Raw genomic sequence first — 115,343 nt, forward strand, 5'->3', positions numbered from 1 at the left:
TTTTTTGAGTCTACCCAACTGTGAGTGCCCACACAGATTACTTGGATTCAATTGTTAAAGAGCGTCGCTTTCTCAAGCGAGGAGGCGCATTCTACACCTCTCAGATTCAAAGTCAACACCTTGAATCGCAAAAAGTTAAGTTAACATGTTGTTATCACTTAACTTTTTACCCTTCGTTCTGCTCGCTTCAGCGCTGGCGTCCCGTCGGTGAAGTGGCATTATAGGGATGGCGCGCCGGCCTGCAAGGGGTATTTGAAAGTTTTCTTTCAACCGCTGTTTTATTAAACGAAAGGCGCAAGAAACGTTGGTTTATTAGACGAAAGGGGCCTCGAATGAGCCTTGAAAGCTATAAAGGTGTCCTGCCTGCCTTGGGCGATGGGACTTATGTACACGGTAGCTGTGTGCTGGTTGGCGATATTGTGGTCGGTAAGGACAGTTCCATCTGGCCTTTGGTGGCCGCCAGGGGGGATGTGAACCATATCCGCATCGGTGAGCGCTCCAATGTGCAGGACGGCACCGTACTGCACGTGACCCGCAAACATAAGGAAGTGCCAGAGGGTTACCCGCTTATCATCGGTGACGATGTGACGGTGGGACATAAATGCATGCTCCATGGCTGCCAACTGGGTAACCGCATTCTGGTGGGCATGGGCGCTATCGTGATGGACGGGGTAATAGTAGAAGACGATGTCATCATCGGTGCCGGTAGCCTGGTGCCGCCGGGCAAGCATTTGGCCTCGGGCTACCTTTATGTCGGCTCACCGGTAAAGCAGGTGCGCGCCCTTAATGAAGGTGAACGCGCTTTCTTGTCTGTCTCTGCCGACAACTACGTGCGGCTCAAGAACGAATACCTGGCTTAATCGAAATGCAGTTCGCCCTGGACATCCAGGGCTTCTGCGGCGATGGCTTCTTCTATGACTTCTTCCATGCGCAGCTGCTCACGGGCGATGAGATTCTCAGCCTGGGCGGCAAGCAGTTGTGGCTCGTCAAACCAGCTGGCATGGAAGAAACAGGGAATGCGCCAGCCGTTCAAAGTGGCATCGAGGCGGATGCTGCCGCTGGCCTCGTCAAAGACCGCGCTTTCGAGAAACTGGATGGCCTGGTTCATGCCCCCTCCTTCATCTGTACCAATACCTGCTGCCAGTCAGGCTCGATGCCTCGCCATAACCTGAAGCTTTCTGCCCCCTGGGCCACCAGCATGCCAAGACCATCACTGCTGTTCTTGCAGCCGTTATCCAAAGCCCAGCGCTCAAAGGCCGTGCCGCCGGGTTTGTACACCAGATCATAGGCCAGGCTGGCGCCTGCAAAGATACCAGGGGATACCGGAGGCAATTCCTCTGTTAATGAGGCGGCAGTGGCGTTGAGGATAATGTCAAAATGCCGGCCCGCCAGCCCATCCATGGCGGCCACCTCTATGGCGAAGATCTCGGCTAGCGCCTGTGCCTTGCCAAGAGTGCGATTAGCAAGGGTCAGGCTTTGGGGGGCTTCGTCCAGCAAAGGGCCGAGGATGCCGCGAGTAGCGCCGCCAGCCCCCAACACCAAAATCCGGCTACCGCCGAGCTCGGCGCCGAGGCGCTTAAGGTCTGCCACCAGGCCTACGCCATCGGTGTTATCCCCCAGCCAACTGCCATCAGCTTGCAGGGCCAAGGTGTTAACCGCGCCAGCAAGTTTAGCCCTTGGGGTTAATCGGCTGGCCCAGGTAAAGGCTTCTTCTTTAAAGGGAACTGTGACATTGGCGCCTTTGAGGCCACCAGCAACCAGGGTGTTGAGGGTCTCGGCGAAACCGCCCAGAGGTGCCAGGGTACGGTCGTAGCTGATATGATCGCCGGCCAATTCGGCAAAACGGGCATGCATGGCGGGAGAACGGCTGTGCTCAACCGGATTGCCAATCACAGTGTAGTGGTCCATAGAAGCGCTTATGTTGAAGTGGTTGAAGTCGAAGATGAGCATATCAGCACACCCCAGTCCTGAACGCACTCCTTATCAGCTGCTCGGCGGAGAGGCGGCGGTGCGCCGGCTGGCCGAGACCTTTTATGACATTATGGCCACCGACCCCAAAGCCGCCGAGCTACTGGCCATTCACCCCCAGCCCATGGATTCCATTCGCCAGCGGTTTTTTGAATTCTTAAGTGGCTGGTTGGGCGGCCCGGGCCTCTTTGAGCAAAAATACGGCCACCCCATGCTAAGGGCCAGGCATATGCCCTTCCCTGTTACCCAGACTCTGCGCGACCAATGGATGTATTGCATGGAAGAAGCGCTGAACCGCGAGGTGAAGCACCCGCCGCTGAAAAAGTCGTTGCTGAACGCCTTCTCGCCCCTGGCGACCCATATGATCAACCAATAAAAAAGCGGCCCGAAGGCCGCTTTTTTATTCCGCCAACCACTCTCGTGGGCGCAGATAATCTTGCAGCTCGGCCTCCCGGCTGCCGGGCTCCGGCTGGTAGCTGTATTCCCAGCGGGCCAGAGGCGGCATGGACATCAGGATGCTCTCGGTACGGCCGCCAGTTTGCAGGCCAAAGAGGGTGCCTCTGTCCCACACCAGATTGAATTCCACATAGCGGCCACGGCGGTAAAGCTGGAACTGGCGCTCGGCCTCGGTGGTGGGAGTATCCTTGCGGCGGCTGATGATTGGCACATAGGCCTGGCAATAGCCCTTGCCCACCGCCTGCATGTAGGCAAAGCAGGTATCGAAATCCCATTGGTTGAGATCGTCAAAGAACAAACCACCCACACCACGGGTTTCGCCCCGGTGTTTGAGATAGAAGTAGTCGTCACACCAGGTTTTAAAGCGCGGGTAGACATCTTCGCCAAAAGGCAACGACAGCTCCTTTGCCACCTGGTGCCAGTGCTTGACGTCGTCCAGCACCGGGTAGAAAGGAGTGAGATCAAACCCGCCGCCAAACCACCACACCGGCTCTTCCCCTTTCTTCTCGGCAAAGAAGAAGCGGACATTGGCATGGCTGGTGGGCACATGGGGGTTTTTGGGGTGGATAACCAAACTAACCCCAAGAGCATGAAAGCTGCGGCCTTCAAGCTCGGGGCGATGCGCCGTGGCTGACGCCGGCATCTTGTCACCAAACACATGGGAAAAGTTGACCCCGCCCTGCTCTATAACGGCCCCGGCCGCCAGTACCCGGGTACGGCCACCGCCGCCACCCGGCCTTTGCCAGGCGTCTTCCACAAACTTGCCTTGGCCGTCGGCCGCTTCCAGTTGGGCGCAGATATCGTCTTGCAGCGCCAACAAAAAGGCTTTTACTTCTTCCAGGCGGGGGTGGCTCATATTAGTCCCTGTACTGCTGGCCGGTAATGGCATCAAAGATCTGGGTGGGCTTTTCAAGGCCGCCAACGTCGCCCTCAATCACCAGTACCGCATCGCCAAAGTGCTGGCGTACCGCCTCGGCGGTCATCAGCGGCGGCTCGCCAGCCTTGTTGCAGCTGGTGGATACGATGGGCTTGCCGTACGCCTCGCAAAGACTGCGCACCAGGGGGTGGTCGCTGACCCTAACCGCCAGGCTGTCATGCTTGCCTTTAAGCCAATCCGGCACGTCGCTTTTAGCGGGCATCACCCAGGTAACCGGGCCAGGCCAGCGGGAAAACACCGCAAAGCGCCGGTCTTGGGGAATGTCGTTGTCACGGATGTATTTGAGGGCGTGGGAATAACTGGCAGCCACCACGATAAGGCCCTTGGCCGGGTCGCGCTCCTTAAGCGCCAGCAAGGCACGGACAGCCTCTTCGTTGTCCGGGTCACAACCCAGGCCAAACACCGCTTCGGTGGGATAGGCGATAAGGCCGCCATTTTGCAGATGTTCTATAACAGCGTCGTACATGGTGGGATGCAGGTAATAAACGTTGGCCACATTCTAGCCCCGTTGCCGGCTGGGTTGAATGCAAGATGGCCTCAGGGCAGCGATTTTTGTCCCTCGCAACCTTTCACCGGGCAACGCAGCACCTCGCGCCCCTTTTGGCTACGCCGCACCATGACCGCCCAACCGCAAACAGGGCAGGGTTCTTGAACCGGCGGATCGTTGAGAACATATTTGCACTTGGGGTAACGGTCACAGGCGTAAAAGGTTTTACCGAAACGGTTAACCCGCTCCAGCAACTCACCTTCGCCGCAACTGGGGCAGGGCGTGCCGGTGTCTTTTTCGTCCTGATCTTCGGCAATGTAATGGCAGGCCGGGAAGGCGCTACACCCGATAAACATGCCATAGCGACCCTGCTTTACTGCCAGCGGCGCACCGCATTGCGGGCATGGCGCTTCGTCGAGCACTTTGAGCACGGCGCTTTCATGGCCCTTGACCGGCCGGGTGTAATCGCACCCCGGATAGCCGCTACAACCAATGAAGCTGCTTTTGCCCACATGGCGCATCACCAGCGCCTGGCCACACTGGGGGCAAGCTTCATCCACGCGCTCGTGGCTGTGGGTGTCAAAGAGACTGTGATCAATTTTGGACATGCACCACCTTTTAACATTGCGGTCACAGGGGTAAGGTTGAGCGTCAGTCGTAGCCCTTGTTGCCAATCCGTATGATCAATGCCCCAGTACCACCGCACATTCTAAACCAGATCCTCGCCAAGGCCGATGCCGGAGACAGTACCGCCCGCCACCAAGCGGCCTTGCTGCTGAGCTGCGCCCCTTTCGTGGCCGCCGATTTAAAGGCGGCAGCCCGATATCAACACGGCGTGGCATTGCCGCCAGCGGTGACCATCAAGACCGCTTATGCCCTTGAACATTGGCCCGAGGCGCAGCTTATTGAGCGGCTGCTGGCGACCCACAACGCCGAAATGCAGCTGCTGGCCGCCCTTATTCTTGATTGCCGGGGCCAAAGGCAACAAGCGCTCGAGCTGATGCAGGGGTTGGACCCCCAGGCTTTGCCACTGCTGGGTTACCTGCTTTCCTACGGTACTGATAACCCGGCAACCTGGCTGGCTAAGAGTCCGGCCCAGCATCCGCTGGTGCAACTTCGCCAGCAGGAGCTCAATGCCCCCTACCCGGCCGTCACTGCCAGCCACACAGAGCTGCCTGCCGGCATGGCGCTAATGGAGAGCTTTATCAGCCCCATGGCCTGCGCCTATCTGAAATGGATTTGTGCCCCCTGGCTGGCGCCGGCACAAACAGTGGACCCTAAGACCGGCAAATCCCTCACTCACCAAATACGAACCAATGCCTCGATGACCTTCAGCAGCGGCCTGGCCTGTCCTTTTGTGATCTGGCTGGAAAGGCAGATAGCCGCGGCAGTTGGCCTGCCGGCTCAATGCCAGGAGGGGACAGGGGTGCTGCATTACCAGCCGGGCCAGGCGTTTCGGCCCCACTTCGATGCCTTCGACCCAAGCCAGGGCGGCGCCCAGCATTTGCTGGCCGACGGCGGGCAACGGGCCACCACGGTGCTGATTTATCTCAACGAAGATTTTACGGGGGGAGAAACCGACTTTCCCCGGCTGAACTTCAGGTTCAGGGGCAAGATGGGTGACTTGCTGACCTTCAGCAACCTAGATGCCGAAGGCCAGCGAGACGAATTGTCCCTTCATCAGGGACTGTCAACCGGTGCTGGCGTGAAGTGGCTGCTATCCAAATGGATAAGGCAGAAGCCCACCGATCACGGCCAGCGCCTGCACGGGTCAGTGTAGAAGCTCGCCCGGTTCCTCAAAGAGCAGGTTTTCCATCTTGGCGTAGGCGTTTTCCTGACCTGGCACGTTAAACAGCACCATCAGCACCACCCACTTGAGGTCTTCAAGGGAGATGGCTGATTGTTCCAGATCCATCAGACGGTCTATCGCCATTTCCCTGGTTTCCCCACTCAGCACCTGGATCTGCTCCAAGAACATCAAAAAACCACGGCACTGGGCGTCCAGGCGCAGCATTTCTTCGTCGGTGTAGATACGGATGCTGTACTGAGGCACATTGACCAGAAAAGGTCTTTCGCCATTTTCCTGCAGCGCTGCCAGACGTTCCAGCCAAGCCAATGCCTTGAAGATCTCTTCATGGCGAAAGCCTGCCCGGGATAACTCGTCGGTGAGCTGCTCGTGGTCCATCATGATTTCCACTTCGGAATGGACATAGTTTTCAAACAAATACATGAGGACATCAAACATGCGACTGCCTCCTCTGTCGGACATACCCGCCCGGGACACGGCACACCAAGCCTTGCATCTCCAGGTCGAGCAAATATGAGAGGACGACTTCCACCGCCAGTTTTGACCGTTCCACGATCTCGTCAAGCGGCGTGGTGTCATCTCCTACATTATCCAGAACCGGATGCGCTGGCAATCCTCGCGACGCTTCCACTGCTTTGATCGGCCCCAAATGCCAGCTCTTTAGGGCCAGCATCACATCTTGTGCATCACTGGCAAGGATTGCCCCTTCTTTGATCAGTTGCAGGCAACCGGCCGCCTGGGGATTAAAGGGCGTACCGGGCACCGCCAGCACCTCGCGCCCCGCTTCTCCCGCCAACCTGGCGGTGATAAGCGACCCAGACTGCATACCGGCTTCAATTACCAGGGTTGCCAGACTCAGACCGGCAATAATGCGATTTCGTTGCGGGAACAGCGGCGCCATGGAGGCGGTGCCCGGCGGCATTTCGCTGATGAGCGCTCCTTGGGCCGCAATTTGCTCGAACAAGGCCTGATGGCGCCGGGGATAGCAGCAATCGAGCCCGCCGGCCAATACTGCCAGGGTCGGTGCGCCGGCATTAAGCGCTAATTGATGAGCAAGGCCATCTATGCCCAGCGCCAGCCCGGACGTAATAGCAAGGCCGCTGCCAAGCAAGGGTTCAAGGATCGCCAGAGCCGAGCGCCCGGCCGGGGTGGGTTTGCGGCTACCCACCACCGCCAGTTGCGGCCTCTCAAGTAGCGCACAATCTCCTCTGACAAAAAGCCGGACCGGCGGCCAGGGGCTTTCGCTCAATAACGCCGGGTAATCGTCGTCCCCCAGAAATAAGAGCCGAACTTCGCTTTGCGCCAACCAAGCCAGAATGCTGTCGACCTTGGCCCAGTCTAGGCTCTGGCGACTCTTGATAAAGCCTGCGGGTACGCCCGCTTGTGCCAACGCATCGGGACTTGCCGCCAACAAAAACGCCGGTGACCAAAAGGCCAGCCGGCGCCACTGTGTTGCCCTGACACCAGGCAGCAGAGATAAGGCCAACTGCTGCCTGATGTCGTCCATGAGGGTTACTCCGGGTTGGTTGCGGTGTCCATCTCGCGAATGGGTTTCTCGGCCTTGAGGATCAGCGCCAGGCTGAGCTTGTCGAAGGTGCGGAACACCATCATGTGGCCAATGGCCTCAGACGGTTGCACCACTGTCACTTCGCTTGGCTTGTTGGAGGAGAACCAGCGGTCAAACACCGAAGCGTCTTCCTTGTACTCCACCTTGTCTTTCATCAGTACCGTGGCCCCGTCGCGGCGGGCATCAAGCACCATGCCGGGGTCGATACCGTCACGGGCGCCTTTGTTGAGGACAACCACGTCAAACTTGCCCAGGGCACGGGTTTTACGGGAAGAGTCGATGATACGGGCATCCACCAGGGCGCCAGGAGCATGGGGCTGGAAGTACACCGGCAGCTCGTGGTCGTCCAGCGGCAGCAGGTAATCGCCGGGGCTTATCTCACGCTCCACCTGCACCACCTTGAGGGAGGCCAAATCGAAGGTTTTACCGTCTTCGGCGTCGCCAATCTGCACTTTTTGGATGTCTTCGGTTTTGACAACCGACACCAGTACCGCCTCGGTTCCCAGATCTTCCTTGGTTTCCGGGTCGATGTAGTGGTTACCCTTGCGGTAGACCCCGTAGAGACGGCCGTTGACCAGGTTGTCGCCACGGGCGTACATCTCCATGTTGGAGGTCAGGCGGCGAGTCAAATCGGCACCGCCCGTTACCCTTGGCGCACCGGCCAACAGATCTTCGTCAATGATCTGCTGATGGGTCAGGAAGTTACGGATGTAAGCGGTTGGCAAGGTGGGAATGGCGTCTTTTTTGTCCACCACCCGTACCGTGGGCGACAACTTCACCATGGGTTTTCTCACCAACTGCGGTACGCCGTCGATGATCACCAAGCTGAGCTTATCCCCTGGATAAATCAGATGAGGGTTATCAACCTGCTCGTTGGATTGCCAGAGCTTTGGCCACAACCATGGGTTTTTCAGGTACTTGGCTGAAATATCCCAAAGAGTGTCGCCTTTTTTAACGACATAGCTCTCTGGAAAATCATTTTTCAATTGTAAATTGTCGGCAAAAGCCAGCCATGTGATGGCCGCCGTCACCAGTGCAAGCAGGATTTTTTTCATTTTTTTCGTCCTTTAGCCAGCCCCTCGCTGGCCGCTGAGAACCTTGGTTGATTATTATGGCTGTCATTGCCAGGTTCAAATGACTAAAATTACAGCATATTAGTCTGGCTTCATATCCATATTAGCGCAGTAATCAGAAACTTATGGCAGTTCTTAACGTTTTGCACTACCCAGATGAGCGTCTCCGTACTGTGGCCAAGCCGGTCGCAGAGGTCAATGACGCCATCCGTGAATTGGTCAGCGACATGTTTGAAACCATGTACGCTGAAAATGGCATTGGTCTGGCCGCTACTCAGGTGGATGTCCACCTGCAGGTGGTGGTGATGGACATCTCCGAAGAGCGCAACGAGCGTCGCGTCTTCATCAATCCCAAAATTATCGAAGCCGATGGCCAGGCCATGGGTGACGAAGGTTGCCTGTCGGTCCCCGGCTCCTATGCCGAGGTCGAGCGTGCCGAACATATCAAGGTCAAAGCTTTGGACGAGCAAGGCCAGGAGTTCATCCTGGAGGCCGACGGCCTCTTAGCCGTGTGTGTCCAGCATGAGCTGGACCATCTCAAAGGCAAGCTCTTCATCGATTACCTCTCTCCGCTCAAACGCGAACGTATTCGCAAGAAGCTGGAAAAAGAGGCCCGTCAACAAGCCCGTCACGCCTCCACCATCTGACAAGGACTCCCTTGACTAAATTGCGTATTGTCTTCGCGGGTACGCCGGATTTCGCGGCCCGCCATCTGTCGTCTTTGCTGGCCAGCCATCACGAAGTGGTGGCGGTGTTCACCCAACCGGACCGCCCGGCTGGGCGCGGCAAAAAGCTCACTCCCAGCCCGGTAAAAGTGCTGGCCGAAGCCCACGGGGTGCCGGTGCACCAGCCGGTTAGCCTGAAAAAGCCCGAGGGCCAAGCCGAGTTGGCTCAATATCAGGCCGACCTGATGGTGGTGGTGGCCTATGGCCTTATTTTGCCGCAAGCGGTGCTGGATATGCCGCGCCTTGGTTGCCTGAACGTGCATGGCTCCTTGCTGCCCCGCTGGCGCGGCGCGGCGCCTATCCAGCGCGCCATCTGGGCCGGCGACAAGGACACCGGGGTCACCATCATGCAGATGGACAAGGGCCTCGATACCGGCGCCATGCTGCAAAGGGCGAGCTTGGCTATTGCAGCCGGTGACACCTCGGCCAGTCTCTACGAGAAGCTGGCCGAGCTTGGCCCTGTGGCGCTACTTGAGACCCTCGACAAGCTCGAGAGCCTGGTGCCGCAAACCCAAGACGACAACCTTGCCAACTACGCAGAAAAACTCAGTAAAGAAGAGGCCCGCGTCGACTGGCACCAAGACGCTGCCTTTATCGAGCGCTGCGTCAGGGCTTTTAACCCCTGGCCGGTCAGCCATTTTGAGGTGCAGGAACAAAGCGTCAAGCTGTGGCAGGCCGAGGTGCTAACCGTCCCCTGTAGCGACAGCCCCGGCACCATCATTGCCAGCGGTAAAAGCGGTATCGACGTTGCCACGGGCAACGGGGTGCTGCGCATCCTGCAATTGCAGCTCCCCAACAAAAAGGCCATGTCTGCCAGCGACGTGCTTAACGCCCGCCAAGATTGGTTTGCCGTTGGCACGGTGCTGTCATGAGCGCCAAGCTGCGCGCTCAGGGCGCCCGGGTGTTGAGCGCGGTACTGGACGAAGGCAAGTCTCTCAATGAAGCCCTGCCCGCCGCCCAGGCAAGCCTTGCCAACCCCAAAGACAAGGCACTACTCCAAGCCCTGTGCTTTGGCGCACTGCGCCAGTACCGCTTGTTGGAGGCGGCTATTGACCAGTTGATGGACAAGCCCCTCAAGGGCAAAACCCGCATTCTGCAGCGGCTGCTGGTGCTGGGGCTCTATCAGCTTTATTTCAGCCGCATTCCGGCTCATGCCGCCGTCGGCGAAACCGTGGCGGCGGCGCCACTGCTGGGCCAGGGCAAACTCAAAGGCCTGGTGAACGGCGTGTTGCGTAACGCCGAGCGCCAAGGTGAGGCTCTGCTGGAAAAGGCCGCCAAGAATAAAGCTGTTGCGACCTTGCACCCCGACTGGCTGATCGCCCGCCTCAAGGCTGCTTATCCGAGCAACTGGCAGGATGTGGTCGAGGCCAACAACCAGCAGGCGCCACTGTGGTTGCGGGTGAACAGCCGCCAGGGCGACAAAACCCAGTACCTTGACGCACTTAGCCAAGCCGGTATCGAGGCAGTAAGTGAAGAGTCACTCACTTGCGGCTTTTATCTTGCCGAAGCCCAGGACGTTACTGCCCTGCCCGGCTTTGCCGGCGGCGCGGTCAGCGTTCAGGATGGCGCCGCCCAATTTGCCGCCCAACTGTTGGCGCCAGTCGACGGTGAGCGTATCCTCGACGCCTGCGCGGCTCCCGGTGGCAAAACCGCCCATATTCTGGAGTTGGCCGACGCCGAGGTAACGGCCCTGGATGTCAGCGAGCAACGCCTGGTGCGGGTGCAGGAAAACCTGGCCCGGCTCAAGCTCAGCGCCAAGGTGGTGGCCGCCGATGCCAGCCAGCGCGACTGGTGGGACGGCAAGGCCTTTGACCGCATTTTGCTGGACGCCCCCTGCTCCGCGACAGGCGTTATCCGCCGCCACCCGGACATCCGCTGGCTGCGCCGCGACCAAGACATCGCCGAGCTGGCTGCCTTGCAGGCCCGTATCCTCGATAACTGCTGGCAGATGCTCAAACCAGGCGGCACCCTGCTCTACGCCACCTGCTCGGTACTGCCCCAGGAAAACCGCGAGCAGGTCAAAGCGTTCCTGGCCCGTACGGCAGATGCCGAGCTGCTGCCGATCAGGGACGACGAGAGCGCACAACAACCCGGCTGGCAGCTGCTGCCCGGACAAAACAAGATGGATGGCTTCTTCTATGCAAGGGTGCTAAAAAAGCCGTAGTCCATTCCAAAGCCCTTTTGAAACGGGAACTTGGGTAATGAAAATCATCATTCTGGGTGCCGGCCAAGTTGGCGGCACCCTGGTTGAAAACCTGGTTGGCGAACAGAACGATATCACCCTGGTCGACCAGAACCTGGAGCGCCTGCGCGAGTTGCAGGACCGATTCGACATCCAGGTGATCCACGGCAATGCCGCCCATCCCGACACCCTGCGCCGGGCCGGCGCCGAAGACGGCGACATGCTGATCGCGGTAACCAACAGCGACGAAACCAACATGATCGCCTGCCAAGTTGCCTATACGCTGTTCCACACCCCCACTAAGATCGCCCGGATCCGCGCCGACCAGTATCTCAAGCAGCGCGACAGCCTTTTTGGAGATGACGCCATCCCGGTGGATCACATCATTTCCCCCGAGTCACTGGTGACCAACTACATCCGTCGCCTGGTGGACTATCCCGGCGCCTTGCAGGTGTTGGACTTTGCCGACGGTAAAGTAGGGCTGGTGGCAGTCAAGGCCTATTACGGCGGGCCTTTGGTGGGTAATGCGCTCTCTACCCTGCGCGAGCACATGCCCAACGTTGATACCCGGGTGGCGGCCATCTTCCGCCAGGGCCGGGCCATCAAACCCCAGGGCACCACGGTGATTGAAGCGGACGACGAAGTGTTTTTTATCGCCGCCTCCAACCATATCCGGGCGGTGATGAGCGAGCTGCAGCGCCTGGAGCAGCCTTATCGCAAAGTGATGATCGCCGGTGGCGGCAACATCGGCGCCGGTCTTGCCAAGCAGCTTGAGAAAAAATACGCGGTCAAACTCATTGAACGCAGCCCGGCCCGCGCCGCTTACCTCTCAGAAAAGCTCAGCGACACCATCGTCTTTACCGGCGACGCCTCCGACCAAGAACTGCTGCTTGAAGAGCACATCGACCAGACCGATGTCTTTATCGCCGTGACCAACGACGATGAGGTGAACATCATGTCGGCGATGCTGGCCAAGCAGTTGGGGGCCCATAAGGTGATGGTGCTTATCCAGCGCGGCGCCTACGTGGATTTGGTGCAAGGCGGCACCATCGACATCGCCATCTCTCCCCAAACCGCCACCATTTCAGCGCTGCTGACCCACATCCGCCGCGCCGACATCGTTAACGTCTACAGCCTGCGTCGGGGCGCGGCCGAGGCCATCGAAACCGTGGCCCACGGCGACCCAGGCACCTCCCATGTGGTGGGCCGGGCGGTGGCGGATATCAAGTTGCCGCCGGGTGCCAGTATCGGCGCCATAGTGCGAGACGACGAAGTGCTGATCGCCCACGACAAGACCATTATCGAAAGCGGCGACCATGTGATTTTGTTCCTGGTGAACAAGCAGCACATCACAGCGGTCGAGAAACTGTTCCAGCCCAGCGCTTTGTTCTTCTAGGCCGCCCATGTTCAATTACAAACCTGTCCTGTTCATCATCGGTGTCTTTCTCAACGTACTGGCGGTGATGATGCTGCTGCCCACTGCCCTGGCCTTTTGGGACGGCGAACACGGCACAGTGCAGTTTTTGGAATCGGCCGCTCTTACCTATGCTGCGGCGCTGTTGTGTATGGCCAAAGGCAGCCGGGAGCTGGGGCGGTTCAAGGTGCGGGACATGTTCTTGCTCACTTCCATGACCTGGGTGCTGGTATCAGGTTTTGCCGCCCTGCCGCTGGTGTTTGTGGAGCACATTTCCTACACCGATGCTTTTTTTGAGACCATGTCCGGCATCACCACCACCGGCTCAACGGTGCTCACCGGCCTAGACACCATGCCTCATTCCATCCTGCTGTGGCGTTCGTTGCTGCAATGGCTAGGCGGCGTGGGTTTTATCGTGATGGGGGTAGCAGTACTGCCTTTCTTAGGGGTTGGTGGCATGCGGCTGTTTCGCACCGAGTCTTCGGAGTGGACCGACAAAAGCGCGCCGCGCACCGCCACTCTGGCCCGGGACATCCTCTGGGTTTATCTCACCCTTACCGGCCTTTGCCTGCTCTGCTACTGGCTGTCGGGCATGAACTGGTTTGATGCCGTCAACCACGCCATGACCACCATTTCCACCGGTGGTTATTCCACCTCAGACGCCTCCATGGCGCACTTTGGCAAAGCCAGCCACTGGGTGGGTACGTTATTTATGATGACCGGCGGCATGCCCTTTTTGCTGCTGGTAAATGCGGTGCGTAAAAACCACTGGAATCTGTGGCGAGACGAGCAGTTCCGGGGCTACGTGCTGTTTTTAACGACGGTGTCGGTGGTGCTGGCAACCTGGATGACCCTGCATTCCGGCGAGCCCTTCCTCGATGCACTGCGGATGTCGGCCTTTAACGTAGTGTCAGTGGTCACCACCACCGGCTATGCCCTCACCGACTACAGCCTGTGGGGGCCTTTTGCTGTTACCGCCTTCTTGCTACTGATGTTTGTGGGCGGCTGCTCTGGGTCAACCTCGGGAGGCATCAAGATCTTCCGCTTCCAGTTGGCGGCCGGCATGTTGCACTTGCAGCTCAAGCAGCTTATTCACCCCAATGCGGTATTTGTGCAGAACTACAACCGCCGGCCAGTGAGCGACGACATCATCCGCTCCCTGGTGGCGTTCAGCTTCGCCTTCTTCCTGGTGGTAGCCTTTATCACCCTGGCCCTGGGTCTGTTGGGGCTGGACATGGTGACCGCCTTTACCGCTTCCATAACGGCAGTAACCAACGTCGGCCCCGGCCTTGGCGACATCATCGGCCCGGCCGGCAACTTTGCCAGCCTGCCCGATACTGCCAAGTGGTTGCTGGCCCTGGGCATGTTGCTGGGCCGCCTGGAGATCCTGACCGTGGTGGCGGTGCTTACCCCGTCGTTTTGGCGCCACTGAGCGCCTTGGCAAAGGCCTCTACTGCGGCCCAGTCAGTCAGTTCGACATTCTGGCGGGTATCGGTGGGGCCTTTGGTCAGCCACATGATGAAGCGGATCATCAATTTGTCGATAAAGCGGTATTTGTCCCACTGCAAAGCCCCGGCAAACACCGCCTGCCGCTGCGGGTGCCAGGGGCTCTTTTCCAGAAATTTCTGCATGTAACGTGACCCCTCGGGGGTGTCCTTGCCGGGTTTGCGGGCGGTCATGTTCACCGAGAAAAAGGCGTTAGGCCTGGCGGTCAATTCCACCACATGGGCTTTTACGAACTCGTACAGGCAAGATCGGTGGTCGCCATAACGCACCGCCGCGCCCACAATCACATCGTCAATCCCTTCCCATTCCGGCTCGCCGTGGCGCTCGATATCGCAAAAGCGCACTTGGTGCCCGGCCTGCTGCAACTGTTCGGCTATGCGGTGCATGATGGTGCGGGTCTGGCCGTCGACAGATGAATAGGCCAGCAGGAAAGTTGAATGAGCCATGACTGTTCCATGTGTTAAGAGTTGGTGATAGTGCAGGAATTCTTGATAAATATCTCAAAACGGTGATTTTTGAACCAAAAAACCCCCGTTCCCGGCTTCCATTATTTGACTAAGGAAAAAATCGTCAATATATTGACGCACTATTTTTACAAATGATTTCAGGCCTTTCCTGCCGGTTTGGGCGACGCCTGCTCGTGGTAATGGATGTACTGAGATGATGCGTTGGCTTCTTGCCCTTTTTATCAGCTTTCATACTTGGGCTTCGACCAGCGACAGCGTTGCCTTTTTCTATGGCCAACACCAACCGCTAGCCGAGATGACCTTCTATCCCGGCGTGGTGGTCCAGCCCGATCATATCAGTGCCGAAGAGCTCAAATGGCTGAACGAAAGAGGCATTAAAACCTATGCCTATCTGAGCGTTGGCGAGTCCGATGCCAAAGACGCCAAGGGTCTCAAAGTCAACGCCAGTTGGCAAAGCCAGATCATGGACCAAACCAGCACCCGCTGGAAAAACCACCTTAATACCCGCGCTAAGGAACTCAAGGCCAGGGGCTTTTATGGCCTGTTCCTCGATACCCTCGACAGCTACCAGCTACTGCCGCAAGACCAACAACCCGTCCAGCGCCAGGCACTGCTGGCTGCCGTGCAGTCCTTGTCGGAGCAGTTTCAGCACCACCTGATTTTAAACCGCGGCTTTGAGCTGCTGCCCTGGCTCAAGGGCCAGGCCGAGCGGGTGGTGGCCGAAGGCTTGTTGAGCCACTTCAACCCCGAAGACAACAGCTACAAAGGCACCAGCCAGGCTGACCAGCAATGGCTGAGCGCCCAGCTAAACACCGCCAAGGCCCTGGGCTTTGCAGTACAAGTCATTGATTATGCGCCCTTTGCCAAAAGAGCTGCCATGGCCCAGCAGATCGCCAAGGCCGGCTTTGCCCCCTGGGTCACCGACGGCCACCTGCTGACCTGGGGCAGCTCCGAGCTGACTCCGGTGCCACGGCGAGTGATAGTGCCCTTCGACAGTACCCTCAAGCCACTCATCAACACCCAAGTGCACCAGCGCCTGTCCACCTTGATTGAGTACCTGGGTTACCTGCCCGATTACATCGACATCAGCAAAGAGCCGCTGCCTCCGGCTGACAAGGCGCTCTTTGCCGGCGTGGTGGTGTGGGCCGAAAGCGCCGCTTTCTACCGCCCTGAGCTGGTGAGCTGGCTGGAAAAGGTGCAGGGCAAGTTACCGGAACTGCTGCTGGGGGAGATCCCGCAGTCGCCCGCGCTATTGGCCGGCCTAGGCCTTAACCTGCAAAGCCTCTCCCCCAAAGGCCCCTTCAGCCAGACCGAGATGGCCTCCTGGCTTAAAGGCGAGACGGCGTTGTCGCTGAAAAACCTCGAACCTTACTCTGCCACCCTCGCCGAGGGCGCCGAGGCGCTGATCAGCATCAAGGCCGGTAACGGCGAGCCGGTATTACAAGGCGCCCGCACCGATAAAGGCGCCGTGGTGCTGTCACCCTGGCTTATCGATGCCCTGCCACTCGAAGAAAACCGCTGGCTGATAAACCCCGTCGCCCTGCTGCAAAAAGGCCTGGGGCTGCCGCCTATTCCGGCGCCTGATGTCACTACCGAAAGCGGCCGGCGCCTCTTTACCCTGCATATCGACGGCGACGCCTTCCCCAGCCGTGCCCGCTTCCCGGGCCAGCCCTTTGCCGGGGAAGTGATGGAAAAACAGATCATCGAGCACTACCAGCTGCCTATTACCGTGTCGGTTATCCAGGGGGAAGTGGGCCCTACCGGCATGTACCCCAAACAAAGCCCGCAGCTTGAGGCTATCGCCCGAGACATCTTCACAAAGCCCTATGTGGAAATTGCCTCCCACACCTACAGCCATCCCTTTTTCTGGTCGCAAATAGCCGGGCGCGAAAAGCTCACCGAGCAAGACACCGAGTACGGCTTTCATCTTAATATTCCCGGCTACAACAAAATTGATCTCACCAAGGAAATCGACGGCTCCATCGACTACATCAACGAGCGCCTGGCCCCTAAAGATAAGAAAGTGGTGATGATGCTGTGGAGCGGTGACGCCGCCCCCGGCCCGGTGGCGCTAGCCCACGCCCGCAAGATGGGGGTGCTCAACGTCAACGGCGGCAACACCGTGATGACCCGCGACAACCCCAGCCTCTCCGAGATCTGGCCCATCGGCCGCCCCGAGGGCGACCTGCTGTACCAGGTGTACGCCCCCATCATGAACGAGAACGTCTACACCGATCTCTGGCATGGCCCCTATTTCGGCTTCCGGCGGGTCAGGGAAACCTTCGACATCACCGGCCACCCCTACCGGCTCAAGCCGTTCGGACTGTACTTCCACTTTTACTCCGCCACCAACCCGGCAGGCCTCCAGGCCCTTAGGGACGACATCGGCTATGTGCTGAGCCGCCCCAATACCCCGGCGCACTTGAGCCACTACGCCCGCATGGCCAAGGATTTTTACTTCAGCGCCCTGGCCCGCGATGCCAAAGGTGACTGGCTGCTGAGCAGCAAATATCTGCGCACCCTGCGCCTGCCAAAAGCGCTGGGTTATGCCCAGCTCGACGCCAGCCAGGGCCTGGCTGGGGCCACCGAAGATGGCCGCTACCTGCATGTGGTAAACGGCGATGCCCGCTTTGCCCTGGCAGCCAGCGCCAGCCCCCGCAAGCCTTATCTGGTGTCGGCCAACGTGCTGCTGAAAAGCTGGCAGTTGCCGGGCAAGGTGGCCTTCAAGGCCTGGCAAAAAGCGGACCTCATCCTCGCTAACGCCGAGGGCTGCCGCTTTGTCAGCGACCAGGGCCCCTCTTATGGCGGCCAGCAAAAAGACCGGCTGACCGAGTTTTCACTGCCTGAAGGCGACTTTGCCGGGCACCTTGCCTGTGGGACGCAACAGTGAAAAAGGTCATCACAAAAGCCAGGCCGTCCCTTATTTCCCTGCCGGCAGCGGTATTGATGCTGCTGGTGACCTTTTTGCTGCTTTATATCCTGTTCCCAAGCTCGCTATTTTTTGAAAACGATCAGGTACCCAAGGACCCCAACCTCGGAAGAGCCTACCTGCGCGCCGCCCTGGCTCAGGACCCAAACAACGAACACCTCAAGCAAAAACTGGCCGAGGTGGAGATCAAGCTCGGCAACCTGACCAGCGCCGCGGCGCTGCTGGCTGAGATCTCCGCCAGCAAGGAAAAGGCCGCCATCGAGCAGCAGCTTTACTACGCCAAGTTCCAGGCCGGCACGCTTAGCGCCGACGACAAAGCCAAGCTGGTCAGCAGCCTTGAGAGTAACCGCGACTGGACTCCCCAGCAGCTGCAGTATGCCCAGGCGCTGGGCCTGGAAGCGCAGCTCGCCCAGTATTACCAGGACCACGACCAGCCGCTGCTGGCGGCCCGCACCTGGCTGGCCGCCAACCACCCGGAAAAGGCCAGCGAACTGTACGGCCAGCACTTGTCCAAAGACACCCTCAACGACGCCATCGCCGCCGCCCTGGCCGCTGGCAAGCCGGTGCTGGCCTACCAGTGGTGGCAGCAATACGGTGACCAGAGCGATCTGCAACGCGCCCTGAAGCTGGCCCAACTGGCCGGTAACAGCAAAGACACCCAGTTGCTGGCCGACCAACTGCTGGCCCAGGAGCCAAATAATGCCCAGCGCCAGGCCCTGGCCGAGCAGGCCCACCTGGCCAATGGCGATATCCAAGGCGCCGAGGCCATATTGGAGCAGCGCCTAGCGCAGCAACCCAACAACCAGGCCCTGCATCAGCGGCGCTGGCAATTGCTGCGCTGGCTCAATCGCCCCACCGACGCCCTGGACGAGCTGCGCTGGTTGATGGCCGACGGCAGTGCCACACCGGCGGATGTGGAAGCGAGCCTCAATGATGCCAACGGCTTGTTCCGCTATGACGATCAGATAGCCATCTACCGCTACCTGGCCGGCCATCACCGGCTGAGCCCCCAGCGCTTTGACAGCTGGCTCGACGCCCAGGAATGGCAAGGCACCCCGGAGCAAGCGGTAGAGGACATTCACCACTACCAGCAGCGCTACGGTAAAGACAGCCAAACTGACGGCTGGCTGGCCAGGCTCAACCACGAAATGGGTGACCAAGACGCCCTGCGCGCCCTTTGGCCCACCTACAAAGGCCCCCGGGATGACCAGCACCTGATTTGGTTTGCCCGCGCCTACTGGCTCGAGAATGATTACCAAGCGGCGCTGGCGGTGCTGAAAAACGGCGACACCAGTAAGGACGTCGGCTTCTGGGATGCCCGCGCCGAAATGGCCTGGCGGGTCGGCAACAAGGCCGAAGCCACCTTTGCCTACCAGCGCCTGCATCAGCTGGCTCCCAACCTGCCCGGCCTGGAATACCGTTACCAGCAAGCCCGCTTTGGCGACGACAAGCCCGGCCTGCTGGCCTACCTGTGGACCCGCCCGCGCACTACCAGCAACGTGGCCCGTATTGCCGAGCTGTGCTGGCAGCTGCAAGACGAGCAAGGCTTTGCCCGCCTGGCTGCGGTGCTGCCCAGCCAGCCGGCCGACCGCCAACTGGCCAGTGCCTGGCTCTATGTCGGGACCTGGCAGCAGCAACATCAACAGCTTGAAGAGGCCCGCGCGTCGCTACGCCAAGCCAAACTGCTGGCTCCCGGCAGCACCGAAGTGGCGCTGTCTCAAGGCTGGCTGGCCCTGGCCCTGCAGGACAAAAAGGCGGCCCGCGCCATACTGGACAAGCACCAGCAGCAGCCGGCCTCCGACGCTTGGGCGCCATTGCTGGGCAGTTTGGCCCAGTTCCTTGGCGACCATCGCCAGGCTTATTTCTATTTCCGCTACATGGCCAAGCGCCATCCCAAGGATCTGGCCAACCTGGTAAACCTCGCTTCCGAGATGGAGGCCCTTGGCCGCCACGACGATGCCTTCCGCCTCAACCGTTATCTGGCCCGCCAGTTGCCCCAGAACCAACAGGCCTATGCCGATCTGCAATTGAACTGGTGGGGCGAACGGGTGGTGCCCTTCTTGCAGGCGCGCCAGGGCATGGACACCATCGCGCCCATGGCTCCCGAGCAGGCCGCCTCCTACTGGTGGTTGCACCGCCAGGCTGCCAAACGGCTGTTGCCCTGGCAACAGTTGCAACTGGCCATGCTGGACGGCGATTTCCATACCGTGAAATCCCTGCTGGCCAAGGGGCAGGTCAGCCAGACTACCGACAAGGTCAGTGCCTGGCTTTACCTCAACCGCCCCTACCAGGCCATGGAAGCCTGGGACAAAGGCGTGACCAAGGAGGCCACCGAGACCGAGCTGGACTTGGCAAGGGCGGCCCGCCCGGCCCATTTCCGGGCCCTGGCGTTCAGGCTGCAACCCGATGCCGGCCTCAAAAGCGCCCAGCAACAAGTGGAGCTGTATCTACCCTTTGCCCAGGCCCAATGGAAATTCAGCGCCGGCTATCAAGATAACCAAGGTAACGACGGCAACCTGATGGCAGCCAACGCCGACTGGCAATACCAGCGCTGGCACCTGAACCTGGATGTAGACCATCACCAGGGTGAAGGGGCGGTGCGCTCTGGCCTGGCGGTGGCGGTGGACTACCAATGGGACCAGCGCACCCGCCTGGGCCTGGAGCTCGCCACTGGCCAGGAGAGTCGCCAGTCTGACGTGCTGTTGGCCTGGGGTGAGCAAAGTCTGTTTGGGGTAAACGCCAATTACCGCCTGGATAACCGCCAGTCACTGGCGTTGTCTGCCGCCCACCTCAAGGTAGGGCTGCGTGACGGCCCTTCTTTGGCGAGCGGCCAGCAGTACGACGCCCGCTATCAATTTGATCTGTTGGCCGACCGGCCAGGCTGGGCCCTCTATGGCGCCGCCATCTGGCAACGCTTTCCCGAACGCCCGCCGGTACCGGTGCCACATCACCCCGAATACCAGGCGCTGGTGGAGCCTTTTCGGCGCTACGCCATCGGTTCTGTCTGGGGGCCGGGAGCCGAACTGACTCCGCCGCATCTCGGTGCCGAGCCTGCCTGGACAGTGGATGTCAGCATCGGTTACCAGCCGCGAATCGGCCAGGCCGACTTTACCCTCAGTACCGACGCCGGCTGGTCGATCACCGGTGACGACCTGTTGCAGCTGAAACTCAACTACCAGAGCAGTAACCGTCAGGGTGCCAGCGACACCCAGGTCCAGCTCGGTTACTACCTTCATTTTTAATTAGGAGACGCTATGTTGCGGTTCATTCTGCCCTGTCTGGCCTTGCTGCTAGGCGCCTGTACCACTGCCCAGGTGGGCGACACCGTTACCCTGGCCAGCAATAGCCGGGTGGCGCTGATGCCGCTGGTTAACCACGCCCAAACCCCGTTGGCCGGTGAAAAGGCCGAAGACATTCTGGCCAGCCTCTGGCAACAGCGCCAGTTGCCCAAGCTCAGCCGCTACCCACGCCAGGCTCAGGCCGACCTGCCGCCCCTGGACGACCAGTACCGCCTGACCCAAGCCCAAAAATGGCTGGCCGGCCAACAGGTAGGTTATGTGCTGAGCGGCACCATTGAAGAATGGCGCTACAAGGCGGGCCTGGATGGCGAACCGGTGGTGGCAGTGACCCTTAACCTCACCAAACTAGGTGAAGACACCCCAGTCTGGACCGGCACCATCGCCAAGAGCGGTTGGGGCCGCGACAGCCTGGCCGCCACCGCCCAGGACGTGCTCTCTGATCTTCTCGACCAGATTGAGGCCGGCCAGTGAAACCCTCTTTGCGCAAAGCCCGGCAGGTACCCGAGTCTCAGGCCTGGCTGGAAGTTTTAGTCTTCACCGCCCTGGCCTTGGCCATTCCGGCCTGGCTGCGCCCCAGTGACCCCTTCTGGCAGCACGGCGATTTCGCCTGGCCGATGTTGGGCCCGTTGCTGGTGGCTTTGCGCTACGGCTTTGCCAAAGGTCTGGCTAGCGTGTTGCTGCTGGTGGCGGGGCAATTGCTGCTGCGCCGGGTCGACGCCCTTGTCACCGCCCAGGACTACCCCTTTGGCACCATGGTCGGTTACGCCCTGGTGGCCATGGTGGCCGGTGAGTTTCGTGACCTTTGGGAGCGCACCAACGAGCAGCAAAAGCTGCAGCTCGACTACGTGCGTGACCGCCTCGACACCTTTACCCGCCACTACCACCTGCTGCGCAGCTCCCACGATCGGTTAGAGCAGATGCTGGCTGGCCACGCCCTTAGCCTGCGCGAATCCTTGCAGGCGGTGCGCTCGGCCATCGGCCAGTTGCAGGAGCGGCGCCTGGACAAAGCGGCCCGCGCCATCCTGGGTCTCTTTGTGGAATACGGCGGCCTGCAAAGCGTCAGCCTCTATGCCGTGGAAGACGGCAACATCATCGGCGAGCCCCTGGCTCGGGTCGGCCAGACCCAGCCTGCCAACGGCAAGGATCCCATGGTGCTGGCCATGTTCGAGCAGCGCGAGCTGATCTCGGTGGCCCAGTTGCAAAGCCGGGCCGAGCAGAGCCAGTACCAGATTGTTATCCCCCTTATCGACGTCAATGACCGAGTTTATGGGGTGCTGCTGGTGGAGCAAATCCAGTTCTTTACCCTGCGCGAATCCACCCTGACCCTGATGGCGGTGATGGCCGGCCACGTGGGCGACCTGCTACGCCATGCCCTGGCCAACCCGGTCATGGGGCCGGACGAGAAGCCCTACTTCCACGCCCAGGTATTACGGGCCCAGCGCGAGGCCAAGCGTTACGCCATTCCGGCCCAGCTGATGAAAATTCGCGCCACCGAGCCCTCGGCTCAGGCCGAAAGGGTGCTGGAACACCTCAACGCCACCCGCCGCGGCCTGGACGTGTACCTCTACGACGCCCAGTCCCTCACCCTGCTGCTACTGATGCCCCTGGCAGACGAGCTGGACCAGGCCGGTTTTATCGGCCGCATCAACAGCTGGAGCGTCGAGCGATTGGGTAAATCCCTGGCAGAGCTCAATATTCAGGTGGAAGAGCAGCGATCGCTACCGGTGGATGAAGAGGCCATCAACCACTTCATGGAGCTCGGCAGATGAGAACCCTCTGGGCATTTGCCGGGGCCGTGGTGCTGGACGCCTTTGCTGGCTGGCTGTTTTTGGATGGCCACGCCACCCTGGCCCTGGTCACCCACCTGCTGGCCTGTCTGCTGCTGGCAGGCACCATGTTCTACCTGTTGCCGGTGCAATACCAAAAGCCGGTTGCGCCGACCCTGGTGTTTTTGTTCGTGCTGTTCTTTGCCTTGCCCGGCCTTGGCACCATTGGCATCAGCGCCGCCATGCTCTACGCCCTTTACCGCCCTCTGGGCGAGGGTGGCATGGCGCTAACCGAGCATCCCATTCCCGAGTTGCCCTTCGAGCCCAAAGCGCTTTCTGCCAAGCCGGTTTACTCCCTTGGCGGGCTGCGGGCCATTCTCAAAAACGCCTCCGAACCCAACAAGCGGCTGGCGGCGGTGATGGCAACCCGCAATATGCCGGACCAAGAAGCCATTCCCATCCTGCGCCTGGCCCTAAAGGACCTCGAAGACGACGTGCGGCTGCTGGCCTACTCGCTGTTGGACGGCAAGGAAAACAGCATTAACAAGCAAATCAACCAGTTGCAGACTCAGCTAAAAGACCCTACCCAGCAGGCCCAGCATTGGCGTTTTAATCGCCAACTGGCCGAAAAATTCTGGGAGCTAAGCTACCTGGGTCTTGCCCAGGGCGAGCTGCGCCAATACGTGCTGAGCCGGGCCGCCCAATACGCCCAGGCCAGTATCGAGCAGCACCCCACCACCGCCACCGAGGTGTTCTTGGGTCGGGTGTACCTGGCTCTTGGCCGCTACCAAGAGGCCCAGCCCCTTTTTGAACGGGCCGCCGACACCACCATAGCCCGGCGCCACGTCATGCCCTACCTGGCGGAAATCGCCTTTTACCAGCGCCGCTACGACGACTGCCGTGCACACCTGGCCGCCTTGCCGCCCCAGGCCAACGGCAGTGCTTTGCAACAATTGAGGGAGTATTGGCATGGTCAAAGCTGATGTACTGCTGATCCTCGAAGGCACCTACCCCTATGTCAGGGGCGGTGTATCCAGTTGGGTGCACCAGCTCATCCTCGGGCTGCCGGAGCTGAAATTCGAACTGCTTTTTTTAGGTGGCCACCCCAGCCATTACGGCCCCATTCAGTACACGCTGCCGGACAACGTAACCGGCCTTAGCGTCCATTACATGATGGATGACCAAGACAGCCTGCTCGGCCCCAGCTCCCGGCCCGGTAACAGCGAGCGCTTTGAGCTGTGGCGCCAGGTGCAGGACCATTTTCGCGACTCACGCCAGCCTATTCCGGCCGAGCTGTTAAAGGCGCTGTTTGAATCCCTGGGTAAAAGCGACGGCCTGCCGGAAGAGGACTTTCTTTATTCCCAGGCCTCCTGGCAGGTGCTGGCTGACTATTACCTGCAATATTGCGACGAGCCCTCCTTCGTGGATTTTTTCTGGGCCTATCGCAATATCTACCGGCCGCTGTTCAAAATCGCCCGCATTGCCAGGGAGCTGCCTAAAGTCAGGCTGCTACACGCCATTTCCACCGGTTATGCCGGGTTCCTGGGGGCCGGGGCCAGCCAGCTGACCCAGACTCCTTTTGCCCTCACCGAGCACGGCATCTACACCAAAGAGCGCAAGATTGACCTTATTCAGGCCGGCTGGATAAAGGAGTCGGAAGACCGCCTTGGCCCCAATCTCAATGCCGAGATGGGCTATATCCGCCGCATGTGGATCCATTTTTTCGAGCAGCTGGGGCGCACCGCTTACCAACATGCCAGCCCCATCGTCGCCCTCTACGAAGGCAACCGCCAACGGCAAATCCGTGACGGCGCGCCGCCGGAGCAGACCCAGGTGATCCCCAACGGTATCCGCCTTGGCCGTTTTGCCAAGGCCCTGGCCGCCCGCGGCCCCGAGATCCCCATGGTGGCCGGGCTGATTGGCCGGGTGGTACCCATCAAGGACATCAAGACCTTTATCCGTGCCATCAAAGAAGCCTTGCCGGCCCTGCCGGAGCTGGAAGGCTGGATAGTGGGCCCCACCGAGGAAGACCCCAACTACCTGCACGAATGCCAGTTGCTGGTGGACAGCCTGGATCTGGCAGGCAAGGTGAAATTTCTCGGCATGCAGGATGTCAGTGCCATCTTGCCGCAGCTGGGGGTGGTGGCGCTGACCTCCATCTCCGAGGCTCAGCCGCTGGTGCTGCTGGAAGCCATGGCCGCCGGGGTGCCGGTGCTGGCCACCGATGTCGGCTCCTGCCGGGAGATCATCGAAGGCCTCGGCGAAGAAGACCGCGCCCTAGGCAAGGCTGGCGCCGTGGTCTCTATCGCCTCACCCGGCGCGGCGGCCCGCGCCATGGTGGAGATGCTCACCGACAGCGACAGCTGGCAGGCCTACCAGCAAGCCGGCTTGAAACGGGTTGAACACTATTACGACGAGCGCCTGATGTTCGAGCGCTATCAACAGCTTTACAAGGAAGCCATGTCATGGCCGGAATAGGTTTTGAGATCCGCAAAATACTGCGTAAGAACACCTTATTGTCAGTGTTCGAAGCCTACGGCTATGCCGGCCTTATCGGCTCAGGCCCTTGGGTGCTGTCCATCCTTGGGCTGATGCTGATCGGTATCTTCAGCCTGGGTTACGTGGTGCCACAGGGGCTTATTGTGCAGTTTCTGACGGCCGTAACCTACCTGATGGCAGGCTCGCTTATCCTCACCGGCGGCTCCCAGTTGATGCTGACCCGCTATGTGTCAGACTTGTTCTTCCTAAAACGCAACGATGAAGTGCTGCCCAACCTCTTAGGCTCGGTGCTGGTAACCAGCATCGGCGCGGGGGTGATCGCCGCCATCGTCTGGCCTTTCATTCCGGCCGGTGTCGAGGTCAAGGTGCTGATGGCCAGCGCCTTTGTCAGCCTCAGCGACCTGTGGCTGGTGGTGATTTTCCTGTCGGGGATGAAGGACTACCGGCTTATTCTCACCACCATGCTTGGCGGTTATACCCTGATGGTGCTGCTGGCCCTGGCGCTGCGCCACTGGCAGCTCGAAGGGCTGCTGCTGGCGTTTTTGATTGGCAAGACGGTGCTGCTGTTTAGCTTCTTGTTTGTGATCATGCGCCGCTACCCAGGCAGCAGCTTGATTTCATTTGGCTTCTTGCAGAAGAAGCACGTTTTTTACAGCCTTTTTTTCTGCGGGCTCTTCTATAACCTGGGGGTTTGGGCCGACAAGTTCATCTTCTGGTTTTACCCCACCACCTCGGAAGCCATTTTTGGACCGCTTAGGGCCAGCCCTATCTACGACTTGCCCATCTTCCTGGCCTATCTTTCCATCATCCCGGGCATGGCGGTGTTTTTGGTGCGCATGGAAACCGACTTTGCCGAGCAGTACGACCGCTTCTATAACGCCGTACGCGAAGGGGCCTCCTTGCAGGAAATTTATCACCTTAAGGACGAGATGGTCCGTACCGCCCGTACCGGCATCTACGACATCTTCAAGATCCAGGGCATTACCGTGGTGGTGCTGCTGCTGTGGGGCCAAAACCTACTGGAGCTGATTGGCATCGACCCCAACTACGCCACGCTGCTCTACATCGACGTAGTAGGAGTTGGAGTGCAGGTGGTGCTGCTATCCATTCTCAACGTGATGTTCTACTTGGATAAAAGGCACAGCGCCTTGGTACTGACCGGGCTGTTTATGGCCTGTAACGCCAGCCTGACCTACCTGTCGATATTGGCCGGGCCGCACTTTTACGGTTACGGCTTCGCCTTGGCGACGGTGATCAGTTCCATGGTGGGCTTGGTGGTGTTGTCTCGCCAGTTCCAGGAACTGGAATACGAGACCTTCATGTTGCAGCGCTGAAGCGAATATTCAAACGCTTGAGTTCAGCGCCGAAGGCCTCGGCGCTGGTAAGAGGCACGGTGAGGGTGCAGTTGAGCTTTTCACCAAACTGGGTGTCGATGCAGCGGCCATCAAACTGGCCCAGCAACCAGTCAAGCTGGCTTTGCAGCGCGTAATCAAGCTCTGCCACCAGCTTTGCCTGGGGTACATAGAGCCGGGTTGGCAACAGCTTCAAAGCCGCCCCCACGCCGCCGCCATAGGCTTTGACCAGGCCACCGGTGCCAAGCTTTACCCCACCGTAGTAACGCACTACCACCGCACTGATCTCCCCGACGCCGCTGCCCAGTAGCTGCGCCAGCATCGGTTTACCGGCGGTGCTGGCCGGCTCGCCGTCATCGCTCATGGCATATTGCTGGCCATCTGTGGGGTGGCCGGCCACGGCCGCAAAGCACCAATGGCGGGCGCCGGGGTGCTGCTCGCGGCACTGCTGCCAAAAGGCCTTGGCCTCATCCAGCCCGGTGGTGTGGGCCAGCAGGGTGATAAAGCGGCTTTTTTTGACCAGCTCTTCGGCCGAAGCGCCAGCAGCGGGGATGGGATAGGACATGGCAAAAACGGGGTTTCACGTGAAACCCCGGAGTCTATCAGGCCAGGCCCAGCTTGCGGGTCATGTTTTCAACGCCGTCGCTGTGGACAATAACGTCGTCTTCGATGCGGATACCGCCAAAAGGTTTGAAGCTTTCTACCTTTTCCCAGTTCACCAACTCGCTGTGAGCACCGGCTTGCACCTCTTCGAGCAGGCTGTCGATAAAGTACAGGCCCGGCTCGATGGTCAGCACGTTACCGGCTTCAACAGTGCGGGTGGTGCGCAAAAAGGGATGCTTAGCCGGCGCCGGTTCGCGGTCGCCATAATCGTTGGCCATAAAGCCGCCCACATCGTGCACCTGCAGGCCCAGATGGTGGCCAAGGCCGTGGGGGAAGAAGGCGCGGTTGATGCCGGTGGCAAGGGAGGTTTCGGCGTCGCAGCGGATAAGGCCAAAGTCCTTGAGGATACCGGCAATGCCCAGGTGGCACTGGTGGTGCAGCTCGGCGTATTTGAGGCCCGGTTTGAGGCCAGCCACCAGGGATTTCTCCAGTTCGGTCACCGCGGCGATAAGCTCGGCAAAGGCGTTGTCTTCACGGGCGTAGGTGCGGGTGATGTCGGCGGCAAAGCCGTTGAAGCTGGCACCGGCGTCGATGAGAAAGCTGCGGCTGTCGCCCTTGGCCTGGCGGTCAAAATGCATGTAGTGAAGGATGGCACCGTTGCGGTTCAGCGCCACGATGTTGCCGTAGGGCAGGTCATTTTCGCCCTGCTCGGTGGCACTCAGGTAAGCCTGGTTGATAGCAAATTCGCTGGCCCCGGCCAAAAACGCCGCCTTGGCTGCCAGGTGACCCTTCACGGCAATGGCGTTGGCCTTGCGCATACAGGCCTGTTCCCACTCGGTCTTGTAGGCGCGGTGGTAGTGCAGGTAGTTAAGCACTGGCCCGGGATTGCAGTCGCTAAAGCCGAGGCTCTTGGCGTAGTCGAGGTGCTCGCCAAGATAGGCGACCCGGCCCTTGTTCTGCGGCAGGGCCTTGGCGGCCGCTTCGGGGGAGTCAATCAGCACGATTTCAAAGGCTTCGGCCCAGTATGCGCTGGGCACATCGGCCACCTTGTGCCAAAAATCCACCGGGCGGAAGAACAGCAACTTGGGCTTGTCGACGCCGTTGACGATCACCCAGCAATGGGGATTATCGATGACCGGCAGCCACTGCTTGAAGTGGGGATTGACCTTAAACGGGTATTGGTTGTCATCCAGGAAAATGCCCAGTTGCTGGCCACCGTGAATGGCCAGCGCCTCGAAGCCACTGCGCTCAAGGGCGGCCCGGGTGCGCTTTTGCAACTCGTTGATATGGTCAGGGTAAAGGCGTGCCAGATGTTCCATACTGTTCACCGTCAATCGATTTGAAGATGCGCCATCCTATCATCGCCCCGGCACCGACCCAAGGCAGCCGCCTTTGGGGTGCCCTAAGTGGTTGTAAGGTGACTTAAACAGGCAACTTAAACGGATGTTTGAAAGCCCTATTGCATTCCGCGCAAATTACTACCATCATGCCTTGACTGGTTTGACCACCTGCCAAGAGGCACAAAGGGAGAACGCCAAATGCTTTACCAAGGTGAAAACCTCAAGGTGGCGCTGGAGTCTGACGGCATCGCCGTTCTGACTTTTGACGCCCCAGGTTCCGTTAACAAATTTGACCGCCAGACCCTGTCCGAACTGGACGCCGCCCTGGACGCCATCAGCGCCAGCCAAGGCGTTAAGGCGCTGGTACTGGCCTCCGGCAAAGACACTTTTATTGTCGGCGCCGATATCACCGAATTTCTCGAAACCTTCAAGCTACCCGAGCCCGAATTGCTGGCTTGGGTCCAAAAAGCCAATGCCATTTTCAGCAAGCTTGAAGATCTGCCCTTCCCCACCGTGTCGGCCGTTAACGGCTTTGCCCTGGGCGGCGGCTGCGAGTGCATTCTGGCCACCGATATCCGCGTGGCCGACGCCACCGCCAAAATCGGCCTGCCGGAAGTAAAACTGGGCCTTATCCCCGGCTTTGGCGGCACCGTGCGCCTGCCTCGGGTGATTGGCGCCGATAACGCCATGGAGCTCATTACCACCGGCAAGGACAACCGTGCCGATGCCGCCCTCAAAGTGGGCCTGGTGGACGCCGTGGTGGCCCCGGAGAAACTCTTTGAGGCCGCTTTGACCATGGCCAGCAGCGCCATCGCCGGCAAGCTGGATTGGCAAGCGCGCCGCGCCGACAAGCAATCAGCCCTCAAGCTCGACAAACTGGAAGCGGGCATGAGCTTTGCCACCGCGACCGCCATGGTGGCGGCCCAGGCCGGCAAGCACTACCCGGCGCCCATGACCGCCGTTAAAGGCATCGAAGCCGCTGCCCGCATGGGCCGCGACGAGGCCCTGGCCATCGAGCACCAAGGCTTTATCAAGCTGGCCAAGACCGATGTGGCCACCGCCCTTATCGGTATCTTCCTGAACGACCAGCTGATCAAAGGCAAGGCCAAGAAGGCCGGTAAGGCCGCTCACGCCATCGACAAAGCTGCGGTGCTGGGCGCCGGTATCATGGGTGGCGGTATCGCTTACCAGTCCGCCTCCACCGGCACCCCCATCATCATGAAGGACATCAACGACAAAGCCCTGCACCTGGGGCTGTCCGAGGCGTCCAAGCTTTTGAACAAGCAACTTGAGCGCGGCAAAATTAACGGCGCCAAGATGGCTGGCGTGCTGAACAACATCGTGCCGAGCCTGAGCTACGACAGCGTCAAAGACGTGAACATCGTCGTTGAAGCGGTAGTGGAAAATCCCAAGGTTAAAGCCAGCGTACTGGCCGAAGTGGAAGGCGTGGTGGGCGAAGACGCCATCATTACCTCCAACACCTCCACCATTTCCATCAACCAGCTGGCCCAAAGCCTGAAGAAGCCCGAGCGCTTCTGCGGCATGCACTTTTTCAACCCGGTGCACCGCATGCCGTTGGTGGAAGTTATCCGCGGCGAGCATACCTCCGACGAAACCGTGGCTACCGTGGTGGCCTACGCCGCCAAGATGGGTAAATCCCCCATCGTGGTTAACGACTGCCCCGGCTTCTTCGTCAACCGTGTGCTGTTCCCCTACTTCCAAGGCTTTAGCCTGCTGGTGCGTGACGGCGCCGACTTCCAGGCCGTGGACAAGGTCATGGAGAAGCAATTCGGTTGGCCCATGGGCCCGGCCTATTTGCTGGACGTAGTGGGTATCGACACCGGCCACCATGCCCAGGCGGTGATGGCCGAAGGCTTCCCCACCCGCATGAGCAAGACCGACAAAGACGCCATCGACGTGATGTTCGAGAACCAGCGCTTCGGCCAGAAAAACGGTAAGGGCTTCTACGTCTACACCGAGGACAAGCGCGGCAAGCCCAAGAAAGAAGCCACCGCCGAGAGCTACGAGCTGCTCAAAGCCGTGGTCAAGGCCCAAGGCGAATTCAGCCCGGACGAAATCATCAACCGCACCATGCTGCCGATGATCATCGAGACCGTGCGCTGCCTGGAAGAAGGCATCATTAATAGCCCGGCTGAAGCCGACATGGGCCTGGTCTATGGCCTGGGCTTCCCTCCCTTCCGTGGTGGGGTATTCCGCTATATCGATACCGTCGGCCTCGACAAGATTGTCGCCATCGCCGACCAGTACGCTCACCTGGGTGAGCTCTATCAGGTCACCGACACCATGCGTGAAATGGCGGCCAGCGGCAAAACCTACTACGGCCAATAAGGACGGAGAACGAACATGATTAAAGAAGCTGTCATCGTCGACTGTATCCGCACCCCCATGGGCCGCTCCAAAGCCGGTGTGTTCCGCAACGTTCGCGCCGAAGACCTGTCAGCCCACCTGATGAAGGGCCTGTTGGCGCGCAACAGCGCCCTGAACCCGGCCGACATCGAAGACGTGATCTGGGGCTGCGTGCAGCAGACCCTGGAGCAGGGCTTTAACATCGCCCGTAACGCCTCCTTGTTGGCTGGCCTGCCCAAGAGCGTGGCCGGTACCACCATCAACCGCCTGTGCGGCTCCTCCATGGACGCCCTGCACCACGCGGCCCGCGCCATCATGGTCGGCCAGGGTGACGTGTTCATCATCGGCGGCGTTGAGCACATGGGCCACGTACCCATGAACCACGGCGTGGACTTCCATCCCGGCCTGGCTAAAAACGTGGCCAAGGCCGCCGGCATGATGGGCATGACCGCCGAGATGCTGGGCCGCCTGCACGGCATTACCCGCGAGCAGCAAGACGCCTTCGGCGCCCGTTCCCACCAGCGTGCCTGGGCCGCCACCCAGGAAGGGCGCTTTAAGAACGAAATTCTGCCGATACTGGGCCACAATGCCGACGGTATCTTGGAGCTGATTGATTTTGACGAGGTTATTCGCCCCGAGACCACCGTTGAATCCCTGGCCGCGCTGCGCCCGGTATTCGACCCGGTCAACGGCACCGTGACCGCCGGTACCTCCTCTGCCCTGTCTGACGGTGCCAGCGCCATGCTGGTGATGTCTGCCGACAAGGCCAAAGAACTGGGCCTCAAGCCCCGCGCCAAAATCCGCTCCATGGCCGTGGCCGGTTGCGACCCGTCCATCATGGGTTACGGCCCAGTGCCCGCCACCCAGAAGGCCCTCAAGCGCGCAGGCCTGACCGTAGGCGACATCGACCTGTTCGAGCTGAACGAAGCCTTTGCCGCGCAGTCTCTGCCTTGCGTGAAAGACTTGGGCCTGGCTGACCAGGTAGACGACAAGGTCAACCTCAACGGCGGTGCCATCGCCCTTGGCCACCCTCTGGGTTGCTCCGGTGCCCGTATCTCCACCACCCTTATCAACCTCATGGAAGCCAAAGACGCCACTCTTGGTGTGGCCACCATGTGTATTGGTCTGGGCCAGGGCATCGCCACCGTCTTCGAACGGGTGTAAGGTTCCCTCTGGTCAAAAGCCGGCCCTGGTGGCCGGCTTTTTGTTTTTCGGGTAGAATTCGCCCACTTTTTCAGCGGAGTTTGCCATGAGCCATTTTGCCAAACCTGACCACGAACTGGATGTACTGGGCCTGCGCTGCCCCGAACCGGTGATGATGGTACGGGGTAAGATCCGCAAATTGTCTGACGGCGAGACTTTGCTGGTGCTGGCCGATGACCCTGCCACCACCCGCGACATTCCCTCTTTTTGCCGCTTTATGGACCACACCCTAGTGGCCAGCGAAATCACCGAGGCGCCTTACCGATACCTTATCCGTAAAGGCCTGCCACAAGAGTAAGCAAACACTTACCCGCCAGACACCGCGACTGCTCAAGAATGCTGCAAATTTGCTGCTAAAGCGCGTTATACTGGCGGTCTTAATCAGGAAACTCGGCTGAAATAGCCCTTTTAGCGCAAATATCATGCAAAATTACGATCTCAAGACCTTTCAAGGGCTGATCCTCGCCTTGCAGGATTACTGGGCCCGCCAAGGCTGCGCCGTTATCCAGCCTTTAGACATGGAAGTGGGTGCCGGTACTTTCCACCCCATGACCTTCCTGCGCGCCGTTGGCCCGGAGCCTATCTCCAGCGCCTATGTGCAACCGTCCCGCCGTCCTACCGACGGCCGCTACGGTGAAAACCCCAACCGTCTGCAGCACTATTACCAGTTCCAGGTGATGCTCAAGCCGTCCCCGGACAACATCCAAGAGCTGTACCTAGGTTCTCTGGAAGCGCTGGGTATCGACACCCTGGTTCACGATATTCGCTTCGTGGAAGACAACTGGGAGTCCCCCACCCTGGGTGCCTGGGGTCTGGGCTGGGAAGTGTGGCTTAACGGCATGGAAGTGACCCAGTTCACCTACTTCCAGCAGGTGGGCGGTCTGGAATGTAGCCCGGTGACCGGCGAGATAACCTATGGCCTTGAGCGTCTGGCCATGTATATCCAAGGCGTAGATTCGGTCTACGACCTGGTGTGGACCGACGGCCCCCTGGGCAAGATCACCTACGGTGACGTCTTCCACCAAAACGAAGTGGAACAATCCACCTACAACTTCGAACACGCCAATGTCGACTTCCTGTTCCAGGTCTTTGACGAGTGCGAGCGCCAGTGCCAAGCCCTGCTGGCCCTGGAAAAGCCCTTGCCGCTGCCGGCCTATGAGCAGGTCATGAAAGCTTCCCATGCCTTCAACCTGCTGGACGCCCGCCACGCCATTTCGGTCACCGAGCGTCAGCGTTACATCCTGCGGGTCCGCGCCCTGTCCAAGGCCTGCGCCGAAGCCTTTTATGCCGCCCGTGAGGCGCTCGGCTTCCCCATGTGCAAGGAGGCAAAATAATGGCCCAGAACCTACTGGTAGAAATCGGTACCGAAGAGCTGCCACCCAAGGCCCTGCGTACCCTGGCCGAAGCCTTTGCCGCCAACCTGGGCGCCGAGCTGACCGAAGCCGAGCTGGCCTTTGATGCTATTCAATGGCACGCCGCCCCTCGCCGCCTGGCCCTGACCGTCAAGGCCCTGGCTGCCCAGCAGCCCGACAAGGAAGTGGAAAAGCGCGGCCCCGCCGTGCAGGCCGCCTTTGACGCCGAAGGTAATGCCACCAAGGCCGCCCTGGGCTGGGCCGCCGGCTGTGGCATCGACATCAAAGATGCCGGCCGCATGATCACCGACAAGGGCGAGTGGCTGCTGCACAAGGCCGAGATCAAAGGCCAGCCGGTGCAAGCCCTGGTACCGGCCATGGTGGAAAGCGCCCTCAAAAAGCTGCCCATTCCCAAGCCTATGCGTTGGGGCGCCAAGCGCACCCAGTTTATCCGCCCGGTACACACCATCACCGCCCTGTACGGCGACCAGCTGATTAACGGCGCCGTGCTGGACATCACTATTGGCCGCACCGTCCGTGGCCACCGCTTTATGGGCGAAAGCCAATTCGAGCTGGCCCATGCCGACCATTACCTTGGCGACCTTGAAAGCAAGGGCAAGGTGCTGGCCGATTTTGAAAGCCGCAAGGCCAAGATCAAGGCCGCCGCCGAAGCCAAGGCCCAGGAACTGGGCGGCAAGGCGGATCTGGAAGACAGCCTGCTGGAAGAAGTGGCCTCCCTGGTGGAATGGCCGGTGGTGCTGGTGGCGAGCTTTGAAGAGAAATTCCTGACCGTGCCCCCGGAGGCCCTGGTCTACACCATGAAGGGTGACCAGAAATACTTCCCTGTCTATGGCAACGACGGCAAGCTGCTCAACAAGTTCATCTTTGTGACCAACATCGAGTCCAAGGACCCGCAGCAGATCATCGCCGGTAACGAGAAGGTGGTGCGCCCTCGTCTGGCCGACGCCGAGTTCTTCTTCAAGACCGACCGTAAGCACAAGCTTGCCGACCGCCTGGACAGCCTGGCGACAGTGCTGTTCCAAAAGGATCTCGGCACCCTTCGCGACAAGGTTGAGCGCATCAGCGCCCTGGCCGGCTTTATTGCCGCCGAACTGGGTGCCAATGTGAGCGAAGCCCAGCGCGCCGGCCTGCTGTCCAAGTGCGACCTGATGACCCAGATGGTCATGGAGTTCACCGACACCCAGGGCACCATGGGCATGCACTATGCGCGCCTGGACGGTGAGCCCGAAGCGGTAGCCCAGGCCCTGGAAGACCAGTACCTGCCCCGCTTTGCCGGTGACGCCCTGCCCTCTGCCTCTGTGTCCTGCGCCGTGGCCCTGGCTGACAAGCTGGACACCCTGGTGGGCATTTTCGGCATTGGCCAAGCCCCCAAAGGTGACAAGGACCCCTTCGCCCTGCGCCGCGCCGCCTTGGGTGCCCTTCGCATCATCAAGGAAAACGGCCTCAAGCTGGATCTCACCGATCTTATCCGCGAAGCCAAGGCCCTGCTGGGCTGCAAAATCAGCAACGCCAAGGTGGAAGAGGATGTGCTGGAATTCCTGCTGGGCCGCTTCAAGGCCTGGTACCAGGACGAAGGCTTTGGCGGCGACGTGATCAACGCCGTACTGGCCCGCCGCCCCACCAAGCCGGTGGACTTTGACCAGCGCGTGAAAGCGGTATCCGCCTTCCGCGCCCTGGACGCCGCCGAGGCCCTGGCCGCCGCCAACAAGCGGGTGGGTAATATCCTGTCCAAAGTGGACGGCGAGCTGCCTACAGAGGTTGTCAAAGAGCGCCTGGTAGAAGCCGCCGAAGTGGCCCTGTTCGCCGAGGTAAGCCGCCTGGAAGCAGAATTGGCGCCGCTCTTTGCCAATGGGGACTACACCCCTGCCCTGACCGCCCTCGCCGCCCTGCGCGAGCCGGTGGACGCCTTCTTCGACGGCGTGATGGTGATGGCCGAGGATGCCGCCCTGAAGCAGAACCGCCTGGCGCTGCTGGGTCGCCTGCGCGGCCTGTTCCTGCAGGTGGCGGACATCTCAGTGCTGCAATAAAGCGAAAGCTTTTAAAAGAAAAAGGCGCCGCAAGGCGCCTTTTTTTGTTTCACGTGAAACCTAGTCGGCCAGGTGGATAGCAAAGCCGCCTTCACCGCCTTTGATATGGTCTTTGAGCTCCAGAGCCGGAATGGCATAGTCGCCGTGGTTTTGGCGCCGGTAGGGAATGACCGGAGCGCTTTGCAAGGTATCGAGACGTCCCTCCAACTCACTGCACAGCTCACCGAAGCGCGCCTCATCAACCTTGCTGGTGCGATAGACAACCATAGGTTCCAACACCGAAAACCCCGGGTAGAACAGCAAACCATGCTGGATGGGGAACAGAATATCGTCGATAGGCCCATTGATGCCTCGAGCGCTGTAGTGGCTGGCCCAACCGCCCGTGGTGACCAGCAGCATGGCCCTTTTGCCGGCAAACTTGCCTTCACCATAACGGTCGCCCCAATGGTGGTCGGAATGCTCGCCAACCCCATAGGCAAAGCCGTAGGCATAGACCCTGTCGAACCACCCCTTCATAACAGCCGGCACCGAGAACCACCACAGCGGAAACTGGAAGATCACCGCATCGGCCCATTCCAGCTTGGCCTGTTCGGCCGCGATATCGGCACTTTGACTGCCATTGGCGTAAGCCAACTTGGAGTCCAGGGAGGGGTGGAAAGGCTGGCTCGGGTCCCGCTCCGGGAAATCGGCGGCGTCCAGCGTCGCCTTCCAGTTCATGGCATAGAGATCGGAAAGCTGCACCTCATGCCCTGCCTTACGCAGGTGCTGCAATGCATGGTCACGCAGCGCCCCGTTCAGGGACGACGCTTCAGGGTGGGCATAAATCACTAAGACTTTCATGGCGAACTCCTCAACTTAACAGCCGCCATGATGAGCAAGGCTCGGGTATAGTTAAAATGAATTACCACTATATAAGCCATAGCCATGATTAATTTCCAGGGGCTAGACCTTAACCTGCTGATGACGCTGGACGTGCTGCTAAAAGAGCGCAACGTTACCCGCGCCGCCCAGCGTCTGCATCTCTCACAACCGTCGGTCAGCGTGCAGCTAAAAAAATTGCGGGAGATGTTCGGTGACCCTTTGCTGCTGCCGGGCCCAAGAGGAATGACGCCAACAGCGCTGGCAGAATCTCTCCAGGCGCCCCTGGCCGATGCGCTAACTGCCTTGGAGCAGGCCGTGCAGCCGGCCAGGGAATTTGACCCGACCACCGCTAAAGGCACTTGGCGCCTCGCCGCTGCCGACTACGGCGAAGCCACCATTTTGCGCCGGGCCCTACCCTCTATTTTGCGCCAGGCGCCCCAGTGCCGTATCGCCGTCAGCCAGGTCAAACCCCGTACGCTGGCGGCAAGCATGGAGAGTGGCGAGCTGGAACTGGCCTTTCATACCGCTGATGCCGCTCCTCCCGGCTTGAAGAGCAGCGCTCTGTTCACCGAACACTATGTGCTGGCCGGGCGCAAAGACCACCCGCAGCTGCAACAGCCACTGGACATGGATCGCTTTTGTCACCTGGAGCATGTGATGGTCTCCCCCAACGGCGGCGGCTTCAGTGGCGGCACCGATCAGGTATTAGCCATGCTTGGCCACAAGCGCAAGGTGGTGCTGTCCGTGCCGCACTTCAACTTCCTGTGCCAGCTGCTGGAAAGCTCGGACCTGGTGGCCATGGTGCCCTCCCGGCTGATACCGGGCACCGGGCTCAAAACACACCCCGTCCCCTTTCAGGCACCTAGCTTCCAGATGGTGATGCTGTGGCACGAGAAGCACCACAACGATGCCGCACATCGCTGGCTGCGTCAGTCCATCAGGGATTCGGTAAAAGCGCAAGGAGCCCCAAGTTCATGATGTTCCACGTGAAACAGCCTCATTATCGGCTTGCATCATGGCGCTTCTTTTTCCTAGCATAGGGATTCTTACCGACCACCGAGGGTTCGTCCAATGCGCTATTGATACCGCCGTCCTACCGACGGTTTCTCCTTCTTCGTCGCTGACCAGCACGGAGCCCGAGTACTTGGTATCCATGGAGCTTTGCATGACGACCCCTTATCTGACGTTGGATAACGTCTCCTATGTTCTGCCTGACGGCAGAACCCTCTTCTCGAACCTGAGTGCCCAACTGGACATTCGCCGCTCCGCCTTGGTTGGCCGCAACGGTGTAGGGAAATCTATTCTGGCGCAACTGATGGCCGGGCTACGCCAGCCCAGCTCGGGGCAATGCCTGCGACAGGGCCGCATCCACTACCTGGCACAACAACGTAACTTCCCTCCTGACGTCACACTGGCTCAGCTGCTGGGTGTTGAGGATCGACTGGCGGCGCTTAAACGCATTGCCGCTGGCAGTATTGAAACGGATGACTTCGAGATCGTCGGCAGTGATTGGGATCTGCCACAATGGCTCCAGCAGCAGTTGGAACTGCTAGAGCTGGGCCATCTCAGCCTCGACATGCCGGCCCAGACCGTCAGCGGCGGCGAGGTCATGCAGGTTGCCCTGCTTGGTGCAACCCTGGCCGAAGCCGATTGCCTGATCCTTGACGAACCCAGCAACCACTTGGATGCCCAGGCTCGGCGGCGGCTGGCACAACAGCTTGCCGACTGGCAAGGTGCCCTGCTGCTGATAAGCCATGATCGGCAGCTGTTGGCCATGGTAGAGCGGATCTACGAACTATCGCCCGCCGGACTCAAGAGCTACGGTGGCAATTACCAGCATTACCACCAGCAAAAGCAGGACCAGCTGGAACAAGCCAACGATAAACTGCAGCATCTGCAACAGCAGCGACGCAAAGAAAATCGCGCCATGCAGCAGCAACAGGAGCGGCAGCAAAAACGTCAGGCCAAAGCCGGTCGTGACGACCATAACCAAGCCAAGATCCTGCTGGGCGGCCGAAAGCAAAACAGCGAAAAAACCCTAGGAAAGATCCAAAAGCAACAGCAACAACGCAAGGAGCAGCTGGACGGCGACATCGCCAATGCCTCGAGCCATTTGGGTCAGCAGTTACCGGTGCACGTCCACCTCGATGCCCAAGCGGCCAACGGTAGTAGGCGCCAGTTGCTGACCATGGAAGAGCTGGTGTTGCCGATGGCGGCTCCCCTACAGCCTCTTAACCTGACCCTTCGCGCCGGGCAACGGCTAGCGGTGATGGGCAGTAATGGTGCCGGTAAATCGACGCTGCTAAAAGTGATGGCCGGGGAAATGGCATCGTCAGCAGGAGAGATGAAACAATGCTGCCGCCTGGGTTATCTCGACCAACAGGCGTCCCAGCTCAACCCCAACCAACCGCTGCTGGCCCAGTTGCCGACAGGGCAAGGCAAGACACAGGGCCAACTGCGAACCTGGCTGGCGCAGCTGGGCCTGGATGCGCAGAAGCTGGCCATACCCACAGGCCAGCTCAGCGGCGGCGAGCGGATAAAGGCGGCGTTGGCGTTACTGCTTTATGGTGGCGAGCTACCCGAGCTCTTGCTATTGGATGAGCCCAGCAACCACCTCGACCTCTCCTCCCTACAGGCACTGGAAGCCATGCTCGGCCAATATCAAGGTGCCCTGGTAGTGGTTTCACACGACCAGACGTTTCTCGACCGGCTGCAGTTGACCGACACCCTGCTGCTTAACCCACCTGTCTGGCAACTCGCTCCCTGCTGAGGGGCGTTTCACGTGAAACATGAAAATGCAGCCTTACGGAACCGCCGCGCTCTGCCCCCCATTGGTCATCCGTGCGCATGCCGTGCCGCCTTTAGAGCGAGAAAAGCCCAACACACCGCTGCGTAAAAGAAAAAGGGGGTAGCTTGCGCTACCCCCTTTTATGCTCAGTACCAGAACGGCTTAAACGTCCAGGTTGGCCACTTTCAGGGCGTTGGTTTCGATGAAGTCGCGGCGCGGCTCCACGTGATCGCCCATCAGGGTGGTAAACAACTGGTCGGCGGCCACGGCGTCTTCAATCCGTACCCGCAGCATGCGGCGCACTTCCGGGTCCATGGTGGTTTCCCAGAGCTGCTCGGGGTTCATCTCACCCAGACCTTTATAGCGCTGCACGTAGAGGCCACGTTTACCCTCGTTCATCAGCCAATTGAGGGCCTGTTCGAAGGTTTTAACCGGCTGCTTGCGCTCGCCACGCTGCACATAGCCACTTTCCTCGATGAGGTTGTGGATGGCTTCGCCCAGGGCAACCAGCTTGCCGTATTCGGCGGACGCGAAGAAGTCGGGGCCGAAGCGGTACTCGTGGTCCACGCCGTGAGTACGGATGGTAAAGCGCGGCACCCACAGGCTGCGCTCGGCATCTTCCACCAAGTCGGCAAGGTAAGTGGAGCCAGACAGCTCTTTGCCGTTGAGGATGGCCACCAGTTCAGCCAGCCATTGCTCAGCCTTGGCTTTATCCTTCAATGCTTCGGATTTGAGAGCCGCGTGATAAATCAGCTCACGGGTCACTGCCACCGGGTATTTGCGGGACAGGCGCTCGATCATCACTTCCACATCGCGGAACTGAGTCACCATGTTTTCCAGAGCCAGGCCGGCAATGGCCGGAGCATCAGCGTTAACGTGCAGTTCGGCACCGTCCAGGGCAATGGAGGTGAGGTATTGGGTCATGGCCGCATCGTCTTTGATGTACTGCTCCTGCTTGCCCTTCTTCACTTTGTACAGCGGCGGCTGAGCGATGTAGATGTAACCACGCTCCACCAGCTCGGGCATCTGGCGATAGAAGAAGGTCAGCAGCAGGGTACGGATGTGGGAGCCGTCGACGTCGGCATCGGTCATGATGATGATGCTGTGATAGCGCAGCTTGTCCGGGTCGTATTCGTCACGGCCAATGCCGCAACCCAGGGCAGTAATGAGGGTAGCCACCTCCTGAGAGGACAGCATCTTGTCGAAACGGGCCTTCTCAACGTTCAAGATCTTGCCCTTAAGGGGCAGGATGGCCTGGTTCTTACGGTTACGACCCTGCTTGGCACTACCGCCCGCAGAGTCACCCTCCACTATGTAGAGTTCGGACAGCGCCGGGTCTTTTTCCTGGCAGTCGGCCAGTTTGCCGGGCAAGCCGGCCAAATCCAGGGCGCCTTTGCGGCGGGTCATCTCGCGGGCCTTACGGGCCGCTTCCCGGGCGCGGGCAGCATCGATGATCTTGCCCACAACGGTCTTGGCATCGCTGGGGTTTTCCAGCAGGTATTCTTGGAATTTCTCGGCCATGGCCGATTCCACCGCCGACTTCACCTCGGAAGAAACCAGCTTGTCCTTAGTCTGGGAGCTGAATTTCGGGTCCGGTACTTTTACCGAGATAACGGCGGTCAGGCCTTCACGGGAGTCGTCACCGGTGGTGCTGATCTTGGCCTTTTTAGAATGCCCTTCCGCTTCCATGTAGTTGTTCATGGTCCGGGTCAGAGCAGCACGGAAACCGGCCAGGTGGGTACCACCATCGCGCTGGGGAATGTTGTTGGTAAAGCAGTAGAGATTTTCCTGGAAGGAATCGTTCCACTGCATGGCCACCTCGACGGCAATGCCGTCTTCCCGCTCCAGGGTGAAATGAAACACCTTGGGGTGGATGGGGGTCTTGTTACGGTTGAGGTAGTCGACGAATGCCTGGATACCACCTTCATACATGAAGTGGTCACTGCGGTCGTCGCGCTCGTCCTGCAGACGAATAGACACCCCGGAGTTCAGAAACGACAGCTCGCGCAGGCGTTTGGCCAGGATGTCGTAGTGGAACAGGGTATCGGAGAAAATGGTGGGGCTGGGCCAGAAACGGATCTCGGTGCCGGTGCCTTGAGCTTCGCCAACAACGGCCAGCGGAGCCTGGGGCTCACCCAGGTGGTAAATCTGCTGGTGCACCTGGCCCTTGCGGCGGATGGTCAGTTCAAGCTTGTCGGACAGGGCGTTAACAACCGAGACCCCCACGCCGTGCAGACCGCCGGAGACCTTGTAGGAGTTGTCGTCGAACTTACCGCCGGCGTGCAGCACCGTCATGATGACTTCGGCGGCGCTCTTACCTTCTTCGTGCTGCTCGGTTGGGATACCACGACCATCGTCACGAACAGAGACGGAGCCATCGGCATGGATGGTGACCAGGATATCGCTGCAGTGGCCAGCCAGAGCCTCGTCGATAGAGTTATCCACGACCTCGAACACCATATGGTGCAGGCCAGAGCCGTCGTCGGTGTCACCGATATACATGCCTGGACGTTTACGCACCGCATCCAGGCCCTTAAGGACCTTGATACTCGAGGAATCGTATTCGTTCGCCATTATCCGTCTCTCTTTTTATCCGTCGGCGCCACTGAGTCGCCCCTGTTTCACGTGAAACAGGCGGACGTCGCTCAGTGGGGCAACCATGTCATCAACTTTGTCTGCATCTATGGCCGTCACAAAGACTTGGGCCTGGGTATCAGCCAGGGCAGCGGTCAGTGCCAGCCGCTTGTCGCTATCCAGTTCAGCGGGCAGGTCATCGATAAGAAAACTCACCTGCCGTTGCCTCTTATCCTTGAGCAAGGCGGCCTGGGCCAATTTAAGGGCACAGACCAGCAGCTTCAGTTCCCCTCGGGAGAAAAACTCCTGAACCGGAATGCCATCAACCTTGATGCGCAAATCGGCCTTGTGTGGACCAGCCTGGGTAAAGCCCAGCATCTGGTCCCGTTCAAACTGGCTTTTCAGTACCGCATCCAGCGCCAGGGATTTATCCCAGCCCTGGGCAAATTCCAGGGATACCTGATAGCGCGGGAGCAGCCTTGCCAGCATAGGCTCGAGGGCCGGTAACAGCTCCTCGACGTAAGCCTGCCTAAGCGCCGTTAACTGGCCGCTGTAACGGGCAAACTCACTATCCCAGTAAGACAGTTCATCATACCTTTTTGGGCGCCTTTTTAGCAGGGCATTTCGCTGTTTTAGTAGTCTTTTTACCCGAGACCAAGCGGCCAGGAATCCGCTTTCCACGTGGAACACGCCCCAATCGAGAAACTGCCGGCGATTGGCCGGGCCACCGGTCAATAAATCAAAACTCTCAGGGGTAATGAGTTGCAGCGGCAGCACTTCGGCAAAGGTGGCCAGGCGATCGGGGGTCTCGCCATTAAGCCGCAGACTGAGGTTCCCTGCCCTATCACGCTGCATGCCGAGTTGATGGGTCCGCTCACCTTCTTCTTTGCGAGCAAAGAGCAGGAAGTCACTCTGGCCATCCTGGATGGCTCGGGCAGGCTGATGGGTACGAAAAGAGCGGCCAAGGCCGAGGAAGTGCAGCCCTTCGAGCACCGCGGTCTTGCCGCTGCCGTTGGGGCCGATAATACAGTTGAAGCCCGTACCGGGCTCCAACTGTAGGGTCTCGATATTACGAAACCGACTTAACGAAAGATGGCTTACGCTCAAGAAGGCCTCATTACAGGCGCATGGGCATGACCACGTAGACAGCCTCGTCGGAGGCGGCGTCCTCGATCAGGGTACTGGAGTTGGCATCCCCAAAGGACATCTGGGCCGTCTCGCATTTGAGGGTGTTAAGCACATCCAACAAGTAGCTAACGTTAAAGCCGATCTCCAGAGGCTCGCCTTGGTAGGCCACTTCCAAGTTTTCTTCGGCTTCTTCCTGCTCGGGGTTATTAGCAGTGATTTTAAGCTCACTGCCGTCCAGGTTCAGGCGTACGCCACGGAACTTCTCGTTGGAGAGAATAGAAGCGCGAGCAAAAGCTTGGCGCAGCACTTCCCGGTCGGCCTGCAAGCGGTTGTCGGCCTGACGCGGCAACACCCGGCGATAATCGGGGAAACGGCCATCCACCAGCTTAGAGGTAAAGGTGAAGTCGTCGGTTATCACCCGAATATGGTTGGCACCGATCAGCACCCGCACCAGCGCTTCATCGTGGTTAAGCAGCCTAACCAGCTCAAGCACACCCTTACGGGGCACGATCACCTGGTGCTCGGGCAGGTTTACCCCTTCGATGATCTGATAAGCCATGGCCAGGCGGTGGCCGTCGGTGGAGACGGTACGCAGTTTGTTGCCTTCGGTCTCGAACAGCATGCCATTGAGGTAATAACGGACATCCTGGTTGGCCATGGAGAAATGGGTGGAATCAATCAGCTTACGCAGGCTGCTCTGGGCGGTAACGAACTCAATGTCGCTCTGCCAGGCGTCGATATTGGGGTAGTCCTCTGCCGCCAGGGTGGACAGCGAGAAACGGCTGCGGCCAGAGCGGATAAGTAAACGCTCACCATCCACATCGACCTTTATTTCAGCCCCATCAGGCAAACCGCGAATAATATCCACCAGCTTCTTTGCAGGCACGGTAATGCGGCCGTTCTGGCTGGCGTCAAGCAGGGTCAACTGACCAATCAGCTCCACTTCCAGGTCGGTACCGGTCAACGACAGTACGCCGTCACTGACCTCGATAAGGACATTGGCCAGAATAGGCAAGGTGTGGCGGCGCTCTACGGCACCGGCGACCTGCTGTAAAGGCCGAAGAAGTTGTTCCCTGTTTATGACAAATTTCATGACCGATTTCCGCTATCAGGAAGACAAGGTTCGGATCAGGTTGGCGTAGTCTTCTTTGATGTCGTGGGAGCTTTCTCGAAGCTCCTGAATTTTACGACAGGCGTGAAGCACTGTCGTGTGATCTCGCCCACCAAAAGCATCCCCAATCTCGGGGAGGCTGTGGTTGGTCAGTTCCTTGGCCAGGGCCATGGCCAGTTGCCGGGGCCTGGCGACGGAACGGGACCGCCGTTTGGAGAGCAGATCAGCCACCTTGATCTTGTAATACTCTGCAACGGTTTTCTGTATGTTGTCGATGGTTACCAGCTTTTCCTGCAAGGCCAGCAGGTCGCGAAGGGCCTCGCGGACAAAATCGATGGTAATGGCGCGGCCGGTAAAATTGGCGTTGGCAATCACCCGGTTAAGGGCTCCTTCCAGCTCACGCACGTTAGAGCGTAGGCGTTTGGCCACAAAAAAGGCCACCTCGTCAGAGAGGTGAATACCGTGCTCTTCGGCCTTACGCATCAAAATAGCGACCCGGGTTTCCAGCTCCGGCGGCTCAATGGCCACGGTCAGGCCCCAGCCGAAGCGGGATTTAAGCCGGTCTTCAACACCGTCAATCTCTTTGGGATACCGGTCAGAGGTGAGGATGATCTGCTGGTTACCTTCTAGCAGGGCGTTGAAGGTATGGAAAAATTCTTCCTGGGAGCGCTCTTTGTTGGCAAAAAACTGGATGTCATCGATAAGCAGCGCATCAACGCTGCGGTAATAGCGTTTAAATTCTTCGATGGCATTGTTCTGCAGCGCCCGCACCATGTCCTGCACGAAGCGCTCGGAGTGCATGTACACCACTTTGGCGCCGGGCTTGTTGGCGAGGATGGCGTTACCGACAGAATAAAGCAGGTGGGTTTTACCCAGGCCTGTACCGCCATAAAGGAACAGCGGGTTGTAGGCCTTGCCGGGGTTGTCAGCTACCTGGCCAGCAGCGGCGCGGGCCAACTGGTTGGATTTACCCTCAACAAAGTTGTCGAAGGTATACACCGGGTTAATGTTGGAGCGGTATTGAACATCGCTGTCGGCTTTTTCGGCTGGCTGCTGCCAGCTGGGCACCACTTTGGGCTTGGCTGCCTGGCGGGGCGCGGCCGGCGGCGCGGCGGCTACCGCAGGGGCCGGGACTTCGGCCTGGACCTTGCGAGAACCGACTTCGAAGAATAAGGAAGGAGCGTCCTGGCCGCAAAATTCGCCCAATAACTCATTGATGCGGCTCATGTATTTGTCGCGCACCCAATCCAGTACAAAACGGTTAGGGGCAAAGAGTGTCAGGACTTCCTCGCCCAGCTCTACCTGAAGAGGCCTGATCCACATGCTGAATTGCTGAGTTGGCAACTCATCCTGCAGCCTATCCAGACATTGCTGCCATAGCGACGCACCCACGCTGACACTCCCCAATCAAAAAGTCCGTTATTCTACCTTTAATAATGTCTGCCCCACCACCTTCGACACAGCGATAAAAACCCTCCCAGGCAAAATGCACGGGATGAATCACGGCAGGGATCGTGGTGGCGGCAGGAGGGTTATTGTTGACTAGGCAGGCCGTCGAGATCAACCACGATCATCAGGATCGTTACATTGATCCCAGACTGATCTAGAATGCTCGCCGCTGATAAATTTACCTTGTGTATATTTGACGCAGTTTGGCCACCTCTATATAATTCGGCCTCTTTTTGTGGGCCATTTGCAGGGGCCAAGACGGCCAGGCCAGTAAAGGCTCCCTGTGGTTTAACGACTGACCGACGGTAAATACTTATGAAACGTACTTTTCAACCCAGCGTAATCAAACGCAAGCGTGACCACGGTTTCCGTGCTCGCATGGCTACCAAAAACGGCCGCAAGGTACTGGCTCGTCGCCGTGCCAAAGGTCGCGCTCGCCTGTCTGCCTGATTCACTTGAGTGCTCTGCACCCGCAAGTGTCCAAGCTGACCTTTAGCCGGGAGTTACGTCTGCTAACTCCCGCGCATTTCCAAAGGGTTTTCGATAACCCCGTCCGCGCCTCCTCTCCTGAAGTCACTCTCTTAGCCAGAACCAACGATCTCGGCCATGCCAGATTGGGGCTGACAATTGCCCGTAAACAGGTTAAAAAAGCGACTTCCCGGAACCGTCTTAAACGACTGACCAGGGAGTACGTGCGGCAGCATCAGTCGGCATTACCCGACGCCGATGTCATTGTCATCGTCAAAAAGCCCGCCCAGTTTCTGGAAAACAGCGACTACGTGGCTTTGGTGGACAGGCTATGGAAACTCTTGGCAAAGCGCTTAGCGCATGCCTGATACTGCCGATACGGCTCTATCAGCTGTTGCTCAGTCCCCTGTTGGGACCAACCTGCCGTTTTACGCCCACCTGTTCCCACTACGCTATTGAGGCCATCAGGCGCCACGGCCCTGTGAAAGGAAGTTGGTTAGCGGTGCGCAGAATATTAAAATGCCACCCTCGCCATCCCGGTGGTCACGATCCGGTTCCCGAACGTAAAACTAGAGAACGTTAAACCCATGGAATCCCAACGCTCCTTGTTGTTCTTCGCTCTGCTTGCTGTCAGCTTCCTGCTGTACCAAGCCTGGGAGAAGGACCATGAACCCAAGCCGGCGCCTATAGCCGCTACCGCTTCGGTACCCACTGAAGCGCCTGCCGACGCCCTGCCCAGTTCCGACGATATTCCTCAGACCGAGGGCGCTAAGCCTGCAGCCAGCACCAAGGCTCATTTGGTTACCCTTGCCAACGACGAGCTCAAGCTGACCGTTGATACCCGCGGCGGCGACATCGTCGGTGCCCAGCTCAAGCATTTTGCCAAGGTGCAAGGTGGCGAAGAGCGGTTGACCCTATTCACCCGCGAGCCCGGCTTTAACTACGTAGCCATGAGCGGCCTTATCGGCCCCAACGGTTCCGACACCCAGAGCCGCCCGGTTTACACCGCTTCCGAGGCCACTACCCTGGCCAACGGCGACAGCCAGCTGACCCTCACTTATGATGGCGCCAATGGCGTTGTCTATAAAAAGGTGCTGACCCTGGCCCCCGGCAAGTATGTGGTCAACACCCGTTTCGAAGTGACCAACCCCACCGACAAACCGCTGTCTGTGCAGTTCTTTGGTCAAATCAAACGTACCAACCACGAGCCCGACTCCGGCATCACCTCCCACGGCACTTACACCGGCCCGGTGTATTCCACCGATGACGAGTCCTACGAGAAGTACAACTTTGACGACGTCAAAGAACGTAACCTCAACAAGGAAACCAGCACCGGCTGGGTAGCCATGCTGCAGCACTACTTTGTGTCTGCCTGGGCGCCCAAGCTCGACAACGTCAAACTGGACGTTTACAGCCTGCAGTCCGGCTCTGACGCCATCATCGGCATCAAGAGCAAGCCCGTTACCGTACCGGCCCAAGGTTCTGCCAGCCTGACCGCTGATCTGTTTGTGGGCCCCAAAGACCAGGACGCCCTGGCCGCCGTTGCCCCCAAACTGGAAAAGACCGTCGACTACGGCTTCCTGTGGTTTATCAGCGAATTCCTGTTCTGGCTGCTTAAACTGCTGCACGGTGTGGTACACAACTGGGGCTTTGCCATTGTGCTGCTGACCCTGTTGGTGCGTGGTGCCATGTACCCGCTGACCAAGGCCCAGTTCACCTCCATGGCCAAGATGCGCGCCCTGCAGCCGAAGCTGGCATCCCTGAAAGAGCGTTTGGGTGACGACCGCCAGCGCATGTCTCAGGCGATGATGAAGCTGTACAAGGACGAAGGGGTTAACCCTCTGGGTGGCTGCTTCCCGCTGCTGCTGCAGATGCCTATCTTCATGGCCCTGTACTATGTGCTGCAAGAATCCGTAGAGCTGCGCCAAGCGCCGTTTATGCTGTGGATCCACGACCTGTCGGCCAAAGACCCGTTCTTTGTGCTGCCGGTACTGTTTGCCGCCTCCATGTGGTTTAGCCAGAAGCTGAACCCCAGCACCATGACCGACCCGATGCAGCAAAAGGTCATGCAGCTGATGCCGCTGGTGATGGGCGTGTTCTTCGCCTTCTTCCCCTCCGGCCTGGTACTGTACTGGTTTGTGAGCAACCTGGTGTCCATTACCCAGCAGCTCATTATCTACAAGGGCCTTGAGAAGAAAGGCCTACGATAAAAAAGGGCGGCGCAAGCCGCCTTTTTTGTAAGGAGATTTCCATGTCAGAGACCATCGCAGCCATTGCCACCGCCACCGGTCGCGGCGGCGTTGGCATTATCCGCATCTCCGGCCCCAAGGCAGCCAGTGTGGCCAAGGCCCGGCTGGGTGCCCTGCCCAAAGCCCGTTATGCCCAGTACGGCCCGTTCATGGACACCGACGGCACTGTGCTGGACCAAGGCATTGCGCTGTACTTCCCCGGCCCCAACAGCTTTACCGGTGAAGACGTGCTGGAGCTGCAAGGCCACGGCGGCCCGGTGATCCTTGACCTGCTGCTGCGAGCCATCCTGGCAGAGCCCGGTGTGCGCCTGGCAAGGCCTGGGGAGTTTTCCGAGCGGGCCTTTTTGAACGACAAACTGGACTTGGCCCAGGCCGAGGCCATCGCCGACCTCATCGAAGCCAGCTCCGAGCAAGCCGCCCGCAGCGCCGTGCATTCCTTGCAAGGGGAGTTCTCGGCCCGCATTAACGCCCTGGTGGAATCCCTTATCCACCTGCGCATCTACGTGGAAGCGGCCATTGATTTTCCCGAAGAAGAAATCGACTTTCTCTCAGACGGCAAAGTGGCCGGGGACCTGGCAGCCATTCGTGAAGATTTGGCCGCAGTCAAAGCCTCCGCCCGCCAAGGCAGCTTGCTGCGTGACGGCATGCGGGTGGTGATAGCCGGCCGCCCCAACGCCGGGAAATCGAGCCTATTGAACGCGCTTGCCGGGCGCGAAGCGGCCATCGTTACCGACATCGCCGGCACCACCCGCGATGTGCTGCGCGAGCATATTCATATCGACGGTATGCCGCTGCACATCATCGACACCGCAGGTCTTCGCGATACCGGCGATGCAGTAGAGAAAATCGGCATCGAGCGGGCCTGGGCGGAAATCGAGAAAGCCGACCGGGTGCTGTTTATGGTGGACGCCCTGGATACCGACGCTACTGACCCCCACGCTATCTGGCCTGACTTTGTAGATAGGCTACCAGCAGGCCTTGGCATCACCGTGGTGCGCAACAAGGTGGAGCTGACCGGCGAGCAAGCCGGGTTTGAGAACGGCATCTTGCGGCTGTCGGCTAAAACCGGCGCCGGTGTCGAGGCCCTGCGCGAGCACCTTAAAGCGCTAATGGGCTTTGAAGGCACCAGCGAAGGCAGCTTTCTGGCCCGCCGCCGCCACCTCGACGCCCTCGACAGCGCCCAGCAGCATCTGGATGTAGGCGAAGAGCAACTCCATGGCTTTGCCGCCGGCGAGATCCTCGCCGAAGAGCTGCGCCTGGCCCAAATGGCGCTTTCTGAAATCACCGGCGAGTTTAGCTCTGACGATTTGCTGGGGCGCATCTTCTCGAGCTTTTGTATCGGCAAATAAAAAAGCCGCCTCCGGGCGGCTTTTTTATTTGTCTGGCACAGCACTTCCCTGCTCTTAACGCATGGCCACAACTTAACAAACATCACCAAATTTAGAGGTTTTCTCTTGTATATCAAACAGTTGAAATGCTTCCTTGTGCCATTTAACCGACCCAGTTCACGCTTTGCAGGATGTCCCCTGCCGGGCGCTGCCAGCGTTACGCCAAGCTAATCGCTGCCCTGGCGCCTCGCTCGGTCAAAGGGGGGCGCTCTTTTACGGTGCTACCCGACGGTAGTCTGGTGCTATCGATGTACGAACAAAAAGAGGCAGATATCCTGGCAATCGACCTGCCCTGACCCTAGGCTGATATCGGTTAAGTGGTGATAAATAGGGACTTCTTTACACTGCCCCTAGAGTCTCGGCGCGAAGTAGCGATAAGATGAACCCGCTTAGCGGCCCTGTCTCCTGATACCTGTAAGGCTTGCCATGCTTCACGAACTGGCCCTGGGTGGCCTGTTGTTCAGCCCTTTTATTGTCTTTGCCATGAGTGGCTTTGTGATGACCCTGGCAACCCGCCTGGCTCTGCACAAGCTCGCGCTGCGCCAGTGGATCTGGAAGGATGCCTGGTTTGATGTATCCCTCTTTGTTTGTTACCTGGCCCTGAATATTTACCTGTTCGGAGATTAAAGCCCCCATGGGACAACTGCTTCGTGTCTTAGTGACATTGCTATTTGTAGCGGGAGCCATCCTGGCCGGCACCTGGGTGTGGAACCACTACCTCTATTCCCCCTGGACCCGTGACGGCAGGGTACAGGCCGACGTAGCCACCCTGGCCCCAGACGTCTCTGGCTGGGTCACTGAGCTCAAGGTGCACGATAATCAGCAAGTGAAAAAGGGCGAGGTGATGTTCGTTATCGACGACACCCGCTACAAAGCGGTGATCGCTGAAGACCAAGCCGAGGTGGAAAAAGCCAAATTTGCCTGGGACTTGGCCCAGCACCAGTATCAAAGACGCAAGCAGTTGATTGCCAAGAAGGTGATCAGCGATGAAGACGAAGAAACCTACCGCATCAATACCGACCAGGCCAAAGCCTCTTATGACCTGGCCGTCGCCCAGCTCAACGCCGCCCAAATCGACCTTGCTCGCACCGTGGTAACCGCCCCCGAAGATGGCACCATCATTAACCTGACGCTGCGCCAGGGGAATTATGTGTCCAAGGGCACCCCGGTGATGTCGCTGGTGAAAAACAATTCCTTTTATGTGACCGGTTACTTTGAAGAAACCAAGTTGCCGCTGGTACATGTTGGCCAAAAAGCCAAAGTGCATCTGATGAGCGGCGGCAAGCCGCTGCTGGGCACGGTTATCAGCATCTCCCCAGGCATTGCCAATACCAACACCAATGCCAACAACCAGTTATTGCCCCAGGTTCAACAGACCTTCAACTGGGTGCGCCTGGCCCAGCGTATTCCGGTGGATATCCGCCTCGACCAGATCCCCGAGGGGGTACATCTGAGCGCCGGCATGACGGTGTCAGTCAATCTCAACAGCCAAGACTGACATGCAACTGCCACCTACCCTGGCACTGTTTCTCACCCCCAATCGCACCACAGTGGTGTTCGCGGTCAAGGGGGTTATTGCCATGGCCTTGTCGCTTTACGTGGCCATGTACCTGAACCTTGACCGCCCTTACTGGGCGCTGGTGTCGGCCGTATTTTTGCAGATGCGCCCGGAAAGCGGCCTGGTTATCGAGAAGGGGATCTGCCAGATAGTTGGCTCCGTCATCGGCGGCGCCGCCGGTATCCTGATCCTGGATTGGTTCACCGATTACCCGTTGCTGGCTATAGGCAGTCTGGCGGTGTGGGTCTTTTTGATGTCGGCGGGTTCGGTGATGGTGCACCGGCTCAATTTCATTTACGGCTTTGCTATGGCCGCCATGACCGCCTCGCTGGTGGTGGTGCTGGTCATGGCCAATGCCGCCAATGCCGATAGCTATGCCGTCTTTGAAGTGGCGCAAGCCAGGATGAGCGAAATCTCGGTTGGAGCCGTCTGCGCCACCTTGGTCAGTCTGTTGTTGTGGCCGGTGCAGGTCAAAAATGTGCTTCGAGTCCATGCGCGCAACGTCATCAACCGTACCTTGGACTATCTGGTGGTCGAACTGGATCCCGATGGCACACACGTCGACCGCCATAAGCAGGCAGATGGCATTCTCGAATCCCTGGGTGCCTTAAGTGACGACTCCAGTGCCGTGGTATATGAAGGACCAGAAGGTTCAAGCCGAGCCAGGGCAGCAGATCTGCTTTGCAACAAGGTGCTGTCGCTGCTGGCAGTGGTGCAGATATTTGGCAGGCTTCAGCGTAACCACGGCGAGTTGCTGGACGACAAGGTGGCCGAGCAGATGCGCAATATGCGCGAGCATTTCAAAGCCATGGCCAAAACCACCGACTACAACGACTGTTACCACCACGCTCAGCTGCTGCGTCGCGAATTGCTGCATTTTAGGGCCAGCTATCAGGCCCCCAGCCCCATCCTGGCCCGGTTAACTCAAACCTCCCTGGAGCTGGTGGCCGATTTGGTGATGGTGCTCAAAGCCTATGACGCTTTGGAAAACAGCCAGCAAACCCGCCTCAATGCCCCTAGCCTTAGCACCTACCGTGACCCCCTCGTGGCCGCCATTACCGGCTTTCGTACCATGGTGGTGTTTCTTATTGGCGCAGCCATTTGGATCAACACCACCGCCTCAGCGGCGGTGATGATGATGATTTTGCCTCTCACCTTTTCGGTGATGTTTGCCCGTTTCCCCTCGCCAACCTTCGTGTTGGCCAGGTTGCTGGTCGGGGTACTGCTGGCCATTCCGGTAGGTCTTTATTTTGGTCTTGGCTTGATGGCTCAAGGCGCCGGTCACTTTGCCTTGCTGGTTATCGCCATGGGCGGACCACTGTTTATCGGCCTGATGGCCTTGGCCAACCGGCCTACCCTGCCTTATGGCCTGGGTTTTTGTATTCCTTTTGTCATCCTCATCCAACCCAGCAACACCATGACTTACGCCGTGGACAACAGCTTGAGTGTCGCCTTGGGGATCTTTGCCGGGGTAAGCGTGTTGTATTGGGTGTTTAAGCTCATTACCGCGCCTGACAGCATATTGGTACAAAAAAGGCTGATCCGTTCTACCGCCCATGACTTGGCCACTATCGGCCATCACCGGCACCCCGAGGGCTGGTTTAATGGCCGTATGGGTGACCGGTTGATGCGCTTGGCAGGATACGAGCAAGGCACCACCAGCGGCACTCGCTACCTGACCGACCTTGGCCTCACCGGCCTAAATCTAGGGCACGTCTCCATCCGCCTTCGCCGCCAGTTGGCCACCAGTCACGATCCCCGGGTTCATGCCTTGCTGGAGCAGTGGCAGCAGTCACTGGCCGATACATTCTTGTGTTGCGCCAAAGGCCACTTCAATGCCGATTTTCGCGCTCGCAGCCAACGGCTGGTAGAGGCCGTGCGCAAGACCGGCGCGGCCAACCTGCAAGTTGAGCTTATCGAAGGCACCATGGAACGGTTGGCCTTAACCTTTGAACGCACCGCCCATACTTTTGCAGAGCAGTTGGCCAAGCAAAAATAAACAAATATGTAACATCCCCTGTATTACCCACCAGACAGTGTCAATTTTTTGACTATCTTTGAGGTTACCTTTCCTCGGCCTCAACCTAACTAAGAAGGTTGGCATGAATCAGTCCCTGGCGGCCCCTTGGGAGGAGGAGCTGGCCAATGCATTAGTGCAGCAGGGATGCCTAAGCAGCGCCGACCTAGCAAGAGTCAGGCGGATGCGCGATGAACAAGGCGGCGCCGACCCTCTGCACCGGCTGCTTATTCGGCTGGGCATGGTGTCTGAAAAAGACATGGCGGGCCAGTTGGCCCGTTGTTTTTCCCTATCTAGCATCAGCGCTGACGACTTCCCCGACGAGCCGCTTTTTGAAGACCGCCTCTCGCTGCGCTTTTTAAAGGAATACCACCTGCTGCCCCTGCGCCAGGAGCAAAGCCTGCTGTACCTGGCCATGGCCGACCCGTTAGACAGCTACGCCCTCAACGCCGTGCACCTGGCCACTGGCCTTGAGTGCAAACCCCTGGTGGGCCAGAGCGCCGACATCGACGCCGCCATCGAGCGACTCTACAACAAGGAAGCCCGCGACCGCGCCGCACGTGGCGACAACGACGACGACATCGCCGAAGAAGACGTCGAGCAGCTCAAAGACCTGGCCTCGGAGGCGCCAGTGGTAAGGCTGGTCAATCACCTCTTCCAAAAGGCGGTGGAATGCCGCGCCTCTGACATTCACATCGAGCCCTTCGAGCATCAGCTCAAGGTGCGCTATCGCATCGACGGTGTGCTGCAACCCACCGAAGCGCCCTCGGTTAGGCTGGCCCAGGCGGTTATCTCGCGCATCAAGATCATGGCCCGGCTCAATATCGCCGAGCGCCGCCTGCCGCAAGATGGCCGTATCAAGCTTCGCAGCCAGGGCCAGGAGCTGGATATCCGAGTGTCCACTGTGCCCACCCTGTACGGCGAGTCGGTGGTGATGCGGCTGCTGCGAAAAGACAGCCTGGCCCTGGAGTTCAACGCCCTTGGAGTCAGCGAAGACAACCTTCGCACCCTGCAAAAGGTGCTGGCCCTGCCCGACGGCATGCTGCTGGTCACCGGCCCCACCGGCTCGGGCAAAAGCACCACCCTCTATACCGCGCTGAGCCAGCTCAACACCGCGTCGCGCAAGGTGATCACGGTGGAAGATCCGGTGGAGTACCAGCTGGCAGGGGTCAATCAAATCCAGATAAAACCCGATATCGGCCTGACCTTTGCCAACGCCCTTCGCGCCATAGTGCGCCAGGACCCGGACGTGATCATGGTCGGCGAAATGCGCGACCTGGAAACCGCCCGTATCTGCGTGCAATCGGCTCTGACCGGCCACCTGGTGCTCTCCACCCTGCATACCAACGACGCCGCCAGCTCCATCACCCGGCTTTTGGAGATGGGGGTGGAAGACTACCTGCTCACCTCCACCCTCAACGCCGTGGTAGGTCAGCGCTTGGTGCGGTTGCTTTGCCCCCATTGCAAGCAGGGGTTCGCGCCGCTGCCCGAGCTGGTAGAGCAGCTTGGCCTAAACCGCTTGCCTCATCCGGAGCCGGTGCGGCTCTACCGGGCTAATGGCTGCCCCCAATGCCAGGACACCGGCTACCAGGGCCGCATTGCCATCATGGAACTGCTGGTGCTTTCCGATGCCCTCAAGGCCCTGGTGCTGCGCCGCACCGACGCCACCAGCCTGCTGCGCCAGGCCCGCAGCGAGGGCATGCTCACCATGTATGAGGACGGCTGCATCAAGGCCATGGCCGGGCTTACCACTGTCGAGGAGGTCCTGCGGGTCACGCAGGAAGCCGGATGAGCCAGTTTCATTACCGGGCCGTGACCAGTCAGGGCCAGATGCAGCAAGGGCAACTGGACGCCGACAGCCGCGAGCAGGTGGTGGCCCAGTTGCAACAGGCCGGGCTTATCGTGCTGGAGATCCGCAAAGCCGGCCGCTGGGAGCTGCGCCTTGGCAGCCAGCGGCTGGCGGGCAACCTGGTGCTGCTCTTTACCCAGCAACTGGCAGCGCTGCTGGCGGCCGGTATCGCCCTGGACCGGGCGCTGGAGATCATGACTCAGCTTGGCCAGGAGCCGCGGCTGACCCGCCTTATCGGCAACATCCATCAGGGCCTTAGGGGCGGCAAGGCGCTGTCGGCGGTGCTGGCCGAACAGCAGGGGTTTTCGGATTTTTACCTGAGCCTTATCCGCGCCGCCGAAGCCGCCGGCAACCTCGGCCAGGGCCTGGAAGATCTGGCCTTTTATCAGGAGCGGGCCCAGGCCCTCAAAGACAAAACCCTGTCGGCCTTCCTCTACCCCTTAGTCTTGCTGCTGGTAAGCGCCCTGTCGCTGCTGGTGATCCTTACCTACGTGGTGCCCCAGTTTCAGCAGCTTTTCAGCGACATGGGCAAGGCGCTGCCGCTGCCCACCCAGGTAGTGATTGCCAGCGCCGGCTTTATCCGCGACTGGGGGCTGTGGCTGCTGCTGGCCTTGGCCCTTGGCGGCGTGCTGCTACAGCGGCAGCTCAAGGAGCCGGTGTTTCGGCTGCGCTGGGACAGCTGGCTGCTGCGCCTGCCTCTTTACGGCGCTTTGCTGGGCAAGCTGGAGATGGCCCGTTTTAGCCGCAGCCTCGGCACCCTTTTAAAAAGCGGGGTGCCGCTGGTGAAGGCGCTGCAGGTGGCCAGGACCAGCGTCGGCAATTTTCGCCTCGGCAAGGCCCTGGACGACAGCACCGAAGGCCTTAAGGAAGGCCAGCGCCTGGCAGGGCTTTTGAAACAACAACAGGTCTTCCCGGCCCTGGCCCTGCAGATGCTGCAGGTGGGAGAAGAGACAGGGCAACTGGACCAGATGCTGCTCAAGGTAGCAGGTACTTACGACAGGGAGGTGGAAACCGGTATCCAGCGGTTGCTGACGGTACTGGAACCTTTGCTGATAGTGGGTCTTGGCATGCTGATCGCCGCCATCATCATTTCCATTCTGATGGCCATCCTCAGCATCAACGACCTGCCGCTTTGAGGAGGTTTGTGTGAAACAACCCGGCTTTACCTTGCTGGAATTGTTGGTGGTGTTGGTGATCCTGGGGCTGCTGGCAAGCCTGGTGGGCCCCAAGGTGCTCAACCAGCTGTCCAGCTCCAAAACCAAGACCGCCGCCCTGCAGATCCAGGAGCTGCACTCGGCCCTGGACCTGTACCGGTTGGAAGTGGGCCATTACCCCAGCAACAACCAGGGGCTGGACGCCCTGGTCAGTAAACCCTCGGGGGTGGAGAACTGGAACGGCCCCTATCTGACCAAAAAGGTCATTCGCAAAGACCCATGGGGCAACGACTATCAATACCGCTACCCCGGCGAGCACGGCGACTTTGACCTCTACTCCCTCGGCGCCGACAACAAAGAGGGCGGCGAAGGGGAAGACCAGGACGTGGTGAGCTGGCAATGAACCGCCACGGCTTTACCTTGCTGGAACTGCTGGTGGTACTGGTGGTGATGATGCTGGTGCTGAGCGCCGCCGCCCCCCGCTTTGGCGCCCTGCTGCCGGGCATGACCCTGAAAAGCCAGGCCCGCCAGGTGGCAGCCCTGCTGCGCGAAAGCCGCAGCCAAGCCATTGCCACCGGCCAGGTGCTGACCATCGCCAACCGCCAGCAACAGCTTTGGGTGAATGGCAAAAAGGTGGCCTTGCAGGGGCTAACCCTGGGCCTCGACCAGCCGCTCTATTTCTACCCTGACGGTACCTCCAGCGGCGGCCAGCTGACCTTGGGCAACAACGCCGGCCGCCTGCGCCTGGAGCTGGACTGGCTCACCGCAGAGGTCAGTATCCATGAAGGCTAACGGCTTTACCCTGCTCGAAGTGCTGGTGGCCTTTGTGGTGCTGGCCATGGTATTGGGCGGATTGTTGCGGGTGCTTAGCCAAAGCGGCCGCCTCGAAGGCAGCGCCGCCAACCGCCAGCAGGCCATGGCCATGGCCCAGTCGCAACTGGCGCTACTGCTCAGCCGCAAGGCGCTACCCAGCAGCGAAGAGCGGGGCAAATTTGACAACGGCTGGCGCTGGCAAGCTAAGGTCAGCCCCTTCGAGGGAGCCGAGGGCAACTGGCTTGGCACCAGCAACAGGGCCATTGAAGTGCAGCTCACCGTCAGCTGGGGCGAGCATCAGCAGCTGATGCTGACTACCCTCGCCATCGAGGGGGCCCTATGAAGGCCGCCGGCTTTACCCTGATGGAAATGCTGATAGCCCTGGTGCTGCTGACCTTGCTGGCCACCCTCGCCTTTGGCGGCCTCGACATCACCACCCAGGCCTGGCAGCGCCAGGAGCAGCGCATCGGCCAGCAAGGCCGGGTTGAGGCGGTAAGCCAACTGCTGCGCCGCCAGCTTGAGGGCATGTCCATCGAGCCCATTGCCGACACCGACGGGCGCCTCGTTGCCCCCTTGCAGGCCAGCAGCGATCGCTTGCTGCTGTTGGCCCCCGGCCTTAACTGGCAACAACCACAGCCCACCTGGCTGCTGCTGTCGAGCCGCCGCCAGGACGACGGTTATCACCTGGAGCTGCGCACCCAGCCTTTTGTCAAAGGCACCCCGGTGGACTGGCAGGCCTTGGACGCGGCCCTGGCCGACAGCACACCACGCTGGCTGCTGACCAGCAACACCCCGGCCAGTTTTAGCTACCTGCAACAAACCGAGCCCGAGCGCTGGCAAAGCACCTGGCCCCAGGGCGCCCAGGCGCCGCTGCTGGTCAAACTCACCCTTGCCAATCAACTTTCACTGATGGTGGCCCCCTATGGTCAGGCCTTTTCCTTGCACAGCCGCTAGGGCCGGCGGCATCGCCCTGGTGGCGGTGCTGTGGCTGCTGGTGCTGCTGACCCTGATGGCCAGCACCGTGGCCTTGTCCAGCCGCTCTGGCGCCCAGGTGCAACATCGCCTGGAACAGGCCACCGCCAACCTGTGGCGGGCCAAGGGGGCGGTGAGCCTGGCCATCATCAGCTTGAACACCGCCCAAGACCAAAGCCCCTGGCTGGCGGACGGCAGCCCCTATCAGGTGCAATTTGACCAGCAACCCATGGCGGTGGCGGTATTTGACGAGCGGGGCAAAATCGACCTCAACGCCGCCCCCCCCACCTTGCTTGATGGCCTACTGCGCCAGGCTGGGGTTGGCGACAGCGAGCGTACCGCCCTGGTGGACGCCATCCTCGACTGGCGGGACGAGGACGATCTGCAGCGCCTCGACGGCGCCGAAAGCGCCCAATACCAGGCCGCAGGTCTCGATGGCCCGGCCAACGCCCCTTTTAACAGCATCGACGAGCTGCGCCAGGTACTGGGCATGACCGATGCCCTGGTTGAGGCGCTGCGCCCGGCCCTGACCCTCTACTCGCACCGGGCCACGGTATTGCCGCAACTGGCGCCTCGCCAGGTGCTGCTGGCCATGCCCGGGGCCGATGCCCTGCTGGTGGACGACTACATCCGCCAGCGCCGCCAGCTGCACGACAGCGGCCTGCCAATACCGGCCCCTACCTGGTGGCCCGCCGAGCAGGCCACCCCAGGCTTTGGCCGCTACTACACAGTGCAGGCCCGGCTGCCGCTGGGCGACGGCCAAGAGGCCCTATTCAGCGCCCTGCTGCAACGCCAGCAAGGGGACCCGGCCCGGCCCTTTCGGGTGCTGAGCCTGGGGCCGGGGCTACTGCCCGACATCGATACCGGAGGTGCCCATGATTGACAGCCTGCCAGGTCGCCTGGGGCCGTTTTGGCAATGGTGGAGCAGTGAGATGCTGAGCTTGCTGCCCGCGGGCTGGCGCCCGGCCCAAAGCGGCCTCACCATCAGCCTTAGCCATGGTGCGCTGCGCTTTGACAAGCTGGCCGAGCCTTTGACCCTGCCCCTTGGCGAAGCCGCTACTTTGGAGCACCAGCAGCGCCTGGCTCCTTATCAGCGCAAACGCAGCCTGCTGCTGTTGCCGCCGGACTGGGTGCTCAAAAAAACCCTGCAATTGCCCCTGGCAACCGCCGGCCAGCTCCATCAGGTGCTGGCCATGGAGATGAACCGTCACACGCCCTTTAGCGCCGAGCAAGTCTACTTTGCCGCCCAGGAGGTCGAGGCCAAGCCAGCCCTCGACAAGCTGCAATTAACGTTGTGGGTGGTCAACAAGGCGCAGCTGGCACCGGTGCTGGCGCAGCTGGCCGACCACGGCATCCAGCCCCGCTGGCTGGGCCTGGCAGGCAGCCCTGGCCGCATTCCTCTTGGCCAGGGCCAAAGCCACTACCGGGCCTGGTTGTGGCCAATATTGCTGCTGGCCGCCGCCCTGGGGGGCTGGGCCTATTACCTGAATCACCGCCTGGCCACCCTGGACGCCAGCCTGGTTGCCCCCAAAGCCCAGGCCGAGCAGGCCCAGCAGCTGAGCCAACGCATTGAGGCCCTCAGCCAGGGCCAAGACTTTTTAGTCACCAAACGCAACCGCCAGCCCTCGCCGCTGCTGCTGCTAAGGGAAGTCACCCAAACCCTGCCGGACAACACCTGGATCAACCGCCTGGAGTTTCAACCCGCGCGCATCAGCCTGCAGGGCGAGTCGGCCAATGCCTCGGCCCTCATCAGCCTGCTGGAAGCCTCACCCCACTTTGCCAATGTGCGGTTTTCCTCGCCGGTCTCCATCAACCCGCGCTCCCAGCAAGAAAGGTTCAGCCTGGAAGCGGCCCTGAATAACGGAGACCGGCCATGACCCTGCAAAGCCGCGCCCAGCCGCTGCTGGCCCTGCTGGTGTTAGCCCTGGGGTTGTTGCTGCTGTGGTTGTTGCTGGTGGCGCCGCTCTATGGCTACTTCTCGGCTCGCCTGGAACAACTCTCGACCCAGCAGGACATGCTGGCCCGCTACCAGCGCCTGGGCCAACGCATCCCCGAGCTTGAGCAGCAACTGGCCATCCTCAAGCGCCAGCGCCCCGCCGAGAACCTTTACCTGCAGGCACCCACCCCAGCCCTGGCCGCCGCCCGCCTGCAACAGCGCCTTAACCAACTGGTGGGCCAGGTCGGCGGCCAGCTTATCAGCACCCAAATCGTCAACGGCGACACCGACTCGCCGCTACCCAAGGTGGTGCTGGCGGTGCGGATGCGGGCCGAGACCCCGGAGCTGGCCAGGCTCCTTTATGAGCTGGAGGCCAACCGGCCACTGCTCTTTGTCGACGATCTGGTGGTAACCGCCAACCCCAGGCTCACCCTGGTAACCGCCGCCAGCCGCAGCGGCATTGCGCCGCTCGCCACTTTGGATATCCGTTTTTCACTGGTGGCCTATGCCGGGGGGGATGCCCAATGAGCCCACTTATTCTGCTGCTGGCCATGGCCCAGCCGCTAACGCCCATGCCGCCCTTTGACGACTTCAAGGTGATAACCGAGCGCAATTTGTTTGACCCGAGCCGGCGCACCGTCGCCAGTGGCGGCGCTTCGGCCAGCGCCGGTAGTCTCAACGATCAATGGACGCTCTCCGGCATCGTGCTGGAGGGCAGCCAGCGCCTGGCCCTCTTTGACAGCAGCGACGGCAAACAAAGCCTGCGCCTGCAAAGCGGCATGCCTCTGGATGAGCGCTGGCAGGTACTGAAGATAGAAGCCGACTGCGTGGTGCTTGGCAGCGGCACAGAAGAAGTGCGCCTGGAACTGAGGGAGCGGCAACCGAACAACAAGGACAGCAAACCCAGGCGCAAACCGGGTAAAACCCAAGACGCCGGCAACGGCGCCCCACAACAACAAGGTGATGGGGGTTAACATGATGAGTGCACTCAAAACAGTGCTGCCGATGCTTTGCCTGCTGGTGGCCGGCTGCGCCCTGACGCCAGCCGGGGAACATGCCAGTGACAATCCTTTTAGAAAATCCAACCAGGACGCCACTACCGAGGAGCCCAGTCTTTACGATCAGGCCCACCCAGGCAGGGGCGATGTGATGGCGCCGCTGATAACGGGCGAGGCCAATAACCCACCGCCCATGGAGCGGGTGGAAATTTACCCCGGCAGCGGCCACTTTGTGGGCCAGGCCGGGAGCGATGCCCCACGCAGCAGCGCCGGTGATGTCACCCTGAACTTTCAGGACACCGCCATCGGCGAGGTGGTAAAAACCATCCTTGGCGACATCCTGCGGGAAAACTACAGCATCGACGATGGGGTGCAGGGCAAGGTCAGCCTGCAAACCAGCAAACCCATCACCCGCGACGCCCTTATTCCCACCCTCGATACCCTGCTGCAAATCAATGGCGCCGCCCTGGTGCGCAACAACGGCCTGTATCAGGTGGTGCCCACCGGCGAGGTGTCGCTGGGCGGCCTCAACCCCAGGCTCAAACTCAGCGCCGACAGGGGCTACCAGATGCTGGTGTGGCCCCTTAAGTACATTGGCGCCAAGGAGATGATGAAACTGCTTGAGCCCATCAAACCCAAGCAAGGCCTGCTGGAAGCCGATGAGCGGCGCAACCTGCTGACCATCGCCGGCACCCAATCCGACCTTTTAAGCCTGCGCGACACCATTCAGCTGTTTGACGTAGACCAGCTGCAAGGTATGTCGGTGGGCATTTTCCGGCTGCAAGCGGTAGAAGCAGGGGTCATTACCCAGGAGCTGGAAGCCATCTTTGGCGACAGCGCCGAGGGCCCGCTGGCGGGCATGGTGCGCTTTTTACCCATAGACCGGCTCAACGCGCTGCTGGTGATCACCCCCCAGGCCAAGTACCTGACTGACGCCCGCACCTGGATAGAGCGACTGGACAAAGCCGACAACCCCCGCGGCCTCAACATGTACGTCTATTACGTGCAGAACTCCAAGGCCGACCGGCTGGCGGACATGCTCAGCAAGCTTTTCGAGGGCAGCAACGCCCGGCCCTCCAGCCAGCCCGCGCCGGATGTACCCCAGCCCAAGGCGCCGCCGGATGCGGTGCCGGTGGTGGCGGTGAGCGGCGGTATGGACACCACCAACCTTAATGTCGGCGAGGTGCAGATCATTGCCGACGAGGAGAACAACGCCCTGCTGATCATGGCCAGCCCCAGCGACTACGACAAAGTACACAAGGCGGTCAAACAGCTCGATGTGCTGCCGCTGCAAGTGCTGGTGGAAGCCACCATAGTGGAGGTTACCCTGCAGGACGAGCTGCGTTACGGCCTGCAGTGGTTTTTTAAAAACCGCTTTGGCAGCAAATCCGGCATCGGCTCACTGGGCACTCGGCCGCTGAGCTCACCCACCGATTACCTGGCCAGCGCCACCTATGAGGTGTTTGACGCCACCGCTACCCGGCTACTGCTCAACACCCTGGCCTCTGACTCCAAGCTCAACGTGGTGTCCTCTCCCTCGTTGATGGTGCTGGACAACCATACCGCTGCCATCCGGGTTGGCGATCAGGTGCCGGTACGCACCTCCCAGACCACCAACACCTCGTCTGACCTTGGCAACATCACCAGCACTATCCAGTTCAAGGACACCGGCGTACTGCTGGAAGTGACCCCGAGGGTCAATGCCGGCGGCATGGTGGTGCTGGACATCACCCAGGAGGTCAACGACGTGGCCACCACCACCACCTCGGATATCGACTCGCCCACCATCACCCAGCGGCGCATCAATACCTCGGTGGCGGTGCAAAGCGGCGAGACCCTGGTGCTGGGAGGCCTGATTCGCGACAACCGCAGCAACGACAGCAGCGGCGTGCCCGGCTTGCGCCAGGTGCCGGTGCTGGGCTGGCTGTTTGGCTCGGCCGGGCGCAGCAATCAGCGCACCGAACTGGTGGTGATGATCACCCCCACCGCCGTCACCGACCGCGAAGAAGCGCGCCAGGTCACCCGCGAATACCGTAACAAGTTAAAAGGGGTTACCTTCCCCGCCGGGGCCTTTGGCCACAAAGGTAACTGAGCAAAAAGGCCGCTGTATCCTTGTTGATACAGCGGCCTTTCATTAAATAACCAGCGTTATCAAGGCGTTGGAAATCCCTCTCCCCCAGCCTGTAATGGCAGCCTAACAACCGCCCCCTCGCCGCCCGGCGGCAAAGTTAATAAACCAAGCAAAATCAATCAGATAAAAACAAGGCATGAGTGTTGCGTTAATAGCGCCGGACATCGCCGGCGTTGGCCGGCAGGACTCGTTCGTTACGGGGATACAAGCAGTAGAGGGACGTCCCTGTCGAATGTACTTACCTCCCTCAAACCGGGATGGGCAGCAGAACCATGGCAGTGGGCACTGCACACCACGGCACCGGGAGACCCAGGTCCACACCAGCATGCTGGCGTGGCCTTAGGAGGTGGACATGCGAAATTCCCTTTCAGGCAAAAGATGGCCAACTTTCTGGAAAAAAACCAGATGGTTGGCCGCCGCGGCGCTCGCCCTTGGGGTGGGGGTCACGGTTTACGCCGTGCACGACAACGGGCTCTTTGAGCTCGACGGCAACACGGTGGTTAACACCCCAGGCCTTGACGATGCCGAGAGCATCTATGCCAAGGTGATGGGGGACCCGACAGCAGCAGGCACCTATTCGGAGGACTTCTCTTTTGACGACTTCTCCCCAGACCCGACCTACTTCGGCCAAGGGGACAAAGATATCCAGAACGTTTCCCAGTGGGAATGTACGCAGCCCAACAACGTTGGGCCCAAATTCAACATCCTTAACGGCTTCTCCGGCGCCTACCAGATGATGGTGGACGGCCAGCCCCACACCCTGCTGGTGGCCGGGGCCGACCGGGAAAGCAACAACGGCAGTGCCAACGTCGGTATCTGGCTGTTCCAGGGCGTAGTGGGTTGCGACCCGCTCTCCGGCCTTGGCTTCCAGGGCCAGAAAACCGATGGCGACATCCTGCTGGTATCCGAGTTTACCGGTGGCGGTAAAATCTCCACCATCATCGCCTACCGCTGGATAGACCCCGACGGGGTGCCCGACACCGGCGACGAAGTGCTGGGGCAACTGATTGACCCGGACAACTCGGTCGCCTTGACCGGCACCTACAACGGTGACGAAATCATCAATGAAGATGACCCCTTCATCTCAGGGACAGACTGCACCGCCACCGCGCCCGACCACCACAGCACCGGTAGCCCGGACTTGTGTGCCTCGGTCAACGCCAGCAACATCACCCCCGCCTGGACCACCGATGTACGTCAGCCGGGCCAGTACTTTGAAGCCGGGGTGGATTTGACGGCGCTGCTGGGGCTTGGCAACCAGGTGTGCTTTAACTCCTTCTTGCTGGAAACCCGCTCATCGTTTGAGACCGGGGCCGATCTTAAAGACTTTGTCGGTGGCCAGCTCAACACCTGCGGCACCATCACTATCGTCAAGGTGGCCGAGTCTTTGGCTGATTACCTCAGTAAAGAGGGCAGTTTCGACTTCGACTTCACCTACCCCGATGCCAGCTCAGACAGCTTCACCCTCAACACCACCGATGCCCAGCCCAGTGCTCAGAAATCCTATCTGTCACTGTTCCCCGGCAGCTATCAGGTGGATGAGAGCAGCTTGTCCGGCAACTTTGTATTCAGCGACGTCAGTTGTACCGGCGCCACCGATTACACCGCCAGCAATTCCGCCAACACCGGCGGCAATTCGGCGCTGGACATCACTCTGGGCCTGGGTGACAACGTCACTTGTACCTACACCAACACCATCGCCCCTGGGCCCGGTGTGGTAACCATCAACAAGGTAGTGCTGGCCGGTGATACCGCCACCAGCTTCGGCTTTACCACCGACCTTGGCATTCCTTTGGCCTTTAACCTGACCGACGGCGGCTCAACCCAATACACCGCCGACGCCAGTGATACACCCTACTCCGTTACCGAGACGGTACCGGCCGGTTGGGAGCTGGACTCCATCTCCTGCTCCATCCTCAACAGCGACCCCCTGGGTAGCTACCAAATCAACGGCAATACCGCCAACATCACCATCCTCGATGGCGACGAGTTCGACTGTACCTTCTACAACAAAGAGAAACCCAAGCTGCGCCTGGTCAAACAGGTGGTTAACGACAACGGCGGCACCGCCACTGCCAGCGATTGGCAGCTGAGCGCCACCGGCAGCGGCGGCTTCAACGGCAACGGCGACACCGGCTTTAACTATGTCGACGCCAACACCAGTTATGCCCTGAGCGAAAACGGCCCCAGCGGCTACAGCGCCTCGGCCTGGGTATGCGACGGTGGCAACCAAAGCGGTGCCAGCATCAGCCTCGACTACGGCGAGGTGGTCACTTGTACCATCACCAACGACGACATCTCACCGACCCTGACCCTGGTTAAAACCGTGATCAACGATAACGGCGGCACCTTGCAGGTCAGCGACTTCCCGCTGTTTATCGACGCTATGCAAGTGACCAGCGGCGCGGTTAACAACGTGGATGCCGGCAGTCACAACGCCTCTGAAACTCAGCAACCGGGCTATACCGCCGGCAACTGGGGTGGCGATTGTGCCAGTGATGGTTCCGTGACCTTGGCCCTGGCCGAGAACAAAGTCTGTACCATCACCAACGACGACCAACCGCCGAGCCTGACGCTCATTAAAGTGGTGGTAAACGACGACGGTGGCACCGCGCTCGCCAGTGACTGGACCTTGTCTGCAACAGGCCCGGTTAACTTCAGCGGCGCTGGCCCCAATGTCAGCAACAGCAACGTGGCGGCAGGCAGTTATGACTTGTCCGAAAACGGTCCGGCAGGTTATGCCGCCTCCGACTGGGTCTGCTTAGGTGGCACTCAGAACGATGGCGACACCGTCACCCTGGCCCTTGGCGAGTCTGCGGTCTGTACCATCACCAACGACGACATCGCACCGACCCTGACCCTGGTTAAAACCGTGATCAACGATAACGGCGGTACCTTGCAGGTCAGCGACTTCCCGCTGTTTATCAGCGGCAACCCGGCCATCAGTGGCCAAAGCAACACCCTGAGCGCCGGTAGCTACACTGCCTCCGAAATCCAACAGTTCGGCTATCAAGCTGGCAGTTGGGGTGGCGATTGCGCCGCCGATGGTTCAGTGACTTTGGCACTTGCTGAAAACAAAACCTGTACCATCACCAACGACGACATTGCTCCCACTCTGACTCTTATCAAGGTGGTAGTGAATGACAACGGCGGTACCCTGCAGGTTGGCGACTTCCCGCTCTTTATTGATGCGACCCAAGTCACCAGTGGCCAAAGCAACACCCTGAATGCCGGCAACTACAGCGCGTCTGAAACCCAGCAATATGGCTATAGCGCCAGTGGCTGGAGCGGCGATTGCGCAGTGGATGGCAGCGTCAGCCTGAGCGTGGGCGAAAACAAAACCTGCACTATTACCAACGACGACATTGCGCCGAACCTGACCCTTATCAAGGTCGTGATCAATGACAACGGCGGTACCTTGCAGGTCAGTGACTTCCCGCTCTTTATCGACGCCATGCAGGTCACCAGTGGCCAAAGCAACAACCTGAGTGCCGGTAGCTACACCGCGTCTGAAACCCAACAGTTCGGCTATCAAGCCAGCAGTTGGAGCGGCGACTGCGCTGCTAACGGTTCGGTCAGCCTGAGTGTTGGCGACAGTAAAACCTGTACCATCACCAACGACGACATTTCACCCACTCTGACCCTTATCAAAGTGGTGGTGAATGACGACGGCGGTACCCTGCAGGTTGGTGACTTCCCGCTCTTTATTGACGCCATGCAGGTCACCAGTGGCCAAAGCAACAACGTCAATGCCGGTAGTTACAACGCCTTTGAAACCCAGCAACCGGGCTATGCCGCCGGCAGCTGGACAGGGGATTGCGCCGGTGACGGCTCGGTCAGCCTGAGCGTGGGTGAAAACAAAACCTGTACTATCACCAACAACGACATCGCGCCGCGCCTGCGGGTCATCAAATACCTTGATCCCACAGACGATGGTGGCCTGTTCAACCTTTACATCGACGGCGGCCTGTACGCCTCTGATGTAGGCCATAACGGCACCAACGGCTTCGTCAATGTCCTGGCCAACGCCCAGCACACCGTCAGCGAACAGGCTGGTAGCAATACCAACCTCGACAGCTATGACGCCACCATCGGCGGCGACTGCGCAGCAGACGGCACCATTACCCTGGGTCTGGACCAAGAAGGCACCTGTACCATTACCAACGTCAAACGCGGTATGGCAGAGGTGATCAAAACCGTAAACGGCTTGCCGCTGATGGCGGGCGAGGCCTATACCTTTGAGATCCGCCTCGGTGACGGTACTGGCGGCGCCATTGCCAGCGCCACCGCCAGTGGCCCGCTGGGTAACGGCGAAGCGGTGAGCTTCAGCTGTAACGGCACCACCGAGAACTGCGTCAATGTGGACGGCATGGCCAAGCTGAAAGTGAACGTGCAGTACGCTTTCTGCGAAACCAACATGCTGCCCGGCTGGGCTAACACCAGCCTCGACGGTGACACCTGGTTCGTACCGGGTGGCGGCAACCCCGACGTGGATAACTCCACCGAATGTATTGCCTTCACCCTGAGCGCCGGTGAAACCCGTAGCTTTAACATCGAAGACACACCGCCTCCCGGTGGCGACGCCAGGACTATCGGTTTCTGGAAAAACCACACCAGCTGCGACGGCCGTGGTAACCAGGATGCCGTTCTGGATGCCAACCTGCCCATCACCCTGTACCCCGGCTTTGTCATCGGTAACCCGATGAACCTGGATGGTGACAGTGGTGACCAGGAAGCCTGCCCGTTTGCGGTAGACCTGTTGGATAAACGCTTGGTTGCCGACCCGGATGTGGTTCGTGACGGTAAGAAAAATGCTGGCGATGCCGCCTATGGCCTGGCTGCCCAGTATGTGGCTTACCTGCTGAACCAAAACGCCGGTGCCGGTACCTGCCCTGCCGCCAGCAGCGCCGCTGCCCAGGCAGCCACTCTGCTGCAAAGCATCAGCTTTGATGGCAGCAAGGTCTACTTCAAAGGAGGTAAAGGGAAAGGTGATGCCGCCCTGGCCAACAGCCTGGCCGGTACTCTGGATGCCTACAACAACAATAACCTCTGCCCGCAGTAACGGCAGACCTCATAAAAACGGCGGGTTAAACCCGCCGTTTTTTTATTTGTTGCGGCCCTTGCCGCCACCACCGGTGGAACCGCCACTGGTGCTGCCGGAACTGCTGGCCACACCTATAGTGACCGTGGCACTGGCCGAGGCGGTGCCGTCGGTGACGGTGTAGCTGAAGCTGTCGCCGTTTTTAAAGTTACGGGCCGGGGTGTAAATCAGGTTGTTGCCGCTCTGGGTGACGCTGCCCTTGCTGCCTTGGGTAAAGCTGCTGATGGACAGGGTGTCGCCGTCGGCGTCGGTATCGTTACTCAGTACCGCAATCACCACGCTGCTGCCGCTGGTGGTGGCGCTGTCGTTGTTGGCAACCGGCGCACTGTTGGTGCTGGAGGCCGGGTTATCCACCACATAGGTGGCGCTGCTGCTGACGCTGTTTTGGTGCTGGCTGGCACTGACTTGCACAGTGTAAAAGCCGTCCACCGCCGTGCTGGCAGAGCTCACCACCAGGGTGGTGCTGGCACTGCTGCCGGGGGCAAGGCTCAGGCTGCTGGCGCCCAGGGTGGCGGACCAGCCGCTTGGCAGGGATTTGGCCAGGCTAACGGTACCGGTGGCACAAGCGGCAGAATCGTTATTGGTGACACTGACGGTATAGGTGGCTGCGCTACCAGCGGCCAGCCAAGGGCTTTGACCGGGGCTCAGCACCACCGATGGGGCCTTGGCGACGCAGCTGTCGGCGCTGCTGCCAGAGGCAATCACCGAGACCTCGGCGGTGTCGCCACCGGCGCTCAGGGTATCGACCTGCACATTGCCGCTCTGGTAGCTGTAACCGGCCACCAGGGCTGGGTCGTAAAAGTCGGTGTTGGTGGTGCCAGAACCCGGGGTCATGTCCAGCAGGTACTGGGCATTGCCGTTGCTGGGGTCCACTTCGTGGAACACCACGCCGTTTTCAAAGTTGGCGGTGGCCAGGCTGCTGTCCAGCCCGGTGGGCTGGCGGTAGCTCAGGTAGTAATAGGTGCCATCGCCCTTGGCGATTTTGATGGCTTTTTCGTAGCCGCTGGTGCCGGCATAACCGCCCAGGGTATAGACGCCGCCGTTGCTGGCATCGGTAACATTGAGCCAGCCCAATGCCTCACGGTTACGGGCGCCGAACAGGGCCAGGCCTTTGCCCATGGGGTCGGTGATGTCGCCGTATTCGGAGCTGGTGCAGCTGCTGCCTTCAACGTTGGCGCCGCATTCCAGGGCGTGGGCGTGGTACAGACCCATGCCGTGGCCCATTTCGTGGGTGATGATCTGCCAGTTGGCCACCTGGCCGTTAATGAGGGACACCGCCGGGTTGCCACCCACGGTAGACAGGCCGGTAAAGCCGCAGCTGCTGGTTTTGGGGGTAATGAACACGTAACGGCTGTAAGCGCTCAAATCCACGCCATTGGCGCTGGCCGCTTCTTTAAAGGCCGGTACCACGGTATTGAAATCGCACTGGCTGGAGCTGACCCCCAAGGTGTACCAGCCGTAAACGTCGCCGCTCAGCCAAGCCTTGTTCTGGGCGTTTTCCATGATCACGTCGTTAACGGTGCCAAACACCAGGCTGTTGATGGCGTCTTTGGTCCAAGGCTGCTGGGGGTCGTCGCTGAAGTTGGCCAGCACCACCAGGGTCTTTTGCTCGCCGGTCACGGTACCAGAAGCGCCGGCAGTGCCGCCGTTACTGGTGGTGGTGCTGCCGTCGGCGGCCATCACCAGGATGTTGCTGTCGTCCACCAGCATTTCGCTGCCCAGCATGGCGCCGCCGAGCTGCACTTCACCTTTGCCACTCAGTTTGCCAAGGCCTTTGCCCTTGAGGGGGATCTGGTCGCCAAAGGGGGTATTGAGCAGGTACTGGTGACTGAAACTGCCGTCTTCGTGGTCGGCCACCAGGGTTTGTACTTCCCCACTCATGGCCACAGGTTGCTCCAGGTAGGCCAGCACCGACGCGTCCAGCCCTTGTTGTTTGCCAGCCGGTATCAGCAGCTCCACCGCCGCTTGCGGGTCGTTGTCGGCCAGGGCCAGCAAGGCTTGCTGGCGGGCCTGGGCTTTGGCTTCCAGGCCGTGGGCCTTGCCATTGGCATGGCTGTTTTTAATGAGTTTGACCAGATCCTGGGTCAAATCCCGTGCGTTATCGGCAGGGGCGGCGCCATAGGCGGTGGCAGACATCAATAGGGCAGCGGATAGCAGGCTAAGGGCTGGACGTTTCAACAGGATCTCCTCATAAACAGCAGAGAAAGATCCTCAAGCCAGCATAGGCCCGAAGCAGGGATTCTCTCTTTCGGCAGCCGGGCAACCCATAAGGGGCCCCTGGCTTTGCGACCTTCGGTTACCCGAAGTGTGCCTTTGTCAGGAGAGGATCTTTCTTAGGTAAAATTGTCGCCTTGGAGGGTCCGGTTCCGCGGGTCAGCAGGGTCTGGCTGAAGGCAATAATTCCCGGCAGTTGGGCCAGGACGGCGTGAACATTAGCACGGGCTTATTGAATAAAAAATAAACAAGGCGGGGTGGGTGAGCCGATCAGATGCCTACTTTTCACGCAGCTGTCAGCTAACTCATTGACCGGCAACCACTTGGCCTGAGGGCTGCGATTTTCAGCGCCTGCGCGATCTGCGCCGTGGATCACGATCTTCATCCCAAAGATGCACCGGTTCTTCTTCCAGCAGGTATTGCAGGGTCCTGAGGCTCCATAACAGCAGCGCCCGATGGGGCAGCCCCGGCTCGTCGACAATTTGTGCCAGCCGTTCCAGACGCAGCTGCTGTTGCTGTGGCGTTTGTGCTGTCATGGACTGCTTCCAGCTGTTGTGGGTCTAGTGGATTTTGCAAAACCCAAGCCACAACGGCTCACCAATATTTATCAATGCCTTAGCGAATTAAAAGCCACCCCAAGGGTGGCTCTTGTTGCACAAACGGAACAGGCGGCGTCAATTAAGCTGATGTTTGTCCATCAGGCGGTACAGGGTCACCCTGGAGACCCCCAACAGCCTGGCAGCCTCCGATACATTGTGCTGGGTAAAGGCCAGTGAGGCGATCAGCGCCTCGCGCTCGGCGCCTTGCCTGGCCGCATCCAGGCTCAGCACCCGGGTGTCCTGTTTGGGGCTTTTGAGCCCCAGATCTTCGGCGCTTATCAGCCGGTTTTCGCTCATCACCAGAGCGCGGCGGATGCGGTTTATCATCTCCCGTACATTGCCAGGCCAGCCATACTGGTTGATGGCCACCAGTGCCTGCTGGCTAAGGCCCCTGGCCTTGCTGTTGTGGTCAAGGCTGAATTTTTGGAAGAAAAACCGTGCCAGCAGCTCTACATCGCCCGGCCGCTCCCGAAGGGGCGGTACCCGAAGGTGCAGCACATTGAGCCGGTAGAACAAGTCTTCACGAAAACGCCCCTCGGCCACCGCTTTGTCCAAGTCCACATGGGTGGCGGCAATCACCCTTACATCCAGGTTAAGGCTCTGTTCCCCTCCCAGGCGCTCGATGCTGCCTTCTTGCAAAAAGCGCAGCAAATTGACCTGTAATTCAAGGGGTAAGTCTCCTACTTCATCCAAAAACACGGTGCCGCCCTGGGCCATTTCAAAGCGCCCCAACTTGCGGCGCAGCGCCCCGGTAAAGGCGCCCTTTTCATGGCCAAAGAGTTCCGACTGGATAAGGGTTTCCGGCAAGGCGCCGCAGTTAACGGCAATAAAAGGCCCCTTGCGGCGGGCCGAGCGCTGGTGGATGGCGCGGGCGATAAGCTCTTTGCCGGTACCACTTTCCCCCAAAATGAGCACCGGCGCATCTACCGCCGCCACCTTACGAATTTGGCTAAAGACCTGCATGATTGGCTGGCTGGCGCCGACCATCTGGCATTCATCCAGGCAAGAAAGCTGCTTCTCGCCCATCTCCCGCAGACGATTGATGCCGTAGGCGTGGCCTAGGGTGGCCTGCAGGAAGCTGACCTTGCCGTCCAGCGGCAGGGTGTAAAAGTCATAGCAGTTTTCGTAGATGAGCCGACAGAAATCCTGGTCTTCAAGCTCTTCGGTGCGGGTGAGGACTATCCAGGCGGGTGCGTTGTTGTCGCAAAGAACGTCTTCAAGCTCATCGCGCTGGCTATCCTTCAACGGGCACACCCTTGCCAGTGCTACCTCGTAGCCGTTTTGGGCCAACATCATCCTGGCTTTGGCGGGGCTGGTGACCCGGTCCAATTGCCAACCTGGCAGGCGGATATCTTCGCTGGATGACGACAGATCCAAAAACAGTGCTTTTCTTTGCCCCTCCTGTCCTTGGCAAGGCCACTCGTATTCAACTTTATTCACGTGGCTACCACTTAGGCCTTGGTCCCAGTGTGCAAAGTTTAGTTGCCTGCAATACACAGCAGCAGCGGCCACAACGAGTGTTAATAGATTGTTCACCTAGTGATCCTGCCATGTAACAGCGGCAATTTCGGACTACTGTTAAAACAGTCACTCTGTGGTTTAGGTGCCATGTACAACCACTACTTCGGGCTGACTGAGTCGCCCTTTTCCATCGCACCGGATCCGCGTTATCTGTACCTGAGTGAGCAGCACAAGGAAGCACTGGCCCACCTCCTTTACGGGATCCGTAACGACAACGGCTTTGTGCTCTTGACCGGCGAAGTGGGCACCGGCAAGACCACGGTCTGCCGTTGCCTGCTTGAACAGCTGGGCGAGCACACCGACTTGGCCTTTATCCTCAATCCCAAATACTCGGTGCTGGAACTGCTGGCAGCCATTTGCGACGAGCTGGCCATTCCCTACACCCCCGGCAGCACTTGGCTTAAAACCTATATCGATGCCCTTAACCGCCACCTGCTGGAAAGCCACGCCAAGGGCCGGCACACCGTGCTTATCATCGATGAAGCCCAGAACCTCTCCAGCGAAGTGCTAGAGCAGCTGCGGCTACTCACCAACCTTGAGACCAACCAGCGCAAGCTTTTGCAAATCATCCTGCTGGGCCAGCCAGAGCTGCTGACAATGCTTGCCAAACCGGAGCTTCGCCAGTTGTCGCAGCGCATCACCGCCCGCTTTCACCTCGGCCCTCTGAGCGCTGCGGAAACGGCGGCCTACGTGCAGCACCGCCTGGCGGTGGCCGGCCAGGAGCAGCCACTGTTTTCAGCCTCGGTACTCAGGCGCCTTTATCAGCTCTCCAAAGGGGTGCCGCGGGTTATCAACCTGTTGTGCGATAGAGCGCTGCTGGGCACCTACAGCCAACGCAAAACCCGGGTCAGCAGCGCCATCCTCAACCAGGCGGCGCGGGAGTTAAAAGGCCAGTCGCAACCGGCAGGGCGCCGCCGCCTTTGGTGGTTGCTCACCGCCCTTGGCGCCGCAGTGCTGCTGGCGGGCTACCGCCTGGCCTGGATACCGGGCGCTTCTCTTAACGCCGTTGAAGCCAAGGCCATGGCGCTGGCGCCTACGCCTATTGCCCAAGGCACCGGCGCCGAACCTAAACCGGCAACGGCGCTGGCATTTGATTGGCAGTGGCCAGAGGGGCTCGCCATTGAGCTAAGCCAGGCGGCGGCCTTTACCCGGCTTTTTAACGCCTGGCACCTCGATTACAAAGCCGCCGAGCAGCCGTCGGTATGCCAGTTCGCAAGAGACAACCAGCTAGGCTGCTTTAGCGAAAACGCCAGTTGGCAGCACCTCACCGCCCACAACAGGCCGGCAGTTATCGGTATCAATGCCGGCAGCCAGCATTATTTCGCGCTGCTGTTAAGAGTCAGTGGCGATCTGGCCGAACTCGACAGAGGCGGCAACCAGGATCTGGTGCCATTGGATGACGTAAAAGCGCACTGGGACGGCAGCTACACCCTGCTGTGGCGGATGCCACCCGGTTATGTCGAGCCGCTAAGGCCCGGCCAGCAGAGCCTCGCCGTTGCCTGGTTAGAGCACCAACTGGCCGAGATCCAAGGCAGAGCCGAGCGGTCTTTGCCCGACAACCACTATGACTTTCCCCTGTTTCGTGACGTTAAAGCTTTCCAATTCAGCCAGGGCCTCGCTGCCGACGGGGTAGTGGGCCCCCAAACCAGCATTCGTTTAACCAGCCTGACCGACGGCAGCGTGCCGTTGCTCTTCCCCCCCGAGGGCTAGCCATGTCCTATATCCTGGAAGTGCTCAAGCAATCGGAGCGCCAGCGCCGCCAAGGCCAGCAGGCCCCGGGCCTCGACACCCCGCAGGCCATGCCGCCACCGCCAAAACCCAAAGGCGCGTCCTTGCTCCCTTATTTGCTGGTATTGGCCGCCCTGCTCGCCGCTTGGCTGTTCTGGCCAAGCGCGCCGGCGCCGGTAAAAATGCCCACCGCGAAGGTCAAATCGGCCGCTCCCGGGCTTGACCCAAAGGCGCTGAGCCCAGTCACCCTTGAGACCGAGCAACCCATTTTGCAAACCCCAGCCGCGCCGGTGGAAAATCGTGCCGATAGCAAGCCGCCTTCCTCTGAGCTGGCGCAGGCAACGCTGCCGCCACCCATTGCCGAGCCAGTAGCTGTGCCGGCTAAAGAGCCGGCCACCAAGACTGATAGCGAAGCCCCTGCTCCCGAAGCCGAACAAACCGCACAAACAGAGGCGGCTGACACCGAACAGGCCCTGCCCAGTTGGCGGCAACTGCCGGTGGATGTGCAGCGGCAGCTGCCGGCACTGGTGGTAACGGTGCACATCTATGCCAAGGAACCCAAAGACAGGCTGGTGAAAATAAACAACCGGGCTTACGGCGAAGGGGCCAAGCTCGGTAATGGCCTGACCCTTACTGCCATTACTCCCGATGGCATCGAGCTTGAATACCGGCAATGGCGTTTTACCATGCCGGCCTATTGAGGCGGGGACCTTGGGTTTATGATAGGGCCAGTCATACGGAGGCCTTATCTTGTCTGATATCCATATCCTGGTGGGCAGTACCCTGGGCGGCAGTGAATATGTTGCCGATGCCCTGTGCGAAACCCTGCAACAGCACCAACATCAAGTACAGATTCATCTCAGCCCCGATCTGGGATCTCTCCCTACCAGCGGTATTTGGCTGCTGTGCAGCTCAACCCACGGCGCCGGGGACTTGCCCGATAACATTCAGCCTTTTGCCGAGCAGCTGGCAGGCAAACCCGATCTGAGCCAGATCCGCTTCGCCGTCTTTGCCATCGGCGACAGCAGTTACGACACCTTCTGTGAGGGGGGAAAACAATTGGAAAAGGCCATGATCGCCTGCCAGGCAACTGAAATCTGGCCAAGGATCGACATCGATGTACTGGCAGAACAGTTGCCAGAAGATCTGGCTAACGCCTACTTAGAAGCTCAGATCAGTAAAATTTGATCCACATCCCAGCCCTTATTTCAGATCAAAGCTGTGCATATCTATGGATCTTACCGGTGGGAAACCGGTGTTTATTCACTGATTAAGATCCAACACCTACCACCCCTGTGCATAACTAGCCAAGTTGATCCCAGCTCATACAGAGTGGGATCAACCTTTATCAACATGATCTGATCGACTCCATGATCCTGTCTTGATTGATCTTTTTAGTGTTACCCACAGATCCGGCGCGATCTAATAGATCAAACAGTAAAGGATCTTTAAAAAAGATCTTTGATCTAATACTGGATCACTGAGCCGATCACCGACTTGGTGAGCGCTGCGCTTCGGAGTACAATGCGCGGCTCTCTATCAGTCTGGCGTTGAGGTTCTCAATGGATAATCCGCATCACTTTGAAGTGATCGTTGTCGGTGGCGGTCATGCCGGTACCGAAGCGGCAATGGCGTCTGCCCGCATGGGCCGCCGTACCCTGCTGCTGACCCATAACATTGATACCTTGGGCCAGATGTCCTGTAACCCGGCGATCGGTGGTATCGGTAAGGGCCACCTGGTCAAGGAGATCGATGCCTTGGGTGGCTTGATGGCCACTGCCATCGATCACGGCGGTATTCAGTTTCGTACCCTCAATGCCTCTAAAGGCCCGGCGGTGCGTGCCACCCGCGCCCAGGCTGACCGCGCCCTGTACAAGGCCTTTGTGCGAAGCGCTCTTGAGAATCAGCCCAACCTGACGTTGTTTCAGCAGCCTTGTATCGACCTCATCGTCGAAGGCGACACGGTCAAAGGCGCCGTTACTCAGATGGGGCTCAAATTCTATGCACCTACCGTGGTGCTGACGGTGGGCACTTTCCTTGGCGGGCGCATTCATATCGGCCTTGATAATTTTGAAGGCGGCCGCGCAGGCGATCCGCCGGCCAATGCCCTGTCCAAGCGATTACGTGAACTACCGTTTCGGGTGGATCGCTTAAAAACCGGTACACCGCCGCGCCTCGATGCCCGCAGCATCGACTTTTCCCAGATGGAAGCGCAGCCCGGCGACAACCCGACGCCGACCTTTTCCTTCCTGGGCAATCGCCAGCAGCACCCGACCCAGATCAACTGCTACATCGCTCATACCAGTGAAGCGACCCATGAAGTGATCCGCGCCAACCTCGACCGCAGCCCCATGTATGCCGGGGTTATCGAAGGTATTGGCCCGCGCTATTGCCCGTCCATCGAAGACAAAGTGGTGCGTTTTGCCGACAAGCAAAGCCACCAGATCTTCTTGGAGCCAGAAGGCCTTACCACCCACGAGGTCTATCCCAACGGTATTTCCACCTCGCTGCCCTATGACGTGCAGCTGGCGATCGTCCGTTCGATCAAGGGCCTGGAAAATGCCCACATCATGCGCCCTGGCTATGCCATCGAGTACGATTTCTTTGATCCTCGGGATCTGAAAAGCACCCTTGAGACCAAATTCATCAAGGGCCTGTTCTTTGCCGGGCAAATAAACGGCACCACCGGTTACGAAGAAGCCGGGGCCCAAGGCCTTATTGCCGGCCTTAACGCCGCGCGCCTTGCCCGTGGCGAGGAAGGCTGGGCGCCTCACCGCTCCGACGCCTACATGGGGGTGCTGATCGACGATCTGTCCACCCTCGGCACCAAAGAGCCCTACCGCATGTTTACCAGCCGCGCCGAATACCGGTTGCTGCTGCGGGAAGACAACGCCGACCTGCGCCTGACCGCCAAGGGCCGCGAGCTGGGCCTGGTGGACGACGTGCGCTGGCAGGCCTTTAGCGAGAAAGTGGAGCTGATTGAACAGGAGGCCCAGCGCCTCAAGGGCCAATACGCTCACCCCGGCAGCCCCCAGGCCGAGGCACTCAACACTTTGCTTAAAGCGCCGCTGACCCGCGAGAACAGCCTTGAAGAGCTGCTGCGCCGCCCGGAAATGACCTACGACGCGCTGATGAGCATCGAGGGCTTCGGCCCGGCCCTTGGCAACGAGCAGGCCGCCGAGCAGGTAGAAACCCAAATCAAATACGCCGGTTACATCGAGCGCCAGAAAGACGAGATTGATAAAATTCTGCGTAACGAGCACACCTTGCTGCCAGCGGATCTGGACTACAAAAACGTCAAGGGGCTGTCCAACGAGGTGATCGTCAAACTGAACGATGCCAAGCCGCAGACCGTAGGCCAGGCTTCGCGCATCTCCGGCATCACCCCGGCGGCCATTTCCCTGCTGCTGGTGTATCTCAAGAAGCAAGGTCTGTTGAGGCGTGAACATGCTGCGTAAGCGTCTGGACCAACTGCTGGCCGAGACCAGTCTTGAGGTGACCGGTCATCAGCGCGAGCTGCTGGTCAAACTGGTGGAACAGCTCGACAAGTGGAACAAGGCCTACAACCTCACCTCGGTGCGCGACCCCTTGGATATGGTGGCCAAACATATTGTTGATAGCCTGGTTGTGAGTCCTTACTTACCATCTGGTGCCATTATCGACGTGGGTACAGGCCCTGGGCTGCCCGGGTTGCCGCTGGCCATCATCAACCCGGACAAAACCTTTGTGCTGCTCGATTCGTTGGGCAAACGCATCCGTTTTATTCGCCAGACCTGCCATGAGCTCGGCATTAGCAACGTGACTGCCATTCAGAGCCGGGTTGAGGAACATCAGCCTGAGCAGCCTTATGCCGCCGTGGTCAGCCGCGCCTTTGCCTCCATCCAGGACATGCTTTCCTGGTGTGGCCACCTGACCGACCACCGCGGCGCTTTTTTGGCCATGAAGGGCCTCTATCCTGAAGAAGAATTGAACGCCCTGCCTGAGAATATCGAAGTTCGTGCGGTATATCCCCTTGCCGTGCCGGGTCTGGATGGTCAGCGCCATCTGATCGCGCTAGGATACGCGGATACCGAATAAATCGATAAGGGACGACAGTGGCAAGAGTTATCGCCGTAGCCAACCAGAAAGGTGGGGTTGGCAAAACCACCACCAGTGTCAATCTGGCTGCCTCACTGGCGGCTACCAAACGCAGGGTTTTGCTGATCGACCTCGATCCCCAAGGCAATGCCACCATGGGATCCGGGGTGGACAAATACGACGTTCCCCATACCGTTTACGACCTGCTGGTAGACGAAAAGCCGCTGGATGAAGTAGTGGTGAAAGACACCGTTGGCGGTTTTCACCTGGTTGCCGCCAATGGCGATGTCACTGCCGCCGAAGTGAAGATGATCGAGTTCTTCGCCCGGGAAGTGCGGCTGCGTAATGCCCTGGCCCCGGTACTGGACCAATACGATTACATCTTCATCGACTGTCCGCCGTCACTGAACCTGCTGACCGTCAACGCCATGTCGGCTGCCGACTCGGTGCTGGTGCCCATGCAGTGTGAATACTACGCCCTGGAAGGCCTGACCTCCTTGATGGACACCATCAGCAAGCTGGCCGCCGTGGTGAACCCCAAGCTGCATATCGAAGGGGTGCTGCGCACCATGTACGATGCCCGCAACCGCCTGGCCAATGATGTGTCCGATCAGCTAAAAGCCCACTTTGGCGACAAGCTGTATCGCACCGTTATTCCGCGCAATGTGCGCCTGGCCGAAGCCCCCAGCTTTGGCGCCCCGGTGATGTATTACGACAAAGCCTCCAACGGCGCCAAAGCCTACCTGGCACTGGCCGGCGAGATTTTGCGCCGCCACGACGAGGACACCTCCGCCCTGGCGGCGGCCAGCGGAGAGTAAGGGAATACCATGGTAAAGAAACCTCGTGGATTGGGCCGTGGCCTGGATGCGCTGCTGGCCACCAGCAATGCCAGCCGTGACCGTGACGACCAGCAGCCTGAACCCCAGGCCGCTGCCAGCACGGCGCCTTCGGCCAAGGAAAAAGAGCTGCGCCGCCTGCCGGTAGAGCAGCTCAGGCCCGGTAAATACCAGCCACGGCGTGACATGGTCCCCGATGCCCTCGAAGAGCTGGCCAGCTCCATCCGTGCCCAGGGCATTATTCAGCCCATCGTGGTGCGCCCGGTTGGCCCCGAGCAGTTTGAGATCATCGCCGGTGAGCGCCGTTGGCGGGCCGCGCAGATGGCTGAGCTGGAGCTGGTGCCCTGCGTGGTGCGGGAAGTGCCCGACGAAGCGGCGGTGGCCATTGCCCTGATTGAGAACATCCAGCGCGAAGATCTCAACGCCATGGAAGAGGCGGTCGCCCTCAAGCGCCTGATGGCCGAGTTCGAGCTGACCCACCAGGAAGTGGCCGATGCGGTGGGTAAATCTCGCACCGCTGTCACCAACCTGCTGCGCCTCAATTCCCTTAATGACGACGTCAAACGGCTGCTAGAACACGGCGACATCGAGATGGGCCATGCCCGCGCCCTGCTGGCGCTCAGTGGCGATGTGCAAAGCGAGACCGCCCGCCTGGTGGCAGGCAAGGGCTTGTCGGTTAGGGAGACCGAGAAGCTGGTCAAAAAGGTACTGGAAGGCAAACCGGCCAAGGTGGAAAAGCCGGTGGACCCGGATATTCGCCGCCTGGAGACCACCCTTTCAGAGCGTTTCGGGGCCAAGGTGGCCATCGATAACGGCCCCAAGGGCAAAGGCAAGGTCACCATCAGCTACGGCTCCCTTGATGAGCTGGATGGGATCCTCGCTCACCTTGGTGTGGAAACAAGCTGAGATGTTAACTATTAGCGGCTTTAACAAGATTTCGCTGATAAGGCTGTAAAAAAACAAATTAAAGCGCCATTAACGGCGCTTTTTTTTGTAAATAGCCCCATTTGTAGTAAAGCAACATCAAGTTAACAGGTCCCCTATGGCCGCTGATTGCTACTGGTGTTTGGGGCTGGGGTGCAAAAAGCCTCTTTATCGGCCATTTTCAGTATTAACCGGCGTTGGAAGACGACAAAACCTGAACAAAAAAGCCTGTTTTTTATAGGTACCTGTTGCTGTTCCCGATTTGCAATCAGGTTGCAAAACGGTATACTTTCGCCAGTTTTTTTGACCCCCCGGCGTTTAGGGACTTTTTTTCGGGGGGACTGGAGAAAAAAGTGACGAACAAACTGGCTACCGCCGGCCGCCGGCAAGCGTATCAGGTGGTAGCTCGCCAAGCCCTCGTGGTGTTGGTGGCCGTCATAATAATCACTGCCGGTTGGGGATGGCAGGCTGGTTTCTCGGCCCTTATGGGCGCCATTATCTGTGTCCTTCCCAACCTGATTTTTGCCCGCATCGCCTTCAGCCAGGCTGGTGCCAGGGCCGCCCGACAAGTGGTGTACGGCTTCTACAAAGGTGAAGCGGCCAAGCTCGGGCTGACAATTTTGCTGTTTGTCATTGTGCTCAAATGGGCTCCTATTCACGTGGGGGCCCTTTTTGCCGCCTACGGGGTGGGGATTGTGGCGCAATGGCTGGCACCAGTTTTGATTCAACGAAAATAAACGGGACCGACAATGTCTGGTAATGCTTCAGAACTGACAACGTCCGGGTACATCCACCACCACCTGACCAATGCGACAGTGGGTGAAGGATTCTGGACTTGGCACATCGACACCATCATCGTCTCCGTGGTACTGGGCCTTATTTTCCTTGGCCTGTTCCGCATGGTAGCCAAAAAGGCTGACACCGGCGTGCCCGGTAAGCTGCAGTGCTTCCTGGAGATGATCATCGAGTTCGTGGATACCTCGGTAAAAGAGACCTTCCACGGCCGCTCCAAGCTGATCGCCCCTCTGGCCCTGACCATCTTCGTCTGGATTTTCCTGATGAACCTGATGGACTTGATTCCCGTCGACTTCCTGCCGGTGCTGGTGCAGAAAGTGGCCGAAGCCTTTGGTGCCGACCCGCATCACGTCTATTCCAAAGTGGTACCCACCACTGACATGAACACCACCTTTGCGCTGTCGCTGGGCGTGTTCGTGCTTATGCTGTACTACTCTATCGCCATCAAGGGCGTGGGTGGCTTCATCAAGGAAATGACCATGCAGCCCTTTAATCACTGGGCCATGATCCCCTTCAACTTGATTCTGGAAACCGTCACCCTGATCGCCAAGCCCATCTCTCTGGCGCTGCGTCTGTTCGGTAACCTTTACGCAGGTGAGCTGATCTTCATCCTGATCGCCCTGCTGCCTTGGTATGGCCAATGGTTCCTTTCCGTTCCTTGGGCCATTTTCCACATTCTGATCATCACTCTGCAGGCCTTTATCTTCATGATGCTGACCATCGTGTACCTGAGCCTGGCGAGTGAAGACCACTGATTTGCTGTTTGATTTGTTTTTAACCATTAACCATTAAAACTGGAGATAACCATGGAAACTATCGTTGGCTTTACCGCTATCGCTGTTGCGCTTCTTATCGGTCTGGGTGCCCTGGGTACTGCTATCGGTTTCGGCCTGCTGGGCGGCAAATTCCTCGAGAGCGCTGCGCGTCAGCCTGAGCTGGCTCCCATGCTGCAAGTTAAAATGTTCATCGTTGCTGGTCTGCTCGACGCCGTTACCATGATCGGTGTTGGTCTGGCCCTGTTCTTCACCTTCGCCAACCCCTTCCTGTCTCAGGTGGCTGGTTAATATCAACGGTAACGCCTCCCACTCACCGATTTAGAGGAGACCCGTTGTGAGTATCAACGCGACCCTTATCGGCCAGGCAATTGCCTTCATCATCTTCGTGCTGTTCTGCATGAAGTATGTGTGGCCGCCGCTGATAAAAGCTATTGAAGATCGTCAGAAGAAAATCGCTGACGGTCTGGCCAGTGCTGACCGTGCTGCCAAAGATCTGGAACTGGCTCAGGCCAATGCTGCTGATACCATCAAGCAAGCAAAAGTCGATGCCAGTGCCCTGATTGAGCAGGCTAACAAGCGCAAGGCGCAGATCATCGAAGAGGCCCAAACCGAAGCCAAGGCCGAGAAAGCGAAAATCATCGCTTCTGGCCATGCTGAAGTTGACGCCGAGCGTGTGCGTGCTCGTGAAGAGCTGCGCAAGCAAGTTGCTGCTCTTGCCGTTGCCGGCGCTGAGAAGATTCTTGAGCGTTCTATTGATGAAGCTGCACACCGCGACATTCTCGACAAGATTGTCGCCGACATTTGATAGGGGGAGCCATGTCTGAGCTGACTACCGTTGCTCGTCCCTATGCCAAAGCGGCTTTTGATTTTGCGGTCGAAAAGTCTGCAGTAGATCAATGGGCAGCCATGCTGCACTTTGTGGGTGAAGTGGCCAAGCACGAAAAACTGCAGGCCCTCTTTGCTGGCAATCTGGGCGCCGGCCAAAAGGCCGATGCCCTTATCCAGATCTGCGGCGAACAACTGGACGCGCATGGCCAGAACCTGGTGAAGGTAATGGCTGAAAACGAACGCCTGCCGGCGCTGCCGGCAGTGGCAGAGCTCTATGCCGAGCTGCGTCATGAGTACGCGAAGGAAGTCGAGGCCGACGTTAAGTCCGCCGTGGCCCTGAGCGCCGACGAGCAAAGCAAACTGAGTGCTGCGCTAGAGAAGCGTCTCGCACGCAAAGTTAAGCTTAATTGCAGCATTGACCCGTCCCTGATCTCCGGCACCCTGATTCAAGTAGGTGACCTGGTGATCGACAGCTCCGTAAAAGGGCAGCTTGGGCGGATGAATCACTCGCTGCAATCCTGATTGGGGAATAGAGCATGCAACTGAATTCCACCGAAATCGCTGAGCTGATCAAGAATCGTATTGACCAGTTCGACGTCGTCAGTGAAGCGCATGACGAGGGCACCATCGTAACCGTGTCCGACGGCATCATCCGCATTCATGGCCTCGCTGACGTTATGCAAGGCGAAATGATTGAACTGCCTGGCGACCGTTACGCCATCGCCCTGAACCTGGAGCGTGACTCCGTGGGCGCCGTGGTCATGGGTCCCTATGCCGACCTGGCTGAAGGCACCAAGGTTAAGTCTACCGGCCGCATCCTGCAGGTACCGGTTGGCCGCGGCCTGCTGGGCCGTGTGGTCAACACCCTGGGTGAGCCTATCGATGGCAAAGGTCCTATCGATAACGACGGCTTCTCCCCGGTTGAAGTGATCGCCCCCGGCGTAATCGACCGTCAAGGCGTAGACCAGCCCCTGCAAACCGGTTACAAGGCCATCGACGCCATGGTACCGGTAGGCCGTGGTCAGCGTGAGCTGATCATCGGTGACCGTCAGGTAGGTAAAACCGCCCTGGCCCTGGACGCCATCATCAACCAGAAAACCTCTGGCGTGAAATGCGTGTACGTGGCTATCGGTCAGAAAGCCTCTACCATCGCCAACGTGGTACGCAAGCTTGAAGAGCACGGCGCCCTGGCCAACACCATCGTGGTGGTTGCCTCTGCGTCCGAAGCCGCTGCCCTGCAGTACCTGGCGCCTTACTCTGGCTGTGCCATGGGTGAGTACTTCCGTGACCGCGGCGAAGACGCGCTGATCGTGTACGATGACCTGTCCAAACAGGCCGTTGCTTACCGTCAGATCTCCCTGCTGCTGCGCCGTCCGCCGGGCCGCGAAGCCTATCCTGGTGACGTTTTCTATCTGCACTCCCGCCTGCTGGAGCGTGCCTCCCGCGTCAACGCCGAGTACGTAGAGAAGTTCACCAAGGGCGAAGTGAAAGGCAAAACCGGTTCTTTGACCGCCCTGCCGATCATCGAAACCCAGGCCGGCGACGTTTCCGCGTTCGTACCGACCAACGTGATTTCTATCACCGACGGCCAGATCTTCCTGACCACCAACCTGTTCAACTCCGGCATTCGCCCGGCGGCTGACCCGGGTATCTCCGTATCCCGTGTAGGTGGTGCTGCTCAGACCAAGATCATCAAGAAGCTGTCTGGTGGTATCCGTACCGCGCTGGCTCAGTACCGTGAACTGGCGGCATTCGCCCAGTTTGCCTCTGATCTGGACGACGCCACTCGCCGTCAGCTGGACCACGGTCAGAAAGTAACCGAGCTGCTGAAGCAGAAGCAGTACGCCCCCATGTCTGTTGCAGAAATGGGTGTGTCTCTGTTCGCTGCCGAGAAGGGTTACCTGAACGACGTCGAGGTCAAGAAGGTTGTCGCCTTTGAAGACGCTCTGCTGTCCTACATGCGTAGCGAGCACGCCGAGCTTCTGGCCAAGATCAATGAGAAAGGCGATTACAACGACGACATCCAGAACGGCCTGACCGCTGCCCTGGATAAATTCAAGGCTACCCAGTCTTGGTAATTCGCCGGGCGGGCTAAGGTCCGCCCCCCGTTGAAAACGGAGTGAATCATTATGGCCGGCGCTAAAGAAATTAAAGGCAAGATTGCCAGCGTCAAGAGCACACAGAAGATCACCAAAGCCATGGAAATGGTGGCGGCCTCCAAAATGCGTCGTGCGCAAGACCGCATGGCCCATAGCCGCCCCTACGCCGAGGCTATTCGCAAGGTGATCGGCCATATTGCCCGTGGCAACCTCGAGTACAAGCATCCCTATGTGGATGAGCGCGAGGCAAAACGGATTGGCTACATTGTGGTCTCGACCGACCGCGGTCTTTGCGGTGGCCTGAACGCCAACCTGCTCAAGAAAGTCACTGCCGATGTCAAGCAGTGGCGCGAGAAAAACGTGGAAGTGGACTTTGCCGTCATCGGCACCAAGGCCACCGCGTTCTTCAAACGTCACGGTGGCAACCTGTTGGCTCAGACCAGTGGTCTGGGCGACGAGCCGGCACTGTCTGACTTGATCGGGTCCGTCCAGGTCATGTTGAAAGCATTTGATGAAGGTCGTATCGACCGTCTGTTCCTGGTGTACAACGAGTTCGTTAACACCATGAAGCAGGACGCCCAGATCGACCAACTGCTGCCCCTGCCTAAATCACAGGACGCGGACATCGCTCATCGCTGGGATTACCTCTACGAGGGCGAGCCCCGTGACCTGTTGGACACCCTGTGCAAACGCTATGTGGAGTCCCAGGTATACCAAGGCGTGGTGGAAAACCTCGCTTGTGAGCAGGCAGCACGGATGGTGGCCATGAAGGCGGCTACCGATAACGCAGGCAACCTCATCGACGAGTTGCAACTGGTGTTCAACAAGGCCCGTCAGGCCGCGATCACCCAGGAACTCAGCGAGATTGTCGGCGGAGCAGCCGCCGTTTAAGGCGTTCATCCGAATTAACAGTTCAGAGGAAACATCATGAGTACAGGTAAGATCGTACAGGTCATCGGTGCTGTGGTGGACGTAGAGTTCCCGCAGAACGCTGTACCTCAGGTATACGAAGCCCTGAAACTCCAGGCCGAAGGCAGTGCCCTTAACGGCGTGGTTTTTGAAGTTCAGCAGCAGCTGGGCGGTGGCGTTGTCCGTTGTATCGTTATGGGTCCTTCCGAGGGCCTCAAGCGCGGTATGGTCCTGCTGGCCACCGGCGGCACCATCCAGGTGCCGGTAGGTACCCATACTCTGGGCCGGATCATGGACGTGCTGGGCAACCCCATCGATGAGCAAGGCGCCATCGGTGAGGAAGAGCGCTGGTCAATCCACCGCGAAGCCCCCAGCTACGAAGACCAATCCAACAGCACCGAGCTGCTGGAAACCGGTATCAAGGTTATCGACCTGGTTTGCCCCTTCGCCAAAGGCGGTAAAGTCGGCCTGTTCGGTGGCGCCGGTGTAGGTAAGACCGTCAACATGATGGAACTTATCAACAACATCGCCACCCAGCACAGTGGTCTGTCCGTATTCGCCGGTGTCGGTGAGCGTACCCGTGAAGGTAACGACTTCTACTACGAGATGCAGGAAGCTGGCGTAATCAACGCTGACGACCTGAGCCAGTCCAAAGTAGCCATGGTTTACGGCCAGATGAACGAGCCGCCGGGCAACCGTCTGCGCGTGGCCCTGACCGGCCTGACCATGGCCGAGAAGTTCCGTGACGAAGGCCGTGACGTACTGTTCTTCGTGGACAACATCTACCGTTACACCCTGGCCGGTACCGAAGTGTCCGCGCTGCTGGGTCGTATGCCTTCTGCCGTAGGTTATCAGCCTACCCTGGCCGAAGAGATGGGTGTGCTGCAAGAACGTATCACCTCCACCAAGACCGGCTCCATCACCTCCGTACAGGCCGTTTACGTGCCTGCGGATGACTTGACTGACCCGTCTCCTGCCACCACCTTCGCCCACTTGGACGCGACCGTGGTACTGAGCCGTCAGATCGCGTCTCTGGGTATCTACCCGGCCGTTGACCCGCTGGATTCCACCAGCCGTCAGCTGGACCCGCTGGTGGTTGGTGAAGAGCACTACGGCATTGCTCGCGGCGTTCAAACCGTGCTGCAACGCTACAAAGAGCTCAAGGACATCATCGCCATCCTGGGTATGGACGAGCTGTCTGAAGAAGACAAACTGACTGTGGCCCGCGCCCGTAAAATCGAGCGCTTCCTGTCTCAGCCCTTCTTCGTGGCCGAAGTGTTCACCGGCTCTCCGGGTAAATACGTTTCCCTCAAAGACACCATCCGTGGCTTTAAAGGGATCCTGGAAGGCGAGTTCGACCACATGCCTGAGCAGGCTTTCTACATGGTTGGTAGCATCGACGAAGCTATCGAGAAAGCCAGCAAGCTCTAATTAGGAGGAGCCAATGGCAGCGATGACGATACAGTTGGATGTGGTGAGCGCCGAGAAGAAAATTTTCTCCGGCCTCGTCGAGAGTATCCAGGTCACCGGTGAGTGGGGCGATCTGGGCGTGCATTATGGCCACGCCCCGCTGCTGACCCACCTCAAGCCCGGTGTGCTGCGTATGGTCAAGCAGTTTGGTGACGAAGAGCTTTTGTATCTGTCCGGTGGTGTGCTTGAGGTTCAACCCAATGGCATTACCGTTCTGGCCGATACCGTGCTTCGTGGTAAGGACATTGATGGCGAGGCAGCCGAAACTGCCCGCCAAGATGCCCTTAACAACATTACTGCTCAGAGCCACGACTTCGACTATGCCGAAGCCATGGCCGAACTGGCCCAGGCCGCAGCCAAGCTGCGCCTGCTGGAGCTCTTGAAAAGGAACTGATCACGGCCAAAACCGTGATTGGAAAAGGCGGCCAACTTGGCCGCCTTTTTGTTTTTGGTTATGCTGCGCCCAGTTTCAACAAGGACTCGCCCCATGGATCTGCACATCGTTATTCTCGCCGCCGGTAAAGGCACCCGTATGCGCTCAAGCCTGCCCAAGGTGCTGCACGGTGTCGCCCACAAGAGCATGGTCAAGCACGTTATCGACGCCGCTCATGCCTTGAGTGCTGCCGGCATCCACTTGGTCTACGGCCACGGTGGCGAGCTGATGCAAGAGCGCCTGGCCGCAGAAAGCCTCAGCTGGGCACTGCAAAGCGAGCAGCTGGGCACCGGCCACGCCGTGGCCCAGGCTATGCCGGCAGTGCCGGACGATGCCCTGGTATTGGTGCTGTACGGCGATGTGCCCCTCATTCGCCCCGAAACCTTGAAAGCCCTCTTGGCCAAGCGGGAAAGCGGTGGCCTGAGCCTGCTTACCGTCACCCTCGATAACCCCAGCGGCTATGGCCGTATCCTCCGTGAAGGTGGCCAGGTGGTGGGTATTCGCGAGCAAAAAGATGCCAGCGAGAGCGAGCTGGCCATCAACGAGGTGAACACTGGCATCCTCGCTGCCGAAGCGCCAGACCTTAAGCGCTGGCTGGGGGCACTTTCTAACAACAACGCCCAGGGCGAGTATTACCTCACCGACATCATCGCCATGGCCCATGGCGAGGGTAAGCCCATTGCCACAGGCCACCCCCTTGACGCCATGGAAGTAGAAGGGGCCAACAACAGGGTGCAACTGGCGGCTCTGGAGCGGGCCTACCAACAGCGCCAGGCAGAACAGTTGATGCTGAGCGGCGCTACCTTGCGCGACCCGGCCCGCATCGACGTGCGCGGCGAGGTGAGCGTTGGCGAAGACGTGCTGGTGGATGTCAACGTCATCTTCGAGGGCAAAGTGGTGATCGGCAATAAGGTCATCATCGACAGCGGCTGCGTCCTCAAGGACTGCACCATAGGCGACGGCAGCCATATCAAGGCCAACAGCCTGGTGGAAGACGCCGAGGTTGGCCGCCACTGCACTTTGGGGCCCTTCGCCCGCCTGCGCCCCGGCGCGGTGATGAAGGACAACAGCCATGTGGGCAACTTCGTGGAGATGAAAAAGGCGGTGCTGGGTGAAGGCTCCAAGGCCAACCACCTCACCTACCTTGGCGATGCCGAAATTGGCAGCGGCGTGAACATCGGCGCCGGCACCATCACCTGCAACTACGACGGTGCCAACAAGTCCCTGACCCGCATCGAAGATGGCGCCTTTATCGGCTCCAACAGCTCCCTAGTGGCCCCGGTCACGGTAGGCAAAAACGCTACCGTCGGCGCCGGCTCCACGGTCACCAAGGACGTCGCCGAGGCCCAGCTTGCCATCGCCCGCGCCAAGCAGCGCAATATCGACGGCTGGCAAAGGCCGGTGAAAAAGAAATAACCCAACCGGCCCCTGTGGCCGGTTTTGCTTTGCCGAGGTGTCATTATTCTGTAGCGCGATTGTCATAGACTGCCCCGCATCATTCCTTGCCTTCATGCCCTGTGAACCCGGCTTATCTACTTTGGCTTCGCCGCCCCTGGCTGCAACAGGGGTTGTTATCCCTGGTCGCCCTGGCCCTGATGTCGGCGCTGTGGTGGGCGTTGATCGCCCTGCCAAGGCAAGCCGATACGCCATACCCCCTCGGCCCCTACAACCAGGAGCGTTGCCCCTTGCCCGGCGAGGGCAGCGGCACCTTCAAGGTGCTGGTAATAAGCCAATTGCTGGCCAAGCCCCTGGCCCAGGCACTGTGCCATGAACCGGCTCTTACCGGGCGCTTTGCACAAGTGGAGGTGAGCTGGCAGGCAAGGGGCGAATTGTCCGCCGCCGACATCATGGAGCGCCGCTACCAGCTGCTGTGGAATCGCGATTACGTGTTGACCGGGTTGGTGCCTCGTTATCACCAGTATCTGGCCGAGTTGTTGGCCCTGCCCGACTATCAGGTCTACCTGCTGGGCCGCGAGCCGGTGGTGCTGAGCTCTGCCGCCTTTGCCGGCAAACGCCTGGGGCTGCTTAGCGACAGCGAAAGCCAGTCCGGTTACCAGTTGCCCCTGCATGCCCTCAATGACGCCGGCATAAAGCCAGAGCCAGGGCAGCTGCGCTTTTTTCGCGAGCGCCGACAGTTGCAGGCGGCCCTGGCCAAAGGCGACGTGGACTTCATCACCGCCATTGCCGCCAAGGGGCATACGCCCTGGTTTGACCCAGCCAAGGCGCTGCTGATCGCGGGTAAGGTGCCGGCCGGTGCCTGGTTTATCGATAGCCGCCTGAGCCGGGACAAGGCGTTGAGCGAAACCCTAGTGCGCCACCTGGAGGCTGCCATGAAGGCGCAGTTGGCGCGACCATGGTAAGGGCGGCGCTGCTGGGGCTGTTGTTGCTGCTGTGGCTGGCCGGCAGCCTGCTGTTGCCCGGCCCCTGGCTGGCCAGGGAGCTGGCGCCGGTGCTGGACCGGGAGTTGCCGCCGCTGCTGGCCCAATCCTTGGAAGACGGCGCCGACTGGGGCCACGAGCAAGGCTGGCTGGATTACATCAACCGCCGCCTGGCAGAAGACGGCCAGCATCTGGCCTCCGCCAACCCCTGGCTCAGCTGCACCCTGCAAAGTCGCCTGGCTTATGACGCGCCCCCCGGCCACTGGCAGCAGCGGCTAAGCTGGCCTATCGCGGGCCGGCAGCTGTACCTGGGATATGGCTTTTCCTGCCGCCCCAAGCCCCTGCCTTGGGGGCTGGCCAGCTTGCTGTTGGTGGTGCTGCTGGGGGGCCTGTGCTGGTGGCTGCCAGCGCCTTTGAACAGGCGTTCCCGGCAGTGGTTGGCGCTGCTACTGGCAAAGGGCCATGGCGCGCCAGAGGCTCTGGCCATGATTGACGCCCTGCCTGCAGGGCTGGAGCCAGCCCATTGGCCCCGGCTGCAGCTGCTGCATCAGCGGCTTGGCCTGCCCCTGTCGTTGCTGGCCGCCCACCTGGATAGGGACCTGAAACACCTCGATGCCGAGGGCTTTACCTGGTATGTGCAGGCCGCCGGTCTTGGCCTTGGGCACCTTGAGGCGGTAACGGTGGCCAACAGCCCGGCGGGGTTGAGCTTTGATCTGGCCGCCGGTCGCCTTTGCTGCCACGGCCTGTGGCTGGATCTACCTAAAACCCCGCTGTTTTACCTCTATTGGTATGCGATGGCGGGTCGCCAGGGTGACGGCTGGCTCACCAATCCGCGCTCCGACCGGCCCCAGCTGGCCGAAGGCCAGGCGCTGGCGGCGCTGATGGCGGCCCATGGTGGCCACCAAAAGGCCATCAGCGATCTGCGCGAGCAGGGCCTCAAGGCCAAGAGCCTGGATCAGAACCGTTCCAAGATTAAGGACGAGTTGCAGGCAAAATTGGGGGCGCTGGCCGAGCCCTACCTCTTTGAAAGCCGCCGCGACCTGGCGGCAGCCCGCAGCGCCTACCGCCTGCAGCTGCCGAGTGAGCGTATACAACTAATTGTTTAATAAAATGTTTTTATTTAGAGATATCTCTAAATCCGCCAGCGATAACCAATTCATCTGCCGGTAACGGGCGTTTTCCAGCCTGGGTGGGTCCGGAGCAATCTGCTTCACCAACTCAGGAAACGACCATGTTAAAGCAATCCCTCCTTGCCACCGCCCTTGGCTGCGCGGCGCTGGTATCAACCCAGGCCTGTGCCCTCAACATCGTGCTGACCAACGACGACAGCTGGTCCACCGCCAATATCCAGGCCTTGAAAACGGCGCTGGTGGCCGACGGCCACTCGGTGCTGGTGTCGGCGCCCTGTACCCAGGAGAGCGGCAAGGGCGGCGCCATGAACATCATGAAGGCGGTGCCGGTGCAGACCAAAAGCGATGACCCTGACCAGTTCTGTGTCGGCGATACCGATACCAGCCTGGCGTTCAGCACCTTCTCCGAAGGCACGCCGGTGATGGCGGCCCTTTATGGCATCGACGTCGCCGCCAAAGCCAAATGGGGCAGTGCCCCTGATCTGGTGATCTCCGGCCCCAACGAGGGCAACAACCTGGGTTACCTGAACAACAACTCCGGTACCCTGGGGGCCACCATGGTGATGTTGGCTCGTGGTATTCCGGCCATAGCCGTCAGTGCCGGTACCAGCTCTGGCAGCGACAGCAGCCAGGCGCCGAAAATTGCCAACATCGTGGTCAAGCTGGTGGACCAGCTGGTGAGCACCCGCCCCGCCAACTTGCCGTTGTTGCCACCGCATCTTGGCCTGAACGTGAACATCCCCGATGCCATCGACAGCAACCTCGGCTTTAAATTGACCGACGTCGGCTGGAACGGCGGCGGCACCGAGCTGGCCTTCAGCGCCGACATGTCCAGCAGCGACCTCATCATGCAGTACGTGGCCCAGAGCCTGGTGGCGGCAGGTTACGCCAGCGACCTGCAAAGCGCCCTGGCCATGGCCAAGGTCATGTACGCCGGCAAAGCGGGGCTGACCATGCAACAAGGGGACGCCGGCGACAGCGCCGAGGTCTCCGAAGGGGTGGCCGTGGGCCAGGGGTATGTCACCATCAGCACCATCGACGGCAGCATTCAGGCCAGCCGTGCCCAGCAGGCTTATGCCCAGCAGCGCCTGGCCGGACTTGGTCAATAAGGAGCGGCAAATGAACAAGCATTATTGGTCCTGGCTGCTGCTACTGTTGGCCGGTTGTCACGACAGCCATGACCAGGGCAGCGATGAGCAAGCCGCCTATTCGGCCTTTGCCGGCCAATACCAGGCCAGCTTCCTGGACACCGACAACCAACCGCAGTTGCTGCAAATGGCCCTGCTGGGGCTGGACAACAACCTGGTGCGGTTAGTGGACAGCCGTGACCAGCGCCAATTGCTGGCCGCGCAATTTGACGCCGCCAACCGCCAGCTGCGCTTTGCCGGCTACCAGTGCCAACTGCAAGGCCAAGACCTGGCCTGTCAAAGCGGCACCACCAGCTTGGTCGCCAAGCGCCAGGCTTGGGCCGAGGCCAGCACCCTGCCAGCCGCCGGCAGCTACCAGCTGCAGGAGAGCGACGGCCAGTTGCTGGATATCAACCTCGATGCCAAGGGCAATTTCACTGCGGCCTATCAAGGTTGCAGCCTGAGTGGCCATTTCACCCAGGCACAATCGCTGCTGCAGGTACAAACCGACAGCGGCTGTGGCCTGGCGGCCGGCACCGGCCTTGTCGAGGCCCATAGCCTTTATGGCAGCGCTGACCAACTGGACGTGCAGCTGCCCGGCTCGGTATTGAGCGGCTACTGGACCCATCTGTAACCCCAGGCCCGGTTAACCGGGCCTGTCTCTTTTGTCTTCAGGTGCTTGCCTAAAGCTTTTGTTTTGATAACATAACTTTCAAATCGAAACTTAACTATCTGCAATGGCCAAACGCAACACCCTCCAGCGCCGTCACACCATACTTCATCTACTTGATAAACAAGGTGAAGTGTCGGTTGAGCAACTGTCCTCCCACTTTGCTACCTCGGAAGTGACCATCCGCAAGGATCTGGCCGAACTGGAACGTAATGGCCTGTTGTTGCGCCGCTATGGGGGTGCCGTGCCGCTGCCTTCCGAACTGGTGCAACAGCAAAGCGATCAAGAAGTTTCGAAGCGAAAGTTAGCTATTGGCGAGCTGGCCGCCAGCCGTATCCGCGACCATAACCGCATCATCATGGATTTCGGCTCCACCACGGCGGCCATGATCCCGCACCTCAACGACAAGCGCGGCCTGGTGGTGATGACCAACAGCCTCACCATGGCCCAGGCCCTTCGCGAGCTGGAAAACGAGCCCACCCTGTTGATGACCGGCGGCACCTGGGACCCTCACACCGAGGCCTTCCAGGGCCAGGTGGCTGAGTCGGTGCTCCGGGCCTACGACTTTGATCAGCTGTTTATCGGCTGCGACGGCATCGACCCGGCCCGCGGCACCACCACCTTCAACGAGTTGCTGGGGCTGTCGCGGGTGATGAGCGAAGTGGCCCGCGAAGTGATAGTGGTGGCCGAAGCCGACAAGCTGGGCCGCAAGATCCCCAATCTGGAACTGCCCTGGTCGGCAGTTTCGATACTTATTACCGATGACCGCCTGGATGAGGCGGCCAAAACCCAAATCGAGGCCCAGGGCACCACCGTGCTTTGCGCCAAAATCAAGGAGTAAACCCATGTGTGGCATTGTTGGCGCTGTTGCTCAGCGCGATGTGGCAGAGATCCTGGTTGAAGGCCTCAAGCGCTTGGAATATCGCGGTTACGATTCAGCTGGTGTGGCCGTGGTCAGCCAACAGGGCGACTTAGGCCGTACCCGTCGCCTCGGCAAGGTGCAGGCTCTGGCCGATGCCCTGGCAGAAGCGCCCCTTACAGGTGGCACCGGTATTGCCCATACCCGCTGGGCCACCCACGGTGTGCCTTCCGAAGCCAACGCCCACCCCCATGTTTCACATGAAACCTTGGCTGTGGTGCATAACGGCATCATCGAAAACTACGAAACCCTGCGCCAGTCCCTGCAAGCCCTGGGTTATGTGTTTACCTCCCAGACCGACACCGAAGTCATTGCCCACCTGGTGCACCATGAGCTGAAAACCGCCGCCAGCCTGCTGGCAGCGGTGCAAAGCGCCGTCAAACAACTGCACGGCGCCTACGGCATGGTGGTGATGGACAAGACCGACCCCGAGCGCCTTATCGCTGCCCGTAGCGGCAGCCCGCTGGTGATTGGTTTTGGTATTGGCGAGAACTTCCTGGCCTCCGACCAACTGGCGTTGCTGCCGGTGACCCGCAAGTTTGCCTTCCTGGAAGAAGGCGACGTGGCCGAAGTGACCCGCCACGAAGTGAACATCTTTAATACCAGCGGCCAGCCGGTGGTGCGCGAAGCGGCCGAGACCGATCTCAAGCACGACAGCGGCGACAAAGGCCCTTATCGCCACTACATGCTCAAAGAAATTCACGAGCAGCCCATCGCCATTCGCAACACCCTCGAAGGCCGCCTGGTGGGCGACAGCCTGACCCTGGCTGAACTGGGGGATCTCTCCGATATTCAACATGTACAGATCATCGCCTGCGGTACCAGCTACCACGCCGGTATGGTGGCCCGTTACTGGATTGAAGACATCGCCGGCATCAGCTGCAACGTCGAAATTGCCTCCGAGTTCCGCTACCGCAAATCCGTGACCCGCCCCGGCTCCTTGCTGGTCACCATTTCCCAGAGCGGCGAAACCGCCGACACCCTGGCCGCCCTGCGCCTGGCTAAGGAGATTGGCTACGCCAAGACCCTCACCATCTGCAACGTGCCTGGCTCGTCCCTGGTGCGCGAATCTGACTTGGCCCTGATGACCCGCGCCGGCGCCGAAATTGGCGTCGCCTCCACCAAGGCCTTTACCACCCAACTCACCGGCCTGCTGATGCTGACCGCCGCCCTCGGCCAAGGCCCGGCCCAGCAAGTGCGCATCGCCCTGGCCCTGCACAAGCTGCCGGCCCTGATTGAAAGCGCCCTGACCCTAGACAAACAAATCGAAGCCCTGGCCGAATGCTTTGCCGAGAAGCACCACGCCCTGTTCCTGGGCCGTGGCGACCAATACCCCATCGCCATGGAAGGGGCGCTCAAGCTCAAAGAAATCAGCTACATCCACGCCGAAGCCTACGCTGCCGGCGAGCTGAAACACGGCCCCCTGGCGCTGATTGACGCCGACATGCCAATCATCGTGGTTGCCCCCAATAACGATTTGGTAGAGAAGCTCAAATCCAACATCGAGGAAGTGCGCGCCCGTGGCGGCGAGCTGTACGTGTTCGCCGATATGGACGCCGCCATCAGCCCTGCCGCCAACATGCAGGTGCTGAGCGTGCCCCACTGCGACGAAGTGCTGGCCCCCATCCTCTACACCCTGCCGCTGCAGCTTTTGAGCTACCACGTGGCCATCATCAAGGGCACCGACGTGGACCAGCCCCGCAACCTGGCTAAATCTGTGACGGTGGAATAACCCAACCGATCAGCAAAAAGCCCCCTTGTGGGATGAAAATAAAGTGTCATCCCACAATAAAAAGCCCGCCTTTTGGCGGGCTTTCTTTATGTAGAGTATTGACTAAATAGCTGTGCCGAATAGTAGATCACCCCGAAACCCAGCAATGCCCCAGTTTTCGGAGGTTGTAGTGGCATGGGCTGGTTCACAATTAGGAACAGTTATTTAGCCAGTATTGGATAGGCTCCGTTAGATAAAGGTAAGTACTCACAGTGTTAAAAATTGATTTGATATTAAAACTCCATTTTTTGGATTAGGAGTGTGGGTAAAAAATCCATAAAAAAGTAGATTTTAAACAAAATCCTTAAGCCGTGTGAACATTCGATTCTGGCATGAGAGGGATATTTACTTTTTTAATTTCCAGTGTCGTTATATTGGCTTTCTCAGCCGTCAATATCGTCTTGTTAAAAATATCAGAGCCTATTTCACTGGCTGCCAAGTCAATACCGTCTTTTAGCTCGATATTTAATGAATGCTCGCCGATACAGCCAAAGATAATCGGGTCGGTGTGATTAAAGAGCCCATAGCAGCGGGCACCGGCAGCATCGGCCAGATGCAGCGGGCCTGTATCGGCGCTGATAAATCCGTCCAGCGCCGCCAGGGTGGCCGCCAGTTGGCGAAGATCAGGGCAGCTAAAGGTTTGGCTGTGGGGATGAAGGGGCGCAGAAATGTCCGCGCAGGTCAGCTCTATCCACTTTATCTGGCCGTGTTTTTCAGTCCTTTCTAAAAGACGCTGCCAGTCCTTATCGTCAAGAGCCTTATTACCTCTGGCGCCGCGAAAATAGGCAACAACCGGGCCGGTAAAGTCGCCACGTAGTAGCTTGGCTTGCTGCCGGCCCGCGGCTATTTCCGCCGGGGATAATTGCAATTGATGGCAGTGGATATCTGGCTTGGCATCGATAAGAGGTAGCGCGGCAAAGGCGGCATGGCATTGGCGTTTTGCAACCGTCATCGAGTGCTTGAAGATCAAGTGCCTTTTGCCAAAATGACGGGCCTTCTTGTTGCGGCCGTGGATAAAGGCGGCCAGCAGGGTGTCGGTGGAAGAGCTGTAGGGCATCAGCAATAAATCGTAATGCTGGCGCCGTAAGTCGCGGATGACTTTTATGGCCCTTGGCAAGCGGCCCTTGCCGGTCAGGTTGGTGTGGTAGATTTGCCTAATCCCTAATCCTGCAAAAAGAGGATTCTGCCAAGCTGCATGCACCAGCAGATCGATCTCAGCATGGGGGTAACGTTTTTTAAGCATCCTTAAGAAAGGGATAAGAAATAACATATTGCCAATGCGTTTATTGGTTCTCATCAGCAGTATCTGCTTTACCTGGCCCTCTTCCAAAGGCTGGCTGTCTATTTTGGAAAAATGAGACAGCCAACGGAGTAACCACCCATCCATGATCTTGGTATGACGACGGCGGTATTTATCAAAATGTCTTAATAAATTTTTAATGTGACCCATGACATTGCACTCGGATTGGAAAAGCCAGCCGAGCATCGTCATGGATAATTAAAAGTCTATTAAGAAATTGCCTCGCTAAAAATGGAACCTGGCCGAGATATTGAATTGAAATTGACAACTAACTCATTGATTGCCAAAGATAGTGGTTCATTAAGATAAAAGTAAGGCTTGGGTGTAAGAAGCCAACCACAAAGAATAGTTCAAATTTAAAATAAAAGAGCGTCGTCGCACATTGTCATGAAAAATACATTTAGAATCTACACTCAAATCCTAACACTTTCTTAATATTTGATTCCTAGGGTACACAAAAAATCGCAAAGGCTTGGGCTTGCATGATCCAACAACGAGAATCTTCTCTACACGCAACAACCATTGAGCGTAGCAATGGATTGGGGGCCGATATCGGCTTATTTGGTCATCGCCAGGGGCTATTGATGCTCTGGCTGATGGGGCTGGCGGTGGTCTGTGTCCGGTTGCTGGCCTTTCCACTGCTCCCGGTGGACGAAACCCGCTACCTATCGGTGGCCTGGGAGATGCACCAGTCATCCAACTGGCTGGTGCCGCACATCAACGGCGAACCTTACCCGCAAAAACCGCCGCTGATGTTCTGGTTGCTCAATATCGGCTGGTTACTGGGTATTGGCAGTGATTTCCTGTCGCGGCTTGTGGTGCCTATGGCGGGGTTGATGAACGTGCTGGCGCTGCGGGCCTTGATTGTCAGCGTTGCTCCCCGCCAGCAACAGCTGGCCGCCCTTAGCCCCTGGTTGCTGCTGGGGGCTTTCTCCTGGCAGGTATTCATGGCGCTGACCATGTTTGACATGCTGGTCTGCCTGTTTTTGCTGCTGGCGTTAACCAGCCTGTTCAAGGCTCAGCAAAACCGTTATTGGGCGGTGGTGAGCGGCATTGCGGTGGGCCTTGGCATGCTGACCAAGGGACCGGTCTTTTTGCTTTATTGGTTGCCCATTGGCCTGAGCGCCTTTTACTGGCGGCCCGAGCATCTGGCGTTGAAGCGTTGGTACCAAGGCCTGGCGATGGCGACGGTAGTCGGTATCGCGGTGATATTGGCGTGGGCCATTCCAGCCGCCATGGCTGGCGGCAGCGATTACGCCCAGGCCATTTTCTGGAGGCAGTCGGCAGGCCGGGTGGCCAATGCCTTTGCCCACACCCGCCCCTGGTATTGGTACCTGATGTTGCTGCCGCTGTTCTTGCTGCCCTGGGTAGCCATGCCTTTTTGGAAGGGCCGCATCGCTGCCGCGCCATGGCAGCGCTTTGTGCTGTGCGGCTTTTTTCCGCAACTGGTGCTGTTTAGCATCATCAGCTCCAAGCAGTTGCATTATCTCATTCCCACCTTCCCCTTTGCGGCGGTCTGGTTGGCCGGAAAATGGCTGGAGTTGCCTGGGCGCCGCTGGGGCTTTATGGCGCTGTTGGTGGCCTTTGCGGCGGCTATCGGCTTTTTGCCGGAGCTACTGGCCCATTCCTTCCCAGGCAGCGCCGTGCCGGGTGCGATGCGCTGGATGGCGTTGTTGCCGCTGCTGCTGGCGGCCTGGGTATACCGGCGGCCCTTTGCAATGCTGGTGGCCTTCCCGCTGACGGTGCAGCTGCTGTTGTGCCTGGCCGGGCCGGTGATCCGCCCCTATTACGACTTCAAACCCTTTGCCCAGCAGATAACCCAGATGCAGGACCAAGGCACGCCGGTGGCCTATATCGGCCACTACGCTAACCAGTTCCGCTTTTTAGGGCGCGGAGATAGGGACTTGGTCGCGCTGGGCAAGCCCGCTGACGTGCAAGCCTGGGCCAGCCAGCACCCACAAGGCCTGTTGGTGGCAGTGGTCAAAAAACCCAGCGAGCAGATGCGCCGCCTTGCCACCGAGGTTTACCCCTATCGGACCCGGTTCTTCGTGCTGATGCCAAGCCGCGATTGGCTGATGCTCGATACCGCCGCCGAAGACGAGGAGTAATGCCATAAGCCCAATGCCCGGCTTCGGCCGGGCATTGCACATTAGCGGTGTTAGCCAAAGCTCCAACTCTTTTATCGGCGCAAACCTTACTTCAATCCTTACCAAACAATCACATAGGTTAAATTTGGCCGGTATCGCCAATCGCTGTTTAGGCGTCTGGCGCCGCTAAATTTTTAGATGACGATCACATAAAGCCCTGGGCCTGTCTTTTGATACAGGTTCGACGTAATGTCACCGTTGTTAATGTTTTGTTGCCGTCTTGAGGAGTGTCGGCATCAACCCATTGATAATACGTAAGGGAATAAAAAATGAATTTACAGGAAAAACTGGCTCAGCGCCTGAATGTATCTGCCGACAAGCAAAATGAAATCGTTGAGCTGCGTGAAGAGCACCTGGAAATGATCAGCGGTGCCGCGGCCCATGGTTCTGCCCATGGTTCCGGCCACGCCTCTGGCCACCTTTCTGTTGGTAAAGAAATCGCCGAGTAATTATTTGGCGTTAAAGGTATGGAGTATGTCCATACCTTTTTTAAAATTAATAAAATAAAAGCAGGAGAAATTATGCCGTCGCCAAGGAAAGGTATCGATATCGTACTGAAAATATCTGAAAGGTGTAATTTGGCCTGTACCTATTGTTATTTTTTCTTTCAGGAAATGGATACCCATAAGGAAAATACCGCTGTTATTAAAATGTCTACTGTTGAGCAACTGGTTTTATTTGTCCGGCAAGCGGTAGATGAGATAGGCCTTTCGTCAGTGAATATTGGTCTACATGGCGGTGAACCGCTACTGATGAAAAAAAGCCACTTTGAAAATATCTGCCGCACCCTTTCTGAGGGTATTAAGCCCTATTGCTCGTTGAAGTTAATGTGCCAGACCAACGGTACCTTGGTTGACGATCAGTGGCTTGCCATCTTCGAAAAATACCAGGTCCACGTAGGGGTCAGTATCGACGGTCCCAAAGCTATTCATGACAAAAGCCGAATCGACCACAACGGTAAAGGCAGCTACGACGAGACGGTCAGAGGCATTCGGATGTTGGCCGAGGCGGCTAAAAGTGGCCGTATTCCCTCTACCGGTGCATTGTGCGTAGCCAATGTAGAAGCCGACGGTGGCGAGCTGGTCAAGCATATGCACCAAGAGCTGGGCATTAAGAACTTCGATCTGCTTTTCCCAAGAGAAGGCCATGACAGCTCGTTAAAGCAGCAACAGGATAAATGGATCCGCTATTTTAAAGAGGTACTGGACTACTGGTCGGAGAATCAAAAAAATAACAAGCTTTACATGAATACCCTTAATCGTATTCTGGAAATGATGCTGACCGAACAGCATGCAGAATGCCTGGATGAGTATAAATCCATGCAGCACAATATCATTAATGTCAGCAGCGAAGGTCAGCTTGGGGTGGACGATAATATCCTGTCCTTGGATAATGCGCTTCTTGATAAGAATGTCACTATTTTCAATACCTCGCTTAACCAGTTTCTAAGTAGCCAACTTTGGCAATCTCTTATTACCGCCATTGATGAAAAGCCCCAGGGATGTGACGGCTGTGAATGGTTCCGCTCATGCCGAGGTGGTGCCCTTTTCAACCGTTATCAACGAGGTAAAGGTTTTAAACAGAACACAGTATTTTGCGAGACCATGGATTTTATCCACAATTATATTGCGCAGTATTTGGTGGATAAGGGGCTCTCTCTTGAAGAGCTGAGTAACGTGCTTTCCAAAGATCCTGGGTATCTGGCAAAAAATGGCTTGAATACCACTATTGCCAGAGCCGCAGCCAGAGACGTCGAGATTATTCGTGTCAGCTTGTGAAAAAGGACTTTCAGCATGACCAGCATTACCCAGTTTTCTCTTCCCGTTGCCGGCCAAGATAATGCCGATCTAGTGGGGCTGTTAGCGGCCTTTCAAATGCAATCGGCAGCTAACCGGCTCCAAAAGGAATTTTTAAGGCTGACCGGCAAAAACGATGAGGCGACCGGGTCTGTGTTGGCGGCACTGGAGGGGGTTGACCCTAAAAGCCATTTTTTCAGGCCCGAAGTGGGCTGCCTTTTGAAGATCTTCAGCTTGAGGGACATTACCCTCGAGATGCTGATGGATATACGTGCGCAGCTGGTGATTACTGCGAGCCTGATTGGGGTGCTAAGTGATATCGATATCGGCTTTAGCACCGCCAGCCAGTTGCTGCTCCAGGGCAAGCTGTTGGCGCCGGGTCGTTACCACTTGTCGGTGACCGCGAGCCGCATCACGGTGTCGGGCGATGGCCTAGATACGCCGCTCGTTATAGACAAACTGGCCGAAAGCGGTGTTTTTACTGGCACTTTGGGCGAGAGCGACGCGGTGATAGCGGTGGCGGATAAAGTTATCTCCCTGGGCGACCTCAATCCCGATTTCTGGGCGTTCTGGGCTGACTCGGTAAATGAGCCAAGTCACAGTCCCCTTGCCGCTGGCCAGCTTGAAGTGGCGTTGAGTCTCCTTGGCCAGCATATTCCCCATTACCAAAGATGGGTGACGAACGTGCTGCACAAGGTCATTCCCGTTCGTCGCCCGGCCCAAGATACCCTGGCTAGCGCATCTATCCGGTATCGATTTGGGGCGGTGGAGGTCGCCTGCCCGGCGTCACCTTTTGAAACCCTGGAAATGCTGATCCACGAATGCTCGCACCAGTATTTCAACCTGGCCCTGTGCCTTGAGCCCCTGGTGTCGGACAACGCCCCAGCGGTTTATTCCCCGTTGAAAAGCAAAGAGCGGCCGCTCTTTTTGCTACTGACCGGTTATCACGCCTTTGGCAACGTCATGCTGGCTTATTCGTCGTTAAAGGCCGCCGGCTTTGAGGCGTCATTGGCCGACCGGGACAAGAAAGCCATTTACTACATGCGGGAGTTATCCAGCGGCTTGGAGGCCAACCGCGCGTATCTCACCGAGCTGGGCCTGAGCCTGTATCTGCCGCTTCGAGAAGCTCTGCTGCGCATTCCCGAGGCAGTGGCGATGGAGTTGGTGCCTGACCATGGATAACGCCAATCTTTTTCTGGAAAAGGCCAGGGAGCATTACAAATATCGGCTGCTTGGTGAAGTCAGCGTGGTCAAACCCCTGCACCTTGCCCTGGTGCTTTGCCTGCCGCTGCTGTTGGCGGCATTACTGGTATTGGGGTTCTTGTTTATAACCGTCACCGTGCATCTGAGTGGAACGGTGCAAAAGTTGCCCGGCCAGCAAGGTAGTGTGATACAGCTTTTTGAACCCGTGAACGGCACCATTGTGGCGCTCTTTACTGAAGGCGGCGTTCAGTTGAGCCATTGGCAGTATTGCGACAAAAACCAGCGCTGCCTGGTGATTCAAGACTTGGGTGACAGTGCCAACCAAGCTGGTCGTGTCTCCCTGGTCGCGAAAAAGAGGCTGATCAATGAAATTATTTAGCTGGCTCAAGCCCCGGTCCCGGTTGCCCATGGTGTATCAAACCGAGTCCTCCACCTGCGGCTTGGCCTGCCTGGCTATGGTGATGCAGTTTCATGGCAAAGCGGTTTCTATTACCGCCATCCAAGAGGCCCATCCGGTTTCGCTTAAGGGAATAACCCTCAAACAGGTTGTCAGCATTGCCAACCGATATGGCCTTATCAGCAGGCCGGTCAAAATCGATGTCGATAACCTGGCCAAGCTGGCACTCCCGGCCATTTTGCATTGGGATTTCAATCACTTTGTTGTTCTTAAAAGCATCAAGGGCGGCAAGTTTCTGATCCACGATCCGGCCCTTGGGGTCCGGTGTTTGAGCCGTGAAGAATTTTCCCGCCACTTTACCGGTATCGCCCTGGAAATCAGGGCTGGCGGCGAGTTCTCGGTCGCGCCCCAAGGTGGCCGACTAGGATTCCGTTGGTTGCTTGGCAATACCAAAGGGGTTCGCTCCTTGCTGGCGCAAACCCTCTGGTTGACCTTGTTTCTAGAAGTCTTGGCGCTGGGGAGCCCGCTCTTTATCAAGCTGGCGGTAGACCATGGCGTGCAGCAGGGGGACCTGGCCTTTATCAAATGGTTGTCCATCGGCTTTGTGCTGCTGGTGTTGTCGCAGTTTTTGCTCAGTATCATGCGCGACTACGTTGGGGTTTATCTTGGCACCCGGTTTAATCAGCAGTTTGTGCGGGGTGTGTTCGTGCATTTGCTGTCGTTGCCGCTGTCCTACTTTGAGAAGCGCAATGTCGGCGCCCTGATTGAGAAGTACCACTCCACCGACCAGCTAAGGAGCTTGCTGACATCCAACTTTGTCAGCGTGGTGCTGGACGGCGCCATTGCGGTGGGAGTTTGCGCCGCCATCTTCTTTATCTCCCCGGTGCTGGGGGCTATCACCTTGGGGTCATTCTCCCTGTATTTTCTGCTGCGCTGGTATTGCTCAAAAGAAACCGGGCTGCGCCTTAGGGAGAAAATTAAGGCCAAGGAAATTGAAACCGGCATTGTGATCGACACCCTGCGCAGCATGTCACCCATCAAGATTTTTGCCAAGGAAGATGACCGCCTGGGCATATGGCAGAACAAGTACCAGGCACTGATGGCCTCCGAGGTAAAGCTGGCCAATTTCATCAACCTCCAGAACGGCCTGCGCATCCTTGTACTGGGGGTAGACACCGCCCTTTGTATCTACTTTGGCGGTGGCTTGGTGATCGGTGGCGCCATGGGCATCGGTACCCTGTTTGCGTTTTTTATCTTCAAAGGGCAATTCGCCGTTAAAGCTAACTCCTTGATAACCAGTCTCTTGGATATCAAATATGTCAGCGTCTACCTCGATCGGTTGTCCGATATCGTGTTGGCAAAGCCCGAGGGCAGTGACCTCGGCAAAGGGCTGGAGCCCGAACAGCCCGCCGGAGCACTGGCCTTTGACAATGTCGCTTTCTCTTATGCCGTGGCCGACCAACCGGTGCTGGCCAATGCCAGCTTTACCGTGCAGCCGGGTGAGTTTGTGGCCATTGTCGGGCCCTCCGGCACCGGCAAGACTACCCTCATCAAGTTGGCCCTAGGCCTCTATTCACCGGATGCTGGCCAAATTACCCTCGATGGTGTACCGGTGGCCGAGCATGACAGCGGCTGGTATCGGCGCCAGTTTGGGGTGGTCATGCAGGATGACCGGCTATTGAGTGCGTCGGTAGTGGATAACATCTCATTTGAAGATCCCTGGGCGGATTTCGAGCAGGTGCAGGTAGCGGCCAGGCAAGCCAATATCCATGACGAGATCATGAGCATGCCGATGAAGTACAACACCCCCATCGGTGACCTGGGCTCTACGCTTTCAGGCGGGCAAAAGCAGCGGATTTTGTTGGCCAGGGCCCTTTATCACAACCCCAAAATTCTGTTTACCGATGAAGGCACTGCCAACCTCGACAGCGAAAATGAAAGGGCGGTCCTGGACGAAATAAGCCGGCTTAACCTGACCCGGCTGTGCATTGCGCACCGGCCCGAGACTTTACTGCGGGCTGACCGGGTGTTGCTGTTGCAAGATGGCCTGGTTAAAGAGATAAGCAAGTCTGACGCCATGGGCTTGCATCTTAGCGACGCCGAGCCGGTGGCGCTGCGCCAAGCCAAGGGCTGAAAGCCTGCCAGCATCGCTGCTGGCCGGGCTCAGTGGCCAACGCTGCTTGGTATTTCCTGCTGCAAAAACGCGATAAAGCGTTGGGTCATGGCTGGCAGCAGGCGGCCCATTATGCTCACGTTGTTCAGTCTGAATCGTCCCTTTATTCAACAGCTTCTTTTCCATGCCAAGGCCCTTGCATACCGTCGCCGTGAAAGGCCAGCACCAGTGGGAAGCCTGACGGCGGTGCAGCCTCTGGCGGTACCTCGATAAGGTCGCTGCGTTGCTCTGCCCAACCGGCAGGCACAATGCCATGCCGGTTTTAAAGGGGCAGATGGAGAGGTGAGCTTGCTAGGTGGAGGGCGCCGGATGGCGCGGGAGGCTGAGCTACCCAATTAGCCTTATATTTATCATTAAAATCTATATTTTTAAGTTTAGTTATGTTTATTTTCTATGGTTTGTGGGCAAGGCTAAGCCGTGATGGGCTATCTGCTTTTCCCGGTGGCGAAGGTGCCTGTGAGAGCCGTTTTTATCGTTGGCGGGCGGCATCTTTTGGGCGACGGATTTCGCGGCGCTTGGAATGGCGGCAAAACGGATTTTTTTGAGCTCGCCCAGGCCCTTGAGGTAGTCAAACCAATACTGCTCGCCCAATACCGCCACCCCGCCAATAAGGGTAGCGATGACCACCGTCAGTACGATGCCGATGGCCAGCCCCAAATGCCCCGCCACCTGATCTATCCCCCAAAGCAGGGCTGCCAGGGCCAGAGTCGCCAGCAGCCAAAGCGTGATGGCCAGGGCGCCTTTTTGCTGCAACAGGCGCCAGCGCTGGCAAAGGTTCAAAGGGGCATGGCGCCAGGGGATGGTGAGCAGGCTGCTGGGTAAGTGAGGAAGCCGATTGTCTGGCAACGCTTGGCGTGGTGCGGTGCGACGTCGCTGCATAACCTTATCCATGGTTAATTATTTGTTAAAAGTTTTGTGCGGGTGCGCGGTTTTGTCCAGCGGTTAACACTGCGAATTTGCCGAGGTTTTTGGCGATAAAGTTTGGTCAGGGCTGGGTTGTCTCGGTGGCGTGCACTTGGCCGGAGGCTGCTCTGGCTGACTAAAAGGGTTGTCGAGGGGGTAACGTTCTACCCAGTCGAAAGGTAGCGTGAATTTTTAGCCATTGTGATCGGTGTTGTCGACATTACCATCGTAAAGGATCACAGATGCCTGCACGTCTAACGCGCCAGGCGAAGCAAAGGCAAAAAGGAGAGAAGGATGTTTCGTAAAACCAGTCTGGCGTTGATGTTGGTAGCCGGTTCCCTGAGCATGAGCGCCATGGCGGCCACCAAGGCCTACCAGATCGACCCCACCCACACCAGCGTGGTGGTGTCTTGGAACCACTTTGGTTTTTCCAACCCGACCGCGTCTTTTTCCGATGTGAGCGGCACCATCAACTTCGATGAAAAGAACCCTGCCAAGTCCAACGTGGAAGTGTCCATCCCGGTTAAAACCGTTGATACCCGCGTACCGGCCCTGACTGCCGAGTTTATGGAAGCCCCTTACTTTGAAGTGGCCAAATTCCCTACCGCTACCTTCAAAAGCACTAAGATCGTTGCCAAAGGCGGCAAGAAATACGATGTGGAAGGCCAACTGACCATCAAGGGCATCACCAAGCCGGTAGTACTGCACGCCACCTTGAACAAGGCCGGTGAGCACCCCATGGCCAAGGTGCCGGCAGTAGGCTTTGACGCCAGCACCGTTATTAAGCGTACCGATTTCGACCTGGGCCAATACGTGCCTTACGTCAGCGATGAAGTGACCCTTGAGATCACCACCGAAGCCGAAGCCAAGTAAGGTTTTGGGTAACAAAAAAGCCTGTCGGATGACAGGCTTTTTGGTTTTTAGTCCATGGCCTTGTCGTTAAGGGCCTGGCGGGCGGCCTCTTCTATCAAGGCGGCTACTTGCTGTGGGTGGGATTCATACACCGAGTGGCTGGCGCCGGCGATTTCAATGGTGTGGGCATGGGCCCGCTTGGCGTACATGCGCTCCAGGTTGGGGTTAATGATTTTGTCCATCTTGGCCACGGCGTACCAGGTGGGTTTGTGGCGCCAGGCCGGCTCGCCCGCTACTGCTGCGAACACCGAGGCGTTGGTCCATTCCTGGGCATCGGCTTCAAAGTTGGCCTGGGCTGTGGGCAGGTCGGCAGCAAAGTCAGCCGGGTAATTGGCCGGGGCTATGGTCAGGTAGCCATCGGCGGATTTTCGCAGCGGCCGGGCGCTATTGGGAAAGCGCTTGCCGTTGGCCTTTTCGGTCTCGCCCTTATCCAGGGCATGGGCGGCGATATACACCAATCCTTTGACCTTGGGGTCGTTACCGGCATCGGTGATGATGGCGCCGCCATAGCTGTGGCCCACCAGCAATACCGGGCCTGGTAGGGCATCGATGGTGCGTTTAACGGCCGTAACATCGGCGCTGAAGCTGGTCAGGGGATGCTCGGCAATGCTGACCTGGTAGCCGTCCTTGGTCAGGATGTCATACACCGGCTTCCAGCCGGCGCCGTTAACAAAGGCCCCGTGTACCAGCACAATTTCTTTGATGGGCTGGGTTTGCGCCTGGCTGGCACCACTGAATAAGGTCAGGGCCAGGGTAGAGGCACCAAGGACGGCTTTTAGCATGGTCTTACTCCGCTTCGTTGGGGAATGCGAGGGTAAGACGTGGCAGCGGCGAGACTATTCCCTGGCATAAAAAAAACCGGCCTAGCGGCCGGTTTTTGCGGGTTAGGCTTTTTGCTGGCTCGCTATCCACTGGTGGATATGGTCGTCCAGCACCGCCAGGGGCACGGCGCCCACACCCAGCACCTGATGGTGGAAGGCGCGAATGTCGAACTTGTCGCCGAGGGCGGCCTTGGCCTCGTCACGCAGTTTTTCGATATCGCGGCGGCCCAGCATGTAGCCCAGGGCCTGGCCCGGCAGCGCCATGTAGCGTTCTACTTCGCTTTGAATATCGGCATCGCTCATGCTGGAGTTGTCGCGCATGTAGGCAATGGCCTTGTCGTGGCTCCAGCCCTTGGCGTGCAGGCCGGTGTCTACCACCAGGCGCATGGCGCGCAGCAAGGCGTCGGAGAGGTGGCCGTAATACTGGTTGGGATCTTGGTACAGGCCCATGTCCTTGCCCAGGGTCTCGGCGTAGAGGGCCCAGCCTTCCACGTAGGCGTTATAGCCGCTGAACTGGCGATAGCGGGACTGGGTGCCCTGCTCCATCTGCAGCGCGATCTGAAAGTGGTGGCCCGGTGAGGCTTCGTGCAGCGACAAGGTGGTGATGCCGTAAATGGGCTGCACTTTCAGGTTGTAGATATTGGCGTAGAAGATGCCTTTGCGTTTGCCGTCCGGGGTGCCGGGCTGGTATTCACCGGCGGCGGAGTTGGCGGCCCGAAAGGCCTCGGTGGCCCGCACTTCGTAATCTTGCTTGGGCATTTTGTCGAAAAAGCGCGGCAGTTGGGCGTCGACCTTGGTTTTGAGGTCACGAAAGGCCTGCAGAGCCTGCTCCGGGGTCTTGAAGTACTCGCTTGGGTCGTTTTGCATGTGGGTAAAGAGCGCATGCAGATCGCCAGGAATGCCCAGCTCTTGCTGGACCTTTTGCATCTGGCCGTGGATGTCGTCCACCAGTTGCAGGCCCAGATTGTGTATTTGGTCGGCGCTCATGTCGGTCACCGTGGTCTGGGAGCGGATCTCCCAGTCATACCAGGCTTTGCCGTCCGGCAGGCCGCCCCAGCCGTCGCTGTCACGGCAAGCCGCCAGATAACTGCCGGCGATAAAGTCGTGCATTTTTTGGTAAGCGGGCACCACCTGGTTGGTGATGGCGGCGCGGTAGGCCGCTTGCAGCCGGGTTTTGTCGGCCTCGCTGAAGCTGGCCGGCAGGGCCTTGATGGGCTCCCAGAACAGGCTGTCTTCGGGGCTTGCCACCACCATGGCCTGCAGCTGCGGCAGCAACCTTTCGGCCAGTATTTTGGGCAATACCACCCCTTTACTCATACCGTCTTTCATGTAGCCGATCTCAAGGTCGGCATTTTGGGCAAAACCGTCGATTTTCTTTAAGAAGGCGTCGTAGTCGGCCACGGTGGCAAAGGGCTGGGCGCCGGTGCCGGAGCCCAGTTGGGCGAAAGTGGCAAAGTCGTTATAGAACTGGTTGATGGGTAGCAGTTCGTTGGGGAAGCGTTCGCCGTCTTTGGCCAGGTTCAGGTCGAAATTCAGCATCTCAAAGGTGGTGCGCTGCTCGCCAGAAAGGCGGCTGGGGTCCACTGCAGCCAGTTTATTCAGGTATTTTTGGGTCAGCGCCCGCTGGGCCTCAAAGTGGGCCGGGGTTTGCAGACAGTATTGGTCGTTGAAGCGATAATCCCCCAGGTACACCCCCATGCAGGGGTTGAGCTGCAGGTTGTCTTCAAAGTACTGGTCGGCAAGAGCGGTAACATCAACCTGAGCCTTGGCCTGGCTTTGCTGAGGGGCCGGGGTGCCGGCCTCTTTGGGGCCACAACCGCCAAGGGCCAGGGCAATGGCCGCTGTCAGGGCGGCAAGACGAATGGACATGAGCTTTCTCCCTAAAAACCAGCATCTTGCCGGCAACGTGCCTTCACCCTACCCGAATTGACCTGCCCCAGAGAAGTACGATTTGTCTCGGCAAAAGGGCGCGTGGGCTGCTATGTATGGAGGACAACAAAAAAGGAGTAACCGGCCATGGCCATTTCGCAGCAACTGATTGAAGAAATTCGTGTTCTTTCCAGCTTCTCATTGAACTCGGTGCAAACCGGCATCAAGGTGCACCACGACGCCGAGCCGCAGCTGGTGGCCGCCACCCAGCGGCTCTTTGACAAAGGGCTGATAAGTGCCCGCGACGGCGGTTACCTCACCGAGCTTGGCCGGGAGACCGCCGAGCATATCCAACTGGCCCTGACCATCCTCAGCTCCGAACCCGCCCTTACCTGATCTGCCGCTGTTCAGGCGCATCGGCCCTGACAATCCTGTTGCGGCCGGTGCGCTTGGCTTCGTAGAGGGCGTCGTCCGCCCTTTTCAGCACCGTTTCACTGCAACTGTCGCCGCTGCCAAAGGCAGTCAGCCCGCCGCTGATGGAGCCGCCCTGGGCCAGGCTCAGCTGCGCCTTCAGCCCTTTGGCCAGTTGGATTCGGACCCGCTCTGCCACCGCCATGGCCAAATCGGGCGGGGTGTGAGCCATTAGCACCACAAATTCGTCGCCGCCGAGGCGGGCGCAGATATCGGCCGGCCTGAGCTGCTGGCGGCACAATTTGGCAGCCAGTTGCAGGGCCTGGTCGCCTTGCTGGTGGCCGTAGTCGTCGTTGATGTGCTTGAAGTGGTCGATATCGAACAGCAGTAGCGAGCAGGGAATGGCGCTGCGCTGAAAGTCGGCGAAGTGCTCATTCAGGGCTTGCATCAGCCGCCGCCGGCTATAGAGGCCGGTCAGCTCGTCGGTATCGCAATAATGGCGCAGCCTCGTTTCCAGCTCGTGACGCTCGGTGATGTTGCTGGCCACCCACAGCACTGCCTCTTCACAGGCCACCAAAAACGGCAGGGCCTGGACCCGGCCCTCGAACCAGATGCGGCCATCGGGGCCGTCTTCCAGGCCTTTGACATCACGGCCGCCCAGGCCGTATTCGACGATATGCAATTGTTGCTGGGCCAGGGCCTGGGCAATTTGCTGGCAGAACCAGTCGGCCTTTTCCTGCACCAGCACCTCGTGCAGTTGTTTACCCACCAAGGCGCTGCCGTCGTGGTAATAACGCAGATCGGTGCCGCCAAAAATACCGGCGTAGCGGCCGCTACGGGTGAGGATGAAAACCGGGTCGGGCAAGGCGTTGACTAACAACGCCAGTTGCTCGAGGGAAAGATTGGCCGGAGTGGGCTGCATTGCAACAGGGTTTGCTTAATTGTGACTCTCTGAGCCTAGTGTAAAAACGCCAACCTGCTGCAAATAAAAAGCCCGCCGAGTGGCGGGCCTGGGGTTAGCCGGGGAGCTTGCTGACTATCAGCGCAGCGTTGACGCCGCCAAAGCCAAAGCCGTTGCATAGGGCATGGGCGGTGGCCTGCTGGCGGCTGTGGTTGGGTAGCAGGTCGAGGTCGGCCATGGTGTCGTCCACCTCATCGAGGTTGAGGGTGGGCGGCAGGGTGTCGTTCATTACCGCCAGGGCGGTAAAGATGCTCTCCACACCGCCGGCGGCGCCCAGCAGGTGGCCGGTAGCAGACTTGGTAGACGAGACCGGGATGGCGGGCAAATCGGCGCCAAAGACGTTGCGCAGGCTGGCTATCTCGGCCCTGTCGCCTACCGGCGTGGAGGTGGCATGGGCATTGATATAACCGATGTCCTGAGGCTTAAGACCGGCCATGGTCAGGGCGCGGCGCACCGCCGCCGCCGCGCCGGCGCCGTCTTCCGGGCCGGAGGTAATGTGGTGAGCGTCAGAGCTGGTGCCATAGCCGCTCAGTACCGCCAGTGGCTTGGCGCCTCGGGCCAGGGCGTGCTCAAGGGTTTCAATCACCAACAGCCCGGCCCCTTCGCCCATTACAAAGCCGCTGCGGGCGGCGTCAAAGGGGCGCGAGGCGCTGGCCGGGTCGTCTGTTTGGGTGCAAAGGGCCTTAAGGGCGTTAAAGCTCGCCAGGGACAATGGGTCGACACACGACTCGGTGCCGCCCACCAGGGCGACTTTGGCTTCGCCGCTGCGGATCATACGCATACCATCGCCTATGGCCTGCACCCCGGCGGCGCAGGCGGTCACCGGGCAGCCCATGGGGCCCTTAAAGCCGTATTTGATGGACAGGTTGCCGGCGGCCAGGTTGGCCAGGAAGGCCGGTACGGTAAAGGGTGACAGGCGCTTGTAGCCGCGGCTGTCGAGGGTCTGCTGGGCGCTGGTGATGGTGGTAAAGCCGCCGATGCCGGTACCGATGATGGTGGCGGTGGCTTCCTGGTCTTCGACGCTTTGAGGCGCCCAGCCGGCCTGCTCCAGCGCTTCTTTGGCGGCGGCCAGGGCGTAGACGGTGAAGGGGTCGAGCTTCTTGCGCTCTTTGGGCTCGATGATGGCGTCCACATCAAAACCGGCATCGGCGTCTTGGTCGATGGTGGGCACTAGGCCTGCAATTTTGATGGGGAATTCGCTGGTGTCGAAGCGGTCGATAAAGCCAAGACCGGACTGACCAGCGGTCAGGCGCTGCCATACTGCCTTGACGCCGCAGCCAAGAGGGCTGACCATGCCCATGCCGGTAATAACGATAGGTGAGTTCATCAGGGACTCCAGAGCCAAAGTGTTTTCTGGCCCAAACCCTAGCGTCCGGCACTATATGATCAAGGTAATATTCATTCCGGTTAAGTAAGGAGCAGCGCCATGTCTCACCCAAAGGACCAGAAAGCCAGGTCCAGGGCCAGGATCATTGCGGCCGCTACCGAGCTGTTCAGCCGCCACGGCTTTGAAAAGGTCTCCATCAGTCAGATCATGAAAGAAGCGCGCATGACCCACGGCGCCTTCTATGCCCATTTCGACTCCAAAGAAGCACTGTACTCGGCCTCTTTTGTTGAAACCCTCAAAGACAGCGGCCGCTCCCGGCTGGTAAAAACGCCGCTGCCGGTGAAAAAACTTATCGCCCTGGCCGCCAACTACTGGGGGCTGCGCCAGAGCGGCAATGTCGGGCCCGGCCCCGAAGCGGTGCTGTTCAACGAAATTGGCAACGACAACGACCGTATCCGCCAGTTGTTCCAAAGCTCCTACGAGCATCTGCGCACCATGCTGGAGCGGCGCATCATCGCCCTTAATCGGCTGCACAAGGTGCAGGACGGCCCGGCGCTCATTCGTGACAAGGCCAGGGCCATTTTGGCGTCTCTGGTGGGCGCCGTAACCATGGCCAAGGTCATTGCCGACGACGAAGAGCGCCGCCGCATCCTTGAGGCTTCCCAGCAGCAAATCCTGGCCATGCTCAAGGTCGGCAAAGACCGGGCGCTGCTGCAAAAGTCCTGAATGCGGCTCGTGTTGCCGTGCCAGGCCGTGGATAATGGCGTAACGCTTTGGCCACAAGGGTATTCATGTCGCGCTTCAATTTCTCCGACCTCACCCCGGACACCATCCTCAATGCCCTTGACGAGTTGGACATTGGTGTTAGTTCAGGCCTGCTGGCGCTCAACTCCTTTGAAAACCGCGTCTACCAGTTCCTCGACGACGACCGCAAACGCTGGGTGGTGAAGTTCTACCGGCCAGCCCGCTGGAGCGATGCACAAATCCAAGAAGAACACGACTTTGCCGAGGAGCTGGCAGCGGCCGAGGTGCCGGTGGTGGCGCCCCATCGTTTGCATGGCAAAACCCTGCACCACTGCCAGGGCTATCGCCTGGCGCTCTATCCCTCGGTGGGCGGTCGGCCGGTGGAAATTGCCGATCTTGATACCCTCGATACCTTGGGCCAGTACTTGGGTCGGCTGCATCAGGTGGGCGCCAAAACCCCTTTTAGCCATCGTGAGCGGCTCGACCCGGCGCTGTTGTTGGCTAATGCCGTTACTGCCATCAACGAGAGCCAGCAAATCCCCGACTATCTGCAGCGACCCTTGGACGCCATTTTGAAACCGCTGGTAGACGCCACCTTAGCGGCCTTTGCCCAGGTGCAGGTGCCAACGCTTCGCCTGCACGGCGATTGTCATGCCGGTAACTTCCTTGAAGGCAGTCAGGGGCTCTTCGTACTGGACCTGGACGATGCCCGCCAGGGCCCGGCTATGCAAGATTTATGGATGCTGCTTTGTGGCAGCCGCCACGAGCAAGAGAGCCAACTGGCGGTGCTGGTGGAGGCCTATGAGCAGTTTATGGATTTTGATGGGCGGCAACTGCGGTTGGTGGCGCCCCTGCAGGCCTTGCGCCAGGTGCAACATCTGGGCTGGCTGGCCCAGCGCTGGGGCGACCCGGCCTTTCCCTTGGCTTTCCCCTGGTTTGCCGAGCCGCGGCACTGGGAAAACCAGATCCTCAATTTCAAGGAAAGCCTGGCGGCACTTAACGAACCGCCGCTGCGATTATTGACCGGCATGTGAAGCTGTGCCAGTTTAAAAACCTGTCACGCAACTGACCCAAGCCAATGAAAAAAGGACTTTTTGCGCTCTTTATGTTGCTTGCCCTGCCGCTCTTTGCGGCGGATTTTCAGGCCGGTAAGGACTACCAGATAATAAAAGGTGCCTCGGGCACTGAACGGCCAGAGCTGCTGGAGTTTTTCTCCTTCCTTTGCCCCCATTGCTACGCCCTTGAAGGCACCCTCGACGGCGTACGCAGCAAGCTGCCGGCCAACATCGCCTTTGAAAAGGTACATATCGAAGCCTTGGGGGGCAGTACCGGCAAGTTGATGGCCAGGGCCTGGGCCATCATGGAAACCCTTGGCGTCGAGGCCAAGGTGTCGCCGAAGATCTTCGACAGCGTGCACCGTTTTAAGGTGCGCTACCGGGATTTGCGTGACGTGCGGGCTGCCTTTGTAGCCGCCGGGGTCAGTGGCAGCGATTTTGACAACGCCGCCCGCTCCTTCCAGGTGGAAAGCCGCCTGAACCAAATGCGCCAGCGGGTAGAGGCCTTGCAACCGACGGCGGTGCCGGATCTGATTGTTAACGGCAAATACCGCATCAACCGAGCGGCGGTGCCGCAACCGGCCCAACTTCAGGCCCTGATTGAGTATCTGGCTACGAAAAAATGAATGAAACTTTCCGTTCATCGCCGCTGCCTTAGCGGTGATGTATTTTGTGTTAGGCTAGCGGCGAAAATGCCATTCCCGAGGATAACTATGAAAAATCTGTTGTTGGGCCTGGTTGCCCTTTGCCTTGTTCCCTTTGCGTTTGCCAAGGATTTCAAGGAAGGGGAAAACTACGACGTCATTAAAATGGCAGCGCCTACTGCCCAACCTGAAGTGACCGAGTACTTCTCTTTCCTGTGCCCCCACTGCTACCGCTTCGAGCCCATCGTGCACGAGCTGGCTGCGCAGTTGCCCAAAGATGTGAAGTTCACCCGTAACCACGTGGACTTTCTGGGCCGCGACCTCGGTGTGGAGCTTTCCCGCTCCTACGCGGTGATGGAACTGCTGGGCGTGGAAGACAAAGTGGCGCCCAAAATGTTCTCCGCTATCCACGAGCAACATGTGCGCCTGACCGGCCGCGACGATATCCGCAAGGTGTTTGTGGCTGCCGGCGTTCCTGGTGAGGACTTTGACTCCGCCGTGAACTCCTTCTCCGTCAACGGCCGCCTGGCCCAGATGGAGCGCAACACCCAGAGCGCCGACATTACCGGCGTACCCACTGTGGTGGTGAATGGTAAATACAAGGTCAACATGGGCTCGGTTTCTTCTAAGGAAGAATTGTTTGAGTTGGTTGATTACCTGACCCAGAAGAAAGATTAAAAAAAGGGGCCGCAAGGCCCCTTTTTCTTTGGCTGTTTTTTACTGCTGCTTGCCAAAGGCGCTTTGCGACAGGTGAAAGTGCTTCGACAGGTTGAGTGATAAAGGCATCCACAATGTTGGGGGCGTCTTTTACCGGGTGCGGGCCGTCTATTGGGTCTACATGCCAGGCCTGGGCGGTGCAGTTGACTTCCTGCTGGCAGTTGGCGGCGTGAAAGCGACTTTGGCAGGATGGCCAGGAGCGCGAGGGTGAAAATCCGCTTGTGAGGATTGCTTATTAGCCAGAATGGCTGATTTTGGGCAATAAAAAAGCCCGCATGATGCGAGCTTTTTTATTTTTTGGTCGGTGCTGAGGGATTCGAACCCCCGACCCTCTGGTCCCAAACCAGATGCGCTACCAAACTGCGCTAAGCACCGAATATGGGGTGGACGATGGGACTTGAACCCACGACAACCGGAATCACAATCCGGGGCTCTACCAACTGAGCTACGCCCACCATAAATTCTTTACGCCCATATATCGGGATGGCGCGCCCGAGAGGATTCGAACCTCTGACCTCTGCCTCCGGAGGGCAGCGCTCTATCCAGCTGAGCTACGGGCGCCCGACCGGCGAGGGCATATAATACTGAGCTGCTATGGGGTCGTCTACGGTAAGTCAGGAAAAAAGTGCCTAAAAGCGGCTGTTCGGCTACTTTATGGCCAGGAAGGTCAATTAAAAGACGGTGTGGGGGGCATATGAACCTGAAAATGATCGCAAAATGGGGTGCATCCTGGTTGTTATTGGCCTGGGCCGGGCTGGCACAGGGAGCTGATAGCCTCAGTGAAGCCCAGCGCCAGGCTATCGAAGCGCGCATCCAACCGGTTGGCCAGCTTTATATCGAGGGGGATCAGCCTGCTACGGCACAGGC

General features: G+C 59.0%; 104 protein-coding genes, 3 tRNA genes and 1 riboswitch (1 of these 108 running past the window's edge). Of the genes, 79 read left to right on the top strand and 28 right to left on the bottom strand.

All coding sequences use genetic code 11. The annotated features are described in order from the left end of the window. The first annotated feature begins 332 nt into the window (after positions 1-332). A complete protein-coding gene (locus tag EDC28_RS17990; RefSeq protein WP_123422533.1) occupies positions 333-860 on the top strand; it encodes a gamma carbonic anhydrase family protein in 528 nt (175 codons plus the stop codon). Here the strand turns inward: EDC28_RS17990 and EDC28_RS17995 are convergent. Then, complete coding sequence (locus tag EDC28_RS17995; protein ID WP_050660730.1) at positions 857-1,108, bottom strand: DUF1488 family protein; 252 nt, start codon at positions 1,106-1,108, stop codon at positions 857-859. The two genes, EDC28_RS17990 and EDC28_RS17995, sit on opposite strands and share 4 nt — an antisense overlap. After that, positions 1,105-1,950, bottom strand: a complete 846-nt coding sequence (gene aroE, locus EDC28_RS18000; RefSeq protein ID WP_336391564.1) for a shikimate dehydrogenase — start codon at positions 1,948-1,950, stop codon at positions 1,105-1,107. Before aroE ends, EDC28_RS17995 begins: the two co-directional genes overlap by 4 nt. Between aroE and EDC28_RS18005 the strand changes: the two genes are divergently transcribed. Continuing rightward, positions 1,943-2,344, top strand: coding sequence for a group II truncated hemoglobin (locus tag EDC28_RS18005; protein WP_083446019.1), 402 nt, complete (start codon positions 1,943-1,945; stop codon positions 2,342-2,344). The genes aroE and EDC28_RS18005 overlap by 8 nt on opposite strands. 24 nt (positions 2,345-2,368) lie before the next feature. Here EDC28_RS18005 and hemF read toward each other — a convergent pair whose 3' ends face one another. The 3 genes from hemF to EDC28_RS18020 all read right to left on the bottom strand — a co-directional run bounded on the left by hemF (position 2,369) and on the right by EDC28_RS18020 (position 4,456). Further along, complete coding sequence (hemF, locus tag EDC28_RS18010; RefSeq protein ID WP_050660733.1) at positions 2,369-3,280, bottom strand: oxygen-dependent coproporphyrinogen oxidase; 912 nt, start codon at positions 3,278-3,280, stop codon at positions 2,369-2,371. Position 3,281: 1 nt separating this feature from the next. Next, positions 3,282-3,827: an L-threonylcarbamoyladenylate synthase type 1 TsaC gene (tsaC, locus tag EDC28_RS18015; protein WP_123422617.1), complete on the bottom strand. Its 546-nt coding sequence runs from the start codon at positions 3,825-3,827 to the stop codon at positions 3,282-3,284. A gap of 71 nt (positions 3,828-3,898) precedes the next feature. Further along, complete coding sequence (locus EDC28_RS18020; RefSeq protein ID WP_050660734.1) at positions 3,899-4,456, bottom strand: topoisomerase DNA-binding C4 zinc finger domain-containing protein; 558 nt, start codon at positions 4,454-4,456, stop codon at positions 3,899-3,901. Between the two features lie 71 nt (positions 4,457-4,527). On the opposite strand from EDC28_RS18020, the gene EDC28_RS18025 reads away from it, so the two are divergent. Then, positions 4,528-5,628: a 2OG-Fe(II) oxygenase gene (locus tag EDC28_RS18025; RefSeq protein WP_050660735.1), complete on the top strand. Its 1,101-nt coding sequence runs from the start codon at positions 4,528-4,530 to the stop codon at positions 5,626-5,628. Here the strand turns inward: EDC28_RS18025 and EDC28_RS18030 are convergent. Genes EDC28_RS18030 through EDC28_RS18040 form a run of 3 tightly spaced genes read right to left on the bottom strand, consistent with a single transcriptional unit; the run spans position 5,620 to position 8,277 of the window. Further along, on the bottom strand, positions 5,620-6,093 hold the full coding sequence (locus EDC28_RS18030; protein WP_050660736.1) for a DUF494 family protein: 474 nt from the start codon (positions 6,091-6,093) through the stop codon (positions 5,620-5,622). The two genes, EDC28_RS18025 and EDC28_RS18030, sit on opposite strands and share 9 nt — an antisense overlap. Beyond that, positions 6,086-7,162, bottom strand: coding sequence for a DNA-processing protein DprA (gene dprA / locus EDC28_RS18035; protein WP_123422535.1), 1,077 nt, complete (start codon positions 7,160-7,162; stop codon positions 6,086-6,088). The genes EDC28_RS18030 and dprA overlap by 8 nt, the downstream gene beginning before the upstream one ends. A 5-nt stretch (positions 7,163-7,167) precedes the next feature. Further along, complete coding sequence (locus tag EDC28_RS18040) at positions 7,168-8,277, bottom strand: LysM peptidoglycan-binding domain-containing protein (protein ID WP_123422536.1); 1,110 nt, start codon at positions 8,275-8,277, stop codon at positions 7,168-7,170. Between the two features lie 143 nt (positions 8,278-8,420). On the opposite strand from EDC28_RS18040, the gene def reads away from it, so the two are divergent. The 5 genes from def to EDC28_RS18065 are packed head-to-tail and all read left to right on the top strand — an operon-like array spanning position 8,421 to position 14,048. Beyond that, positions 8,421-8,942 (top strand): peptide deformylase, encoded by a 522-nt coding sequence (gene def / locus EDC28_RS18045; protein WP_050660739.1) that lies wholly within the window; start codon positions 8,421-8,423, stop codon positions 8,940-8,942. Between the two features lie 11 nt (positions 8,943-8,953). After that, positions 8,954-9,892: a methionyl-tRNA formyltransferase gene (gene fmt, locus EDC28_RS18050; RefSeq protein ID WP_050660740.1), complete on the top strand. Its 939-nt coding sequence runs from the start codon at positions 8,954-8,956 to the stop codon at positions 9,890-9,892. Further along, positions 9,889-11,184, top strand: a complete 1,296-nt coding sequence (rsmB, locus tag EDC28_RS18055) for a 16S rRNA (cytosine(967)-C(5))-methyltransferase RsmB (RefSeq protein WP_123422537.1) — start codon at positions 9,889-9,891, stop codon at positions 11,182-11,184. The genes fmt and rsmB overlap by 4 nt, the downstream gene beginning before the upstream one ends. A gap of 37 nt (positions 11,185-11,221) precedes the next feature. Then, positions 11,222-12,598, top strand: a complete 1,377-nt coding sequence (gene trkA / locus EDC28_RS18060; protein ID WP_050660742.1) for a Trk system potassium transporter TrkA — start codon at positions 11,222-11,224, stop codon at positions 12,596-12,598. A gap of 7 nt (positions 12,599-12,605) precedes the next feature. Next, positions 12,606-14,048: a TrkH family potassium uptake protein gene (locus EDC28_RS18065; protein WP_050660743.1), complete on the top strand. Its 1,443-nt coding sequence runs from the start codon at positions 12,606-12,608 to the stop codon at positions 14,046-14,048. On the opposite strand, the gene hemG is transcribed toward EDC28_RS18065, so the two are convergent. Then, positions 14,023-14,568, bottom strand: coding sequence for a menaquinone-dependent protoporphyrinogen IX dehydrogenase (hemG, locus tag EDC28_RS18070; protein ID WP_050660744.1), 546 nt, complete (start codon positions 14,566-14,568; stop codon positions 14,023-14,025). The two genes, EDC28_RS18065 and hemG, sit on opposite strands and share 26 nt — an antisense overlap. Positions 14,569-14,782: 214 nt before the next feature. Here hemG and EDC28_RS18075 point away from each other — a divergent pair, with 214 nt between their 5' ends. From EDC28_RS18075 to pelG, 7 genes are read left to right on the top strand one after another with little or no spacing between them, the layout of a single operon-like run. Continuing rightward, entirely contained in the window at positions 14,783-17,479 is a 2,697-nt protein-coding gene (locus EDC28_RS18075; protein WP_244946613.1) for a bifunctional glycoside hydrolase/polysaccharide deacetylase family protein, read from the top strand. After that, positions 17,476-20,760: a tetratricopeptide repeat protein gene (locus EDC28_RS18080; RefSeq protein WP_123422538.1), complete on the top strand. Its 3,285-nt coding sequence runs from the start codon at positions 17,476-17,478 to the stop codon at positions 20,758-20,760. The genes EDC28_RS18075 and EDC28_RS18080 overlap by 4 nt, the downstream gene beginning before the upstream one ends. Positions 20,761-20,772: 12 nt before the next feature. Further along, a complete protein-coding gene (locus tag EDC28_RS18085) occupies positions 20,773-21,288 on the top strand; it encodes a hypothetical protein (protein ID WP_050660746.1) in 516 nt (171 codons plus the stop codon). Beyond that, the gene (locus EDC28_RS18090) at positions 21,285-22,586 is read left to right on the top strand and encodes a PelD GGDEF domain-containing protein (protein ID WP_123422539.1); all 1,302 of its coding nucleotides are present in this window, start codon (positions 21,285-21,287) and stop codon (positions 22,584-22,586) included. Before EDC28_RS18085 ends, EDC28_RS18090 begins: the two co-directional genes overlap by 4 nt. Beyond that, complete coding sequence (locus EDC28_RS18095) at positions 22,583-23,566, top strand: HEAT repeat domain-containing protein (protein ID WP_123422540.1); 984 nt, start codon at positions 22,583-22,585, stop codon at positions 23,564-23,566. Before EDC28_RS18090 ends, EDC28_RS18095 begins: the two co-directional genes overlap by 4 nt. Continuing rightward, positions 23,553-25,061: a GT4 family glycosyltransferase PelF gene (gene pelF, locus EDC28_RS18100; RefSeq protein ID WP_123422541.1), complete on the top strand. Its 1,509-nt coding sequence runs from the start codon at positions 23,553-23,555 to the stop codon at positions 25,059-25,061. The genes EDC28_RS18095 and pelF overlap by 14 nt, the downstream gene beginning before the upstream one ends. Next, positions 25,049-26,416, top strand: a complete 1,368-nt coding sequence (gene pelG / locus EDC28_RS18105; RefSeq protein WP_123422542.1) for an exopolysaccharide Pel transporter PelG — start codon at positions 25,049-25,051, stop codon at positions 26,414-26,416. Before pelF ends, pelG begins: the two co-directional genes overlap by 13 nt. On the opposite strand, the gene EDC28_RS18110 is transcribed toward pelG, so the two are convergent. Then, a complete protein-coding gene (locus EDC28_RS18110; RefSeq protein WP_123422543.1) occupies positions 26,400-26,999 on the bottom strand; it encodes a YigZ family protein in 600 nt (199 codons plus the stop codon). The genes pelG and EDC28_RS18110 overlap by 17 nt on opposite strands. A gap of 37 nt (positions 27,000-27,036) precedes the next feature. Beyond that, positions 27,037-28,356, bottom strand: coding sequence for a Xaa-Pro dipeptidase (gene pepQ / locus EDC28_RS18115; protein ID WP_123422544.1), 1,320 nt, complete (start codon positions 28,354-28,356; stop codon positions 27,037-27,039). Positions 28,357-28,575: 219 nt separating this feature from the next. Here pepQ and fadB point away from each other — a divergent pair, with 219 nt between their 5' ends. From fadB to glyS, 5 genes are all read left to right on the top strand, one after another. Then, entirely contained in the window at positions 28,576-30,726 is a 2,151-nt protein-coding gene (fadB, locus tag EDC28_RS18120; RefSeq protein ID WP_123422545.1) for a fatty acid oxidation complex subunit alpha FadB, read from the top strand. A gap of 18 nt (positions 30,727-30,744) precedes the next feature. After that, a complete protein-coding gene (fadA, locus tag EDC28_RS18125) occupies positions 30,745-31,908 on the top strand; it encodes an acetyl-CoA C-acyltransferase FadA (RefSeq protein ID WP_123422619.1) in 1,164 nt (387 codons plus the stop codon). A gap of 85 nt (positions 31,909-31,993) precedes the next feature. Then, positions 31,994-32,245: a sulfurtransferase TusA gene (gene tusA, locus EDC28_RS18130; protein WP_050660753.1), complete on the top strand. Its 252-nt coding sequence runs from the start codon at positions 31,994-31,996 to the stop codon at positions 32,243-32,245. Between the two features lie 124 nt (positions 32,246-32,369). Beyond that, the gene (gene glyQ, locus EDC28_RS18135) at positions 32,370-33,281 is read left to right on the top strand and encodes a glycine--tRNA ligase subunit alpha (protein WP_050660754.1); all 912 of its coding nucleotides are present in this window, start codon (positions 32,370-32,372) and stop codon (positions 33,279-33,281) included. Continuing rightward, positions 33,278-35,347, top strand: coding sequence for a glycine--tRNA ligase subunit beta (gene glyS, locus EDC28_RS18140; RefSeq protein WP_123422620.1), 2,070 nt, complete (start codon positions 33,278-33,280; stop codon positions 35,345-35,347). The genes glyQ and glyS overlap by 4 nt, the downstream gene beginning before the upstream one ends. A 60-nt stretch (positions 35,348-35,407) precedes the next feature. Here glyS and EDC28_RS18145 read toward each other — a convergent pair whose 3' ends face one another. Next, complete coding sequence (locus EDC28_RS18145) at positions 35,408-36,187, bottom strand: NAD(P)H-dependent oxidoreductase (protein WP_123422547.1); 780 nt, start codon at positions 36,185-36,187, stop codon at positions 35,408-35,410. Between the two features lie 84 nt (positions 36,188-36,271). Between EDC28_RS18145 and EDC28_RS18150 the strand changes: the two genes are divergently transcribed. Then, a complete protein-coding gene (locus EDC28_RS18150) occupies positions 36,272-37,186 on the top strand; it encodes a LysR family transcriptional regulator (RefSeq protein WP_123422548.1) in 915 nt (304 codons plus the stop codon). 187 nt (positions 37,187-37,373) lie between these two features. Beyond that, positions 37,374-38,978 carry an ATP-binding cassette domain-containing protein gene (locus EDC28_RS18155; protein ID WP_123422549.1) on the top strand — a complete coding sequence of 535 codons (1,605 nt, stop codon included), beginning with the start codon at positions 37,374-37,376 and terminating at the stop codon, positions 38,976-38,978. A gap of 180 nt (positions 38,979-39,158) precedes the next feature. Here the strand turns inward: EDC28_RS18155 and gyrB are convergent, their stop codons facing one another. Genes gyrB through dnaA form a run of 4 tightly spaced genes read right to left on the bottom strand, consistent with a single transcriptional unit; the run spans position 39,159 to position 45,201 of the window. Then, positions 39,159-41,570 (bottom strand): DNA topoisomerase (ATP-hydrolyzing) subunit B, encoded by a 2,412-nt coding sequence (gyrB, locus tag EDC28_RS18160; RefSeq protein ID WP_050660759.1) that lies wholly within the window; start codon positions 41,568-41,570, stop codon positions 39,159-39,161. Between the two features lie 15 nt (positions 41,571-41,585). Next, the gene (gene recF, locus EDC28_RS18165; RefSeq protein WP_170164170.1) at positions 41,586-42,677 is read right to left on the bottom strand and encodes a DNA replication/repair protein RecF; all 1,092 of its coding nucleotides are present in this window, start codon (positions 42,675-42,677) and stop codon (positions 41,586-41,588) included. A 10-nt stretch (positions 42,678-42,687) separates the two neighbouring features. Further along, positions 42,688-43,791 carry a DNA polymerase III subunit beta gene (gene dnaN / locus EDC28_RS18170; RefSeq protein ID WP_123422551.1) on the bottom strand — a complete coding sequence of 368 codons (1,104 nt, stop codon included), beginning with the start codon at positions 43,789-43,791 and terminating at the stop codon, positions 42,688-42,690. Positions 43,792-43,806: 15 nt separating this feature from the next. Continuing rightward, positions 43,807-45,201: a chromosomal replication initiator protein DnaA gene (gene dnaA / locus EDC28_RS18175; protein ID WP_123422552.1), complete on the bottom strand. Its 1,395-nt coding sequence runs from the start codon at positions 45,199-45,201 to the stop codon at positions 43,807-43,809. Between the two features lie 372 nt (positions 45,202-45,573). Between dnaA and rpmH the strand changes: the two genes are divergently transcribed. From rpmH to EDC28_RS18275, 21 genes are all read left to right on the top strand, one after another. Continuing rightward, on the top strand, positions 45,574-45,708 hold the full coding sequence (rpmH, locus tag EDC28_RS18180; RefSeq protein WP_050660763.1) for a 50S ribosomal protein L34: 135 nt from the start codon (positions 45,574-45,576) through the stop codon (positions 45,706-45,708). Positions 45,709-45,734: 26 nt separating this feature from the next. Next, on the top strand, positions 45,735-46,094 hold the full coding sequence (gene rnpA / locus EDC28_RS18185) for a ribonuclease P protein component (RefSeq protein ID WP_050660770.1): 360 nt from the start codon (positions 45,735-45,737) through the stop codon (positions 46,092-46,094). Continuing rightward, positions 46,058-46,309, top strand: a complete 252-nt coding sequence (gene yidD / locus EDC28_RS18190; protein WP_083446021.1) for a membrane protein insertion efficiency factor YidD — start codon at positions 46,058-46,060, stop codon at positions 46,307-46,309. Before rnpA ends, yidD begins: the two co-directional genes overlap by 37 nt. A 4-nt stretch (positions 46,310-46,313) precedes the next feature. Continuing rightward, on the top strand, positions 46,314-47,936 hold the full coding sequence (yidC, locus tag EDC28_RS18195; RefSeq protein WP_123422553.1) for a membrane protein insertase YidC: 1,623 nt from the start codon (positions 46,314-46,316) through the stop codon (positions 47,934-47,936). A 35-nt stretch (positions 47,937-47,971) separates the two neighbouring features. Next, positions 47,972-49,324 (top strand): tRNA uridine-5-carboxymethylaminomethyl(34) synthesis GTPase MnmE, encoded by a 1,353-nt coding sequence (gene mnmE / locus EDC28_RS18200; RefSeq protein WP_123422554.1) that lies wholly within the window; start codon positions 47,972-47,974, stop codon positions 49,322-49,324. A 170-nt stretch (positions 49,325-49,494) separates the two neighbouring features. Then, positions 49,495-49,659, top strand: coding sequence for a hypothetical protein (locus EDC28_RS20200; RefSeq protein ID WP_170164171.1), 165 nt, complete (start codon positions 49,495-49,497; stop codon positions 49,657-49,659). A gap of 130 nt (positions 49,660-49,789) precedes the next feature. Beyond that, entirely contained in the window at positions 49,790-49,990 is a 201-nt protein-coding gene (locus EDC28_RS18205) for a DUF1656 domain-containing protein (RefSeq protein ID WP_050660509.1), read from the top strand. A gap of 7 nt (positions 49,991-49,997) precedes the next feature. Beyond that, a complete protein-coding gene (locus EDC28_RS18210) occupies positions 49,998-50,861 on the top strand; it encodes an efflux RND transporter periplasmic adaptor subunit (RefSeq protein WP_050660510.1) in 864 nt (287 codons plus the stop codon). 1 nt (position 50,862) lies between these two features. Further along, on the top strand, positions 50,863-52,920 hold the full coding sequence (locus tag EDC28_RS18215) for an FUSC family protein (RefSeq protein ID WP_123422555.1): 2,058 nt from the start codon (positions 50,863-50,865) through the stop codon (positions 52,918-52,920). Between the two features lie 103 nt (positions 52,921-53,023). Beyond that, positions 53,024-54,730: a type II secretion system ATPase GspE gene (gspE, locus tag EDC28_RS18220; RefSeq protein WP_123422556.1), complete on the top strand. Its 1,707-nt coding sequence runs from the start codon at positions 53,024-53,026 to the stop codon at positions 54,728-54,730. Continuing rightward, positions 54,727-55,923 carry a type II secretion system F family protein gene (locus tag EDC28_RS18225; protein ID WP_123422557.1) on the top strand — a complete coding sequence of 399 codons (1,197 nt, stop codon included), beginning with the start codon at positions 54,727-54,729 and terminating at the stop codon, positions 55,921-55,923. The genes gspE and EDC28_RS18225 overlap by 4 nt, the downstream gene beginning before the upstream one ends. 10 nt (positions 55,924-55,933) lie before the next feature. Further along, the gene (gspG, locus tag EDC28_RS18230; protein ID WP_123422558.1) at positions 55,934-56,344 is read left to right on the top strand and encodes a type II secretion system major pseudopilin GspG; all 411 of its coding nucleotides are present in this window, start codon (positions 55,934-55,936) and stop codon (positions 56,342-56,344) included. After that, positions 56,341-56,733: a pilus assembly FimT family protein gene (locus tag EDC28_RS18235; protein WP_123422559.1), complete on the top strand. Its 393-nt coding sequence runs from the start codon at positions 56,341-56,343 to the stop codon at positions 56,731-56,733. Before gspG ends, EDC28_RS18235 begins: the two co-directional genes overlap by 4 nt. Further along, complete coding sequence (locus tag EDC28_RS18240) at positions 56,723-57,097, top strand: type IV pilus modification PilV family protein (protein WP_123422560.1); 375 nt, start codon at positions 56,723-56,725, stop codon at positions 57,095-57,097. The genes EDC28_RS18235 and EDC28_RS18240 overlap by 11 nt, the downstream gene beginning before the upstream one ends. Beyond that, positions 57,094-57,708, top strand: coding sequence for a prepilin-type N-terminal cleavage/methylation domain-containing protein (locus EDC28_RS18245; RefSeq protein WP_123422561.1), 615 nt, complete (start codon positions 57,094-57,096; stop codon positions 57,706-57,708). Before EDC28_RS18240 ends, EDC28_RS18245 begins: the two co-directional genes overlap by 4 nt. Then, positions 57,677-58,609 carry a type II secretion system minor pseudopilin gene (locus EDC28_RS18250; protein WP_123422562.1) on the top strand — a complete coding sequence of 311 codons (933 nt, stop codon included), beginning with the start codon at positions 57,677-57,679 and terminating at the stop codon, positions 58,607-58,609. Before EDC28_RS18245 ends, EDC28_RS18250 begins: the two co-directional genes overlap by 32 nt. Then, entirely contained in the window at positions 58,602-59,603 is a 1,002-nt protein-coding gene (locus EDC28_RS18255) for a PilN domain-containing protein (RefSeq protein ID WP_123422563.1), read from the top strand. Before EDC28_RS18250 ends, EDC28_RS18255 begins: the two co-directional genes overlap by 8 nt. Next, complete coding sequence (gene gspM, locus EDC28_RS18260) at positions 59,600-60,190, top strand: type II secretion system protein GspM (protein WP_050660520.1); 591 nt, start codon at positions 59,600-59,602, stop codon at positions 60,188-60,190. The genes EDC28_RS18255 and gspM overlap by 4 nt, the downstream gene beginning before the upstream one ends. Next, complete coding sequence (locus EDC28_RS18265; RefSeq protein WP_123422564.1) at positions 60,187-60,636, top strand: DNA utilization family protein; 450 nt, start codon at positions 60,187-60,189, stop codon at positions 60,634-60,636. Before gspM ends, EDC28_RS18265 begins: the two co-directional genes overlap by 4 nt. A gap of 1 nt (position 60,637) precedes the next feature. After that, positions 60,638-62,752 (top strand): type II secretion system secretin GspD, encoded by a 2,115-nt coding sequence (gene gspD, locus EDC28_RS18270; RefSeq protein ID WP_123422565.1) that lies wholly within the window; start codon positions 60,638-60,640, stop codon positions 62,750-62,752. A gap of 391 nt (positions 62,753-63,143) precedes the next feature. Continuing rightward, complete coding sequence (locus tag EDC28_RS18275) at positions 63,144-67,853, top strand: prealbumin-like fold domain-containing protein (RefSeq protein ID WP_211355751.1); 4,710 nt, start codon at positions 63,144-63,146, stop codon at positions 67,851-67,853. 42 nt (positions 67,854-67,895) lie between these two features. Here the strand turns inward: EDC28_RS18275 and EDC28_RS18280 are convergent, their stop codons facing one another. The 3 genes from EDC28_RS18280 to EDC28_RS18285 all read right to left on the bottom strand — a co-directional run bounded on the left by EDC28_RS18280 (position 67,896) and on the right by EDC28_RS18285 (position 72,145). Beyond that, on the bottom strand, positions 67,896-70,070 hold the full coding sequence (locus EDC28_RS18280; protein WP_123422567.1) for an Ig-like domain-containing protein: 2,175 nt from the start codon (positions 70,068-70,070) through the stop codon (positions 67,896-67,898). A 69-nt stretch (positions 70,071-70,139) separates the two neighbouring features. After that, a riboswitch (cyclic di-GMP riboswitch) is annotated at positions 70,140-70,214 on the bottom strand. 236 nt (positions 70,215-70,450) lie between these two features. Next, a complete protein-coding gene (locus EDC28_RS20060; RefSeq protein ID WP_148049880.1) occupies positions 70,451-70,642 on the bottom strand; it encodes a hypothetical protein in 192 nt (63 codons plus the stop codon). 138 nt (positions 70,643-70,780) lie between these two features. After that, positions 70,781-72,145 (bottom strand): sigma-54 dependent transcriptional regulator, encoded by a 1,365-nt coding sequence (locus EDC28_RS18285; protein ID WP_244946614.1) that lies wholly within the window; start codon positions 72,143-72,145, stop codon positions 70,781-70,783. A gap of 168 nt (positions 72,146-72,313) precedes the next feature. On the opposite strand from EDC28_RS18285, the gene EDC28_RS18290 reads away from it, so the two are divergent. From EDC28_RS18290 to glmS, 23 genes are all read left to right on the top strand, one after another. Further along, a complete protein-coding gene (locus EDC28_RS18290; protein WP_123422568.1) occupies positions 72,314-73,936 on the top strand; it encodes an ExeA family protein in 1,623 nt (540 codons plus the stop codon). A gap of 2 nt (positions 73,937-73,938) precedes the next feature. Then, positions 73,939-74,655, top strand: a complete 717-nt coding sequence (locus tag EDC28_RS18295; protein ID WP_123422569.1) for a general secretion pathway protein GspB — start codon at positions 73,939-73,941, stop codon at positions 74,653-74,655. A 49-nt stretch (positions 74,656-74,704) separates the two neighbouring features. After that, a complete protein-coding gene (mioC, locus tag EDC28_RS18300; protein WP_123422570.1) occupies positions 74,705-75,142 on the top strand; it encodes an FMN-binding protein MioC in 438 nt (145 codons plus the stop codon). Positions 75,143-75,516: 374 nt separating this feature from the next. Beyond that, a complete protein-coding gene (mnmG, locus tag EDC28_RS18305) occupies positions 75,517-77,412 on the top strand; it encodes a tRNA uridine-5-carboxymethylaminomethyl(34) synthesis enzyme MnmG (RefSeq protein ID WP_123422571.1) in 1,896 nt (631 codons plus the stop codon). Beyond that, the gene (gene rsmG / locus EDC28_RS18310) at positions 77,405-78,031 is read left to right on the top strand and encodes a 16S rRNA (guanine(527)-N(7))-methyltransferase RsmG (RefSeq protein WP_123422622.1); all 627 of its coding nucleotides are present in this window, start codon (positions 77,405-77,407) and stop codon (positions 78,029-78,031) included. Before mnmG ends, rsmG begins: the two co-directional genes overlap by 8 nt. Positions 78,032-78,048: 17 nt before the next feature. Further along, complete coding sequence (locus tag EDC28_RS18315; RefSeq protein WP_050660530.1) at positions 78,049-78,849, top strand: ParA family protein; 801 nt, start codon at positions 78,049-78,051, stop codon at positions 78,847-78,849. Between the two features lie 9 nt (positions 78,850-78,858). Beyond that, a complete protein-coding gene (locus EDC28_RS18320; RefSeq protein ID WP_050660531.1) occupies positions 78,859-79,773 on the top strand; it encodes a ParB/RepB/Spo0J family partition protein in 915 nt (304 codons plus the stop codon). 371 nt (positions 79,774-80,144) lie between these two features. Further along, positions 80,145-80,528: an ATP synthase subunit I gene (locus tag EDC28_RS18325; RefSeq protein WP_198174040.1), complete on the top strand. Its 384-nt coding sequence runs from the start codon at positions 80,145-80,147 to the stop codon at positions 80,526-80,528. Positions 80,529-80,540: 12 nt separating this feature from the next. After that, complete coding sequence (gene atpB / locus EDC28_RS18330) at positions 80,541-81,341, top strand: F0F1 ATP synthase subunit A (RefSeq protein ID WP_050660532.1); 801 nt, start codon at positions 80,541-80,543, stop codon at positions 81,339-81,341. Between the two features lie 51 nt (positions 81,342-81,392). Continuing rightward, positions 81,393-81,650 carry a F0F1 ATP synthase subunit C gene (atpE, locus tag EDC28_RS18335; RefSeq protein WP_083445994.1) on the top strand — a complete coding sequence of 86 codons (258 nt, stop codon included), beginning with the start codon at positions 81,393-81,395 and terminating at the stop codon, positions 81,648-81,650. 46 nt (positions 81,651-81,696) lie between these two features. Further along, entirely contained in the window at positions 81,697-82,167 is a 471-nt protein-coding gene (atpF, locus tag EDC28_RS18340) for a F0F1 ATP synthase subunit B (protein WP_050660533.1), read from the top strand. A gap of 11 nt (positions 82,168-82,178) precedes the next feature. Next, on the top strand, positions 82,179-82,712 hold the full coding sequence (atpH, locus tag EDC28_RS18345) for a F0F1 ATP synthase subunit delta (RefSeq protein WP_050660534.1): 534 nt from the start codon (positions 82,179-82,181) through the stop codon (positions 82,710-82,712). A 14-nt stretch (positions 82,713-82,726) separates the two neighbouring features. Beyond that, positions 82,727-84,268: a F0F1 ATP synthase subunit alpha gene (atpA, locus tag EDC28_RS18350; RefSeq protein WP_050660535.1), complete on the top strand. Its 1,542-nt coding sequence runs from the start codon at positions 82,727-82,729 to the stop codon at positions 84,266-84,268. A gap of 51 nt (positions 84,269-84,319) precedes the next feature. Then, the gene (gene atpG, locus EDC28_RS18355; RefSeq protein WP_050660536.1) at positions 84,320-85,180 is read left to right on the top strand and encodes a F0F1 ATP synthase subunit gamma; all 861 of its coding nucleotides are present in this window, start codon (positions 84,320-84,322) and stop codon (positions 85,178-85,180) included. A gap of 36 nt (positions 85,181-85,216) precedes the next feature. Then, positions 85,217-86,629: a F0F1 ATP synthase subunit beta gene (atpD, locus tag EDC28_RS18360; RefSeq protein WP_050660537.1), complete on the top strand. Its 1,413-nt coding sequence runs from the start codon at positions 85,217-85,219 to the stop codon at positions 86,627-86,629. Between the two features lie 13 nt (positions 86,630-86,642). Further along, entirely contained in the window at positions 86,643-87,062 is a 420-nt protein-coding gene (locus EDC28_RS18365) for a F0F1 ATP synthase subunit epsilon (RefSeq protein ID WP_050660538.1), read from the top strand. 93 nt (positions 87,063-87,155) lie between these two features. Next, entirely contained in the window at positions 87,156-88,517 is a 1,362-nt protein-coding gene (gene glmU, locus EDC28_RS18370) for a bifunctional UDP-N-acetylglucosamine diphosphorylase/glucosamine-1-phosphate N-acetyltransferase GlmU (RefSeq protein WP_123422572.1), read from the top strand. A gap of 152 nt (positions 88,518-88,669) precedes the next feature. After that, positions 88,670-89,461 (top strand): substrate-binding domain-containing protein, encoded by a 792-nt coding sequence (locus tag EDC28_RS18375; RefSeq protein ID WP_211355753.1) that lies wholly within the window; start codon positions 88,670-88,672, stop codon positions 89,459-89,461. Next, positions 89,455-90,585: a hypothetical protein gene (locus tag EDC28_RS18380; protein WP_123422574.1), complete on the top strand. Its 1,131-nt coding sequence runs from the start codon at positions 89,455-89,457 to the stop codon at positions 90,583-90,585. Before EDC28_RS18375 ends, EDC28_RS18380 begins: the two co-directional genes overlap by 7 nt. 125 nt (positions 90,586-90,710) lie before the next feature. Further along, a complete protein-coding gene (locus EDC28_RS18385; RefSeq protein WP_123422575.1) occupies positions 90,711-91,718 on the top strand; it encodes a 5'/3'-nucleotidase SurE in 1,008 nt (335 codons plus the stop codon). A 10-nt stretch (positions 91,719-91,728) separates the two neighbouring features. Beyond that, entirely contained in the window at positions 91,729-92,370 is a 642-nt protein-coding gene (locus EDC28_RS18390) for a hypothetical protein (protein ID WP_123422576.1), read from the top strand. Between the two features lie 103 nt (positions 92,371-92,473). After that, positions 92,474-93,247, top strand: coding sequence for a DeoR/GlpR family DNA-binding transcription regulator (locus EDC28_RS18395; protein WP_123422577.1), 774 nt, complete (start codon positions 92,474-92,476; stop codon positions 93,245-93,247). Between the two features lie 4 nt (positions 93,248-93,251). Beyond that, entirely contained in the window at positions 93,252-95,057 is a 1,806-nt protein-coding gene (gene glmS / locus EDC28_RS18400; RefSeq protein WP_123422578.1) for a glutamine--fructose-6-phosphate transaminase (isomerizing), read from the top strand. Positions 95,058-95,400: 343 nt separating this feature from the next. On the opposite strand, the gene EDC28_RS18405 is transcribed toward glmS, so the two are convergent. Then, entirely contained in the window at positions 95,401-96,588 is a 1,188-nt protein-coding gene (locus tag EDC28_RS18405; RefSeq protein ID WP_123422579.1) for a glycosyltransferase family 9 protein, read from the bottom strand. A 392-nt stretch (positions 96,589-96,980) separates the two neighbouring features. On the opposite strand from EDC28_RS18405, the gene EDC28_RS18410 reads away from it, so the two are divergent. From EDC28_RS18410 to EDC28_RS18435, 6 genes are all read left to right on the top strand, one after another. Further along, the gene (locus EDC28_RS18410) at positions 96,981-98,504 is read left to right on the top strand and encodes an ArnT family glycosyltransferase (RefSeq protein WP_123422580.1); all 1,524 of its coding nucleotides are present in this window, start codon (positions 96,981-96,983) and stop codon (positions 98,502-98,504) included. A gap of 308 nt (positions 98,505-98,812) precedes the next feature. Beyond that, on the top strand, positions 98,813-98,992 hold the full coding sequence (locus tag EDC28_RS18415) for a hypothetical protein (protein WP_050659680.1): 180 nt from the start codon (positions 98,813-98,815) through the stop codon (positions 98,990-98,992). An 18-nt stretch (positions 98,993-99,010) separates the two neighbouring features. Further along, the gene (locus EDC28_RS18420) at positions 99,011-100,321 is read left to right on the top strand and encodes a radical SAM protein (protein ID WP_123422581.1); all 1,311 of its coding nucleotides are present in this window, start codon (positions 99,011-99,013) and stop codon (positions 100,319-100,321) included. Between the two features lie 15 nt (positions 100,322-100,336). Then, positions 100,337-101,521, top strand: coding sequence for an aKG-HExxH-type peptide beta-hydroxylase (locus EDC28_RS18425; protein WP_123422582.1), 1,185 nt, complete (start codon positions 100,337-100,339; stop codon positions 101,519-101,521). Continuing rightward, positions 101,514-101,921 carry a hypothetical protein gene (locus EDC28_RS18430; protein WP_123422583.1) on the top strand — a complete coding sequence of 136 codons (408 nt, stop codon included), beginning with the start codon at positions 101,514-101,516 and terminating at the stop codon, positions 101,919-101,921. The genes EDC28_RS18425 and EDC28_RS18430 overlap by 8 nt, the downstream gene beginning before the upstream one ends. Then, positions 101,908-104,073, top strand: coding sequence for a peptidase domain-containing ABC transporter (locus EDC28_RS18435; protein WP_123422584.1), 2,166 nt, complete (start codon positions 101,908-101,910; stop codon positions 104,071-104,073). Before EDC28_RS18430 ends, EDC28_RS18435 begins: the two co-directional genes overlap by 14 nt. Positions 104,074-104,496: 423 nt before the next feature. On the opposite strand, the gene EDC28_RS18440 is transcribed toward EDC28_RS18435, so the two are convergent. After that, positions 104,497-104,991, bottom strand: coding sequence for a hypothetical protein (locus tag EDC28_RS18440; RefSeq protein ID WP_123422585.1), 495 nt, complete (start codon positions 104,989-104,991; stop codon positions 104,497-104,499). A 318-nt stretch (positions 104,992-105,309) separates the two neighbouring features. Between EDC28_RS18440 and EDC28_RS18445 the strand changes: the two genes are divergently transcribed. Then, positions 105,310-105,888, top strand: coding sequence for a YceI family protein (locus tag EDC28_RS18445; protein WP_050659686.1), 579 nt, complete (start codon positions 105,310-105,312; stop codon positions 105,886-105,888). Between the two features lie 47 nt (positions 105,889-105,935). On the opposite strand, the gene EDC28_RS18450 is transcribed toward EDC28_RS18445, so the two are convergent. Together EDC28_RS18450 and EDC28_RS18455 are read right to left on the bottom strand one after the other, a co-directional pair. Then, complete coding sequence (locus EDC28_RS18450; protein WP_123422586.1) at positions 105,936-106,709, bottom strand: alpha/beta fold hydrolase; 774 nt, start codon at positions 106,707-106,709, stop codon at positions 105,936-105,938. A 102-nt stretch (positions 106,710-106,811) separates the two neighbouring features. Further along, on the bottom strand, positions 106,812-108,617 hold the full coding sequence (locus EDC28_RS18455; protein ID WP_123422587.1) for a DUF885 domain-containing protein: 1,806 nt from the start codon (positions 108,615-108,617) through the stop codon (positions 106,812-106,814). 147 nt (positions 108,618-108,764) lie between these two features. On the opposite strand from EDC28_RS18455, the gene EDC28_RS18460 reads away from it, so the two are divergent. Then, a complete protein-coding gene (locus EDC28_RS18460; RefSeq protein ID WP_123422588.1) occupies positions 108,765-109,013 on the top strand; it encodes a TIGR02647 family protein in 249 nt (82 codons plus the stop codon). Here EDC28_RS18460 and EDC28_RS18465 read toward each other — a convergent pair. Both EDC28_RS18465 and fabF read right to left on the bottom strand, forming a co-directional pair. Next, entirely contained in the window at positions 109,006-109,950 is a 945-nt protein-coding gene (locus EDC28_RS18465; protein ID WP_123422589.1) for a sensor domain-containing diguanylate cyclase, read from the bottom strand. The genes EDC28_RS18460 and EDC28_RS18465 overlap by 8 nt on opposite strands. 94 nt (positions 109,951-110,044) lie before the next feature. Further along, complete coding sequence (fabF, locus tag EDC28_RS18470) at positions 110,045-111,316, bottom strand: beta-ketoacyl-ACP synthase II (RefSeq protein ID WP_123422590.1); 1,272 nt, start codon at positions 111,314-111,316, stop codon at positions 110,045-110,047. Between the two features lie 99 nt (positions 111,317-111,415). Between fabF and EDC28_RS18475 the strand changes: the two genes are divergently transcribed. From EDC28_RS18475 to EDC28_RS18490, 4 genes are all read left to right on the top strand, one after another. Further along, positions 111,416-112,042: a TetR/AcrR family transcriptional regulator gene (locus EDC28_RS18475; protein WP_050659692.1), complete on the top strand. Its 627-nt coding sequence runs from the start codon at positions 111,416-111,418 to the stop codon at positions 112,040-112,042. A gap of 65 nt (positions 112,043-112,107) precedes the next feature. Then, positions 112,108-113,094, top strand: coding sequence for a serine/threonine protein kinase (locus tag EDC28_RS18480; protein WP_123422591.1), 987 nt, complete (start codon positions 112,108-112,110; stop codon positions 113,092-113,094). Between the two features lie 44 nt (positions 113,095-113,138). Next, positions 113,139-113,741 carry a thiol:disulfide interchange protein DsbA/DsbL gene (locus EDC28_RS18485; RefSeq protein ID WP_123422592.1) on the top strand — a complete coding sequence of 201 codons (603 nt, stop codon included), beginning with the start codon at positions 113,139-113,141 and terminating at the stop codon, positions 113,739-113,741. Between the two features lie 87 nt (positions 113,742-113,828). After that, positions 113,829-114,437 carry a thiol:disulfide interchange protein DsbA/DsbL gene (locus EDC28_RS18490; protein ID WP_050659695.1) on the top strand — a complete coding sequence of 203 codons (609 nt, stop codon included), beginning with the start codon at positions 113,829-113,831 and terminating at the stop codon, positions 114,435-114,437. A gap of 337 nt (positions 114,438-114,774) precedes the next feature. On the opposite strand, the gene EDC28_RS18495 is transcribed toward EDC28_RS18490, so the two are convergent. From EDC28_RS18495 to EDC28_RS18505, 3 genes are all read right to left on the bottom strand, one after another. Next, a tRNA-Pro gene (locus EDC28_RS18495) sits at positions 114,775-114,851 on the bottom strand. Between the two features lie 4 nt (positions 114,852-114,855). Further along, positions 114,856-114,931 (bottom strand) — tRNA-His (locus EDC28_RS18500). A gap of 29 nt (positions 114,932-114,960) precedes the next feature. Next, positions 114,961-115,037: transfer RNA gene (locus EDC28_RS18505), tRNA-Arg, on the bottom strand. 145 nt (positions 115,038-115,182) lie between these two features. Here EDC28_RS18505 and EDC28_RS18510 point away from each other — a divergent pair. Beyond that, positions 115,183-115,343, top strand: partial view of a c-type cytochrome gene (locus EDC28_RS18510; protein WP_050659801.1) — the 5' portion only. It continues 241 nt past the right edge of the window; only the first 161 of its 402 coding nucleotides appear in the window; it begins with the start codon at positions 115,183-115,185; its stop codon lies beyond the right edge, outside the window.

It is taken from the genome of Gallaecimonas pentaromativorans (genome assembly GCF_003751625.1).
Lineage (GTDB): Bacteria > Pseudomonadota > Gammaproteobacteria > Enterobacterales > Gallaecimonadaceae > Gallaecimonas > Gallaecimonas pentaromativorans.

What these genes read in the sequence shown, in the direction of transcription:
- EDC28_RS17990 (WP_123422533.1), top strand. Translation starts at nt 333, where the DNA reads ATGAGCCTTGAAAGCTATAAAGGTGTCCTGCCTGCCTTGGGCGATGGG.
- EDC28_RS17995 (WP_050660730.1), bottom strand. Translation starts at nt 1,108, where the DNA reads ATGAACCAGGCCATCCAGTTTCTCGAAAGCGCGGTCTTTGACGAGGCC.
- EDC28_RS18005 (WP_083446019.1), top strand. Translation starts at nt 1,943, where the DNA reads ATGAGCATATCAGCACACCCCAGTCCTGAACGCACTCCTTATCAGCTG.
- aroE (WP_336391564.1), bottom strand. Translation starts at nt 1,950, where the DNA reads ATGCTCATCTTCGACTTCAACCACTTCAACATAAGCGCTTCTATGGAC.
- hemF (WP_050660733.1), bottom strand. Translation starts at nt 3,280, where the DNA reads ATGAGCCACCCCCGCCTGGAAGAAGTAAAAGCCTTTTTGTTGGCGCTG.
- tsaC (WP_123422617.1), bottom strand. Translation starts at nt 3,827, where the DNA reads ATGTACGACGCTGTTATAGAACATCTGCAAAATGGCGGCCTTATCGCC.
- EDC28_RS18020 (WP_050660734.1), bottom strand. Translation starts at nt 4,456, where the DNA reads ATGTCCAAAATTGATCACAGTCTCTTTGACACCCACAGCCACGAGCGC.
- EDC28_RS18025 (WP_050660735.1), top strand. Translation starts at nt 4,528, where the DNA reads ATGATCAATGCCCCAGTACCACCGCACATTCTAAACCAGATCCTCGCC.
- EDC28_RS18030 (WP_050660736.1), bottom strand. Translation starts at nt 6,093, where the DNA reads ATGTTTGATGTCCTCATGTATTTGTTTGAAAACTATGTCCATTCCGAA.
- dprA (WP_123422535.1), bottom strand. Translation starts at nt 7,162, where the DNA reads ATGGACGACATCAGGCAGCAGTTGGCCTTATCTCTGCTGCCTGGTGTC.
- EDC28_RS18040 (WP_123422536.1), bottom strand. Translation starts at nt 8,277, where the DNA reads ATGAAAAAAATCCTGCTTGCACTGGTGACGGCGGCCATCACATGGCTG.
- def (WP_050660739.1), top strand. Translation starts at nt 8,421, where the DNA reads ATGGCAGTTCTTAACGTTTTGCACTACCCAGATGAGCGTCTCCGTACT.
- rsmB (WP_123422537.1), top strand. Translation starts at nt 9,889, where the DNA reads ATGAGCGCCAAGCTGCGCGCTCAGGGCGCCCGGGTGTTGAGCGCGGTA.
- trkA (WP_050660742.1), top strand. Translation starts at nt 11,222, where the DNA reads ATGAAAATCATCATTCTGGGTGCCGGCCAAGTTGGCGGCACCCTGGTT.
- EDC28_RS18065 (WP_050660743.1), top strand. Translation starts at nt 12,606, where the DNA reads ATGTTCAATTACAAACCTGTCCTGTTCATCATCGGTGTCTTTCTCAAC.
- hemG (WP_050660744.1), bottom strand. Translation starts at nt 14,568, where the DNA reads ATGGCTCATTCAACTTTCCTGCTGGCCTATTCATCTGTCGACGGCCAG.
- EDC28_RS18075 (WP_244946613.1), top strand. Translation starts at nt 14,783, where the DNA reads ATGATGCGTTGGCTTCTTGCCCTTTTTATCAGCTTTCATACTTGGGCT.
- EDC28_RS18085 (WP_050660746.1), top strand. Translation starts at nt 20,773, where the DNA reads ATGTTGCGGTTCATTCTGCCCTGTCTGGCCTTGCTGCTAGGCGCCTGT.
- EDC28_RS18095 (WP_123422540.1), top strand. Translation starts at nt 22,583, where the DNA reads ATGAGAACCCTCTGGGCATTTGCCGGGGCCGTGGTGCTGGACGCCTTT.
- pelF (WP_123422541.1), top strand. Translation starts at nt 23,553, where the DNA reads ATGGTCAAAGCTGATGTACTGCTGATCCTCGAAGGCACCTACCCCTAT.
- pelG (WP_123422542.1), top strand. Translation starts at nt 25,049, where the DNA reads ATGGCCGGAATAGGTTTTGAGATCCGCAAAATACTGCGTAAGAACACC.
- EDC28_RS18110 (WP_123422543.1), bottom strand. Translation starts at nt 26,999, where the DNA reads ATGTCCTATCCCATCCCCGCTGCTGGCGCTTCGGCCGAAGAGCTGGTC.
- pepQ (WP_123422544.1), bottom strand. Translation starts at nt 28,356, where the DNA reads ATGGAACATCTGGCACGCCTTTACCCTGACCATATCAACGAGTTGCAA.
- fadB (WP_123422545.1), top strand. Translation starts at nt 28,576, where the DNA reads ATGCTTTACCAAGGTGAAAACCTCAAGGTGGCGCTGGAGTCTGACGGC.
- tusA (WP_050660753.1), top strand. Translation starts at nt 31,994, where the DNA reads ATGAGCCATTTTGCCAAACCTGACCACGAACTGGATGTACTGGGCCTG.
- glyQ (WP_050660754.1), top strand. Translation starts at nt 32,370, where the DNA reads ATGCAAAATTACGATCTCAAGACCTTTCAAGGGCTGATCCTCGCCTTG.
- EDC28_RS18145 (WP_123422547.1), bottom strand. Translation starts at nt 36,187, where the DNA reads ATGAAAGTCTTAGTGATTTATGCCCACCCTGAAGCGTCGTCCCTGAAC.
- EDC28_RS18150 (WP_123422548.1), top strand. Translation starts at nt 36,272, where the DNA reads ATGATTAATTTCCAGGGGCTAGACCTTAACCTGCTGATGACGCTGGAC.
- EDC28_RS18155 (WP_123422549.1), top strand. Translation starts at nt 37,374, where the DNA reads ATGACGACCCCTTATCTGACGTTGGATAACGTCTCCTATGTTCTGCCT.
- gyrB (WP_050660759.1), bottom strand. Translation starts at nt 41,570, where the DNA reads ATGGCGAACGAATACGATTCCTCGAGTATCAAGGTCCTTAAGGGCCTG.
- dnaN (WP_123422551.1), bottom strand. Translation starts at nt 43,791, where the DNA reads ATGAAATTTGTCATAAACAGGGAACAACTTCTTCGGCCTTTACAGCAG.
- rpmH (WP_050660763.1), top strand. Translation starts at nt 45,574, where the DNA reads ATGAAACGTACTTTTCAACCCAGCGTAATCAAACGCAAGCGTGACCAC.
- yidD (WP_083446021.1), top strand. Translation starts at nt 46,058, where the DNA reads ATGGAAACTCTTGGCAAAGCGCTTAGCGCATGCCTGATACTGCCGATA.
- yidC (WP_123422553.1), top strand. Translation starts at nt 46,314, where the DNA reads ATGGAATCCCAACGCTCCTTGTTGTTCTTCGCTCTGCTTGCTGTCAGC.
- EDC28_RS20200 (WP_170164171.1), top strand. Translation starts at nt 49,495, where the DNA reads ATGTCCCCTGCCGGGCGCTGCCAGCGTTACGCCAAGCTAATCGCTGCC.
- EDC28_RS18205 (WP_050660509.1), top strand. Translation starts at nt 49,790, where the DNA reads ATGCTTCACGAACTGGCCCTGGGTGGCCTGTTGTTCAGCCCTTTTATT.
- EDC28_RS18210 (WP_050660510.1), top strand. Translation starts at nt 49,998, where the DNA reads ATGGGACAACTGCTTCGTGTCTTAGTGACATTGCTATTTGTAGCGGGA.
- EDC28_RS18215 (WP_123422555.1), top strand. Translation starts at nt 50,863, where the DNA reads ATGCAACTGCCACCTACCCTGGCACTGTTTCTCACCCCCAATCGCACC.
- gspE (WP_123422556.1), top strand. Translation starts at nt 53,024, where the DNA reads ATGAATCAGTCCCTGGCGGCCCCTTGGGAGGAGGAGCTGGCCAATGCA.
- EDC28_RS18225 (WP_123422557.1), top strand. Translation starts at nt 54,727, where the DNA reads ATGAGCCAGTTTCATTACCGGGCCGTGACCAGTCAGGGCCAGATGCAG.
- EDC28_RS18235 (WP_123422559.1), top strand. Translation starts at nt 56,341, where the DNA reads ATGAACCGCCACGGCTTTACCTTGCTGGAACTGCTGGTGGTACTGGTG.
- EDC28_RS18240 (WP_123422560.1), top strand. Translation starts at nt 56,723, where the DNA reads ATGAAGGCTAACGGCTTTACCCTGCTCGAAGTGCTGGTGGCCTTTGTG.
- EDC28_RS18245 (WP_123422561.1), top strand. Translation starts at nt 57,094, where the DNA reads ATGAAGGCCGCCGGCTTTACCCTGATGGAAATGCTGATAGCCCTGGTG.
- EDC28_RS18250 (WP_123422562.1), top strand. Translation starts at nt 57,677, where the DNA reads ATGGTCAGGCCTTTTCCTTGCACAGCCGCTAGGGCCGGCGGCATCGCC.
- EDC28_RS18255 (WP_123422563.1), top strand. Translation starts at nt 58,602, where the DNA reads ATGATTGACAGCCTGCCAGGTCGCCTGGGGCCGTTTTGGCAATGGTGG.
- gspM (WP_050660520.1), top strand. Translation starts at nt 59,600, where the DNA reads ATGACCCTGCAAAGCCGCGCCCAGCCGCTGCTGGCCCTGCTGGTGTTA.
- EDC28_RS18265 (WP_123422564.1), top strand. Translation starts at nt 60,187, where the DNA reads ATGAGCCCACTTATTCTGCTGCTGGCCATGGCCCAGCCGCTAACGCCC.
- gspD (WP_123422565.1), top strand. Translation starts at nt 60,638, where the DNA reads ATGATGAGTGCACTCAAAACAGTGCTGCCGATGCTTTGCCTGCTGGTG.
- EDC28_RS18275 (WP_211355751.1), top strand. Translation starts at nt 63,144, where the DNA reads ATGCGAAATTCCCTTTCAGGCAAAAGATGGCCAACTTTCTGGAAAAAA.
- EDC28_RS20060 (WP_148049880.1), bottom strand. Translation starts at nt 70,642, where the DNA reads ATGACAGCACAAACGCCACAGCAACAGCAGCTGCGTCTGGAACGGCTG.
- EDC28_RS18290 (WP_123422568.1), top strand. Translation starts at nt 72,314, where the DNA reads ATGTACAACCACTACTTCGGGCTGACTGAGTCGCCCTTTTCCATCGCA.
- EDC28_RS18295 (WP_123422569.1), top strand. Translation starts at nt 73,939, where the DNA reads ATGTCCTATATCCTGGAAGTGCTCAAGCAATCGGAGCGCCAGCGCCGC.
- mnmG (WP_123422571.1), top strand. Translation starts at nt 75,517, where the DNA reads ATGGATAATCCGCATCACTTTGAAGTGATCGTTGTCGGTGGCGGTCAT.
- EDC28_RS18320 (WP_050660531.1), top strand. Translation starts at nt 78,859, where the DNA reads ATGGTAAAGAAACCTCGTGGATTGGGCCGTGGCCTGGATGCGCTGCTG.
- atpB (WP_050660532.1), top strand. Translation starts at nt 80,541, where the DNA reads ATGTCTGGTAATGCTTCAGAACTGACAACGTCCGGGTACATCCACCAC.
- atpE (WP_083445994.1), top strand. Translation starts at nt 81,393, where the DNA reads ATGGAAACTATCGTTGGCTTTACCGCTATCGCTGTTGCGCTTCTTATC.
- atpH (WP_050660534.1), top strand. Translation starts at nt 82,179, where the DNA reads ATGTCTGAGCTGACTACCGTTGCTCGTCCCTATGCCAAAGCGGCTTTT.
- atpA (WP_050660535.1), top strand. Translation starts at nt 82,727, where the DNA reads ATGCAACTGAATTCCACCGAAATCGCTGAGCTGATCAAGAATCGTATT.
- atpG (WP_050660536.1), top strand. Translation starts at nt 84,320, where the DNA reads ATGGCCGGCGCTAAAGAAATTAAAGGCAAGATTGCCAGCGTCAAGAGC.
- atpD (WP_050660537.1), top strand. Translation starts at nt 85,217, where the DNA reads ATGAGTACAGGTAAGATCGTACAGGTCATCGGTGCTGTGGTGGACGTA.
- EDC28_RS18365 (WP_050660538.1), top strand. Translation starts at nt 86,643, where the DNA reads ATGGCAGCGATGACGATACAGTTGGATGTGGTGAGCGCCGAGAAGAAA.
- glmU (WP_123422572.1), top strand. Translation starts at nt 87,156, where the DNA reads ATGGATCTGCACATCGTTATTCTCGCCGCCGGTAAAGGCACCCGTATG.
- EDC28_RS18380 (WP_123422574.1), top strand. Translation starts at nt 89,455, where the DNA reads ATGGTAAGGGCGGCGCTGCTGGGGCTGTTGTTGCTGCTGTGGCTGGCC.
- EDC28_RS18385 (WP_123422575.1), top strand. Translation starts at nt 90,711, where the DNA reads ATGTTAAAGCAATCCCTCCTTGCCACCGCCCTTGGCTGCGCGGCGCTG.
- EDC28_RS18390 (WP_123422576.1), top strand. Translation starts at nt 91,729, where the DNA reads ATGAACAAGCATTATTGGTCCTGGCTGCTGCTACTGTTGGCCGGTTGT.
- EDC28_RS18395 (WP_123422577.1), top strand. Translation starts at nt 92,474, where the DNA reads ATGGCCAAACGCAACACCCTCCAGCGCCGTCACACCATACTTCATCTA.
- glmS (WP_123422578.1), top strand. Translation starts at nt 93,252, where the DNA reads ATGTGTGGCATTGTTGGCGCTGTTGCTCAGCGCGATGTGGCAGAGATC.
- EDC28_RS18405 (WP_123422579.1), bottom strand. Translation starts at nt 96,588, where the DNA reads ATGACGATGCTCGGCTGGCTTTTCCAATCCGAGTGCAATGTCATGGGT.
- EDC28_RS18410 (WP_123422580.1), top strand. Translation starts at nt 96,981, where the DNA reads ATGCTCTGGCTGATGGGGCTGGCGGTGGTCTGTGTCCGGTTGCTGGCC.
- EDC28_RS18415 (WP_050659680.1), top strand. Translation starts at nt 98,813, where the DNA reads ATGAATTTACAGGAAAAACTGGCTCAGCGCCTGAATGTATCTGCCGAC.
- EDC28_RS18420 (WP_123422581.1), top strand. Translation starts at nt 99,011, where the DNA reads ATGGAGTATGTCCATACCTTTTTTAAAATTAATAAAATAAAAGCAGGA.
- EDC28_RS18425 (WP_123422582.1), top strand. Translation starts at nt 100,337, where the DNA reads ATGACCAGCATTACCCAGTTTTCTCTTCCCGTTGCCGGCCAAGATAAT.
- EDC28_RS18430 (WP_123422583.1), top strand. Translation starts at nt 101,514, where the DNA reads ATGGATAACGCCAATCTTTTTCTGGAAAAGGCCAGGGAGCATTACAAA.
- EDC28_RS18435 (WP_123422584.1), top strand. Translation starts at nt 101,908, where the DNA reads ATGAAATTATTTAGCTGGCTCAAGCCCCGGTCCCGGTTGCCCATGGTG.
- EDC28_RS18440 (WP_123422585.1), bottom strand. Translation starts at nt 104,991, where the DNA reads ATGCAGCGACGTCGCACCGCACCACGCCAAGCGTTGCCAGACAATCGG.
- EDC28_RS18445 (WP_050659686.1), top strand. Translation starts at nt 105,310, where the DNA reads ATGTTTCGTAAAACCAGTCTGGCGTTGATGTTGGTAGCCGGTTCCCTG.
- EDC28_RS18450 (WP_123422586.1), bottom strand. Translation starts at nt 106,709, where the DNA reads ATGCTAAAAGCCGTCCTTGGTGCCTCTACCCTGGCCCTGACCTTATTC.
- EDC28_RS18455 (WP_123422587.1), bottom strand. Translation starts at nt 108,617, where the DNA reads ATGTCCATTCGTCTTGCCGCCCTGACAGCGGCCATTGCCCTGGCCCTT.
- EDC28_RS18460 (WP_123422588.1), top strand. Translation starts at nt 108,765, where the DNA reads ATGGCCATTTCGCAGCAACTGATTGAAGAAATTCGTGTTCTTTCCAGC.
- EDC28_RS18465 (WP_123422589.1), bottom strand. Translation starts at nt 109,950, where the DNA reads ATGCAGCCCACTCCGGCCAATCTTTCCCTCGAGCAACTGGCGTTGTTA.
- fabF (WP_123422590.1), bottom strand. Translation starts at nt 111,316, where the DNA reads ATGAACTCACCTATCGTTATTACCGGCATGGGCATGGTCAGCCCTCTT.
- EDC28_RS18475 (WP_050659692.1), top strand. Translation starts at nt 111,416, where the DNA reads ATGTCTCACCCAAAGGACCAGAAAGCCAGGTCCAGGGCCAGGATCATT.
- EDC28_RS18480 (WP_123422591.1), top strand. Translation starts at nt 112,108, where the DNA reads ATGTCGCGCTTCAATTTCTCCGACCTCACCCCGGACACCATCCTCAAT.
- EDC28_RS18485 (WP_123422592.1), top strand. Translation starts at nt 113,139, where the DNA reads ATGAAAAAAGGACTTTTTGCGCTCTTTATGTTGCTTGCCCTGCCGCTC.
- EDC28_RS18490 (WP_050659695.1), top strand. Translation starts at nt 113,829, where the DNA reads ATGAAAAATCTGTTGTTGGGCCTGGTTGCCCTTTGCCTTGTTCCCTTT.